Origin of the sequence: Agrobacterium vitis (genome assembly GCF_037039395.1) — a bacterium.
Classification (GTDB): Bacteria; Pseudomonadota; Alphaproteobacteria; order Rhizobiales; family Rhizobiaceae; genus Allorhizobium; species Allorhizobium vitis_E.
Map to the genome: position 1 here is coordinate 1,725,001 of NZ_CP146242.1, position 115,343 is coordinate 1,840,343.

Here is a 115,343-nt window from a genome sequence, read left to right on the forward strand (position 1 = left end):
TCGACCAGCCATGGCGCGGCGATAACCGAATCATTCTGCTGGAGCCAAGGCGATTGGCTGCGCGCGCCGCAGCGTCCCGCATGGCCTCCCTGATCGGTGAGACCGTGGGTGAAACGGTGGGCTACCGGATGCGGCTCGATAACCGCATCTCCGCCAAGACACGGATTGAAGTGGTTACAGAAGGCGTGTTTGCCCGGATGATTCTGGAGGACCCCGAACTGTCAGGCATTTCAGCCGTACTGTTTGACGAATTTCACGAACGGTCGCTGGATGCGGATTTCGGTCTGGCGCTGGCATTGGATTGCCAATCCGCCCTGCGCGACGATTTGCGGCTGATCGTCATGTCGGCAACGCTGGATGTGCAGCGGGTGGCAGGCCTGATGCAGGACCCACCGGTGCTGGAAAGTGCGGGGCGCAGCTTTCCCATCGATATCCGCCACCGCGATCGGCCCGGCACCGAGCGGATCGAAGACAGCGTCACCAGCGCTATTCTCGATGCCCATGCCCATGAAAGCGGGTCGATCCTGGCCTTTCTGCCCGGACAGGCCGAGATCCGCCGCGTGGCGGAACGGCTGGAGGGCCGTTTGCCGGCGGCAACTTTGATTGCGCCGCTTTACGGCAATCTTTCGCAGGGCGAGCAGGATCAGGCCATTAAACCCGCCGCCCCCGGCACCCGCAAAGTGGTTCTGGCCACATCGATCGCCGAAACCTCGATCACCATCGATGGGGTGCGGATCGTCATCGACAGCGGGCTGCAACGCCTGCCGGTCTATGAACCTTCAACGGGTATCACGCGACTGGAAACCACCCGTGTTTCGCGGGCTTCCGCCGACCAGCGGGCCGGGCGGGCCGGGCGAACCGAGCCGGGTATCGCCATCCGGCTCTGGCATGCGGGTCAAACGGCAGCGATGCCAGCCTTCACCCCGCCGGAAATTCTCGCAAGTGATCTGTCCGGCCTGGTGATGGACATGGCTCATTGGGGTGTGACCGATGCTTCTGCCTTATCCTTTATCGATCAGCCGCCCGCCGCCGCCTTGAAGGAGGCGCGAAACCTGCTGCTGGCTCTCGGTGCCCTGGATGATCAGGGCCACTTGACGGCCAAAGGCAAGATCATGCGCGGCCTTGGCCTGCCGCCGCGGCTTGCCGCCATGGTGATTGCCGCCGCAGAAGAGGGACAGGCCAAAACAGCCAGCGAAATCGCTGTCCTGCTGACAGAACAAGGATTGGGTGGAACGGATATCGATCTGGAAGAACGCCTGCGCCGGTTTCGGTCGGACCGCAGCGAGCGGGCCGGTGCAGCGCGCAAGCTGGCGGAGCGATTGACGAAAGACCTGCCGAAACGTCAGGCCACCACCACCCCGGCGCTGGCCGGAGTGCTGCTTTTACATGCCTATCCTGACCGGATCGCGCTGAAACGCGGCGCGCCCGGGCGATATGTCATGGCAAACGGGCGCGGCGCGGAACTGGCGCAAACCGAACGGCTGGCGGCAAGCGACATGCTTGTCATTGCCGATCTGACCGGGCGGGCGGCGCAGGGGCGCATCCTGAGCGCGGCGGAAATCCGCCTTTCCGATATAGAAGAGAGCCTGCCGGAGGCAATCATTCAGGGCGATGAGAGCTTTTTCGACCCGCCAAGCGGCCAGGTCCGGGCGCGAAGGGTCAAGCGGATCGGTGCGATCATTCTGGAGGAGACACCGCTAGGGCGACCCAGTGGCGAAGGCGCCACCAGGGCACTGGCTGAGGGTTTGCGGCAATTGGGCCTCGAACGCCTGAATTTCAGCAAGAATGCCGAGCAATTGCGCCAGCGCATCGGTTTTCTGCATCGCACGCTCGGAGCACCCTGGCCGGATATGCATGACGAGGCCCTGCTGGATCGGCTTGAGGACTGGTTCATTCCCTTCCAGACCGGTGTGCGCAGCCTTGCCGATATTTCCATGGGCGGCATCATCGACGGGCTGAAGGCGCTGGTGCCTTACGAGGCGCAGCGTGATCTGGACCGGATGGCACCGACCCATTTTACCGCGCCGACCGGCATGAGCCATCCGATCCAATATGACGGCGACGAGCCGAAGCTGACGATCCGCGTTCAGGAGCTGTTCGGCCTGAAAACCCATCCGGCCATCGGCGGGGGACGGTTGCCGCTGCTGCTGGAACTGACGTCGCCGGCGCATCGGCCGATCCAGACGACCCGCGACCTGCCTGGTTTCTGGGCGGGATCATGGAGCGACGTGCGTGCCGATATGCGCGGGCGCTATCCCCGCCATCCCTGGCCGGACGACCCTGCCGCTGCGGCCCCCACGACACGGGCCAAACCGCGTGGTACATAGACCTTGCCCGAAGGAGGACGGGCGGGGGGAACGTGAATGAGCGCAAAGACGGATATTCGCATGCATTTTGGTACATCCAGCCGCAGATTGCGGCTTGAAACGCTTGTTCGGCTTCGCTGGCTGGCGGTCGCAGGGCAGACCATAACCCTGGCGATTGTCGCGCTGGTCCTGCAATTTCCGATGCCGGTACTGGCCGCCGCCATCCTGATCGGCGCATTGGCAGTGGTGAATTTCCTGCTGCAACTGGCCTTTCCGTCCACCCAGAGGCTGGAACCGATCTGGACACTGGCGATCCTGGCGCTGGACCTTTTCCAGATGGGAGCGCTGCTATTCATCACCGGCGGACTGGCCAATCCCTTCGCGCCGCTGATCTGCGTACCGGTCATCGTGGTTTTTGCCTCCCAGCCGCTGCGCCATTCCATGGCCTTGCTGGGCCTGGCGATGATTTGTATCTCTGTACTCGCCTTCACACCTTTTCCCCTGCCCTGGTATGCCGATTATATCGATCGCGGCGGCCCGGTCATGCTGGTGGCAATCTGGTGCTCGATCGTGTCGATGACCGCCTTTGCCGCCTTCTATGCCTATCGGGTGTCCAAGGAGGCCAATCTTCTGGCCGATGCGCTGGCGGCAACCGAATTGGTGCTGCAAAAGGAAAAGCATCTTTCCCAGCTGGATGGACTGGCCGCCGCCGCCGCCCATGAATTGGGGACGCCTCTGGCGACGATCAGCGTCGTTGCCAAGGAAATGGAACGGGAATTGGGCAAAGACCCCCGGTTTGGCGAGGACGTCCAGCTGCTGCGCAGCCAGAGCGAACGTTGCCGCGACATTCTCAAACGGTTGACCACCCTGTCCGCCGAGGATGAGGCGCATATGCGGCAATTGCCGCTCTCTTCCTTGATTGAGGAAGTGATCGCGCCTCACCGGGACTTCGGCATCAAGCTGACGGTGGCAGAGGTTTCGGACCGCGCCAGCGAGCCGGTGGGTAACCGCAATCCCGGTATTCTCTACGGGCTTGGCAACCTGATCGAAAACGCCCTGGATTATGCACGGGAGCAGGTGATCGTGACCGTGGAGCATGACAACCGTCATGTGACGATCATGATCGAGGACGATGGAGAAGGCTTTGCGCCCGATATCCTGCTGAGGATCGGCGAGCCTTATGTCACCAGCCGCAAAAGCGATGCGCGGGCGGGCGGGCTTGGGCTGGGCCTGTTCATTGCCAAGACCTTGCTGGAGCGTTCCGGCGCTGTCCTGACTTTTGAAAACCGGGGCGCTTCCAACCCGGGGGCACGGGTAACAGTGCGCTGGCCGCGCCGGGAAATGGAAACACCGACAAAGTGACTTTACCGACAGAGGCGAGTGCGCAATAACGCTGCGGACGTTAGAGCGTTTCTGCTCTTCTATGGAATCGCAGCAACGCTTTAACTCTTTGTTTTAGCATTTCCGGACGGAAAACCGGTTTCCACTTTTCCTGGAAATGCTCTAGGATTGAAAGAACATGACCCAGGATATGCCGATCACCCACGAAGACGGCGCTGCCGATCTCGGCCCGGACGCCACCTTGTTGATAGTCGATGACGACCAGCCGTTTTTGCGACGGCTGGCCCGCGCCATGGAAACCCGTGGCTTCCAGGTGGATATTGCCTCCTCCGTGGCGGAAGGCATCGCCAAGGCCAAGACCGCAGCACCGAAATATGCCGTGGTCGACCTGCGGCTTGGTGATGGCAATGGTCTTGATGTGATCCAGGCCATTCGTGAAAGCCGAACCGACACGCGGATTATCGTGCTGACCGGCTACGGCAATATTGCCACCGCCGTCACCGCCGTCAAACTCGGCGCGGTGGATTATCTGTCGAAACCTGCCGATGCCGACGATGTGTTCAACGCCCTGACCCAGCGTCCGGGCGAAAAGGCCGATGTGCCGGAAAATCCGATGTCTGCCGACCGGGTGCGCTGGGAACATATCCAGCGGGTTTACGAGGCCTGCGAACGCAATGTCTCGGAAACCGCAAGGCGGCTGAACATGCACCGCCGCACCCTGCAACGCATTCTGGCCAAGCGCGCACCAAAGTAACTAGCATGCGCCGAAATCATCAGGGCAGAAATTGCGGGGCGGCATCCCATTCGGCCCGCATCAACCGTTGGGCCGCCGCACGCGAAAAGGCCAGCATCACGGATTTGCGCGTGGCGGGGGCAAGCCTGTGTTCCGGCGCATCGCGCAACAGATGCGCGCCATAGCCGTCTGAAACGATCAGACCGCAGTCTTGCGGAAAAATCTCCTGGGGCACATCGGGCAGCGTGGCAAAAAACAGCCGGTCACAATGCTGGCGATAGTCCGGCCATTTGCGATCGACCCGGTAATCCTCGATGGAGGATTTGATCTCGGTAATCCAGATTTCACCCTTATCCGAGACGCTGATCAGGTCGGCGCGGCGGCCGCTGGCCAGCGAAAGCTCCGGCAGCACGGCATGGCGCATCTGATCGAGAAGCAATTGCGTGCCACGGCGAATCATTAAGGCCCGTTCGGACTGTCTTCCGTCGATTAATGTATTCTTAACGGAAATAGTAAGAATCGTCATAATCTTCTCTTGGCGAGCCTCAAGTCTGTTGCAAAAAAGCCAGTCTTCAGCAATTTGCGAGGCCAGAGACGGCATGGGTCTTCTGTTCCCTTGCAAACTCCACTGTAATCAAAAATATACCACTATCAAAGCTGGTAACACAGATCATTTCCCGCCCGAAAGTCGATGAGCCTCCCATGCGAATCCGCAATGCACTGACCGTGCTCGGTCTATTCTCCACCCTCGCCATCACTGGCTGCTCCACCACGTCGGAAGCCGACAGCAAAAAGACCGCTGAGGCCGCGCCTGTTGTCGCCCCCGCCTCGGTCGAAACAGCACAGATCTTCGATGATTCCTATGGTCCGGTTACGGATGCCGGCTATGCGCTGCCGGGCATTCCGATCCAGAAGGTCAACCCGAAGTTCCGCCGCCAGATCATTGCGTTCGACACGACAGAGCGGCCCGGTACGATCATCGTCAACACCAAGGAACGCTTCCTGTATTACGTCCTGCCGAATGGCAAGGCGATCCGCTACGGCATCGGCGTTGGCAAGGATGGCTTCGCCTGGCAGGGTCAGGCCTATGTTGCCTGGAAGCAGGAATGGCCAACCTGGCATCCGCCGAAGGAAATGGCCGTACGCAAGCCGGAAGTGGCCAAATATGTCGAAAACGGCATGGGGCCCAGCATCAGCAATCCGCTTGGCGCCCGCGCCATGTACCTGTTCAACGACAAGGGCCAGGACACGCTGTTCCGCATCCACGGTTCGCCGGAATGGGCTTCGATCGGCACGGCTGCCTCTTCGGGCTGCATCCGCATGATCAACCAGGATGTCATCGACCTCTACAGCCGCGTCCTGCCGGGCAAGGCCACCAAGGTCATCGTTCAGCAGTCCTGATGTCAGCCAATCGATAGCCTTCATCAAAAAGCCGCCGGAGCGATCCGGCGGCTTTTGTGTTTCACGTGAAAATTTCAGTCCGCTTCACCGGATCGCTCTAGACGCAAAACCGTTTCACACTTTTGCTGGAATTGCTGTGGCCTTCAACTCAAGCCGGCGACGGTGCAGAACCGGTTCGGTATAGCCGTTCGGCTGTTCCCTGCCCTTCAACACCAGATCAAGCGCCGCCTGGAAAGCGATGGAACTGTCGAAATCGGCAGCCATCGGGCGATAGGCCTTATCGCCTGCATTCTGCTTGTCGACGATGGCTGCCATCCGTTTCAGCGTTTCGACAACCTGCGCCTCGGTGACAACGCCGTGATGCAGCCAATTGGCCATGTGCTGGGCGGAAATGCGCAAGGTCGCGCGGTCTTCCATCAGGCCGACATTGTTGATGTCAGGCACTTTCGAGCAACCGATGCCCTGGTCGATCCAGCGGACCACATAGCCGAGGATGCCCTGGGCATTGTTATCCAGTTCGCGCTGAATTTCTTCCGGCGTCCAATTAGGACGCGTGGCCACCGGCACCGACAGAATATCGGAGAGCTTGGCCCGTGTCCTGCTCTTCAATCCGGCCTGCACGCCCGCGACATCCACCTGATGATAATGGGTGGCATGTAGCGTTGCCGCCGTTGGCGATGGAACCCAGGCGGTATTGGCGCCCGCTTTCGGATGGGCGATCTTCTGTTCCAGCATCGCCGCCATCAGGTCCGGCATGGCCCACATGCCCTTGCCGATCTGCGCATGGCCGGACAGACCGCATTGCAGACCGATATCGACATTCCAGTTTTCATAAGCCGCAATCCAGGCGGCCTGTTTCATATCGCCCTTGCGGATCATCGGCCCGGCCTCCATCGACGTATGGATTTCGTCGCCGGTGCGGTCGAGGAAGCCGGTATTGATGAACACCACCCGGTCCTTGGCAGCGCGGATGCATTCCTTGAGGTTAACCGTCGTGCGGCGCTCCTCATCCATAATGCCCATCTTGATCGTATTGGGTTCCATGCCCAGCGCCTGTTCGACACGGGTGAAGATTTCGACAGCAAACGCCACTTCTTCCGGCCCATGCATTTTCGGCTTCACCACATACATCGAGCCCTGGCGTGAATTCTTCCGCCGTCCATTCGGCCCGATATCATGCAGCGCGATCAGCGCGGTCACCATCGCGTCCATGATCCCTTCCGGCACCTCGGCACCGTCGCGATCCAGAATGGCCGGATTGGTCATCAGATGCCCGACATTGCGAATCAACATCAGCGACCGGCACGCGACGGTAAAGGGCTTGCCCTGCGGGTCGGTGAATTCAAGATCGGGATTGAGGGTACGGGTAAAGACATGATCGCCCTTGGCAACCACTTCCTCCAGATCGCCCTTCATCAGGCCGAGCCAATTGGAATAGGCCAGGATCTTGTCCTCGGCATCGACCGCGGCAACCGAATCCTCACAGTCCATAATGGCAGTAATCGCCGATTCCAGCCTGATATCATTGATATGTGCCTTATCGGCGGCACCAATCGCGCCTTTGGCGTCAATGCAGATTTCCACATGCAGGCCGTTTCGGCGCAAAAGATAGGACGTCACGTTGCCGTCCTCGCTTAACGTTCCCGCCAGTTGTGAAGGGTCCATCAATCCGGTCTTGTCGCCGGAGGTCAGCGTCACATCGAGATAACCATCGGTCAGCGCAAGCCCTGCCACATCTGCCCAGCGGCCACCCGCCAGCGGCACGGACTGATCGAGGAAAGCCCGCGCCCAGGCAATAACCTTTTCACCGCGTTTGGGATTATACTCCCTGCCCTTTTCAGCACCATCGGCCTCGGAGATCGCATCCGTTCCGTAGAGCGCGTCGTAAAGCGAACCCCAACGCGCATTGGCGGCGTTCAGGGCATAACGGGCATTCATCACAGGCACGACGAGCTGCGGCCCGGCAATCGAAGCGATTTCCGCATCGACATTGCTGGTCGTCACGGAGAAATCCGGCCCTTCCGGCAGGAGATAGCCGATATCGCGCAGGAAAGCTTCGTAAGCCGCAAGATCCGAAGGCGCGCCGTTTTGCTTGTACCAGCTGTCCAGCTGCGCTTGAAAGGCGTCGCGTTTGGCCAGCAGGGCGCGGTTCGTCGGCGCAAGCTCATGCACGATTCTGGAGAAATGCTGGAAGAAGGCCTCTGGCTCCACGCCTGTCCCCGGCAAGGCCTCGCTCACCAGAAAATCATAGAGATCCTGCTCGATAGCCAGACCAGAGTGTTCGACACGCGCCATTTCAACCTCCTGCGGTAATCCATTCATCAAGGGGCAAAGCCTGTTCGCGGTGCAATGCGCGCCAGACGCCATCAAAGCCCCTGCCGCCAATGCTTTTACCGCCCCACGCTACCATCCCCGTTCTTGATTGGCTGTCAACCGGACATAAATCTGAAATATCTATGCAAATTTGGGCGAAATAGGAAATAAGCCTTTTGGTGCGTTCGAGACGAATTGCCGATCCCCCAAACCGCTCCGCCCTTTTAAGCGACAAACCCTAGATGTTTTAAAGAGTTTGAAGCGCCTGCAATGCGCCATGCAAACCCGCCTCCGTCAGCGCCACCACATGTGGCCCTTCGGTATAGACCAGCAGGCAATCGATCACTTTTCCCGGATAGAGCGGCTTCAGCAATTCGCGGTAAATGGCAAGCTGGGCCGAATGGGATAGCGGCACTTCACTTTCCTGACGCGGCGGCTGCCGGTTGGTCTTGTAATCCAGCAGAATCACTTTCTCGTCCGTCACAGCCATCCGGTCCACCCGCGCCGAGACGGCGCGCTCTTCAGCGCCAAGCCGGATGGTTCCCATCAGCGAAAATTCCGTCTGCGCATGGCTGGAAAACACCTCGCTCAAGGCAGGATGGTCAAGAATAGCCAGAACGCTATCCACCAAACGGTCGCGTTCATGGGAGGGCCAGAACCGGGCGGCGCGCTCGCCATAACGGCGGGCGGCGGCCATCCGTTCATCGGCAGGCAGGCCCGGCAGCATTTGCAGCATCCGGTGCACTAACCGGCCTTTTTGCAGGGCAAGGCCCGCATCCTCACCCTTGCTGAACAGCGGTGAGCGCAGCATCAGGTCGCCGTCCTCGTCATTCACCTCGATCCCGGCACCGGACGGGCTCAAAGGCCGTGGCAAACGCGGCGGTGGCGGCGCCGGGCGCAGCAGCGCCTCCGGCAAGGCTTCCAGCTCCCGTTTTTCCTGGCGTTTTTCCTGGCGTTCGAATCGGCCCGGAACGACGGCATTTTCCCAGAGCAGCCCGGTCCAATCACCCTCTGGCCCGCCAAAGCGCTGCTTACGACACCGCTCCGTGTCCAATTCCAGCGCGGACCAGACCATCTGGTGCCAGATTTCGGTTTGCACCTGCTTGCCGCGATAACCGCAGACCACCAACCGGTCGGCAGCTCGCGTCATGCCGACATAGAGCAGGCGTCGATATTCCTCCTCAATCGCCTGTTTTCGCTTTGCCACGTCCTGCGCGGTCAAAGGATTATCAACCGCCTTCACCGGCACCCAGACCGGGCATTCGGATGCTTGCGTCTCGGTCTCGATCATCCGGAATTTTGGCAGATGCGTATGGTTGAAGGCTTTGGAGCCATCATCGACCAGAAACACGATAGGCGCCTCAAGCCCCTTGGAGGCATGAACGGTCATGATGCGCACCTCGCTGCGCTCCTTGTCCTGTTCGCGCTTTACCTCAGGCGCTTCCTGCTCCAGCGTGGTGATGAAGGATTGCAGACCCGGCAGGCCCGCCTGTTCATGGGACAGGGTAAAGGTCAGGAATTCATCGATGATGTCGCTGACTTCGCTGCCAAGCCGGGCCAGAAAGTCGCGTCGGCCTCCCAGAGGACCAAGCACCCGACCATAGAAATCATGCGGCAGAAGATCCCGCGCCAAGGCCAGATAGCGGTGCAAACGGGCAAGGGCCGCCTGCCATTTTTCCGATCCAGCCTCCGCCAGCCGGGCAATTTCGGCAAAGACCGAGATTTCGCCGCGCCGCGCCGCCACTTCGAACACATCGTCTTCGCTCAGGTTGAACAACGGGCTTTTCAGCAGTGCCGCCAGCGACAGGTCATCGGCGGTGAGCAGCACGAATCGTCCCAGCGCCAGCAGATCCTGCACGGCAATATGGCCGGTCAGCCGCAACCGGTCGGCCCCGGCCACCGGAATATTGCTGCGCCGCTTCAAGGCTCGCGTCAGCGCATTGACGAAAGCGCCGCGCTTGCGCACCAGAATGAGGATGTCGCCTGCTTCTATGGACCGCTCCACACCCTTTTCCACGATGGTCTCGCGGGCCAGCATGATCTCGATCCGCTGGGCGATCCGCCGCGCCAGCATGGCCGAAGGGGCATTTTCCGGTGTTGCATCGAAGGGGGCGGTCCAATCCTCTTCGCTTTCGCTGCCTTCCGGCGCGATCATCTCCCAGACTTCAACCGCGCCGGGATGGCCGATGCGGCTCGACATATGCACCACTGGTTCCGCAACAGCCGAAAGGCCCCTGGCATTTTCGGTGACCGAAAACACCTGGTCAACGGCTGACAACACTGCATTGGTGGAGCGGAAGGACAATGGCAGGCGCACCGCGCTAAAGCTTTCGCCGCCACGCGCCACTTCCTGCTCGGTCTCGCGGGCTTCCTGCGAAAACCGTTCCGGCTTTGCGCCTTGGAAGGAGTAGATCGATTGCTTCTCATCGCCAACGGCAAAGAAGGTGCGGCGGACCGGACGGGCGCTCAGGCCGGAGAAAAAATCTTCGCGCAGCGAGCGGATCACCAACCATTGTACCGGGCTGGTATCCTGCGCCTCATCGACCAGAATATGGTCGATGCCCTGGTCCAGCTTGTAATGTACCCAGGGGCCGACCGTGCTGCGGGTCAAAAGCTCGGCGGTGCGGGCAATCAGATCCTCGAAATCCAGCTGGCTGCTGCGCTTTTTCAGCTCTTCATAATCATGGTCCAGCCGCTCGGCCAGCGTTAGCGCCGCCCGCGTTGCCTTGAACAGTCGAAACAGCCGCAGGCGCTCGCGGCAGGCCACCACATGATCCCGGGCCGCAAAGATGGCGTCGGACAGATAAGGGGCCGCCTTGTTCATGGCTGCCGCAATCAGCGAGCGGTCGGCTTTCGGCTTGTCGGAGCCGGTATAGAAGGCCTCTTCCAGCAATTGCGCCCGCACGAGCGAATCAGGCTGGCGCACGGCGCGCTCCAGCGTCAGGGCGACGCCCTGCACAAGGGAACCGCCCTTGGTGAGCGCCAGATCGATATAGGTGGAAAGCTGCGGACCGGAGAGGGTTGGAAGTGGCCAATAGGCCTCGGCCAATGATCTCTCGGTTTCTTCAGGCTGAAGGCCCAAGGCATTGCGCAAAGCACTCTCCACGCCGCCCTTGCGGCGGGCCGTGGCCAGAAAACCGCGCACCGCATGGCGATTGGAAACGATGTCCGACAGCAGGTTTTCCAGCCCGAATTCATCACCAAGACTCAACACTTCAGCAAAGGCTTCGGCGAGGTTTGCATCATCTTCGGCAGCGGTTGCTGTCAGAAGCGAGCGACGGGCATCGGCCAAAAGCACGGAGGCGGCGCGGTCGTCCAGCACTGAAAAGTGCCCGGCCACATTGGCTTCCAGCGGAAACTGGTGCAACAGCGCCTCGCAAAAAGCATGGATGGTCTGGATTTTCAAGCCGCCCGGCGTTTCCAGGGCGCGGGCAAACAGCCGTCGCGCCTCGGCAATCTTCATGCGGTCCGGCGGTCGGCGCTCGATGGTTTCAATGCGCCGGGCAAGCTCCTCGTCGGGAAGGGTAGCCCATTCGGCAAGCCGGTCGAACACCCGGTTCGACATTTCAGAGGCCGCCGCCTTGGTATAGGTCAGGCAAAGAATCGAAGAGGGTCGCGCCCCCGCCAGCAGCAGGCGAATCACCCGTTGCGTCAGCACATGGGTCTTGCCGGACCCGGCATTGGCCGAGACCCAGGCGGAACGGGCCGGGTCGGAGGCCAGCGATTGCTGCCGGGTGGTCCAGTCAATGGGGTCATCGCCATCGCGCAGCATGTCCGGATCACTCATCACTGCTGCTCTCCTCTGCCGCTTCTGCGGTGGACCATTCGGCCACACGCGCCAGATGATCGTAGTCGCCGCTGAAATCATTCATCATCGCTGGCATCAGCCGCGAGACATAGCCACGCTCGCCCGATTGCAGCAGGGTGACGAAGCGGGTCAGTTGCGCGATGGATTCACGCGCCAGATCCAGTGCCGACTTTGCCTTGTCGCCCTTGCCGGTCAGCTCGTTATTAACCTGGTCGGCCTTGAAGCGCCCACCGGGCCGCAGCCGGACATAAATCAAATTATCCGGATTCAGCCTTCCGACATCCTTGAAGGCCCCCATGGTCAGGGCAGCAGCTTCCAAAGCCAATTGCGGGTCGAGCAGGCTACGAGCCTGGGAAACACTCGGATTAAGACCCGTTTTGTAATCGATGATATCGGCGTGCCCGGCCCGGATATCGATCCGGTCGGCAATACCGGTGAGCCGGATATCGATCTCGCCAAGTTCCACCCCGGCGCGGGCCTCCGTGACCAGTTTGGCCGGATCACGCTGGCGCTGCCACTCGATAAAGGCGAGGCCAACCTCAGAGAAACGCTTGCGCCAGACAACATGGATATGCGGCGGCAGATTTTCCTCGGCAAACAGCGTGTCGGCAATCTCGCTCATCAACTGTTCAGCGTCAGGCCCTAGCTTTTCGGGCATACGCGCCACGAATTGCTCAACAATCGCATGGTAGAGCGTGCCGCGTTCGGAGGCGCCCGGATCGCTGTTGAACGGTTCGACCGGATCGAGCTTCAGAATGCGGCGGGCATAGATCGAATAGGGATCGCGCCTGAGACGCCCGACCTCGCTGAAGGAATAGGTTTTCGGGTGCAGATCGGCAGGCGGCTTTGGCTGTGGCCGTTGGGCGGGGGCTTGATCTGCGCCCTTATCGAGCAGATCGGCAAAATGACGGTAGCGCTCACCCCTGGCTTTCAGGGCCTCAGCAAAATCCTTGCCACCCAGCGCCAGCAGCCTTTGCAGCCAGCGCGAGGCAACGGTGGGGGCCGATCCCTGCCGCAAGGCGCGGCAATAGATCAGGTGACGGGTGCCATTAGCCATTTCGAAATCATGGGCAAGCTGACCGATCTGCCGTTCCGGCGGCTCCAGCCCCATTTCGGTTTTCATGCTGCGCGACAGAAATGGATTATTGGTGGTGGTGCCGGGCCAGGACCCTTCGTTCAACCCACCGAGAATCATCGTATCGACGCTTTGCAGACGCGATTCCAGCGCACCGAAAATGAAGACACGCGGATGGCGCAGCGATTTCGGCTTGACCGATTCGCTGGCGGTCAGCGCTGCAACAATCTCAATCCATTGCGGACCATCGGCGCTCAGCTGGCCATCGGTTTCCATGATTTCGCTGAGCAGCCGCGCCAGTACGGCACCGGCCTCATTGGCCCAAAGCGGGGCAAGATCGCCTTCATCGGTGCGGGCCACGGCCTCCAGCACCTGACCGGTGCGCTCGGCCCATTCCCTCAAAGACAAACGGGTGGTGAAATGGTGACCATCCGGCTTGGCGACCACATGACCGGCAAGCGGTTCCACCGCCTCTGCGATTGCCTCGGCCAGTTTCCGTGCCTGCTGGCGGGTCTGATCGGTAAAAGAGCGCCGCCAGGCCGGTGGATACCGGTCATCGAACTGGGCGACCACCTGTTCATCGAACAGGGGTGCCAGCGCGGCAATATCAATGGCACCGGTGCCACCGCGCAGCGCAATGGCTTCCAAAGCGTCGGCGGCTTCACGATGTCCGTCGTCGGTCAAGCCGAAACGGGCCAGCGGATGTTTGAGCAAGGAGACGATGGCAACGGGATCACCGGGCCGCAACACGGCTTCCAGCACCAGCACCAGCAAAGTCCCCTGCGGCGTCGCCGAAAACGGCGTACCCGCCGAATCGTCGGCCTCGATGCCAAAACGGGCCAGTTCTGACGCGACCCGACGGGCAAGGTTGCGGTCAGGGGTAATCAGCGCGGCGCGGCTCTCGCCGCCATCGGCACCGGGCCGCTCCAGGGCCAGCCTGAGGGCAATGGCGATGGCAATCGCCTCTTCCCGCTCGTTTGCGGCCTCGATCAGCGCCACATCGGCAAAGGCGGCCTGAAACCTGTTATCCCCGAATGCCTGCCGCCAGGCGGTCCATTGGTCAGTTGCCTTGGCAGGCGACAGCGCCCGGGAGAGAATTTCGCTACGGTCGGCAAGCTCGGGTTCTGCCTCTTCCAGCACGCCCACATCGTCACGGGTCAGGCCGAGCCGGCCCAAAAGCCGGTGCAGCCCGTATTGCGGATGGGTGCGGGCGGTCGGCTCCGGCGGCATGCCGGGAGGCTGTTCACCGCCGACGCTTTGCCATTGGTCATCAGGCATGGCCTTGTCCAATCCCGGCAGCACGATCACCCCCTGGGGCAGACGCGCCACCGCCGCGATCAGCTCGGACGCGGCAGGGATCGAGCCGGTCGAGCCCGCGACGATCACCGGATGAGGATCAGAAAGCTGACCAACACGATCACGCTCGGCACGCAGCAAGGCATTGCGGTGGAGAACCGGCGAGGACCGGTTCAGCTCTTCCAGCCGGGCTGGCCAATAGGCACTGGCAATGCCAAGGAAAGCCAGCGTCAATTGCCACCAGGAGGCAAAATCGCGGGCATCGAGCTTGTCGAGATCGGCCCAGTCACGCTCCTCGGTTTCCACTGAATCGATCAGTTCGACCAACGCCCGCGCCAACCACACGGCATCCGCTGGGCTGGCCGGAGCGACGAGCGGGGTTTCTGTGTGAATGCTCAGCACGATATCCGGCAGCTTGTTGCGCCAGGCAAGAATCAACTGCGCCAGTTCCAGCAGTCGCACCGTATTGCTGATCGGCGGGTTCAACGCCAGCAGCGCCGGGGTCTCGGCGTCAAAATAACTGGCATCGTCCTCGGCTTCGCCCAGAGGCTTGATTGTCGGCAGGATGGCGGATTGACCACCCAACACCTCAACGAATTGAGCACGCAGCACGCGCACCGCACGCCGGGTCGGCACCAGGATCGTGACCTTGGACAGGGACAGGGGATCGGCTGGATCGTAGCGAAAGCCGGGGGCGAGACGCCCATCGCACAGGGTCTCGGCAATCAACCGCAGGAAAGGCCGATCCGGGGGAATGGTGAAGATGCGGGCTTGCAGGCTGGACATCAGATGTCCTGCGGCTGGCGGGCCAGCACCGTTTCCGCCTCTTCAATCGCCTCTGGCGTACCGACCGTCAGCCAATGGCCTTCCAGCATCAGGCCGAACAGTCGGCCTTTGGCAATGGCCCGGTCGAAATAGATGTTGAGATTGAAGGCATCGTCAGGCGCATCGTCCAACAGGGAATGCTCCATGGCCAAGGCCCCGGCATAGACCACCGGATTCGGATCGCCGGGCTGGTAGCGGGTCAACCGGCCATCGGCACCGAGGTTGAAATCGTTTTTGCCATTATGGCCAGTGGTCTGCTCCAGCGTAACGCAGAGCATCAGCATGTCCATCTGCGCCGGGTCAAAGGCGTCGCCCAGTCTTTGCAGATTGGTGGGTTGGTCCTTCGGCTCGCCGATCCAGAACAGGTCTGCATTCATCACCAGCAGGGGGCCGGAAGCCATATGCCGGATGCCTTTGGCCAGGCCGCCGCCATTGTTCATCAAGCCATCGCGCTCATCGGAAATCAGGATGCGAGGCTGATCGCGCCCGGCCAGATGCGCTAGCATCTGCTCTGGAAAATGATGGATATTGACCACAGCGGTTTCTACACCCGCCTGCTGCAAATGATCCAGCGCATAATCCACCAGCGTCTTGCCCGCTACCCGCACCAGTGGTTTCGGCAGGGTATCGGTGATGGGACGCATTCTTGTGCCGAGCCCTGCGGCCAGCACCATGGCTTGGGAAATCTTCATGGCTCTCGTATCTGTCGGCGACCTGCGGCATCGCTCACGTGTGACGCATCATCTTTATGGGACACGCTCTATCGCAAATCCCGCCCGAGAACCACTGTCGAAGGACCAGAACCACTATTCCAGGGGATGAAGGCTCAAACGCGCTGCAACAGGTCGTGTTTTGAAAGCCAATCTTTCAGAGGCGTGAGCGCTTCATGCTCCAGCACGCCGCCGAGATAGGCGAGCGTTCGGGGCATATGCTGCATATAGCCGGGCTTGCCATCGCGTTTCATCAGCCGCACCCAAAGCCCGACCAGCTTGCAATTGCGCTGGGCGGCCATGATGGCGAAATCCTGCAGAAAAGCGCTTTCATCAAATCCGGATTCGGCCCGGCGCAGCGTCAGATAATGCTCGAGCAGCCGCTTTTGCAGCTCCGGTTCGATGGTGACACGCGCATCCTGAACCAGGGAGGCAACGTCATAGGCAGCCGGGCCGATCATCGCATCCTGGAAATCGATCAGGCCGACCCGGGCGATACCCTGCTTCTCTTGCTGCCACAGGAGATTGGGGGAATGGACATCACGCAGCACCAGACTGTTGCGGTCATGGATCTGGCGAAACATGCCTGACCAAAGCGCGAGATAGGCCTGCCGCTCCTCGTCACTGGGCTGGCGTGAGAGCGTGAAGGGCATGTACCAATCGAGCAGCAATTCCGTCTCGAACCCCATGGCCGCCGCGTCGAATTCGGGAATGCGGTGGATGTGGTCCGGCGAGACTAGAATTTCACGTGAAACATTTTGCCCATGCAGGAAAGCAAGCGCTGCGACAGCTTCCATATAGCGCTCGGCGACCGGCTGACCCTCTATATCCAGAATGCCGTCCTGACCGAGATCTTCGATCAGCAAAATGCCATCGGGGTCACTGGCATAAATCTCCGGGACGGTAAGCCCCGCATCCTTCAATAGTTGATCGATAGCCACAAAAGCCCGATGGTCTTCTGCCAGATGCACAAGTTCCGGGTAGGTCTTGCCGTGGCGGATGATCGGGGTGGCTGGCCGTTTGGGGCTGTCCATCACGATGCGCTGCGGTTGACCGTCAATCCTTGCCGTTTCATAGGCGCGGTAATCCGCATCGCCAGTCAGGAAGCGGCGTCTTGCGCCCGCCATGCCATTGGCATCCAGAAAGGTGCGGATAGCGAGCACGCGCCGGACTCGGCTCAGCCTGTCCTCAGGCCCGGTAATGGTCAGCTCACGCCCGCCATCCGGGGGGAAACCGTAATGCAGGCCGATGGTCGTCTTCGGCAGCCGGCCTTCGGCCCGCTCCGGCCATTCAACGAGGCAAATGCCGGTATCCAGCGCCTCATCAAAGCCCAGCTCATCAAGCTCGGAGGCGTCGCCCAACCGGTAGAGATCGAAATGAGCGGCGGGAATGCGCAACTCATAGCTTTGGACCAGCGTGAAAGTTGGGCTTGGCACTTCCAGATCATCGTCATCGGCCAAGGCCCGCAGCAATGCCCGGGCAAGGGTAGACTTTCCCGCCCCGAGATCGCCATGGAGGGCAAGACAGTCACCCGGCTTCAGGGCAAGCGCCAGATCTTCCCCGAGCTGGATCGTCGCCGCCTCATCGGCAAGCGAAACATGAAGCGATGCCTGGGAAAGCGATGTTGTAGATACGATCATTCTGCGGCGACGGAATGGACAAGCACACCGGACGGAATTCGGCAAAGAACCGTGGTGCCCTGATTGGGAACACTGTTGATCGAGACGCTGCCGTTATGCAGATGCACGAAGCTTTCGACAATCGACAGGCCAAGGCCAGCCCCGGTACGCTTGCCGCCCTTGGCATTTGAGGAAAAGCGCTTGAACACTGATGGCAGCATGTCCTCGGGAATGCCGCATCCGGTATCGGAGACCGAAAATACGAAGTCCGCATCTTCGCGCCAGCACTTCAGCACGACCTTGGCGCCTTCGGGCGAGAAGTTCACGGCATTAGTGATGATCTTGATCAGGATCTGCTTCAGCCGTTGCTGGTCGGCGACAATGTCGCCCAGATGCGACGGAGCAAGGATTTCCAGCGTCACGCCGCCTTCCTGCAACCGGTCGGTCATCTGCATCGACACATCGTCCAGAAGGTCGGTGAGATCGATATCCGAATAGGTCAGCCGCATGATACCGGCATCGACTGTGGCAAGGTCGAGAATATCGTTGACGATGGTCAGCAGTACCGCAGACGAGGTGGAGATATGATCGACATATTCCCCCTGCCGTTCATTAAGCGGACCAATGGCCGAAGATTTCAACAGGTCGGTAAAGCCGATAATATTGGTAAGCGGCGAGCGCAGCTCATAGGAAATATGCTGGACGAAATCGTTCTTCAGCTCGTCAGCCTTGCGCAGAGCTTCGTTCTTTTCAATCAGCGCCCGTTCCGCCCGAACGCTATCGGTAATGTTGACGAAGGTCAGCATCGTCTGGGCGTTGGGCAGTGGGATCACTGCGTAATCCAGCACCAGGCCTGACATCAGCTCAATCGTGCCCTGGCTGGACGGTCGCTCGTCCTCGAAACTGGTGATCATCTTGCCGAAGGCGCGCCAGCCATCCGGCTTTTCATAGGATAGAGCACAGGCTTCTTCGATGGCGCGGATATGGGTTCCAGGCGCGGCTTGCGTCTCGGTAATGCCCCAGAGCGCCCGGAAGGCCGGATTGGACAGCCGGATTCGGCCATCGGGACCAAAGACTGCAACGCCTTCGGACAGATGATCGATGGTTTCACCCTGAACCCGGACCAGCGTATTATAGCGGGTTTCGAGATCCACCTGTTCGGTGAGGTTCTCAAACACCCAGGTGGCGCCGCCCTGCGGATGGGCAGAGGCGATGACACGCAGGGTCTGGCCGTTGGGCAGATGCCAGAGCACGGTCTGGGTATCGATGGATCTATAGACGGAAAGGGTATTTTCCTTCCATGCCTTCCAGCTCAACTGTTCCGGCAGCTTGCCGGCGCTGCGCAGCCGGTCCAGCAATTCGGCATGATCGGGGCGGGATTCGAGGAAAGCCAGATCCAGATCCCAGAGCTGCTGGAAAGCCTGATTGTAGAATTGAAGTCGCCGCTCGCCGTCGAAAATCGCCACCGGCGTCGCCAGATGATCCAGGGTTTCGGCGTGGCTTTTCAGGGTACGGCTCAACTCCTCGCGCAGGGCCTCTTCGCGCGAGACATCGATGGCCATGCCGCAAGAGCCCTTCGGCGTCTTGGTATCGACCACGGAAAAGAAAGTGCGGTTGCCATGCACGACGGTGGAAACCGTATCATGGTAGGGCGAAACCGGCGTCAACGTCGCCCGGATCTTTTCCCGGGTAATGGTGTTGAGGATCTCGCGGCCTTCCTGTATGGCCTGATCAGGGGTCAGCGCTTCAACGGCATCGCTATAGGCTTGGTTGACCCAGACAAGACGGCCCTCGGAATCGCGTTGCCAGACGGGTTGTTCGACGGATTCCAGCAGGCTTTCGAAGGTTTCGATGGCGGTGGAGAGCCGGGTCTTTTCGATCTTCAGTTCGGCCAGTTCGGCGCGCAGGTTGTTGAGTGCCACGAAACGGGCAAAGGCCCGCCCCCCGGAAACACGGCCCTGCACTTCCAGCACCTCATCGCGATAGGTCTCGACGATCAGGTCGAAGCTTTGGGCGTTGAAGCGCAGTTTCTCAATGGCATTATCCAGATCGGCAGCCGAACCGGGCTTCATCCAGCGGCCAAAGGCCAGGAAATCGCCTTCGGTCTGGGGTGCGCCGGTCTCCACGGGCAATTGGCCCAGCTGCTCCGGCTTGGTTTCACCACCGTCCCAGATGACGATGCGGCGGTTCTTGTCGGCAATCAGCGCCTGATAACGGGAAATCCGCTGATTGGCATCCGACAGGGCCGAGCGTATCTCCCGGCTGTCCGCCTCGATACTGTTGCGCTGGCGCACCAGCCAGAGGGTCGAGAGAAGCGTCGCGGAAATCGCGCCGATCACCAGGGAAAGGCCAATCATTTCAGTGGATGAAAACGTGCCGATGCCGCCCGCATTCAGCTGCGGTTCCGCAATCGTTTGGGTGAGGGTTTGCGCCAGAGCCGCCTGGCAGGCAAGCCCGCCGGCAAGCACTGTGCTGCCATGCAGCCACCAGCGCGATAAACGCAGGAAGCCACGTCCGGCGATGCCGCTGGCCGCGCCTGCGTTGGGTCTTGTGCTCCCGAAGAACGCAGATCCGGCGCGCATGGTTTTACCCGCGCTTCCCCGTAGGCCCGCCCTTCCCCGTAGGAACGGGTATTTTTTCTGAACCGTCATTTCCGGTCTGTCTCCGTCCACTGTGCCGCAATTCCGACAAGACATCCCCATTTCGCGTGTGCACATGCCGAATGCATCACCCGAGGGTGACGTCATGCAAACGGCTTTTTGCTTCACGGGGTCATAGGCAGCGTGACCGGAAAAAACATCCGGTCACCACACACTGCCTGCGCACCTGCGAGGCACACGAATCAAGTTTTAAAACAATACTGTGGATAAGATTTTGAAAAAAGGGGCAAAGAAAAAAAGAAATCGCAGCCTTTGTCAAGGCTGCGATTTCTATATCTTGTGTATATCTGGCTACGGATTAGTATCTGTAGTGGTCGGCCTTGAACGGGCCTGATGGCGTGACACCAATATAGGAGGCCTGTTCGTCAGAAAGTTCAGTCAATCTGACGCCGAGCTTTTCCAGATGTAGGCGCGCGACCTTTTCATCGAGATGTTTCGGCAGAACGTAAACCTGGTTCTTGTAGGCGTCGGGCTTGGTGAAAAGCTCGATCTGGGCCAGAACCTGGTTAGTGAAGGATGCGCTCATCACAAAGGACGGATGACCCGTCGCATTGCCGAGGTTGAGCAACCGGCCTTCCGACAGCAGGATCATCCGCTTGCCGCCTGGAAACTCGATCATGTCGACCTGTGGCTTGATATTGACCCATTTCAGGTTCTTCAGCGCAACAACCTGAATTTCATTGTCGAAATGGCCGATATTGCCGACAATGGCCATGTCCTTCATTTCGCGCATATGCTCGATACGAATGACATCCTTGTTGCCGGTGGTGGTGATGAAAATATCCGCCGTCTTGACGACGTCTTCAAGCCGCACCACTTCAAATCCGTCCATGGCGGCCTGCAAAGCGCAGATCGGATCCACTTCCGTGACCTTGACGCGGGCGCCAGCACCGCTCAACGAGGCAGCCGAGCCCTTGCCGACATCGCCATAGCCGCAGACCACGGCGACCTTGCCAGCCATCATCACGTCGGTGGCGCGGCGAATGCCGTCGACCAGCGATTCCTTGCAGCCGTATTTGTTGTCGAACTTCGACTTCGTAACAGAATCGTTGACATTGATAGCCGGGAACGGCAGCAGGCCCTTCTGGCTGAGCTGGTAGAGGCGGTTGACGCCGGTGGTGGTTTCTTCGGTGACACCCTTGATGGCGTCACGCTGTTTGGTGAAGAAGCCCGGTGTTGCTGCCAAGCGCTTCTTGATCTGCGCGAACAGGATTTCTTCTTCTTCGGACGAAGGGTTCACCAGAATATTCTCACCGGCTTCGGCGCGCGCACCGAGCAGGATATACATGGTGGCGTCGCCGCCATCGTCGAGGATCATGTTCGACTGGCCACCATCGGTCCATTGGAAGATACGGTCGGTATAATCCCAATATTCCGTCAGGCTTTCGCCCTTGACGGCAAAGACCGGCACGCCCGATGCAGCGATAGCGGCAGCGGCATGGTCCTGGGTGGAAAAGATGTTGCAGGAGGCCCAGCGCACTTCGGCGCCCAGCGCCGTCAAGGTCTCGATCAGCACGGCTGTCTGAATGGTCATGTGCAGCGAACCGCTGATGCGGGCGCCTTTCAGCGGCTTGGTTTCGCCAAGCTCCGAGCGGCAGGACATCAGGCCCGGCATTTCGGTTTCGGCAATATCCAGTTCCTTGCGACCGTAATCCGCAAGGCCGATATCGGCGACGATGTAATCCTGTACAGTGCTCATGGCGTTCTCCAGACCGGGTTGAAACGCAAGGCTGGCACCCATCCGAGAAGATGGCCAAGCCTATGCGCCGCCCGCCATTCTGCGGCAGGCCAGTGTCATCCATGTATCAGGGAACGTCGAGGAAGGCAATAATCACATAAAGAGGTCTTTATATCTTTATGTTCGATCTTGGTTTACATTTCCTCGCCAAACTTGTCGCGCACCAGCGCATCCAGCGTGTCGATTGCCTTTTCAGCCTCTTCGCCCGACGTAACGACGGTAATTGTGCAGCCGGGGCTCGCCGCCAACATCATCAGACCCATGATCGAGGTTCCGCCGACGGTTGTTCCATCCTTGCTGACGGTGACTTCGGCATTGAAGCCCTGCACTGTCTGGACGAATTTTGCGGACGCCCGGGCATGAAGGCCGCGCTTGTTGACGATCAGCAGGTCTCTGGTGAAGGAGGTCATCTTACTCGCCGTTCCTATTTGCCGCTCAGAACGCGGCTGGCCACATTGATGTATTTGCGGCCGGCTTCCGACGCATCGACGAGTGCTTTTTCCATATCGTTCTCGCCGCGCACTCCCGCCAGCTTGATCAGCATGGGCAGGTTGACGCCGGCGATCACTTCGATCCGCCCGGTATTCATCACCGAAATTGCGAGATTGGAAGGCGTTCCCCCGAACATATCCGTCAGGATGATCACCCCATGCCCATCATCGGCGCGCATCACAGCATCCAGGATATCCTGGCGGCGCTGATCCATATCGTCCTCCGGACCGATACAGATTGTCTCGATGAATTTCTGCGGACCAACGACATGCTCCACGGCATAATGAAATTCTTCAGCCAGCTTGCCATGGGTGACAAGCACAAGTCCGATCATTCGCTTATAGCTCCCTGCTCAACTGCTGACCGCCAGTTATCGCACTGCAATAGTTTCGTCCACCAATCTGTTGGGTCGCAAGGCACGCGCTGGGACAAGAAAAACCTTATTTGAAAATCCAACGCACAACCTTCACGCGCAACAACATCTTGTCGATCAACTATAACTTACCCCAAAAGTCTGTCAGGTTCGGATTGAACCAGCCACCCTCTCGCTTATCTTGCTTTCGTTTGTCTCTTCAGGAAAACCGCGCTCCACTTCCCACCTGACAAACGCCAATATTACCCAATCAATTCTGTGCAGTGCATCTTGGCGATGAAAACACGAAGTGCAAGTGTAAAATAGTCTTGAGGCCACGCCTTTAATCTGTCGCCCACGCCTCAAGCAACCGTTGCAGCCCCGCAACGCTTGGATGATGGGCCGGACAAAGGCGCAGAACAGGCAAGCACAGGTCCGGGAAAAAACACCTGCTTTCAGCGCATTGCGGCAAGCGTTCCGTCATCGACGATGGTTCTACCGAAAGGATAACGGCATCGATCACTGCCGCATCCAGGCTTGGCACGGTCACCAGGCCGCTGAATCGGATTTCCATCAACCCGGCAATTGTCTGGGGTCGGGATGCGACCACTCTACCGCCTCTGGCTTCCAGCCATACCCTATCGTCGGCCACAAGAGCTGCAAAAAGCCCATTTTGCCGCGCGTTTTCCAACAGCAGGCGGGCCAGTTGCGATTTCCCCGACCCGCTCGGCCCCATGATCAGATAGCCTCGCCTGCCCAGCACGATACCGGTTGCATGCAGGTTGAGCCGGCTATCGTTCATGGAGACGGCTCTGCCGGCAGGGTCAGGATGAAGCGGGCCCCGAGGATTCGTGCTGTTTCCGGCTCCAGGATGTTTTCAGCCCGCAACGATCCGCCATGCGCCTCAGCGATCTGCCGGCTGATGGAGAGGCCAAGCCCTGAATTCTGGCCGAAGCTTTCGCCATCGGGGCGGTCGGTATAAAAGCGCTCGAAGATTCGGTCGATATTCTCGACCAGGATACCGGGACCGTTGTCTTCCACCTGCACGACGCAGCGGCTGCGGGTGCGCGACAGGCGCACCACGATGCGGCCTTCCTTTTCTGGCACGAAGGAACGGGCATTCTCAATCAGGTTGGTGACGATCTGGCCAATACGCAGGTCATGACCATTGACGATATAGCGGACCTTCTGGCCCTGCTTGTGCTCCACGACATATTCGATATCGACCGGCTTCTTGCTGCTGCGGATCTGCCTGGAAATCTCCACCAGATTGCCAAGCACGACTTCCATATCGACCGGTGCCGCATCCGTGCGCGCCAGTTCCGCATCCAGCCGCGAGGCATCCGAGATATCGCTGATCAACCGGTCAAGGCGGCGCACGTCATGCTGGATCACATCCAGCAGCCGCTGCTTCGACACATCGGTCTTGGCAAGCGGCAAGGTTTCGACAGCGCTGCGCAGAGACGTCAGCGGATTTTTCAACTCGTGACTGACATCGGCGGCAAAGCTCTCGATAGCATCGATCCGGTCGTAAAGCGCCGTGGTCATTTCCCGCAGCGCCACGGACAGATTGCCGATTTCATCCTGGCGCGCGGAGAAATCCGGGATTTCCTCACGCTCCTTGGCGCCGCGCCGCACCCGGATGGCCGCCGCCGACAGGCGCCGCAGCGGATTGGCAATTGTCGAGGACAGTAGCAGCGAAAGTACGATATTGACCAGCGTGGCCACGCCGAACACCCGCAGGATCGCCAGGCGTTCCGCATGGACGATCTTGTCGATATCGCCAGCCTGGGTGGACAGCAAAAGCACGCCGAGCACGGCACGGAACCGCTGGACCGGCACCGCCACGGAAACGATCAACTCGCCCTGTTCGGTCACGCGCACCACGGCGCCGCGCACCCCGGTCAGCGCATTCATCACTTCGGGATAGATCGATCCGTCGCCACCCGGCGCTTCCTTGTAGAGCGGTACATTGCTTGGTTGCAGCATGCGGTTGAATTGCTTGGCCAGCCATTCCGTCCAGCTGCCCGTATCGCCTTCGACCGGTGGAAGATCGTAGCGCAGCACCTGGCCGCGGGAATAGAGATGGCGCGAATCCAGCAGCAGATTGGCGTCGGCATCAAACAGCCGCGCCCTGGTGCGGGTCGGCGAGATCAGTCGGCGCAGCACGGGAGCGACCCGCTCCGGCTTGATGGGAAATTCCAGGTCTTCGTCATTCGGCACTGGGGTGATGCTTTGCCCAGCCTGCAATTCCAACAGCTTCTGCGGGTCAATGGTAATGGAATTGGTGTCGACAGAGGCCGAGGCGGAAATCGCACCAGCGATAATTTCCCCTTGGGTCAGCAGGCTTTCCACCCGCGCATCGATCAGCCCTTCGCGAAACTGATTGAGATACATGATACCGGCGACCAGGACGATCAGCGCCGCAAGATTGAAGAAGACGATCCGTCGCGTCAGACTGGAAAAAACGGCATTGCCGAAAATGCGCCTGATCAGGGTAAAGGGATGAGAAAAGGACAGGCGCAAGGGCAGCCTACGGCTTTCGCCGGGATCACCGTCCCTATCGTCCATCGGCCTTTTGAATAAATACGCTCTCACACGGCACACTTGTCCTGTGGGGCAAAACACGCCCACCGAACACCGTCATATCTGCCGTCAACGTTCATTCTCAACCGGGCCCGGTCCTAGAGTTTGTCAGGGAAACCGGTTTTCCCGAAAAGACAAACGAAAACAAGAGAATTGAGAGTCTGTCAATATCAACCTGACAGTCTCTCAATCCGCAAGCATTGCCCGCAGGCGGCATCAGGCCGTTTCGCGGAAGCGATATCCAACGCCGTACAAAGTTTCGATCATGTCGAAATCATTGTCGACCATTTTGAACTTCTTTCGCAGGCGCTTGATATGGCTGTCAATGGTGCGGTCATCGACATAGACCTGCTCGTCATAGGCGGCATCCATCAGCGCATCACGGCTTTTCACCACGCCAGGCCGCTGGGCCAGCGAATGCAGGATCAGAAATTCGGTGACCGTCAGCGTGACCGGATCGCCTTTCCAGGTGCAGGTATGGCGCTCCTGGTCCATGACCAGTTGGCCGCGCTCCAGGTTGCGGGCCTGCTGCTCGGCAGCGCTCTTGACATTACCGGGTGCGTTTCCGGTTTCGCGATTGGCGGCGCGGCGCAGAATGGCCTTGACCCGCTCCACCAGCAGGCGCTGCGAAAACGGCTTGGTGATGAAGTCGTCGGCACCCATTTTCAAGCCGAACAATTCATCGATTTCCTCATCCTTGGAGGTGAGGAAGATTACCGGGATATCGGACTTCTGGCGCAGGCGGCGCAGCAGCTCCATCCCGTCCATGCGCGGCATCTTGATATCGAAGATTGCCAGCTGCGGCGGCCGCGCCAGAAGCCCGTCCAGCGCCGAAGCTCCATCCGTATAGGTTTCGACCTTATAGCCCTCGGCTTCGAGAGCGATCGAAACCGACGTCAGAATATTCCGGTCGTCGTCAACAAGCGCAATTGTCTGCATGCCGTTTATCTCCGTCATTACCGATTGCCGTCACCGCCCATCAAGAAGGTGACGGCCCGCAGCCACATTCCATATAGGGGCCGCGAAGCGCTTCATGAGGGTAAAGGTGGAACAAATTGTGGCAAAGATAAAGGGGGCAGACATGCCCGGCTTCAACGCCTCTACGTTTCGACAGTAAAAGACAACGGTGCATTGCGTTTAAACTGAACCGATTTAAATCTAACATACCAGTTTAAAACGATTAAATGTATGATATTATTGATGTTTTTAAGATTTTACTCTTGCGTTTTTAAAATTCGGTCATTAGCGTTGACCCATATCATCTGGCCATCCCGCTGAAGAAGGAATTGCATCATGGAGGAGCTTGGAGTGAACAATAGCCGTCTTGGGATCGAGACCATTGGCTTGGGCAAGGCCGCCAATGTCCATTATAACCTGCTGCCCGCCGCCCTTTATGAGCACGCGATCCGCAATGGCGAAGCCGTTCTGACCGCAGACGGCGCGCTTCTGGCCGAGACCGGACAGCATACGGGCCGCTCGCCCAAGGACAAGTTCATCCTGCGTGACGCCAATACCGATAGCCAGATCTGGTGGGACAATAACAAGCCGATGTCGAAAGAGCATTTCGACATTCTGCATCAGGACATGCTGGCGCATGTGGCTGGCAAGACCCTGTTCGTCCAGGATCTGATTGGTGGCGCCGATGCCGCCAACGCTTTGCCGACCCGCGTGGTAACGGAACTTGCATGGCATTCGCTGTTTATCCGTAACTTGCTCATTCGTCCGGATCGCGCCGCGCTTGCCGATTTCGAAGCGAAATTCACCATTATCGACCTGCCCAGCTTCAAGGCTGATCCGGCCCGTCACGGCTGCCGTACCGAAACGGTTATCGCCTGCGATTTCACCAACAATATCGTGCTGATCGCCGGCACCTACTATGCCGGTGAAATGAAGAAGTCGGTATTCACGGCGCTGAACTACATGCTGCCTGCCAAACAGGTCATGCCGATGCATTGCTCGGCCAATGTCGGCCCGGCTGGCGATTCGGCTGTGTTCTTCGGTCTGTCCGGCACCGGCAAAACCACGCTGTCTGCCGATCCTGCCCGCACGCTGATCGGCGATGACGAGCATGGCTGGGGCGAGGACGGCATCTTCAACTTCGAAGGTGGCTGCTACGCCAAGACCATCCGCCTGTCGGCAGAAGCCGAGCCAGAAATCTATGCCACCACCAAGCGGTTCGGCACGGTGCTGGAAAATGTCGTTCTGGATGAAAACCGGGTCCCGGATTTCAACGATGGCTCGAAGACCGAAAATACCCGTTGCGCCTATCCGCTGAACTTCATTCCCAATGCGTCGCCAACCGGTCGCGCCGGGCATCCGAAGACCATCATCATGCTGACCGCAGATGCCTTCGGCGTCATGCCGCCGATCGCCAAGCTGACGCCAGAACAGGCGATGTACCACTTCCTTTCCGGCTACACCGCGAAAGTGGCTGGCACGGAGCGCGGCGTAACCGAACCGGAAGCAACCTTCTCGACCTGCTTCGGCGCACCGTTCATGCCTCGCCATCCGGCAGAATATGGCAATCTGCTCAAGGAGTTGATTGCCCGCCACGAAGTGGATTGCTGGCTGGTCAACACCGGTTGGACCGGCGGTGCCTACGGTATTGGCAGCCGCATGCCGATCAAGGCGACCCGCGCCCTGCTGACGGCGGCCCTGTCCGGCGAATTGAAGAAAGCAGAGTTCCGCACCGACGCCAATTTCGGCTTCGCGGTGCCGGTTGCGGTCGATGGCGTCGATACCAGCATTCTCGATCCACGCTCGACCTGGGCAAATGGGGCTGACTATGACGCGCAGGCCAAGAAACTGGTCGGCATGTTCATCGCCAATTTCGAGAAATTCGAAGCCCATGTGGACAGCAATGTCCGCGATGCGGCTCCGGTTCTGGCTGTTGCTGCGCAGTAAACGTTTCACGTGTGACGATTTTGGAAAGCCCGGCGATGATCATCGCCGGGCTTTTTCCATGGTGCATCTGCTCCAGGAAAACAGCCGGAGATGCAGGAGAGCCAAGATTTGCCTGAGCTGGTGTTTTCCGCTACAGCCTCACGGCGAAAAGGCTGGACAGGACCATGGCGAGCGATCCGCTCTATATCAATGACAGGATTACGATTGCCGGTTGGGAACTGACCGAGCAATTCGTGCTGGCCGGTGGTCCGGGCGGGCAGAATGTCAACAAGGTCTCGACCGCCGTCCAGTTGTTCTTCCCGCTGACAGGCTCTCCCTCGCTCCCGGACCGTATCAAGACCAATGCCATCAAATTGGCAGGCCGACGCCTGTCCAAAGAGGGCGTGTTGCTGATTGAGGCCAACCGCTTTCGCAGCCAGGAGCGCAATCGGGAAGATGCCCGCGAACGGCTGAAGGAATTGCTGCTCGAAGCAGCCAAACCACCGCCACCGCCGCGCCGGAAGACCAAACCCACCAAGGGTTCAATCGAGCGCCGGTTGAAGGCAAAGGTGGGACGCGGTGAAATCAAGAAAATGCGCGAGAAGCCGAATCAGGATTGATCGCTTTCCTCATGCAGGGCCTCCAAGGCTACCGCATCGTCGCTTCCCTGGACTTAAACCAGACTGAACACACGAATCAGCACCATTGGTTTGGGTCGCAAGCTGTGCAGGGTACCGACAAAGACGCGGCGGTTCAGCCAGTCATGCGGTCCTTCCGGTGCGGTAATATCGATATGCGAAAAAGCATATTGCGTGCCGTCCGGCTGGCGGTCGATCAAGACCCTGTTGTTGACGGTAATGACGGCACCGTCCTCCGCCTGTAATTCATAAAGCGCGTTGAGAAGCCGCACACCGTCCTTGCGCAACAATTGCCTGTCCGCACCACCAGGCATGACCTTGCCCTTGATCCGCGGACCGGCAAATTCTCCGCCGGTAATAGTGATGATACGCCTGTCACCCAGCGGGGACGCGCCGATCTCAATCGTATCCTGAAGGGTAAAAATCGCCTCATAAACGAATTCTGTGCGGGGCAAAGCGATGGGAAGGTCCGATAGCGGGCCACCGCCCGCTTTTGTATCCGCGGCCTGTCCGCTTTGCCCTGCGGCGGTCGCGGCTATCGCCGTCGCTGCCGCACCCAGAAATACACGCCTGCCGGAAACCGGCGCGGTTTTATGGGGATCAATCAATGTCATAACTCTCCTCCCAGAGATAAAACCTTATGAAAACATCAATTTATCAAAATAGTCGGGCGCACTGCCCTATAATTTTCGCAGCGCCACCTGTTCAACCAGATGATTTTCTCCCTTGCGCAGAATCAAGTCGGCCCGGGGCCGTGTCGGCTGGATATTATCGCGCAGATTGATCAGGTTGATGTGAGCCCAGAGATTCTCGGCAATGGTCAGAGCTTCGTCCTCACTGATCGTCGCATAACGATGAAAGTAGGAATTCGGATCGCGGAAGGCCGTTTGCCGCAGCTTCATGAACCGCTTTACGTACCAATTGTGAATCAGGCTTTCCTCGGCATCGATATAGATCGAGAAGTCGAAGAAATCCGAGACCATCGGCACGATCTTGCCATCCCGCGGCAGATCGCGCGATTGCAGCACATTGATGCCCTCGAAGATCAGGATGTCCGGACGGTCGATGATGGTATGTTCATCGGGCAACACATCATAGGTCAGGTGCGAATAGCGGGGCGCCTTGACATTCTGTTGCCCGGCCTTGATGGCGGACAGGAACCGCAGCAAAGCCGCCGTATCATAGCTTTCCGGGAAACCTTTGCGGTTGAGCTTGTTGTCGCGCACCAGCATCGCGTTCGAGTACAGAAAGCCATCGGTGGTGACCAGATCGACTTTCGGGCTGGAGGGCCAGCGGGCCAAAAGCTCCTTCAGCACGCGCGCCGTGGTGGATTTCCCCACCGCCACCGATCCCGCAATGCCGATAATGAACGGTGTCTTGGTCACATTGGTGCTGAGAAAGCGGTTGCGCTGCTCAAACAGCAATTGCGACGATTCGACATGCGAGGATAACAGCCGCGACAGCGCCAGATAGATGCGCCGCACCTCGGCAAGATCGATCGGGTCATCAATGGATCGCAGGCGATGTACTTCGTCCAGGGTGAGGGTTAGCGGCGTATCGGCCCGAAACCGCGCCCATTCCTCCGACGAAAAGAACAGATAGGGCGAGTAGCTGCCTACCTGGAAATGATCAAGGGCTTCCTCCCCCTCGGCTTGCCTGATCGCTGTCGTCATAGATCCTACCGACTGGCCTTTTCGCTGAGGCCCGATTGGGCGGTGCGCCGTTGCAACTCTTCCATCACCGTTTCTATCGGGATATCGGCAATTTTCAATACGACCAACAGGTGATAAAGCAAATCGGCACTCTCATAGATCAGGTTTGCGCGATCATTTTTGACCGCTGCCATCACGGCCTCGATAGCCTCTTCGCCAAGCTTCTTGGCGGCCTTGTCCTGGCCTGCCGTCACCAGCTTTGCCGTCCAGCTTTCGTCAGGCGAAGCCTTGGCACGGGTGGCGACAATGGCCTCCAGATCGGACAGCGTGAATGTGGTCATGAAATTGCCCTTTCAGACCTGGTCGAGACGCATGGGGATGCCGGCATTGGCCATATGGGCCTTGGCCTCGGCAATCGAATAGGTACCGAAATGGAAAATCGACGCCGCGAGAACGGCAGTGGCATGGCCTTGCCTGACGCCCGCCACCAGATCGTCCAACTTGCCAACGCCGCCAGAGGCAATCACCGGCACCCGAACCGCATCGGCAATGGCGCGGGTCAGTTCCAAATCATAACCGCTTTTGGTGCCATCACGATCCATGGACGTGACCAGCAATTCGCCTGCGCCACGCTCGACCATTTTGACCGCAAATTCGACAGCGTCGATGCCCGTCGCATTGCGCCCTCCATGGGTATAAATCTCCCAGGCGCTGAGATTGTCGCCACCGCTGGCCTGGCTTCGGCGACGTTTTGCATCAATGGAAACCACAATACATTGATTGCCGAATTTATCGGCGGCCTCGGCGACAAAATCGGGATTGCTCACGGCTGCCGAGTTGATTGAAACCTTATCGGCACCGGCCAGCAGCAGCTTGCGAATATCGCCAACTGCGCGCACACCGCCCCCCACCGTGACCGGCATGAAGCAATGATCTGCCGTGCGGGCAACGACATCAAAAATCGTCTCACGATTATCGGATGAGGCAGTAATGTCCAAAAAGCAAAGCTCGTCGGCACCGGCGGCGTCATAGGCCTTGGCCGCTTCGACCGGATCACCCGCATCGATCAGATCGACAAAGTTCACGCCCTTGACAACGCGGCCATCTTTTACATCCAGGCAGGGAATAATACGGGCTTTCAGCGTCATAAAATGCTCCCTCAGCCCTTGGCAGCCTGGATCATAGCCAGCGCTTCCGCTGGGTCGATCCGTCCATCATAAAGGGCGCGACCGGAAATTGCACCTTCCAGTTTGCGCGCATCCGGCTCCAGCATCCGGCGGATATCCTCTATTGACGCCAACCCGCCAGACGCGATGACAGGGATGGAGACAGCATCCGCCAGTTCCAGCGTCGAAGCCCAGTTTATTCCGGTCAGAATTCCGTCCCGGTCGATATCCGTATAGATGATGGCCGCAACGCCTGCGCCTTCAAACTTCTTCGCCAGCTCGACCACGCCGAGTTCAGAGGCTTCCGCCCAGCCTTCCACGGCCACCTTGCCACCCTTGGCATCGATGCCAACCGCGATCTTGCCGGGGAAAAGCTTGCAGGCCTCAATCACCAGGGCCGGATCGCGCACAGCGACCGTGCCGAGAATGACGCGCGACAAGCCATGCTGGAGCCATGTCTCGATATGACCAAGACTGCGGATACCGCCGCCCAGCTGGACCGGATTTTTCGTCGCCTTGAGAATGGCATCCACCGCCGCGCCATTGACGGTTTCACCGGCAAATGCGCCGTTCAGGTCAACGACATGCAGCCATTCAAAGCCCTGGTCTTCAAAGGCCTTGGCCTGCGCGCCGGGATCGGGATTGTAGACGGTGGCTTGCTCCATATCGCCCAGCTTCAGGCGAACGCACTGGCCGTCTTTAAGGTCGATGGCGGGAAAGAGGATCATCGTATGCTATCCATCGACACGGGCTCACGGCGCCCAATTGAGAAAATTAGAAATCAGCTGGAGGCCTAGCGTCTGGCTCTTTTCCGGATGGAATTGCGCGCCTGCCATATTGTCACGACCGACAAAGGCGGTCATCGGGCCGCCATAGTCAGTTGTGGCAATGACGTCATCGGCATTGCTGGCCGCCAGGTGGTAAGAATGCACGAAATAGGCATGCAACCCGTCATTGCCGGTGGCAATCCCGTCAAACAGCGGATGAGGACGGGAAAGCGTCAGTGTGTTCCAGCCGATCTGCGGGATCTTCAGGCCCGGATCGGACGGCGTCATTTCCACCACATCGCCCTTGATCCAGCCGAGGCCTTCGGTGACGGACTTTTCCAACCCGCGCGACGACATCAGCTGCATTCCAACGCAGATGCCGAGAAACGGACGCGCCTTAACCTCGACCGCTTCGACCAGCGCTTCATGCATGCCGGGCACAGCGTCGAGGCCCCGCTTGCAATCGGCATAGGCACCGACGCCGGGCAGCACGATCCGGTCGGCGGTTGCCACCCGGTCTGCCTTGTCGGTCAGTTCGATTTCGGCATCAAGGCCGGATTCTCGGACGGCCCGCTCGAACGCCTTGGTGGCGGAGCGCAGGTTTCCCGATCCGTAGTCAATAATCACAACACGCATGGAGGCTCTGATCCTCAACTTGATCTTTTACAGCATTCCCTTGGTGGAAGGAATGCGGCCCGCCTGGCGCGGGTCGATTTCGGTGGCGCTGCGCAGGGCGCGGGCGACGGCCTTGAAGCAGGTTTCGGCGATATGGTGGTTGTTGGCGCCGTAATGATTGAGAATATGCAGGGTAATACCGGCATTCTGCGCCAGCGCCTGAAAGAATTCCCGAACAAGTTCGGTGTCGAATGTGCCGATCTTCGGTGCCGAGAAGGCAACGTTCCAAACCAGAAAAGGCCGGCCTGAAACATCGATGGCCGCCTTGGTCATCGTCTCGTCCATGGCCAGATCAATCGACGCATAGCGCACGATGCCGCGCCGGTCGCCCAATGCCTTGGAAATCGCCTGGCCGATGGCAATGCCAGTGTCTTCGACGGTGTGATGATCATCGATATGCAGATCGCCCGTGACGTCGATATCCATATCGATCAGCGAATGGCGGCTGAGCTGGTCCAGCATATGGTCGAAGAAACCGACCCCCGTCGAAATCTTCGAAGTGCCGGTGCCGTCGATATTGACGGAAACCGAGACCGAGGTTTCGTTGGTCTTGCGCGAAATGCTGGCGCTGCGGCTCTCTGCCATGGCCTTCTCCTTGAAAATATGCCGTTCCTTATCAGGCGGGGGTTGAAATATCCAGCAGGATGAGCCGGGTTTTTCGGCGATCCGGCGGCTTGGCCTGGCAGCCGGGCCTTGGCGTTTGCAATTGCGTTTTGGCCGCTTACATAAAGGTCAATCGAAGCGCCGGATTGGACGGCGATGGACTGGAACGGATCGATATGAGCGAACATAATCCCTATGGAACCATGCATGGCACCACGATCATCACGGTGCGCAAGGGCGGCATGGTGGTGATGGCCGGTGACGGACAGGTCAGCCTTGGCCAGACAGTGATGAAGGGCAATGCCCGCAAGGTGCGCCGCATTGGCAAGGGCGAAGTGATCGCCGGTTTCGCTGGCGCGACGGCGGATGCCTTCACCCTGCTGGAGCGGCTGGAAAAGAAGCTGGAGCAATATCCCGGCCAGTTGATGCGCGCCGCCGTCGAGCTTGCCAAGGACTGGCGCACCGACAAATATCTGCGCAATCTGGAAGCGATGATGCTGGTGGCCGACAAGACGGTGACGCTGGCCATTACCGGCAATGGCGATGTGCTGGAACCCGAACACGGCACGATTGCCATCGGTTCGGGCGGCAATTACGCGCTGGCTGCGGCTCTGGCCTTGATGGACACCGAAAAGTCGGCGGAAGAAGTGGCCCGCAAGGCCATGAAGATCGCCGCCGATATCTGCGTCTATACCAATGAAAACGTGCTGGTCGAAACGCTGGAAAGTGCCAACTGACCGCCCTCCTTTTCCACTCCTCCCAGGTGTAATCTCAATGACAACTTTTTCACCCCGCGAAATCGTCTCGGAACTCGACCGCTATATCATCGGTCAGAACGATGCAAAGCGTGCCGTGGCGATTGCGCTGCGCAACCGCTGGCGCCGCCAGCAGCTCGATGAGAGCCTGCGCGACGAAGTCATGCCCAAAAATATCCTGATGATCGGCCCGACCGGCGTCGGCAAGACCGAAATTTCCCGGCGCCTCGCCAAGCTGGCCGGCGCACCCTTCATCAAGGTCGAGGCCACAAAATTCACCGAGGTCGGCTATGTCGGCCGCGACGTGGAGCAGATCATCCGTGATCTCGTGGAAATCGGCATCGGCCTGATCAAGGAAAAGAAGCGGCTGGAGGTGGAAGCGAAGGCCCATGCCGGTGCCGAGGAACGGGTGCTGGATGCGCTGGTCGGCGCCACCGCCTCTCCTGCCACCCGTGATAGTTTCCGCAAGAAGCTGCGGGCCGGAGAGCTGGACGACAAGGAAATCGATATCGAGGTTGCAGAGACAAGCTCCGGCATGCCGGGCTTTGAGATTCCCGGCATGCCGGGGGCCAATGTCGGCATTCTCAACCTCTCCGACATGTTTGGCAAAGCGATGGGTGGCCGCACCAAAAAGGTCCGCACCACCGTCAAGACCTCCTATGCCGATCTGATCCGCGACGAATCCGACAAGCTGATCGACAATGAGCTGATCCAGCGTGAAGCGGTGAAGTCGGTTGAAAACGACGGCATCGTCTTCCTGGACGAAATCGACAAGATCGCCAACCGCGAAGGCGCCATGGGCGCCGGTGTGTCCCGTGAAGGTGTGCAGCGCGACCTTCTGCCCCTGGTGGAAGGCACCACAGTTGCCACCAAATACGGGCCGGTGAAGACCGACCACATCCTGTTTATCGCATCGGGCGCCTTCCATGTCTCCAAACCATCCGACCTCCTGCCGGAATTGCAGGGCCGGTTGCCGATTCGCGTTGAGCTAAAGGCGCTGACCAAGGAGGATTTCCGCCGGATTCTGACGGAAACCGAGGCCAGCCTCATTCGTCAATACATCGCGCTGATGGCCACGGAAAAACTGGATCTCGAATTTACCGAGGACGCCATCGACGCGCTGGCGGATGTTGCCGTCAACCTCAACAGCTCGATTGAAAATATCGGTGCGCGACGGTTGCAGACGGTAATGGAGCGGGTGCTCGACGACATTTCCTTCAACGCGCCGGATCGCGGCGGTGCGAAAGTGATGATCGATTCGGCCTATGTGCGCGAGCATGTCGGCGAAATCGCCGCAGATGCGGATCTTTCGCGCTATATTCTGTGATGTTTTCGCACCGCGATGGGGTGAAATCGGTAAATCAGCGCCCTAATTCGGCCTTGTGACCGGTCGACAGTCGACAGCACCGGCCCTCCCTCTATAAGGAGGGCCGCTCGCCGTAATAGGGCAAGGCGGTATCGGGTTGGTGAAACATCGTTCCGATCTGCATATGTACGGGATGGAAATGGTGCGTCGCTTAGCTCTGGTCTTTATTCTCTCGGTTTCATCCGCTTTTTCCGCCGCCTTCGTGCCGGAAATCCAGGCTGCCGAGGTGCGGATGGTGCCTGCGGGCAATCGCAATGCCGAACAGCCGCCCATTCCCGGTGCATCGAAGCAGCGCACCAAGGAAACCAAGACCACCTTCGATCTGAAATACGAGAAGATTCGCGATCTGTTGATCAAGGACCGCCAATTGATCGGCAAGATCAAGAAAACCGCGGCAGCCTATAATATCGACCCGATCCACATCGTCGGCGCGCTGGTCGGTGAGCATACCTACAATGTCGATGCCTACGACACATTGCAAAGCTACTATGTTAAGGCCGCTTCCTATGCCGGTCACACATTCCGCTTTGCCTATGATGGCGAGGATGTCGATGATTTCGTCGCCCGCCCGGAATTTGCCGCCTGCGCCGAGTTGAAGGATTCGGCAAAGCTGTGGACTTGCCGGGAAAATGTCTGGGAAGACAAGTTCCAGGGCAAGCGGGTCGGCAACAAGAGCTTTCCCAACAATCGCTTCAGCGCGGTGTTTTTCCAGCCCTTCTATGCCGGGCAAACCTTTGGCCTTGGCCAGATCAATCCGCTGACGGCATTGATGCTGACCGATATGGTCCATCAGACATCCGGCTATCCCAAACTGGACGAGAAGGATGCGGCAGGGCTCTATAAGGCGATCATGGACCCGGATACCTCACTCGCCTATATCGCGGCGATCATCCGCAAATCCATCGATGACTATAAAACCTATGCCAATGTGGATATTTCCAACAATCCGGGCCTGACAGCGACGCTTTACAATGTCGGGAATTCCGAGGCGCGGGCGCGGGCGCTGGGACGGCGCGGCGGCCTGCCGGAAGAAAATTACTATGGCTGGCTGGTCAATGACCGGCTGAAAGAACTCGAAGGCCTGCTCTAGGCCCCGTGAGGGCCTCATCTGTGTAATTCCTCTGTAAGTTCAAGCATTTCGACCGCATCGCCATACGAAACAAAAATCGGCGCGGCGCTATAGCGTTTTGTGTTGGCTGACACCCGACAATTGCAATGCGCTTTAAGTTGAAATCCTCACAATAACCATCATATATGTGACAACAGGAATTCTCCAAGGAGCAGCCAATGGCTACGGTAAAAGTCGATGCAAACAATTTCGAGGCAGAAGTTCTACAGTCTGTAGAGCCTGTTGTGGTGGACTTCTGGGCCGAATGGTGTGGACCCTGCAAGATGATCGCCCCCAGCCTGGATGAAATCTCCACGGAAATGGCCGGCAAGGTCAAGATCGCCAAGCTCAACATTGACGAAAACCCAGAACTCGCCGCCAAATTCGGCGTCCGCTCCATCCCAACGCTCGCCATGTTCAAGGGCGGCGAAGTCGCCGACATCAAGGTCGGCGCCGCTCCGAAGACGGCCCTGTCCAGCTGGATCGCTGGCGCTGCTTGAGTGGTGGCTGGATGTAATTGGATGCGAAGAAGCCCGGTTTTGCCGGGCTTTTTTGTGCGACTGTCGTAAGAAAACAAATCGCAGGGTGAATGGGGCTTGGCGCCCTCACCTTAGATGCTCCACCCTCCTGCCTTGCTTATTTTCGAAGGCTTTGGAAAAAATCGGCAGCCTCTCGCGTGATAACGATGATCTCGTTAGTATTTCCGATTTCCCATGGCGGAAGTTGTTCCCAGCATCGCGTGCTGGGCCCCCATAAAATGGCCTCCCGATGAAGTTCGCCGCCCAATGTCCACCAGCAAATTTGAATACGCACGCATCCGTCCGCGAGAGCTGATCCAATTGCAAAGCCTTGCCTTGTGACTTCGGCCGGATCAATGGTCGAGACGACGCGCGATGTTATGAGATATTTCATAAGCGTTAGAACCTCTAGAGCATCAATTGCAGCTTCCGAGGTCGGCGAGGTAAGATAAAGCCTGAAACACCATCCTTGCTCGCACCAGTCTTCTTGCGCATATGTCATCGCTTCAAGAGCTTCCATCATGCTTCAGCCTCTTGCCCGGAGCAAGCGTAAAGGAACAGTCACAGCGATCACCCCGAGGACGATCAGTGTCATGCCGATGAGGATTGACCATGTAAAACTTTCCCCGAGGAAGAGAATGCCGAGGGCGACGGCGAATCCGGCGCGCAGATAGCTGCCGCTGGTGGTGCCAAGCGGGCCAAGGGTCTGCACCAGGCGAAAATATATGACCATAGCGATAGCCGTGCAAAGGACGGCAAGCACCAGCACGGCGACGATTGCCTCTGGCGTCGGGGTAAGGGTCCACGGATGTTCGATGACGATGGCCGCCGGCAGCATCATGATTGCCGCGCAGCTCATGGCACCTGCCGCCGTCACGATTGCAGGGAGACCGGCAAAACGCTGCCCCCACATCGGAGCCACCGCGTAACAAAGACTCGCCCCCAGGACTGCCGCTTGGGCTAAAGGGGCAGCGGTGTACCCAAACGACTGAAAACCGATCGTGATGACGACGCCAGCGAGGCCAACCACAACGCCGACGATTTGCCGGGTGGTGATGCGTTGGCCTCCATATCCAGTTGTCATGGCGATCAGCAGCACGAACATGGGAGGTGTCGCATTCAGCACCCCGGCAAGGCCGCTTGAGATATGCTGTTCGCCCCAACTGATGAGCGTGAAGGGGAGTGCGCTTTGAAGCAAACCTTGAACGAAAAATCCGGCCCATGTCGCACCCGTTCGAGGGAGAGAAAGCCCGCGCATCTTCACAAAAAGAACCAGCAAAAGCGCCGCGATCGTTACACGCGCCGCCGTCATGGTCAGAGGCGGCACAGTGTCGGCGGCAACTTTAATCAAGGTGAAAGAGCTGCCCCAAATGAGTGACAGCAACAGCAGCAAGCCGACCTCTGCGGCAATGCGCATATGCCCTTGACCACCTGGTGCAATTCCAATTTCAGTGCCTGTTGTTTTTGATTTCACGACGATTCCCTCTCGAATTGATCGGCAAGATCGATCGGAGTCCTGAAGGATGCTCGCTGGAATCGGACTTCATCGCCCGATCAGGTCCGATTCCAGCTACTCTGGGAAGGATAGCCGCGCTAAAGTCCTTTGATGGTTATAGTTTCTCCCGACTTGCAGACGTTGCCACCGCATCTGGACCGCGAAACGTGCGATAGTGCGCGGCTTGCCCGCGATAGGACTTTTGACGGCGTGTTCTTTTCAGGTGTTCGCTCGACGCGGATTTATTGCCGCCCAGTTTGCCCTGTGCGGCCCGCTCGCTCCGAGAACGTCACGTTCTATGCGACAGCAGCAGCAGCGGAGCGGGCGGGCTTTCGGCCTTGCCTTCGTTGTAGGCCAGAGGCAGCGCCCGGCTCGCCAGCATGGATGGGAACAGCAACCACGGTCGCGCGCGGGATGCGCCTGATCGAACAAGGGTTCCTGGATCAAGGGTCGGTTGCCGATCTTGCCGACATGCTTGGTGTTGGCCCGCGCCATCTCCTGCGGCTGTTCAGGCATCATGCCGGTGCGAGCCCAAGTGAGATAGCCGCAACGAGGCGTGTGCAGAAGGCAAAGAGGTTGATCGATGAGACGGGCATGCCCCTAACTGAGGTCGCATTCGCATCCGGTTTTGGTAGCGTCCGGAGATTCAACGACTCGTTTCAGGCAGTCTATAAGCGAGCGCCATCGTCGTTTCGACGTCCGAATGGCAGGGTTATCTAGGCATCAGCTCCAACCGCTCGCACCTGCGGCCACCGCTTCAGCGCGTCTTGCCCTGCATCCGTCAACCCATAAACGCCGCGCTCAACCCGCTCAAACCAGCCATAGACATTAGAGAGCAGAATCTTTCCCGCGTCCGGAACCGCTTTGCGCACATCACCAACCCGCGTCGGCCCAGCGACAAGAATTGCGGCACAGGCAAGGGCGTTCTGGCGGTAGGCGGTCATCACAGGCATTCGCGTGCTGCCGCCAAGCGCTGTGTCGCCGCGCCGGGTCTGGTGTTCGCGCATCAGGCGTGAGCGTCGTTTCGGATTGGTGCGTGGCATGGGCGAAACGGAGCCGACGATGATGCTGACGTCACCGTTGGCGGAGACGCCGAGCATGCCGATGCCGAGACGACGGCAGAGGTCGCGGTAGCGCTTGTCGGCCTCCCGCCCCCTGCCCTTGGCCGAGATTTTCGCGGCAATCCAGACCTCGTCGGATATCGCTGCCCGGTCTACGGCCTGGAGGATGAGTTCCAGATTGAAACTCAGTTTCAGTTCGCAGATCACCACGACGGATGGATCGTCGGCGCTCAGGCCAACAAGGTCACAGCCGCCGATTTCGCCTTTGACGGTATAGCCTGCTTTTTCGAGAAACGATTTCACAGGTAGATAAAGGGATGTTTCCATGGGGATAGCATACCAGAGTATTTCCAGGAAAAGTGCGTAGCTGTTTCCGTCCGGAAAGGCGTAAAAACAATAGGATAGAGTGTTTCAGTTTTTCATGAGACAGGACACAACAATTTAGCTCAGCGTGTTTGGCTCCCCCCTCACCCCGCCTCCGCTTTGCTCGGCGGACCTCTCCCCGCTGGGGAGAGGAGGCCCTAAACGCTGCGGTTCTTTCCCTCTTCTCCCCATTCTCAGTGTAAATTGGGGGAGAAGGTGGCGGCAGAGGCAAGAGGGGGCGGCGAAGCCGAAAACCGCTGGGTCGCGTACTATGTTTCCATGAAAAACTGAACCGCTCTAATATGGAGAAGCACCCGACCACTCTATACCGCAATGGCGGGAACACCATGATTCGATGGCTGACCGTCACCCTATTCCAAGGTAGCCGCAGCACTTGGGTCGAATTACCAATCTGCGCTACCTCGGCGGCGTGCCGTTATCCGCCAGTACATTTCCAACAACATAAAGCGAGCCGCCAATCAGGATTCGCGGGGCAATCTCTTCTGCATTAACCCGGCTACGGATCGCCTCCAGCGCTTCCGCGACCGATGAGACCGGCTCTGCGGGAATTCCGGCATCGTAGGCGGAACTGGCCAGCGCAACTGGGTCTAAGGCGGCGTCGGTGCCGCGGATTGGCACGGTGAAGGCCTGGATAGCCAAGCCTTCAAAGGCTTTGAAATAGCCGAGCGGGTCCTTGGTGTTGAGCATACCGGTGATCAGGTAGAGTGGGCGGGACTGGCGTTCTTCAAAGCCAGCCATGGCCTCGGCAATCACTTCACCGGCACCGGGATTATGGCCGCCATCCACCCAGATTTCGGCGCCCTTCGGCGCATGGGCCAGCAATGCGCCCTCCGTCAGCCTTTGCAGGCGGCCAGGCCATTCGACGTTATGCATGGCCATTTCAGCCATGGCTTCGGTCACGGTGAAACCAGCGGAGCGTACGGCGCGGATGGCTGCTGCGGCATTGGCGAACTGGTGGCGGCCCGGAAGTTTTGGCAGGGGCAGATCCATCAGGCCGGTTTCATCCTGATAGACCAGCCGTCCATGTTCCTCAAAGGCCAGATAATCCTGACCGAACACCGAGAGCGGGCAGCCCAAGCGCTCGGCAATATCCACCAGCGCCTCGCGGGCAGCGGCAAACTCCTGATGGCCGATCACCACCGGTCGCCGTCTTTTCATGATCCCGGCTTTCTCAGCTGCGATCAGTTCAACCCGGTCGCCCAGATAGGCCTGATGATCAAAAGAGATCGGCATGATGACGGACACAGCGGGTCGATCCACCACATTGGTGCAATCCAGCCGTCCACCCATGCCGACTTCCATGATGACCGCATCAGCGGGAATTTCAGAAAACAGCAGGAAAGCGGCAGCCGTCAAAATTTCGAAAACGGTGATATGCTGGCCCGCATTGGCGACGGCCACCCGTCTCAAGGCATCGGCCAGCAAACCATCGTCAACGATCTGCCCTTTGCCGCCTTTAACGCCAATCCGGTAGCGCTCGTGCCAATTGACCAGATGCGGGGATGTATGGACATGAACGGCAAGGCCGCCTGCTTCCAGCAGCGCGCGGGAAAAGGCGCTGACGGAGCCTTTGCCATTGGTGCCAGCCACATGGATGACCGGCGGCAACTTGTCCTGCGGATTGCCGAGCACTTCGAGCAAGCGCCGCATACGCTCCAGGGTCATGTCAAAACCCTTGGGATGCAGTTGCATCAATTCGTTGATGACCTGTTCAGCCTGGCTCAGCGTATTCTCTATCATAGTGCGGTTCCAGGCTTGCAAGTCGTTTTGAGGGCCGGAAGCAGTAAACTGCTCCCGGCTTTAAGCATGTCATCGGGCGATTGCCGTCAGTATATCACCCAAGGCGATCAAGCGGAAACGGCGCGCGAGGCCTCGATGACCGACAAGGTCTTATCATCATTGGCACCAACGACCGTTGCCGGTTGTCTCGTCAGGATTTTCAGGGTGCGGGCCAGGGTCGCTGGAATATCGTGACGCTTGACCACCATATCGACCATGCCGTGCTCCAGCAGATATTCCGAGGTCTGGAATCCCTCCGGCAGCTTTTCGCGGATGGTCTGTTCGATCACGCGCTTACCGGCGAAGCAGATTTCAGCACCCGGCTCAGCAATATGCAGATCGCCCAGCATGGCATAGGAAGCCGTCACGCCGCCCGTGGTCGGATTGGTCAGCACAACGATGTAAGGCAGGCCTGCTTCCTTCAGCATATCGACGGCAACCGTGGTGCGCGGCAATTGCATCAGCGACAGGATGCCTTCCTGCATGCGGGCGCCGCCAGAGGCCGGGAACATCACCAGCGGGCATTTTTCCGCAATGGCCCGCTCGAATGCCTTGACGATGGCTTCACCGGCAGCAATGCCGAGCGAACCGCCCATGAAGTTGAATTCATGCACGACGGCCACCAGCTTCAAGCCTTCGACCGTTCCGAGACCGGCGACAATCGTGTCTTCCTGCTCGGTCTTGGTGCGGCTATCCTTCAGGCGGTCGCTGTATTTCTTCGAATCGCGAAACTTCAGCGGGTCCTGCGCCACTTTCGGCTGGGCAAAAGCTTCGTACTTACCGCCATCGAACAAATCGGCCAGCCGTGCCTTGGCAGGCATTTTCATGTGATAGCCGGAAGCGGGAACAACCCATTTGTTTTCTTCCAGATCTTTATGAAAGACCATTTCGCCGGTTTCGGGGCACTTGATCCAGAGATTGTCCGGAACATCGCGACGGCCCAGCATGGAATTGATGCGGGGGCGAACGTAATTGGTAATCCAGTTCACTTTGAATACTCCTTGATCGAGCACTTCCGGGATCGGCGGGCCGGCATCCGAAAAGGCTGAAAACAGACAATCAGGAAGAGGTGGAGCCCGCTTGGGCTCCGCATCTTCCAAGGCAATAGCCCATTTTAGAAGGACTATTGCGCAGCCGCAAGCCGGGCGGTCTGGACGCCGCTTGCCAGCCCACGCACTAGGGTTACCACCGATTGCACGGTATCCGCCGACGCCTTATCATCCTTGGTCAGGCTCAGTGCGACCTGATTGACGATGGCAGTGCCAACCACGACACCATCGGCGCTGGCGCCAATCAGCCTTGCATGTTCCGCCGTCTTCACGCCGAAGCCAACGCAGATCGGTAGATCGGTATGGGCCTTGATGCGCCCGACAGCACCGGCAACCTTGGACGGATCGGGCAAAGCCGAGCCGGTAATGCCGTTCATCGACACATAATAGACGAATCCGGAGGTATTTTGCAGCACCATCGGCAGGCGCTTCTCATCCGTGGTCGGTGTCGCCAGGCGGATGAAATTGATGTCGCGCTTGCGGGCGGGCAGGCACAATTCATCGTCCATTTCCGGCGGAAGATCGACAACGATCAGACCGTCAATGCCCGCGTCCAGCGCATCATCCAGGAATTTTTCGACGCCATAGACATAAATCGGATTGTAATACCCCATCATGACGATCGGCGTTGCCAGATCGCCCTTGCGGAATTCCCGCGCCATATCCAGGGTTTTTACCAGGGTCTGCCCGGCCTTCAGGGCGCGCTGACCGGCCATTTGAATGGCAGGACCATCGGCCATCGGGTCGGAAAACGGCATGCCAAGCTCGATCACATCAGCGCCGGCCCCCGGCAAGGCCTTCATGATAGCGAGCGAAGTTTCGAAATCCGGATCACCGCCCATGAAATAAGTAACGAGAGCCGGACGGCCCTCAGCCTTCAGATCGGCGAACCGCTTGTCCATACGCTGCGTCATGTCAGAGCCCCATTCCCAAAATCTTGCCGACCGTGAAGATGTCCTTGTCGCCGCGTCCGCAGAGGTTCATCAGGATGATCTCGTCCTTGCCCATTTTGGGCGCCCGCTTCATCACCTCGGCCAGGGCGTGGCTGGGTTCAAGAGCGGGAATAATGCCTTCGGTGCGGGTCAAAAGCTGGAAGGCCTCCAGCGCTTCGGTATCCATGATCGGCACATATTCGACACGGCCCATATCCTTCAACCAGGAATGTTCCGGACCGATACCCGGGTAATCAAGCCCGGCAGAAATCGAATGTCCATCCTTGATCTGCCCGTCGCTGTCTTGCAGCAGATAGGTGCGGTTGCCATGCAGAACGCCGGGAGAACCAGCAGTTAGCGAGGCGCAATGCTCATTGCCATCCAGCCCCTTGCCGCCAGCCTCGACGCCGATCATCCGTACGCTCTCATCATCAAGGAACGGATGGAACAGGCCGATGGCATTGGAGCCACCACCGACCGCTGCCACCAGCATATCCGGCAGCCGGCCTTCAGCAGCCATCATCTGATCGCGGGATTCCTTGCCGATCACCGACTGAAATTCGCGGACCATTTCCGGATAGGGATGCGGACCGGCAGCCGTGCCGATCATGTAATAGGTCTCATCGACATTGGTGACCCAGTCGCGCAGAGCCTCGTTCATCGCATCCTTCAAGGTGCCATGACCTGAAGTCACCGGACGGACTTCCGCGCCGAGCAGCTTCATACGGAAGACGTTCGGCGCCTGGCGCTCCACATCGGTGGCGCCCATATAGACGATGCAGGGCAGGCCGAAGCGGGCCGCCACGGTGGCCGAGGCCACGCCGTGCTGACCGGCACCGGTCTCGGCGATGATCCGGGTCTTGCCCATGCGCTTGGCCAGCAGGATCTGGCCGAGACAATTGTTGATCTTGTGCGAACCGGTATGGTTCAACTCGTCGCGCTTGAAATAGATCTTGGCGCCACCAAGCTCCGCCGTCAGCCGCTCGGCAAAATAGAGCGGGCTCGGACGCCCGGTATAATGGGTGTTGAGGTGATCGAGTTCAGCCTTGAAGCTGGGGTCGGTCTTGGCATTTTCCCATTCCGCCTGCAGATCCAGGATCAGCGGCATCAAGGTTTCGGCCACGAAGCGGCCGCCGAAAATGCCGAAACGGCCATCTTCATCCGGCCCGGACCGGAAGGAATTCGGGATTGGGTTCTGGTTCACTGTACACTCCCTGAAACCGGCGCTGTGGCCGTTGCCAGCCTGACGGCGGCGAAGAACTGATCCATCCGTTCGAGATCCTTGACGCCTGGCGCGCTTTCGACGCCGGAAGACACATCCAGGCCTCGCGCTCCCGTCTCGGCAAGGGCTTGCCCGACATTGTCCTTGTTGAGCCCACCCGAAAGCATGTAATCGACCTCTGCGTCAAGATCGCGCAGCAGACGCCAATCGAAGGTGACGCCATTGCCGCCGGGCAGATCGGACCCTTCTGGCGCCTTGGCATCGAGCAGAAAACGGTCTGCTATCCCTATATAGGCATCGATCTGCAAAAGATCAGCGGGTTCGCGGATGGAAAATACCTTCATGACAGGAAGACCGTAGAGCGCCTTGATGGTCAGCACCTGTTGCGGGCTTTCATGGCCATGCAATTGCAGGATATCCGGCTTCAGCAGATACACAATATCATCAAGGTCATCGGTATCCGCATCGACGGTGACGGCAACGATCTTCGCCCTGCCCCGCGCCTTTTCGGCAATGCGTCCGGCGATATCGGGTTCGATATGTCTTGGGCTTTTCTCAAAGAAGATGAAGCCGACATGGGTGGCGCCAAGGGACACGGCTTTTTCAACGGCTTCCTCGGTCTTCAATCCGCAAATTTTGACATCAGGTTTCATGTCAGCGAAGTGACATGAAATCGGCCCGGAGTCGAGCCAAATCAGTCAAAATCGAGGGCATGCAATTCCGATCCATGCCGCTTCAACCAGCTCTTGGCCTCGTCCATGCCGGGGCAGAGACATTTGCACAGCGCCCAGAATTGCGGGCCGTGGTTCATTTCCTTCAAATGCGCCACCTCATGGGCGGCAAGGTAATCGATCACCGAGGGTGGCGCCATGACGATGCGCCAGGAAAAGCTTAAACTGCCATCCCAGGAGCAGGAGCCCCAACGGCTGCGGGTGTCCTTCAGCGCCAGGCTTTTTGCCGGCTTGCCCAGCCGTCCGGTATGGATGGCGACCAGCCTCTCCAGATCGAGCCGTGCTTCCTTTTTCAAAAAGGCCGACAACCGCCGACCGGCATGTTCCGGCAGACCACTGATGCGGATCACCGGTTCACCATTTTCCATCTGCACCTGGGTCACGCCGCGCAATTGACCGGTATGCTCGATACGATGCGCAATGCCGCGCAGCAAAATCATGCCCCCTGCCCTGACTTTCGTATCATCGGAAAAGCGGGCCAGCTTGCTTTCCAGCCAGCCGCGATGCCGCTCGATAAAATCGTTGACGTCGCCTTGGCGTACCCCTTTGGGAATGGTCATTTTCAGGCCCCGGCCACCGGGCTCGATCCGCAGGGTAATGCGGGTGGCGCGCAGGTTTTCGCGAATGGCAAGCGGCACAGATCGCCCGGCCACGATCAGCTCGCGGCTTTCCGGCACTTTCGGCTTTTTCACCGCTCTGGTCGGGCTTCGCAAAAACAAGGGAAACATGCGGGTCTTTTACCTGATTCGGTCGGATCGTCGCCTTATATCGCTTCCAGTCTCTGAAGAATTGCTGTTGGCGTGGGAAAATCCGGCAAAAATCGACAGTGCCATTTATAGCCTGCAAGCGGCGATTATTGGATAGGTTACGAGCCAGAGCCATAAAAAAGGCCGACATCCAGAGATATCGGCCTTTTTAGAATTGAGTGACGGTCAGTCCTGAGTGAAGGTCTGGACATCGCTGCCGCGCTCATCCCGGCGGTTGGCATTGCGCTGGTTCATGAAGCGGTTGAATTCATCCTGATCCTTGGCGCGCTGCAATTCCAGGACATAGGCCTCGAATTCCTCACGCATTTCTTCAAGCTTGCGGCGTTCCTGCTCGATACGCTCCAGCTCGGCGACACGCCATTCATCGAAGGCGAGGTTACCACTGGAGGCGCTAAAGCGGTTGCGATTGCGTGAGCGGCGGCTGCCGCAGCATTTTGAAAACATGGCGTCCATAGCCTCATTTGCGTTCCGTTTCGATGTGCGGAAGCGATCGCCCCATAAAATATAGGCAAGCATGGCAAGGCCAAGCGGCCAGAAGATCACGAAGCCGAGCACCATCATGGCAATCGTCGCAGGCGTCCAGCCTGGACGCAGCAATGCTGATTGGTTCATTCCATTATCCTCGTTATGTCCGGCAAGCACCATGCGACCGGACATATTCGAGATGGGAATGGCGGATACAACCTTCAAGCGTGCATCATTCGCAATTTGCTAAATCACTCGAAAAATTCGGGAAATTCGATTTCCCCTCAGGCTGATTTTCCACCCTTGATAACGCGCTTCACCATCGTTGCCGGCTTTGCTGCCGAGGACTGTTGATTGGAATGCTGCTTGGCAAAAGCAACGATGCGCGGCGCAATCTCGCGACGGAACCGAGACCCTGTGAAGACGCCATAATGGCCGACATCCGGCTGCATGTAATGCATACGCTTGTCATCGGCGAGATTGGTGCAGAGCGTTTGTGCCGCCTTTGTCTGGCCGACGCCGGAAATATCGTCGTTCTCGCCTTCGACCGTCAAAAGAGCCACATTGCGGATGGCGCCGCAATCGACCGGTTTGCCACGATGCATCAGCTCGCCCTTCGGCAGGGAATGCCGCATGAACACGGCTTCCACCGTTTGCAGATAGAACTCAGCCGTCAGGTCCATGACCGACAGATATTCATCATAGAATTCCCGGTGCTTTTCGGCGGAATCGCCGTTGTTCTTCACCAAATGCACATAGAAATCTTTCTGGGCAATCATATGCCGATCAAGATTCATCGACATGAATCCTGAAAGCTGAAGGAAGCCCGGATAGACGGGCCGCAGGAAGCCCGGCTGCGGCCAGGGAACGTTCATGATGACGTTTTCCTCAAACCATTCAATCGGCTTGTTCTTGGCCAGCTCATTAACGGCTGTCGGATTGATGCGCGTATCGATCGGGCCACCCATCAATGTCATGGAGGATGGCACGAATTCGTCGTTTTCCGCCTCCATCCGTGCCACGGCCGCCAGAACTGGAACGGAAGGCTGACAGACGGCAACAAGATTGGTGTTTGGGCCGAGATGATGCAGGATCTCGATCACGTAATCGACATAGTCATCGAAGTCGAAAGTTCCGTCCGTCATCGGCACCATGCGGGCATCGATCCAGTCGGTAATATAAACATCGGCACTCGGCAGCAATGCCTCGACCGTGCCGCGCAGCAAGGTGGCGTAATGGCCTGACATCGGCGCGACGATGAGGATTTTTGGGTCGTCACTCCGGGGCTGGGTCAGGCTCCGGTTGAAATGAATGAGATTGCAGAACGGCTTGGACCACGTGACTTCCTCGGTGATCTTCACGGGCGATCCGTCGATCACCGTGGTCGGAAGACCGAATTCGGGCTTGCCATAGCGCCGCGTGTTGCGCTCGATCACCTCGAAGCCTGCGGCCATCGTCCGGCCGATGACGGTGTGAGTAAGCGGGTTCAGCGGATTGCGGAAGGCCAGACGCATGGCATCTGCCGTGGCACGCAAAGGAGCCATGGCTGCGTGATTCATTTCATACAGTTGATAAAACATCGATGCGATCCGCCTCTTCCCTGTTGTCACTCATCCAAAGCTAAACTGGACCAGTCGAGCCAAGGTTCCGGCCGGAGTTCAAAGGGGTAAAGAAATTGCTTAGCTCCACCACTATCCAACCTTTGACCAGATAGTATGCACAGAAACCTTTATACTTCATAGATTTTATTGCGCGAATCCGCCCATGGGATTTCACACCTTGACAAAGGAGTGGTGGAGCTTTCCGGTGCGTTTCGGCCTTGGTTGTCACACCTTGCCGGTTGCGGCCACACACCCTATGTGCCGCGAAGAGGTTTGGTCAGGTGTTTCGCAACTGAGCCGTAAACTCAGCTAACGGTCTTGGGATAGTTCTTCTGAACGCAAATGCGGACCTGGGCCATCCTTGTTTCGAGACTTCCACATTTTGAGGTTTGATAATGACAAGCAGCAATCATCGTAACGCCACCCATGACATTCACCCGATCTTCCTCGATCGCTGGTCGCCCCGCGCCTTCACAGGCGAGACCATGAGCAAAACCGAATTGCTGACCATTCTTGAAGCGGCGCATTGGGCGCCGTCGGCTTTTAACTATCAGCCCTGGCGCTTCGTCTATGCCTTGAAGGGCGACGAACATTTCGATGCCCTGCTGGGCGCCTTGATCGAATTCAACCAAGGCTGGGCCAAGAATGCCTCCGCTCTGGTTTTCGTCATTTCCGATACGCTGAGCCGCTCTCCCGACGGCTCCGCGCCGAAGCCTTCGCGCAGCCACAGCTTCGATGCCGGTGCTGCCTGGGGTTATCTCGCACTTCAGGCTATTCATTCCGGCTTCCATGCGCATGGCATGACTGGTGTGGATTTCGACAAGGCCGCCAACGTGCTTGGTGTTCCCGCCGATTTCCATATCGAGGCCGCCGTTGCGATTGGCAAGCTGGGGGATAAATCGATCCTGCCGGAAGGTTTGCAGGCGAAGGAAGTGCCCAATGGCCGCAAACCGCTGGAAACCGTGGTTTTTGAGGGTAAATTCAAGGCGTGAACGGTTATTCGAAGGGTCATTGAAATGATCCTTCCTATTGCAGCCCTATTGCAGCGCTGTCCACCAAAAGGGATTGCGCGGTGTTGTAAGGCGGAATGTTTCACGTGAGTCACGAAAAAGGCCGTGCTTTTTTACAAAGCACGGCCTTTTTATTTTGCTATCTGTGGGGTCCGTCAAATGTCCAGATTGGCGACATTCAGGGCATTTTCCTGGATGAAATCGCGGCGCGGCTCCACCTCATCGCCCATAAGGCGAGAGAACAGGCTATCGGCATCGGTGGCGTCATTGACCCGGACCTGCAACAGCGAGCGTACATTCGGATCGAGCGTGGTTTCCCACAACTGCTCGGCATTCATCTCGCCAAGACCCTTATAGCGCTGCATGGACAGACCCTTGCGGCCGAAGGAGAACACGGCATCCAGCAGGTTGCGCGGACCGGAAATTGTCTGCTGACCATCCTTGCGGGTCAGGACCGGCGGCTGACCGTAGATATCGTTCAAACGAGTTGCGAGCTGGTCGATATGGCGTGCATCGGCTGAACCGATCAGTGCCACATCGAGCGCCGCTACTTCCTTGACACCACGTACCATGCGCTCGAAGCGCAGGCCGCCCTCTTCAGTCACGAAGCCTTCCCAGCCCCGTTCGGTTTCCTCGGCGATCAGGTCGAGACGCTTGGCAACTTCCGCCGCCGTCTGCTCGGCCCGTTCGCGATTGGCAGTCAGTTCATGATTCAATGCGCCGACAACGGCAGCCTGTTCCACGACATTGCGATTATAGCGGGAATGCAAGCCATCGATCAGGCTGCGCAGACGCAGCGCGTCCTGCACCACTTCGCGAAGATCCTGTCCGGCACGCACTTCGCCGCTGCCGAGCTTCAGCGAAGCATCGTCAAGGCCCATGCCGATCAGATATTCTTCCAGCGCCTTTTCATCCTTCAAATACTGAATGGATTTGCCGCGTGTGACCTTATAGAGCGGCGGCTGGGCGATATAGAGGTGGCCACGCTCGATCAGTTCCGGCATCTGCCGGAAGAAGAAGGTCAGAAGCAATGTGCGAATATGAGCCCCGTCAACGTCAGCATCGGTCATGATGATGATCTTGTGATAGCGCAGCTTGTCGGCATTGAACTCGTCCTTGCCGATCGACGTGCCAAGCGCGGTGATCAGCGTGCCGATTTCCTGGCTGGACAACATCTTGTCAAAGCGGGCGCGTTCCACATTGAGGATCTTACCGCGCAGGGGCAGGATCGCCTGACGCTCACGCGAGCGACCTTGCTTGGCCGAGCCACCAGCCGAGTCACCCTCGACGAGGAAGAGTTCGGATTTGGCCGGATCACGCTCGGAGCAGTCGGCAAGCTTGCCGGGCAGCGAGGCAATATCCAGCGCGCCTTTGCGGCGGGTGAGTTCGCGCGCCTTGCGGGCGGCTTCGCGGGCGACGGCAGCTTCCACCACCTTGCCTACCAGGATCTTCGCTTCGGTCGGATGCTCCTCGAACCAGGTGCTGAGCGCTTCGTTGACCAAGCTTTCAACCACGGGCCGGACTTCCGACGAAACCAGCTTGTCCTTGGTCTGCGACGAGAACTTCGGATCGGGCACTTTGACGGACAAAACAGCCGACAAGCCTTCACGGCAGTCTTCGCCCTGAAGTGTGACCTTTTCCTTCTTTGTGATACCGGAACTGTCGGCATAAGACGTGATCTGGCGGGTCAGCGCACCGCGGAACCCGGCCATATGCGTGCCGCCATCGCGCTGGGGAATGTTGTTGGTGAAGCACAGCACGTTTTCGTGATAGCTGTCGTTCCACCACATCGCCACTTCGACGGTAATGCCATCCTTCTCGCCACGAATGGCGACAGGGTTGCTGACCAGCGGCTTTTTCGAACGGTCGAGATAGCGCACGAAAGCTTCGAGGCCGCCGTCATATAGCATTTCTTCCTGGCGGATATCGGACTTGCGTTTGTCGGTCAGCAGAATGCGGACGCCGGAATTGAGGAAGGCGAGCTCGCGCAGGCGATGCTCCAGCGTTCCATAATCAAATTCGACCTGGGTAAAGGTTTCCGTGCTGGGCAGAAAGGTGATTTCCGTGCCGGAGCGGCCTTGATAATCGCCAGTCACGGCCAGAGGCGCATCGGCAACGCCGTGGGTAAAGCTCATTTCATGAACCTTGCCATGGCGGCGGATCTTCATGGAAAGCTTGACGGACAGCGCATTGACGACAGAGACGCCAACGCCGTGCAGACCGCCGGAGACCTTGTAGGAATTCTGGTCGAACTTACCGCCGGCATGAAGCTGGGTCATGATGACTTCGGCTGCCGAAATGCCTTCGCCGGTATGGATGTCAGTGGGAATGCCGCGTCCGTTGTCGGTCACGGTCACTGAGCCATCTGCGTTCAGCGTCACCGTGACGATATCGGCATGACCGGCAAGTGCCTCGTCAATGGCGTTGTCGACAACTTCATAGACCATATGATGCAGGCCGGACCCGTCGTCCGTATCACCGATATACATGCCGGGACGTTTGCGGACAGCATCGAGGCCTTTCAGCACCTTGATGGAGTCAGCACCATAGGCAGTGCTGGCGGCATTTGCTTCATCGGTTGTTTCAGTCATTCAGCGATCTTTCCAGTGTCATAAGCAATATGCGTGGCCGCGACAAAAATTATGGCGAATCACACACGTTGGCACTTTCCGACTATAGGGATTTTGCGGCGACTTCCAAATCGCAGCCATGAAATTCAGCAGGCTTCCACGGGATTTCCAGGGTTTTGACGGTCCCGCTCGCTTCTGCTCAGGAGTGCGTTGAGATCTTCTATCACATCGGGCGACAAGGTGCGAATCATCCCTGCAAGCCGGTTGGCAAAAGCGGTATGGGCAGCAGGCAGACCAGCGGTATCCAGCGTCACCCGAGGATGGGAAAGGCCCGCTACGGCAAACAGGTCATCGGCCTCATCCCAGATGATGTTGAAATAGCCGGCAATGCGTTGCAAGAGGTCAAAGCTCGGCTTGCCGCGCCGTCCGTGCTCGAGCGCCGAAAGATAGGCTGGCGTCACGCCAATCGCCTTGGCCATGTCCTTCTGGCTCACGCCCTTGCGCTCACGAAGTCCACGCACCGCATCGCCGAAGGGGGTCATTGTCCATCCCCGCCCAATCGTTCCCCGCCCCGGCGCGCCAAGCGGACGTAAAGCGCACCTTCTCCACCGTGATGATGAGCTGCTGGCTCATGGGAAGAAATCAAGTAACGGAATTCCGGCTTGGAAAACCACAGCGGCACCGCCCGTTTCAGGGCGCCTTCGCTGCCCATCGAACTGCCCTTGCCGGTGATGATCAAGACGTGACGAAGTCCACGCTCATGGGCGCGCACCAGAAACTCCAACAGGATCGCATGGGCCTCGCTCTGGAACAGTCCGTGCAGGTCAATGCGGGCTTCCAGCTTGAGCTTGCCACGCGACAGCTTGCGCTTGACAGGACGCTCCAGTGGATGGTGGAGGCCGGACGGCTTCTTCGGTTCAGGCTTTGCGGCAGAACTTTCGAGCGAGGCACGCATGGCTGCAAGGCCGGGTTCCAGAACTTTGGACGCTTCCAATTCAGATAAGGCGTCTTCAAAGGCGGTCAACTCTTCCAGACGACCGGCCATGGGTCGGGTGGTGCGTGCCACCTTGCCCCACAAAATCCGATCTTCCGTACTGATCCTGTCCCTGCCCGCCATCAACCAAACCTCGACTCGACCCTTTTAGCGGCCTGTTTCGGGATCAGGATATAGAAATCCGCGTCGTTGCGCACCGCCCCGGCGAGATTTCCTGCTTCATCGCCAGAGCCGGTGAAGATGTCGCCGCGCGCCGGTCCGACAATCGCCGAGCCCGTGTCGAGCGCCAGCATCAACCGCGCAAAAGGCTTGCCGCTATCAAAACCCGTCGGATCTTGGGACGTCAGGGTTTGGGAATGAATGAAAAACGGAAAGCCGAATGTATGGATCGTTCGGTCCACCGCCAGGGATCGTCCCGCCACCAGCGGCACTTTCGCCGCCGCGATCGGACCGCGTGACAGGTCACCAACCTCGGCTTCTCGAAAAAAGATATAGGAGCGATTGTGCCACAAGACCTCATCGACCTGGTCGGGATGAGACGCCAGCCAGGCGCGGATCGCGTGCATCGACATCGCCTCGGGAGGAATTTCACCCCGCTTCAGCAGCAGCCCGCCAATGCCGGAAAAAGGATGGCCCGCCTTGGCAGCATAGGTAATCCGTCCAACCCGCCCGTCGGCATAACGCAATCGCGCTGCACCCTGGACATGGACGAAAAACACATCGACTTTCGATTTGGCCCAGGCAATTTCCAGCCCGCGTCCCTGTAGAAAGCCCTGGTCGATGGCCTGACGATCCGGATAACAGGTTATGCCGGACTCGCTCTTGCGTGCGAACACATAGGAGGGATCAATATTTTCAGGCCGGCTCTGATCATCAAGATCGATCAAATCGTCAGGTCGGCGGTAAAAGGGAAAGCGGTAGAGATCGTCGGGATGATCGGAAACCTCGATATCGGGCTCATAAAAAGCCGTAACGAAACCCGCCCTGCCATCCGTGCGCGCTATACGAAAAACCTGGCATTCGTCTTCTAGCAGGTGCCGCAATGCGTCGCCGTCTGCTCGTGGTAAAGCCGCTGCCTTTTCAAGCAGCGGTATCAGGTCCTGCGAGGTCAATCCCAATTGGCCGGGCCGGTAAGGCTTGACCGTGGTCAGATAATCCAGGCAATCGACCACGGCCGGCAAAAGCGCCGAGGGATCGTCAGCGTCCCAACCGGGGAGTCGGTCGAAGCCAACACGCTCCAACCGAAACTTTGTCGCTTCACCGCTCATTGGTCGGATTCGGTGGCGATCAGCTTCCAGTTCGGATCGCGTGAGCGCGTATCGCGGGCAAATGTCCAGATATCGTTGACATCGCCAACCGATTCAGCGTCACCCTCGATCACCGCGCCTTGGCTGTCATAGGTCGCGGAAATCAACTGGCTGACCAGCCGCACGGTGATCTGGACTTCCTGGCCACGGACTTCGGCGCCGGTGATTTCCGCCTTGTCGATACCGACAAAAGTCGACTTCATCACTTCGCCGCGCTGTTCGCGCTCGGTAATCGCCGCATCGAAACCCTCATAGACCTCACGCGACAGCAGATCCTTCAAGCTCTTCCTGTCGCCAGCCGCGAAGGCCGTGACAATCATCTCGTAAGCCATACGAGCGCCATTGAGGAATTCCTTCGGCACAAAGCTCGGATCAACCTCCACGACCTGGCGCAATTGCTGGTTCAGCGGGGTGCCAGCTGGGGCGTAGGCGTCGATTGCCGTCTGGCGTTCCTCGCCATCGGCCTCATCGCGGCGGGGTAAAGTCACGACCCGCGCATCTTCCGCTGCTGGAGATGTCGCGTCCGGACGTCCGGCGAAAGGATCTTTCGGTGGCTTTTCATTGCCAGTGCGACGTCCCAATACGCTGCGCAGCTGCCAGAAAATCAGGACCGCAGCCACCAGAAAGAAGAGAGTCACAAAATCATTAGAACCCATTGCCACCGCACCGCTGTTTAATTTGAAGCTTTCACACTCCATATAGTCTGCCTGGATGCTGCATTCAAATAGCCGACGCCACTTCTTTAGGTTCTCACGATAATCGTTTAAAGGAAACCAAATGCGACTGACTGCCCTTTTCCTGTTGCTACTGCCTTTGATGAAGATCGCCGGCTTTGTCCTGGTCGGACAATGGCTGGGTGTTCTGCCGACACTGGCGCTGGTGATCGGCTCCAGTCTGTTCGGCCTGCTGGTGCTCAGGAGCCAGGGGATCAGTCTTGCCCAGCGCCTGCGTCGTCCGCGTCCAAACGACCCCGAACGAGCGGCCAAAGGCGTACTGAGCGGCACAGCACAGATGTTTGGCGGACTATTGCTGATATTGCCAGGCTTCATCACCGATATTCTTGGCCTGCTGCTCCTGGTGCCAATGGTGCGCTCTGCGCTTTGGAAGATCATCAGCCCAAGACTTGTCTTCGTGCAGCGCGGCGGGCGGGGACCTGGCTGGCAACAGGGGCCAGGCGGGCCGTCATCATCAGGACCAGGTCCAGCAAAAGCGGAGGACATCATCGATCTCGATGAAAAGGAATATCAAAGGCACAATCCAAACGGCTCCTCGCGCTGGACCCGGTTGCCAGGGGATGACGGCAAGGGGTGAAAGGCTTGTAAGGCCCACCTTGAAATGATAGATGGCCTCGAACCATAAAAGCCTTGAGGAACCCCAATGGCCAATGAAAACAGCAATGGGGCGGAAAGCCCGTCCCTGAATATCCTTGCACAATATATCAAGGATCTGTCCTTCGAAAATCCGGGTGCGCCGCGCTCGCTCCAGGCCCGGGACAAGGCCCCTTCGATCAATATCAATGTCAATGTCAACGCCAACCCGCTGTCGGACAATGATTTCGACGTGGTCCTGTCGCTGACCGCCGAAGCGCGCGACGACGACAAAGTGGTTTTTGCAGCCGAGCTGGTCTATGGCGGCGTCTTCCGCATCACCGGTTTCCCGCAGGAGCATATGCTGCCGGTGTTGTTCATCGAATGCCCGCGCCTGCTCTTCCCGTTTGCGCGCCAGATCATCGCCGATGCAACGCGCAATGGCGGTTTCCCCCCACTGATGATCGACCCGATCGATTTTGCACAGATGTTTGCCCAGCGCTTTGCCGAGGAACAGGGTCGGGTCAACTGATCCTTGCGCCATGCCGCTCTTTAACCTTAAAAAAAGCCCGGTCGATCCGGGCTTTTTTTATACCAAATAACTACGGCTACTGTTATTCGCCTTGATTGTAATGCGCCCAGATCGCCTTCTGGCCGAGCCGCTTGACGAGAGCTGCGTGGCGCTCCTGTTCGGCCTCGGTTAGTCGCGGTGCCAGTGTTTTCGGACGGGCGGCAATTTCCACCGTCACATTGCTATCCTGAGTGCGGGATCGCTTGTCGCTGTTTCCCGACTGCTCAAGACCGAAGGTCGCCTGGCGACCTCCCAGCATTTCGATATAAACTTCAGCCAGAAGTTCGGAGTCGAGCAAGGCGCCATGCTTGGTACGATGAGAATTGTCGATACCATAGCGTCGGCAAAGCGCATCGAGCGAGTTTGGGCCCATCGGGTGTTTGCGCCGCGCCAGAGACAGGGTATCGACGACATGCTCCGGCCCGACCGGCGGGCGACCCAACCGCTCGAACTCGGCATTGATAAATCCCATGTCGAATGTGGCATTATGCGCCACCCATTTCGCCCCGTCGAAAAACGCCACCAGATCCTCGACGATATCGGCGAAGACCGGCTTATCCTTCAGAAACTCAGGTGTAATGCCGTGAACCGCCAAGGCATCTGGGTGAATGGCCCGGTCGGCAGGGTTGATATAGACATGAAAACTGCGGCCGGTCGGGAAATGATTGAACAATTCGATGCCACCGATTTCAATCACCCGGTCCAGTTTGCTTTCCAGTCCGGTGGTTTCCGTATCGAAAACGATTTCCCGCATTATTGCTCCGTCACTTGATTTTGTGTTTAGCTTTGGCCGATGGCTATTCCAGACGCCACGCCATTTTCCAAGAAAACTCTGGTGGTTTGATGTCAGGTTTCCCCACGTAGGGTGGAAACGATGGCTTTTACCTGAGTTTGTGCCACCTTAAGGCCTTGTCCGGTGTCAATCACGAAATCGGCGCGGGCGCGCTTTTCAGCATCCGGCATCTGCCGCGACAGAACCAGTGCCAGCTTTTCTTCGCTCCAGCCCGGTCGCGCCAGCACCCTACGCCTTTGCGTATCGGCATCGCAACTGACGACAACGACCTTATCAAGCCGTTTTTCTCCGCCGGTTTCAAACAGCAGCGGAATATCGAAAACAACCAGATCGGCGCCCGCCAATTCCTGATCTTCCAGGAAATCCTGTTGTTTGTCGCGCACAAGCGGGTGAACGATCGCCTCCAATTCTTTAAGCTTACCCGGATTCTGAGCCAGAGTCCGACTGAGAACCTCCCGATCCACGACTTCAGAAACAACCGCTTCGGGAAAAATAGCGCCAATCGGAGCGACCGCATCGCCCCGGTACAAGTCATGCACGGCGGCATCGGCATCATAGACCGGCACACCTTCCTGACGAAAAAAATCTGCCGTCGTTGTCTTGCCCATGCCAATCGAGCCGGTCAGACCGATGCGTATCATGGCTGCTTCTCCAGATCGGCAATCAACAACTGGCGCAAATCATCCGTCACCTGGGGCCGGACGCCAAACCATTTTTCAAATCCCGGTACGGCCTGATGCAAAAGCATGCCAAGACCATCCACCGTGGCAAAGCCCGCCGCCCTCGCTTGCCGCAACAGGCCGGTTTCCAGCGGCGTATAGACGATATCCGTTACCAAAGCGCCGGGAGACAGCCTCTCCCAGTCAATCTGTGGAACATCTTCGCCATTCATGCCGAGAGACGTGGTGTTGACCAAGAGGTCCGCGCCCTGCAAAACCTCCTGCAACTCATCTCTCCCATGCGCATGGACGGCAACGCCAAAATGATCCGCCAGATCCTGGGCTCGTGCCAGGGTCCGATTGACAACATGGATATGCTGCAATCCTCGATCCAATAGTCCCTGGATGATCGCCCGACTGGCACCACCCGCCCCCAACACGACGGCCTTGCGCGCCTTATCCCAGCCAGCATGCCCCTGATCAAGATTGGCCAGAAAACCGTAAACATCGGTATTGGTGGCGTGAATAAGCCCATTTTCAAGCCAAAGCGTATTGGCAGCCCCAAGCTGCCTTGCCACCTCGTCGGGGACATCAGCGATCTGAAAGGCGGCCTCTTTATGCGGGATGGTAATGTTGCCACCCCGATAGCGGGTCTTGCCTGTTTTCAGTTTGGCGAAGAAATCCGCGATATCTGCCGGGTCGATCTCCAGTTTCTCATAGCCACCCGCCAGACCGTGCTGCTGAAGCCAATAGCTATGGATAATAGGCGAACGGGAATGCTTGATTGGGTAGCCGGCAACAAAGGCGCCCGTCAGAAATGTTTCACGTGAATCATGCATGCACAATATCCAATTCGCGCAGTTTCTCCATCAGAGGCAAAAGCGGCACGCCGACGATGGTAAAATAGTCCCCGACGATATCCGAAAACAACTGCACGCCCAAGCCTTCGATCTGATAGCCACCAACGCTTTTCAGGATCGCCTCGCCTACCCGTTCAAGATAATCGTCCAGAAACGTCTCACTGAACATCCGCATGGTCATCCGGGCCTGTGAGACATGCCGCCAGATCACCTCACCCTGTTTCGCCAGCGCCAGCGCGCTATAAAGCACATGAGTTTCACCCCGCAGGCTGAGCAATTGGTCACGAGCAGAGAGGAGATCCTTTGGCTTGTGATAGATCCGTTCGCCCAGAGCCAAAACCTGATCGCCACCGATCACAAAACCATCCGGCGCCTGCCGGCTCACGGCCAAAGCCTTTTCGCAGGCCAGCACCTGTGACAACTCCGGTGGCGACACATGCTGATGCTCGGCCCGACCTTCGATTTCGCGCTCATCGATATCGGGCGCCATGGCAGTGAACCGCAAACCAGCCTGTTCCAGCAGGTGCCGGCGGAAAGGGCTGGTCGATGCAAGAATAACGGGAATTGTCATGATTGCCTCAACTTTAAAAAACCATCCGGCATTAGCGCGGCTTGGCACGCAGCGCAATGATTGCCGCCGCTGTCTCTTCAATTGATCGCCTCGTCACATCGATCACCGGCCAATTGTGACGGGCACACAGGGAACGAGCATATTTCAATTCTTCTGCAATGCTGGCCCTGTCCGTATAATCGCTCGGATCAAAACCGCTAACCGTTCCCAATTCACGATGGCCGCGAACTTGTGAAATCCGGTCGGATGTCGCGATCAATCCAACAATCAATGGACCTTTTGCGCCGAGCAGCGCTTCGGGCAACGGCGCATTAGGCACGATAGGAATATTGGCGGTCTTGATGCCGCGATTGGCGAGATAGATGCTGGTCGGGGTTTTGGACGTCCGACTGATCCCGACCAGAACGACATCGGCCTGATCGTAATCCTCGGCCATCTGACCGTCATCATGATCCATGGTGTAATTCAGCGCTTCGATACGCGCAAAATAATCGGCATTCATCACATGCTGGGCGCCGACGCGCCGACGGGCCAGCGGCCCAAGGTAGGTCTGAAACGTCCCGATAATAGGCTCAAGCACGTTAACGCTGGGTACGCCAATCTCGATACAGCGCCGGTCGATGAAGTCCGCAAGTTCCGGATCGACGATGGTGTAAAGAACGATACCGGGTTCCTTATCGATCGATTGGAGTACGGCATCGGCCTGCCGGCGGTTCCGCACCAAGGGATAGACATGCTCAATCGGATTGGAATGCTGAAACTGAACCGCTGCCGCCCGTCCGGCCGAGATCAGGGTTTCTCCTGTTGAGTCAGAAATCAGGTGCAGATGAAAGAAGTTTTTTCTGTTCTCCACGCTATCCTGACCCTGCTGTTGATAGACCTGTAGAAATCGGCCTCACTTTCCCCCTGGCTTTTCGCCCTGGGGATATCAGCCGGTTTTTCCACAGCACTAACCCGTTCAGCGTCATTTTCACAGGCCCTGTGCATAAGGTGGCTGATTTTTATCTGTTCAGCCGAGATCCCCAATCCATCCACAGGCCGATCTCCTCTTTACGCTATCCTTATCATTCTGATTTTAATTGGTTTTTTTTGATATCTCGGTACAATTATCCAAATTGCTCCCAACCCACTCCCCGCCGCACGTACTCGCGCCTTAAAACATCGTTAATCTGTGCATTGTCTTTAACCCTTGCTACTCACAGACTCTTAGAAATAGAAAAAAGAAAGATCTCTCTTTTTATAATTTGAAAGGCATGACTTTGAGCGCTGAAAACCGTAAAGTCCTGAAAGTGCTTGAAGGCCAAAGCCTTTCACCACCGCCAATCTGGCTGATGCGTCAGGCTGGCCGCTATCTTCCCGAATATCGTCAAACGCGGGCGCAGGCGGGAAGTTTCCTCGATCTCTGTTATTCACCGGAACTGGCGACGGAAGTGACGCTCCAGCCCATCCGTCGTTACGCATTCGATGCTGCCATTCTGTTTTCTGACATTCTCGTCATCCCCGATGCCTTGAATCGAAACGTCACCTTCACCGAAGGCAAAGGCCCTGAAATGACGCCGATCACCGCCGATGAGATTCTGGCTTTACCGGAACAATCGGTTTTCCCGCATCTGAACCCGGTGATCGAAACAGTGTCCCGATTGCGCCAGACATTGCCGGATGAAACCACCCTGCTTGGATTTTGCGGTGCCCCCTGGACGGTGGCAACCTATATGATCGCTGGCCACGGCACCCCGGATCAGGCCCCGGCCCGGCTGTTCGCCTATCGTCATCGCCAGGCTTTCCTGCAGCTTCTGGATTACCTCGCCGATCTTTCTGCCGAATATTTGCAGGCCCAGATCGATGCTGGTGCAGATGCCGTGCAAATCTTCGATTCCTGGGCTGGGGTTCTGGGCGAAGAGGAGTTTGCGGATTTTTGCGTCAAACCAGTCAAACGGATCATCGACAAACTCCGTCTCAGCCGTCCCGATGCGAAAATCATCAGTTTTGCGAAAGGGGCTGGAACGCTGCTGAAGGATTACCGTAGGCAGACCGGAGCCGATGCAATTGGACTGGATTGGAGTGTGCCTCTGTCTTTTGCCGCCGAGTTGCAAAAAGACGGACCTGTTCAGGGTAATCTCGATCCGATGCTGGCCATTGCCGGTGGCCAAGCAATGCGCGATGGCATAGACAGGATACTCGATCGGCTTGGCGCCGGTCCGTTGATCTTCAATCTGGGCCATGGCATCACCCCGCAAGCCGATCCGGAAACGGTACGAGAGCTCGTGCAGCATGTCAGGCAAAAGGTGCAATGAAATGAATGGCAGGCAAAGCGGTGAAACGGCGGGTAAGACCGCACGCTTGCGGGCCTTGGTGGCTCTCGCCATTTTTTGCCTGATCGCGATTGCCTTGTTTTGGGCCGGTCCCGATCAATCCTATCTCTGGATAAAGGCCTTGCATGTCATCGCGATCATCTCCTGGATGGCAGGCCTGCTCTATATGCCGCGGCTTCTGATCTACCATTTTGATGCACCGAAGGGATCACTCCAGGCCGAGACATTTGCGGTTATGGAGCGTCGCCTGATGAATGTGATCATGCGCCCGGCCATGGCTCTGTCCTGGATTCTGGGTCTCTACCTCGCCTGGTCGGTGTTCGGATTCCAGGGTGGATGGCTGCATGCAAAACTGACTGCGGTTGTTTGTCTCACCCTCGCTAACGAATATCTGGGCATGGCCGCCAAATCCTTTGCCAAAGGCGAATATCTGAAAACCCCGGGATTTTGGCGGGCTTTCAATGAAATTCCGACAGTCTTGATGATCGTGATTGTCATTCTGGTCATTGTAAAACCCTTCTAAACCTGGGTTCTCACTGACAAGCTGACCGAAATGTGAATGAAATTTCCGCCGCCTCTTGCGGCGCGCCCTATGAATCGCTATTTTCCCGCTACCCCTCTTCATGGCATGCATTTCTCGTATTCGCCGGTCTCGCTGGCAGAACCGAATTTATCCCCCGCACGCCTTCCCCAACAGTTTTAAATTATGGTCCCCTTCATGGCTGAAATGAAGCTACAAGAACTCAAGAGCAAATCGCCAACCGATCTGCTGGCCTTTGCGGAATCGCTTGAGGTCGAAAATGCCAGCACGATGCGCAAACAGGAATTGATGTTTGCCATTTTGAAAATGCTGGCCAGCCAGGATGTCGAGATCATTGGTGAAGGCGTTGTCGAAGTCCTGCAGGATGGTTTCGGTTTCATGCGCTCGGCCAACGCCAACTATTTGCCGGGTCCGGACGACATTTATATTTCGCCATCGCAGATCCGGCGGTTCTCGCTGAAGACCGGTGATACCGTTGAAGGTCCGATCCGCGGACCCAAGGAAGGCGAGCGCTATTTCGCGCTGCTGAAAGTCAATACGATCAATTTCGAGGATCCGGAAAAGATCCGCCACAAGGTTCACTTCGATAACCTGACCCCGCTTTACCCGAATGAGCGGTTCAAGATGGAACTGGAGATCCCAACCTCCAAGGATCTTTCTTCGCGGGTCATCGATCTGGTTGCGCCGCTTGGCAAAGGCCAGCGCGGTTTGATCGTCGCGCCACCAAGGACAGGTAAAACCGTCCTCCTCCAGAATATTGCGCATTCCATTACCGCCAACCATCCGGAATGCTATCTGATCGTTCTTCTGATCGATGAGCGTCCTGAAGAAGTGACGGATATGCAGCGTTCCGTCCGGGGCGAAGTCGTTTCCTCGACCTTTGACGAGCCAGCAGTGCGCCACGTCCAGGTCGCCGAAATGGTGATTGAAAAGGCCAAGCGTCTGGTGGAGCACGGTCGTGACGTTGTCATCCTGCTCGATTCCATTACTCGCCTTGGCCGCGCCTATAACACCGTTGTTCCGTCTTCTGGCAAGGTCCTGACGGGTGGTGTTGATGCCAACGCGCTGCAACGCCCCAAGCGCTTCTTCGGTGCAGCGCGTAATATCGAAGAAGGCGGATCGCTGACGATTATTGCAACGGCATTGATCGATACTGGCAGCCGTATGGACGAAGTGATCTTTGAAGAGTTCAAGGGCACCGGCAATTCCGAAATCGTGCTTGACCGCAAGGTCGCCGACAAGCGTATCTTCCCGTCTATGGATATTCTGAAATCCGGAACGCGCAAAGAAGACCTGCTTGTGCCGCGTCAGGATCTTCAGAAGATCTTTGTTCTTCGCCGGATTCTCGCTCCAATGGGAACAACCGATGCAATCGAATTCCTGATCGACAAATTGAAACAGACCAAGACCAATGGCGATTTCTTCGAGTCGATGAATACCTGATCGCTATCGCGTTCTTAAGCCGGATTCATAGTTACAACCTCCGACCGAAAGGTCGGGGGTTTTGCATTTGAGGCACACTGTTGATCATGAAGGTTTTGACGTGCATCCGGGCACAGGACAGGTATCGCGCTTAAGGAGTGAGTTCAAGCAATGGCAGACGATACTATTTTTGCCCTCTCGACCGGATCGCTTCCGAGCGGTGTAGCCGTCATTCGGTTATCGGGTAAGGATGTCCAAGCCGTTTTAACAGAAATCTGTGCGGTGGTTCCTGAGCCTCGCCAGGCAACGTTACGGTCGATTCGGAACCGTGATGGACTGGTGATAGATCGGGGATTGGTGCTTTTCTTCTCCGGCCCCTCCTCGTTCACGGGTGAGGATTGTGGGGAATTGCATGTGCATGGAAGCCGCGCCGTGGTGAGCGCCTTGCTCTCGACGCTGGCCTCATTTTCCGGTTGCCGGCTTGCAGAGCCAGGAGAATTTTCGAGACGGGCTTTCGAAAATGGCAAGCTGGATTTGGTCGAAATTGAAGGCTTGGCTGATCTGCTGGCAGCGGAAACAGAAATGCAGCGGCGTCAAGCAATAGCCCAAGCCAGCGGTAACGCTACTGGCATCTATGAGAGTTGGCGTGAAAAATTGATCTATGGCCGTGCGATGATCGAGGCCGAGTTGGATTTTGCCGATGAAGGCGACATTCCCGGATCGGTGTCTGATCAAGTATGGGATAGCGTTAGGCAACTCCGCACGCAGATTTCCGCAGCTATTGCCGACGACCGGCGAGGTGAAATCATTCGTGATGGATTTAATGTGGTGATTGCTGGGCCTCCTAATGCTGGTAAGTCGAGCCTCATCAATGCGCTTGCCGGTCGGGACATAGCGATTGTGACCCATTATGCCGGGACGACGCGGGACATTCTACAATGTGATATAGACCTTGAAGGATATGTCGTTCGCTTGTATGACACCGCCGGTATTCGAGAGACTGAAGAGGTCATCGAACAGGAAGGTATACGGCGGGCATTGCGCAAGGTCGAAGAAGCCGATCTGGTTTTGTTGCTTGATGACATTTCATCTCCAGGCCAAACAATCAATATTGTTTCGGTTCCGGTTATCACCATCGGAACAAAAATTGATCTTCTGAAGGCGAGTAAAGAGACAGATCGAGATCTCGTCATTTCAACTTACGTTCCTGATGATGTGGATAGGGTTCGAAGCGTCATTCTCGATTCGATTCGGAAACGGTTTGGTCAGACTGAATCAGTGATCCCAAGTCGCTTACGGCATATTGAATGCTTGCGAGATGCACTTTCTTTCATTGATGAAGCTTTGAATGGCCTACTGAATTTGGAAATTAGAGCGGACTTTCTGCGTTTGGCAAGTGATGCGCTCGGTCGCTTGGTTGGACGTATCGATACCGAAACGCTTTTGGGTAAAATCTTTTCGGAATTTTGCGTCGGAAAATGATTCACGTGAAACATTGGTGGTCGAGATGAAAATGATGCCGCGGCGATATGATGTGATTGTGATTGGCGGCGGGCATGCCGGCAGCGAAGCGGCCTATGCGAGTGCGCGGCTTGGTGCGAAAACCTGCCTTGTGACGCATCGACGCGATACGATCGGTGTGATGTCTTGTAATCCGGCTATTGGTGGTCTGGGCAAAGGGCATCTTGTCCGGGAGATTGATGCCCTGGGCGGGCTCATGGGCAGGTGCGCCGATGCCGCAGGTATTCAGTTCCGGTTGCTTAACCGGAAAAAAGGCCCGGCTGTGCGAGGGCCGAGAACTCAGGCTGATCGTAAGCTTTACCGACAAGCAGTACAGAATTTTCTTTTTAATCATCCACAGTCTCGAGATCATTGAAGGGGATGTGTTCGATCTTGATGTTGAAAATGACACGGTTAAAGGGGTCATTTTGGCAGACGGGCAAAATCTGTCCAGCGCGTCGGTGATATTGACCTCCGGTACTTTTTTGCGAGGTCTGATCCATATTGGACAAACAAAAATTCCGGCTGGGCGCGTGGGGGAAGCCCCATCCCTTGGTTTGAGCGCGACATTAGGGCGATTGGGGTTGAAACTGGGTCGGTTGAAAACCGGAACACCAGCCAGGTTGGATGGCCGAACCATCAATTGGTCCCAGCTCGAAATGCAGGCGGCTGATGAGCAACCTGTTCCATTTTCCTTCATGACCGACCGTATTACCAATCCGCAGATCGAATGTGGAATCACCCGCACCACCGCCGCAACCCATAAAATCATTCGAGATAACATTCATCTCTCCGCCATGTATTCTGGGCAGATCGAAGGGGTCGGTCCACGCTACTGTCCTTCAATTGAGGATAAGATCAGTCGGTTTGGAGACCGCGATGGCCATCAGGTTTTCCTGGAACCGGAGGGCCTGGATGACCATACGGTCTATCCAAATGGAATATCGACTTCTTTGCCGGAGTCCGTGCAGAGAGAGTTCATGCGAACCCTACCCGGCTTGGAAGATGTGACGATTCTCCAGAGCGCTTATGCAATCGAATATGACCACATAGATCCGCGTGAATTGTCGGCAAGCCTCGAGTTGAAAAGGCTGAATGGTCTTTATCTCGCTGGGCAAATCAATGGAACCACTGGTTACGAAGAGGCCGCAGCACAAGGCATGGTGGCAGGATTGAATGCCGCTCGGGCGGCAGGTGGCCAGGATGCGGTTCATTTCAGCCGGGCTCAATCGTATATTGGGGTAATGATTGATGATTTGATCAGCCATGGCGTGACTGAGCCCTACAGGATGTTTACCTCCCGTGCCGAGTTTCGCTTGTCGCTTCGGGCAGATAATGCCGATATGCGTTTGACGCCTGTTGGTATCTCGCTTGGATGTATCGCGTCAGATCAAGAGACACGGTTTAATCACTACAAGCATCAGATTGATGACACGATCGATATGCTTGAGATGAGAAAACTAACACCCAATGAGGCCGTTGCCGTTGGCATTCCTGTTAATCAGGATGGGCGGCGACGCACTGCCCTAGAGCTATTGGCTTATCCCGATATTTCGATTGCTGATCTCTCCAGGCTGTGGCCTGAACTTTCTGCTCTGGATAGTAAGGTCGCTGAGGCTGTTGAAATTCATGCGACCTATGCTGTTTATATGGATCGCCAAAATGCCGATATCGCCGCAACCAAACGAGATGAAGATAGGTTGATTCCAAAGGATTTCGATTATGCTTCTCTATCGGGCCTATCCAACGAGCTGAAACAGAAACTGGAAAAGACCCGCCCTGAAAATCTCTCTCAGGCTGCCAAGGTTGAGGGCATGACCCCTGCGGCTATTTCTTTGCTTATTGCTCTCTTGAACAAAGGTGTGTTGCGACATGTCGGTTGATGCAATGTCCGCGAGTCTCTTTCAGCGGCTTACCGGCCTACGTGTTTCACGTGAAACATACGAAAAACTGGACCATTTCGTCGATTTGTTTGGAAAGTGGTCCAAGGTCATCAACCTTGTTGCCAACTCCACGAAAGATCAGGTCTGGCATCGACATGTCGTTGATAGCGCGCAGTTGTTTAAACTTCGCCCGAACCCTCAGCACTGGATTGACTTGGGAAGCGGTGGCGGATTTCCAGGTGTTATTACTGCGATTTTATTGTCGGAAACGAGTGACGGCTGGGTTGATTTGGTCGAGAGCAATAACAAAAAAGCTGCTTTCCTCCGCACGGCTCTGATGGAAACCGGTGCCCGAGGCAGGGTTCATTCCGTGCGAATCGAAGAGGCACATAAAAGTCTGTTGGATTGCGATTTAATTTCGGCACGAGCGCTTGCGGATCTCGATCTGCTTTTCTCTTATGCGTCTCCTTGGGCCGAAAAAAACAAAGATCTTAATTTTCTCCTGCATAAAGGCCGGGATTATCAGCTGGAAGTTAACAATGCGCGTGACCGATGGACGTTTGATCTGGTAATACATCCTAGCGTGCTTGAAGCCGACTCTGTCATCCTGGAAGTGAGCGGGCTTGCACGATCAAAGTAAGATCAGTCAGGTGACCTCATGCCCTACGAGAAGAACCGGATCATAACCATTGCCAATCAAAAAGGCGGTGTCGGCAAGACCACGACCGCTATTAATCTTGCAACCGCATTGGCTGCAATTGGCGAAAGAGTGCTGATTGTCGATCTCGATCCTCAAGGCAATGCAAGCACGGGTTTAGGAATTGACCGCCGTGACCGCAAATTGTCCTCCTATGATTTATTGATTGGAAGCCATAGCGTTTCCGAAACGGTTATCGATACTGCGGTGCCTAATCTGTCGATAGTACCCTCAACCCTCGATTTGTTGGGACTTGAGATGGAAATTGCCCAGAAAGCGGATCGCGTATTTCGCTTGAAAGCTGCCTTGCAGTCGCAAGATGGCCTGGCCTATTCTTATGTGCTGGTCGATTGCCCTCCGTCTTTTAATTTGCTGACGATGAACGCCATGGCTGCGGCGCATTCTATTCTGGTGCCGCTCCAATGTGAGTTTTTTGCACTGGAAGGTCTTAGCCAGTTGCTTGAAACGATTGGTCAGGTCAGGCGCAACGTTAATCCCACCTTGGATATTCAGGGTATTGTGCTGACAATGTTCGATTCGCGGAACAATCTTGCCCAACAGGTGGTGACAGACGTCCGCAGCCATTTGGGCGAAAAAGTTTATCACACGCTCATTCCGCGCAATGTAAGGGTCTCGGAAGCGCCGTCCTATGGCAAGCCGGCTATTCTTTACGACCTGAAATGTGCAGGCAGCCAGGCTTATCTGCAATTGGCGTCAGAAGTTATCCAGAGGGAGCGGCAACGTCGCGCGGCTTAGGTCGACCGTCTTGCGCCTATGGGTGTGGTTCTGACGATTTGAATGGTGTTGACGTGGCGAGTAAAAGCCTACTCCAGCGTGAAGAGTGAACGAAGAGGTTCGTGATGAACGACGATATTTCGAAACGGCGTCTTGGTCGTGGTTTGGCCGCCTTGATTGGCGAGATGGATCAACCCGTTCCTGTCGATGAGAGCAGAGCCGTGGTCTCTGCCGACCGGATGGTGCCGATTGAGTTTGTGTCCCGTAATCCACGCAATCCTCGTCGTTACTTTGACGAAACAGTTCTTCAGGAGCTGGCTGGCTCCATTCGCCAGCACGGCATTGTGCAACCGGTCGTGGTGCGAACGATTGGGACAGGCCGTTATGAGATCATTGCTGGCGAACGGCGCTGGCGTGCAGCCCAGTTGGCGGGACTGGTAGAAATTCCCGTTATCGTTCGCGATGTGGATGACCGCACCGCTCTGGAATTGGCAATTGTCGAAAACGTTCAACGTGCCGATCTCAATCCGCTCGAAGAGGCGATGGGCTATGAGCAACTGATTGCAGAACATGGATATACCCAAAATGATCTCGGCGAGATCATCGGCAAGAGCCGAAGCCACGTGGCCAACAGTTTGCGGCTATTGAAGCTACCTGATCCCGTTCGCGATATGCTGGCCGATGGTTCTCTGTCAGCAGGTCATGCTCGGGCTTTGGTCTCGACATCCGATCCGAATAGCTTGGCGCGCCAGATCGTGACCAAGGGCATGTCGGTCCGAGATGCTGAACGTCTGGCGCAAAACGATATCAAGGGCCAAGGCCAGCCAAAGCCACATGTAGTGCCTGCAAAGGATTCAGATACGGTTGCATTGGAGAGAAGCCTGTCGGACCGTTTGGGATTGGATGTATCGATCAATCACAAAGGTGGCGGTGGCCAGCTTCGAATCAATTACAAAACTCTAGAGCAACTTGAGGAAATTTGCCGGTTGCTTGAGTCGCGCTAGTCTCAGCGTGCGTTTTTGCGCGGCTTTGGCGCAAGCCGCGAACGATCTTCTTTGAAGATTTATTGACCTTGAGAAGACCAATAGGAGTAAGCCGTTAGCGGCTTCTCCGGGCCGATTGCAGGGTAATGGCCAGCAGTGTTTGAAGCGACAGACTGTCTTCCAATGATGGCTGACGTCTGCTGGCGAGAATGGCCGCCTGTAATCGCCGCATCTCGACCGCAAGGGCCTCGGACGGCCAATTCTTTAGAGATTTTTCGAAGAGTGACTTGCGCTTGAAATGGATCTGGCGGCCAAGCGTTTGCATGACTTGGCCAGCCTGCTGACGCTTTTCGTCCATTTCACTTCGCATAATGTCCAACAACTGAAACTGCCTAAGGCAACCCTGCAGAACCAGGAACATCGGGGTTTTCGAGGTGGCGATTTTCTGGACGGCATGCAAAAGGGCATCGGCATTACCGGCAAGCACGGCATCCACCGCCTCATCGGTCGAAACAGCGCTGGCATCGCCGATAATCTGTTCAACATGGGTTTCGTCCACCAGATCGTCATGCAGACAATAGAGCAGCAGCTTGGATATCTCATTGCGAGAGGCCCGACGGTCACCGCCTAGACTCTCACTGAGCAGGGAGCGAGCCGCAGGCGTCAGTCTTTTTCCAGCAGCGCTGAATTCCGCGTCAATCAAGGCATTGATGGCGCGTGCATCGTCCTGATAGCAGGGAATAACCGCGATATTGCGGGCTGGTTCGGCTATTTTGCGGGTCGCTGATCCCTTTTTGAGATCCCCAGCCTCAAGGATGAGACAACTGGATTCTGGCGGATCCTTGGCAAGAATTTGCAGCCCATCCACCACGCTTTTTTCATTGGCGACACCACGGATCCAGACAAGCCTGTCGCCGCCGAATAGGCCAAGAGCATTCATTTCATCCAATAGTTTTCCCGGATCGCTCTGCAGGTCGCTGCTATCCAGCCGAATGACCGAGAAGGGATCGTCCAGCGCAACCCCAGTCGATTTCGCGAGGGCTGCGGCGCGTTCCGCGACAAGGCCGACATCCGGGCCATAGACCAGGAACATCTTGTAGTGACGGACCGATTTTTGCAGAAAGCCATCGAATTCGTGTGACTTGACTTCAACCATGGGCTTCAAGTCTCTTCGCTTGACCGTCAATCAGACAGGCCGTGCAGCAATTTTGAAGTGCGACAGCAAAGACGTTTGATTAAACGCCGAAGCTGTAAAGTTTGTCAGGGAAAAGCATAACCTGTTTTCCACACAGACAAGCGAATTGAAGGATCTATAGGTTGTCTTGTTCAATTTGATCTCAACAACCTATAGCGTGGTGCCATTGCGATTTCAGGCACATCCTATCAAAGATACTGTGTTCTCCGCGCTGGCAGAGCCCGCATTTATTATTTGCGAGCCAGGATGCTGGCCAAATCGGCAGAGATCAGCTCGGCCAATTCCCGCGCAGCTCGATTTTCAGCATCTCTTACAGCGCGAAGCTTGGCAAATTCCTGGGTCGGAAAATCAACCAGCGCGACGGACTGACGATGGGCGATACGCATGACTGAGAGGTCGCTTGCCTTCTTCAGTGTATAATCAGCGCTGACCGTCACACGGCCCGCTGTTGCGCGGTCGGTTTTTTCGTTGATCAGGACTTCTGTCGTGTCAGTTTGAACGACAAGCGTTAAAAAGTATTCGGGATGCGCTGCTTCACCCTGTCCGCCGGCCGCAAGGAAGATCAAGCGGTTGCGAACCTCTTGTCCAACTCTGGTCGTTGCTGGTGAAAAGCCTATGGAGGCCATCAATTTACGGGTGCCCAGGGCTTCGCCGTAGAGCGGCCGGACCTGGCAGCCCGCGAGGGCGCCAAGCAGGCCAACGGACGCGGCGAGAACCGCGCGACGGGATAAATTTACGCGTGAATCAGACGACAATGTTCACAATCCTCTGCGGAACCACAATGATCTTCTTAGGCGTCTGCCCTTGAAGAGCGGCTTTGACGGCATCCAGATCGAGCACCGCTTGGCTGACGGCATTCTGATCCGCATCGCGACCGATTGTCAATTCGGCCTTCTTCTTCCCGTTGATCTGCACCGGCATGACCACTTCGTTTTCAGCCACCAATTCAGCGTCGAAAACCGGCCAGTCCGCTTGGGCGACAAGCCCCGAATGCCCCAGCACCGCCCAGCATTCTTCTGCCAGGTGCGGCATCATCGGAGCGATGATCTGGATCAGTATTTCCGTGGCATTGCGCACCGCAGCGACGAAGCCGGCATCTGCATTTCCGGATGCCACCTGTGTCAGCGGGGCTGCCAAAGCATTGAGAAACTCGTAAATCCGCGCAACGGCCTTGTTGAAGGCCAGTTTGTCCAGATCTGCGCCGACAGCCTGCAAGGTCTTGTGGGCAACCTGGGAAACCGCCCTGCCCGCACCATCCTTAGCCGGAGTCGATGCGGAGGTTCTCAGCACGTCGGCAGCCTCGGAAATCAGCCTCCAAAGCCGCTGGACGAAGCGATGCGACCCCTCGATACCCGCTTCCGACCAGATCACGTCGCGATCCGGTGGTGAATCAGACAGAACGAAAAAGCGCGCTGTATCGGCGCCGTAGGAGCCTAGAATATCGTCGGGGTCGATGACGTTCTTTTTCGACTTCGACATTTTTTCGACGGAGCCGATCGTCACTTCCTCGCCGGAGGACAGGAGGAAGGCGCGGCGCGTGCCATCGACATCCTCGACGCGGATATCGGCAGGCGCCACCCATTGACCGTTGGCACCGTTACCGAGACGGTAGGTCTCGTGGACGACCATGCCTTGGGTGAACAGGCCCTTGAAGGGCTCGCTCGCCTCCACATGGCCGGTTTCGCACATGGCGCGGGTGAAGAAGCGGGAATAGAGCAAATGCAGGATCGCGTGCTCGATGCCGCCGATATATTGATCGACTGGCAGCCAGCGATTGGCCACGGCCGGATTGGTCGGCGTGTCTTCCCACGGTGCGGTGAAGCGGGTGTAATACCAGCTGGAATCGACGAAAGTGTCCATCGTATCCGTTTCACGACGGGCGGGCTTGCCGCAGCAAGGGCAGGAGACGTTGCGCCAGGTTGGGTGGCGGTCCAGCGGGTTGCCAGGCACGTCAAAGGTGACGTCATCCGGCAGTTTGACCGGCAGATCCTGTTTCGGAACCGGAACAACCCCGCAGTCTTCACAGTGAATAACCGGGATCGGGCAGCCCCAATAGCGCTGACGTGACACGCCCCAGTCGCGCAGGCGGAAATTCACCCGGCGCTCGGCAACCGGCGCACCGTGTAGATCGGCAGCGCAGAGCTTTGTGGCAACAGCATCGAACGCCTCGGTGGTGGTCATACCATCGAGAAAGCGGGAATTGATCATCACGCCGTCGCCGTCATAGGCGGTGTCGCCGACGGTAAAGCTTGCGGCGTCACCATCTTTCGGCATGACCACCGGCACGACCGGCAAACCGTATTTGCGGGCGAAATCCAGATCGCGTTGGTCGCCGGACGGGCAGGCGAAGATCGCGCCGGTGCCATAGTCCATCAGCACGAAATTGGCGATATAGACGGGCAATTCCCAGCTGGGATCAAGCGGATGTCTGACCTTGATTCCCGTGTCCAAGCCCTTTTTCTCGGCGGTTTCCAGCGCAGCCAGCGAGGTCCCTGCCCTGCGGCATTCGTCGCAGAAGGCAGCAATGTCGCTGGATGTGTCTGAAAGTGCCTTAGCCAGCGGATGATCGGCGGCAATCGCCAGGAAGCTGGCGCCGAACAGCGTATCAGGACGGGTCGTATAGACCTGCACGTCGGCAAAGCCCTGCGGGCCGGTACCAGCGGCGATCTCCCAGCGAATGGCCAGGCCTTCAGAGCGACCGATCCAGTTCTTCTGCATCAGCCGCACTTTTTCCGGCCATTGATCCAGCGTATCCAGCGCGTCCAGCAGATCCTGGGCGAAATCGGTGATCTTAAAGAACCATTGGGTCAGTTCGCGTTGTTCGACCAGCGCGCCCGAGCGCCAGCCGCGGCCATCGATCACTTGTTCATTGGCCAGCACCGTCTGGTCGACCGGGTCCCAGTTGACCTTGGATTGCTTGCGATAGACCAGGTCCTTTTCCATCATGTCGAGGAAGAGATATTGCTGGCGGTGGTAATATTCGACATCGCAGGTGGCGAATTCACGCGACCAGTCCAGCGACAGGCCCATGGATTTCAGCTGGGTGCGCATCGCTGCGATGTTCTGATAGGTCCAGTCCTTGGGATGAACCTTGTTCTGCATGGCAGCGTTTTCAGCTGGCATGCCGAAAGCGTCCCAACCCATCGGATGCAGGACGTTATAGCCGCGCGCGCGCTTGTAGCGGGCCACGACATCGCCCATGGCATAATTGCGCACATGGCCGATATGAATGCGACCGGACGGGTAGGGGAACATCTCAAGTACGTAGTATTTTTCGCGGCTGTCATCGTTATCGGTTTCGAAGATTTTCGCCTCAGACCATTTTTCCTGCCAACGAGGTTCCGCATCGCGCGGATTGTAACGTTCTGTACTCATGGGATGCTACGTCCGGATTGCTTGAAAATTTGGGTGGACCTTCACCATGAAACAGTCCTAGCGTCAAGGTTTTGCGCCGGAATCGGGCCATCCTGGGACGCATTCCTTACTGCGGTGTCTATAATGCGCTTGCAAAGGCTCTTGCCTTTCGCGGCCAGTGCCGCGAAAACAGGCGGAATTTCAAATTACGGATTGCTGACGATGACCATTGAAGAACGACTGGATGAGGTACGGACCCGGATCGCTGCGGCGGGCCGCGAAGCCGATCGGACCCCGGAGGCGGTCACGCTGGTCGCCGTTTCCAAAACCTTCGATGCGGAGGCGATCCGCCCGGTCATCCTGCACGGCCAGCGGGTGTTCGGTGAAAACCGGGTGCAGGAATCGCAAGGAAAATGGCCGCAGCTGAAAGCCGAAACACCTGAGATCGAGCTGCATTTGATCGGACCGTTGCAATCCAACAAGGCAGCGGAAGCCGTGGCGCTATTCGATGTGATTGAAACGGTGGACCGGGAAAAGATCGCACGCGCCCTGGCCGAGGAAATGGCCAAGCAGGGCCGTCGTCTGCGGCTGTATGTGCAGGTCAATACCGGGCTGGAGCCACAAAAGGCGGGCATTGCCCCGCAGGACACGGTGGATTTCGTCACCCTTTGCCGGTCGGAACTCGGCCTCGATATTGTCGGACTGATGTGCATTCCTCCAGCTGAGGAAAATCCCGGGCCGCATTTCTCTCTTCTGGCAAAGCTGGCAGGGCAGTGCGGCGTCGAGCGCTTGTCGATGGGGATGTCGGGTGATTACGAGACGGCTATTGCCTTCGGCGCTACCAGCGTGCGGGTGGGATCGGCGATTTTCGGCCATCGCTGATGGGCTGCTGATTTCACCAACAAAACCCGCAGAATAAAACCCCGGGGCGGAGCCACCGGGGTTTGATTTTTTGATCCCGAAAGATGAGGATCAGTACTGATCGTCTTCTTCTTCGGTATTGGTCGATTTCAACGATTGCAGCTTCTTGAACACGGCATTGGCGTCGATTTCCTTTTCCTCTTCCTGGGCGTAGAAATCGAGATGTTCGGTCTGCGAAGCCGATTGCAGGGTGGCGCCAAGCTCGGCAGCTGTCGGCAGAGGCCGGCCCTTCGAGGCTTTTTCTACTTCCATGTCCAGATCGATCTGGCTGCACAGGCCAAGCGTCACAGGGTCCATCGGCGCGAGATTGGCCGAATTCCAGTGGCTGCGGTCACGGATCTGCTCGATCGTGCTCTTGGTGGTGCCGACCAGCCGGGAAATCTGTGCATCCTTCAGTTCAGGATGATTGCGCACCAGCCAGAGAATGGCGTTCGGGCGGTCCTGACGCTTGGAGACCGGCGTATAGCGGGGGCCACGGCGCTTCGAATCAGGCACGCGCACCTTCGGCTCGGAAATCTTCAGCTTGTGGGCAATATCTTTTTCGCCGCGCGCGATCTCGTCGCGGGAAAGCTGGCCGGTGGCAATGGGATCAAGACCCTTGATGCCTTGTGCGGCTTCGCCATCGGCAATGGCTTTTACCTCAAGCGGGTGCAGCTTGCAGAACTGGGCAATCTGCTCGAATGACAGCGCCGTATTGTCTACGAGCCATACGGCCGTTGCCTTTGGCATAAGCAGTGTCTGGGCCATGCAATTACAATCCTTCTGTAGGTACGCGCCGTCGGGCGCGAGCCGTGGATACAACCAGAATTTCCGGGAAATCACCGGCTATATACGCCGGTTGACGCAGAAATGCAATTCTTTGAAAGACAAATGACCTTTGTCTAATTGCCGCCATGTGGCGACCTGATAAGAATTGGCAGTATGACACCTATATCATGATGCAGAGCCACTGCACCGCATCATGTCAGGTCGCATGTTGAGAGAGGTGAGGAGCTCTCCGCAGCCTGTCATGGCTGCGTCACATCAGGAGGATTTCATGTCTGCGAAGACCTATCCCGTTTTAAAGGCCGCCAAGGCCCAGGCTTTGATCGATAACGACAAATACCTGAAATGGTACGAGGAAAGCATTGAGGAGCCGGAGAAATTCTGGTCCAAGCACGGCAAGCGGATCGATTGGTTCAAGCCCTATACCAAGGCCAAGAACACCAGTTTCAAAGGCAAGGTGCCGATCAAATGGTTCGAGGACGGGCTGACCAATGTATCGTACAACTGTATCGACCGGCATCTGAAAACCCATGGTGAGCGCACCGCGATCATCTGGGAAGGGGACAATCCCTATATCGACAAGCGGATCACCTATAATCAGCTTTATGACAATGTCTGCCGGCTCGCCAATGTGCTGAAAGCCCAGGGCGTGAAGAAAGGCGACCGTGTCACCATCTATATGCCAATGGTGCCGGAAGCGACCTATGCCATGCTGGCGTGTTCGCGTATTGGTGCCGTGCATTCGGTGGTGTTTGGCGGTTTTTCGCCTGAAGCCCTGGCTGGCCGGATCGTCGATTGCGAATCGACCTTCGTGATCACCTGTGACGAAGGGGTGCGCGGCGGCAAGCCGGTGGCGCTCAAGGAAAATACCGATGTCGCCATCGACATTGCGGCGAAACAATATGTCATCGTCAACAAGGTTTTGGTGGTGCGCCGTACCGGCGGCAAGGTCGGCTGGGCTCCGGGGCGCGATCTCTGGTATCATCAGGAAATCGCCAAGGTGAAGCCGGATTGCCCGCCGGTGAAGATGAAGGCGGAAGATCCGCTGTTCATTCTCTACACCTCCGGCTCTACCGGCAAGCCAAAGGGCGTGCTGCACACGACCGGCGGTTATCTCGTCTATGCGGCGATGACCCACGAATATGTGTTCGACTACAAGGACGGCGAGGTATTCTGGTGCTCGGCAGACGTGGGCTGGGTGACCGGCCATTCCTATATCGTCTACGGGCCGCTTGCCAATTGCGCGACGACGGTGATGTTCGAAGGCGTGCCCAATTTCCCCGACCAGGGACGGTTCTGGGAAATCATCGACAAGCACAAGGTCAATATTTTCTATACCGCGCCCACCGCCATCCGCTCGCTGATGGGGGCCGGAGACGATTTCGTCAAGCGCTCCTCACGCTCCAGCCTGCGATTGCTGGGCTCGGTCGGTGAGCCGATCAATCCGGAAGCCTGGGAATGGTATTATAACGTGGTGGGCGACCAGCGCTGCCCGATTGTCGATACATGGTGGCAGACCGAGACCGGCGGCATTCTCATCAGCCCCCTGCCCGGCGCCACGGATCTCAAGCCCGGTTCCGCGACCCGGCCCTTCTTCGGCGTCAAGCCGGAGCTGGTGGACAATGAAGGCAAAGTGCTGGAGGGGGCCGCCGATGGCAATCTCTGCCTGATCGATAGCTGGCCAGGCCAGGCGCGGACGATCTACGGCGATCACAATCGCTTCGTCCAGACCTATTTCTCTACCTATAAGGGCAAGTATTTCACCGGCGATGGCTGCCGTCGTGACGAGGACGGTTATTACTGGATCACCGGTCGCGTCGATGACGTGCTGAATGTCTCCGGTCACCGTCTGGGGACTGCCGAGGTGGAATCGGCACTGGTTTCGCATCATCTGGTCTCAGAGGCTGCCGTGGTGGGTTATCCGCATGGCATCAAGGGCCAGGGCATTTATTGCTATGTGACGCTGATGGCGGGCCATGAGGGCAATGAAGACTTGCGCCAGACATTGGTCAAACATGTTCGGTCCGAAATTGGCCCGATTGCGGCTCCTGACAAGATCCAGTTTGCCCCCGGCCTGCCGAAAACCCGGTCCGGCAAGATCATGCGCCGTATCCTGCGCAAGATCGCCGAGGACGATTTTGGTGCGCTGGGCGATACATCGACCCTGGCCGATCCTGGCGTTGTCGATGATCTGATTGCCAACCGGCAGAACAAGGCATCCACCTGAGGTATGTCTCTCAGGCTTTGCAAAGGGGGCGGGGTCTCTCCGCCCCTTACGTTTACGCATTCTCGCCCTGAACGAATAAGAAATATCAACTGCCGGTTTCAATGGCAGTTCGTATTATCCGCATTTTCAAGCGGAACTGGCCGGGTTTTGAATGGCACTCGTAAAGTGCAATTAAACAGACTATATGGGGGATCTTACTGCGGAACGACCCTTACCTGACCTTCGAGCCGGTCGGTGACAGGCCTCCACAGTCCATTCGAGTGTTATGGCGGGTGCGCGATGTCAGTTCTGCGCGGCGCTGTAGTAGGAGTTCCCATGGCCCGGGTAGACCAATCCGACGACTGGCGCGAAAAACACGCGCCGACAATCAGCACTTTCGAGTCGCTGGCGATCGAAGCTTTCGGCAATTTACCGAAGGAATTTCGCGACCTGACCGGAAACCTGATCATCGAGATTGCCGATTTTCCCACCGACGACGTTTTTGAAGACATGGCCCTCGAAACGCCTTTCGATCTGCTGGGCCTGTTCGAAGGGCGCGGCATTTCCGAGCGTTTCAGCATGGAAACCGGCGAGGTGCCCAATAAGATCACCCTCTATCGCCGCCCCATTCTCGACTACTGGGCCGAAAATGAGGAAACACTGGGCGATATCGTCACCCATGTGCTGATCCACGAGATCGGCCATCACTTCGGCCTGTCCGACGATGATATGGAGCGGATCGAGGAAAGCGTTGACGACGGAATGGCCGACCGGTCGTAACGTCTGCGAAAATACAACAGGATAAGAGCGGCGCATCCTGAGGGACGTGCCGCCTCTTTCGTTTGTTATGCCTCAAGGCCGATCAGCAGGTCCTTGGCGTCGATCTGGTCACCGGCCTTCACCAGCACTTCAGCAATCTTGCCATCGCGTTCGGCATGCAGCGCGGTTTCCATCTTCATTGCTTCGATGGAGAGCAGCACGTCCCCGGCTTTCACGGCCTGCCCTGCCGAGACGAAGACCCGTGAGATGACACCAGGCATCGGCGCACCGATATGCGCGGCATTGGCGGCCTCCGCCTTGCGGCGGGCGGCGGCCCCGGACGCTCCATGGCTGCGGTCTGGCACCTTGATACGGCGTGGCTGACCGTTCAGCTCGAAAAACATCGTAACCAGGCCCTGGGCATCGGGAGCACTGGCCGCCTGGTTGACGATGACAAGCGTCTTGCCCTTCTCGATTTCGGCAAACAGCTCCTCGCCATCGCCCATGCCGTAGAAATAGGAATGGGTCGGCAGGACCGAGACCGGGCCATAGGTATCGGAGGCCAGGGCGAAATCCGTGAACACCTTTGGATACATCAGGTAGGACGCGAATTCAAAATCACTGACACTGCGCTCCAGCTTGTCCTCAATGGTCTTGCGCTCGGCATCGAGATCGGCGGGCGGTAAAAGCGAGCCTGGCACGGCCGTATACGGCTTGTCGCCCTTCAACGCCTTCTTTTGCAGGCTCTGTGGCCAGCCGCCGGGCGGTTGACCGAGGTCACCCTTCAGCATCGAGACGACCGAATCGGGGAAGGCGATATCCTTATCCGGGTTTTCGACATCGTCCACCGTCAGGTCCTGCGCCACCATCATCAGCGCCATATCGCCCACCACCTTGGAAGATGGCGTGACCTTGACGATGTCACCGAACATCTGGTTGACGTCGGCATAGGTCTGCGCCACCTCGTGCCAGCGGGTTTCCAGCCCCAGCGAGCGGGCCTGTTCCTTCAGGTTGGTGAACTGACCACCGGGCATTTCATGCAGATAGACTTCGGAGGCCGGACCCTTGAGATCGCTTTCGAAGGCGGCGTATTGGCCGCGGACCGCCTCCCAATAGAAGGAAATGCGACGGATCCATTCGGGGTCCAGCCCCGGATCGCGTTCTGTCCCGGCCAGAGCCTCGACGATCGAGCCGAGGCAGGGCTGTGATGTATTGCCCGACAGCGCATCCATGGCGGCATCCACGGCATCGACACCGGCATCGATGGCTGCCAGCACGGTGGCGGCAGAAATACCTGATGTGTCATGGGTGTGGAAATGGATCGGCAGGCTGGTCGCCTCACGCAGCGCCTTGAACAAGACTTTCGCGGCAGCGGGTTTCAGCAGCCCGGCCATGTCCTTGACGGCAATGATATGGGCGCCGGCCTTTTCCAGTTCGGCGGCAAGAGCCGTATAATATTTCAGGTCATATTTTGGCCGGGCGCTGTTCAGGAGATCGCCGGTATAGCAAATCGCTGCCTCGCACAGCTTGTTCTCTTCCTGCACGGCATCCATGGAGACGCGCATATTGTCGACCCAGTTCAGGCAGTCGAACACCCGGAACAGGTCGATGCCGCCCTTTGCCGCCTGGCGGACGAAATATTTGACGACATTGTCAGGGTAATTTGTATAGCCGACGCCGTTTGCGCCGCGCAGCAGCATTTGCAGCAGCAGGTTCGGTGCGCCTTCGCGAATCAACGCCAGCCGTTCCCACGGATCTTCCGTCAGGAACCGCATCGAGACGTCAAAGGTCGCGCCGCCCCAGCATTCCAGGGAAAGCAGATTGGGCAGGGCGTGGGCATAGACACTGGCGATCCGGGCGATGTCATTGGTGCGCATCCGGGTGGCAAGCAGCGATTGATGGCCGTCGCGCATGGTCGTGTCGGTCAAAAGCACGCGCGGTTCGTTGCGCATCCACTCGGCAAAGCCCTTGGGACCCAGCGCGTCGAGCTTTTGCTTGGTGCCATCGGTAATACCGGCGTCAATATAGGGAATGACCGGCTTTGCCGCCTTGTCCGAGGGCTTGGGACGGCCCTTGGTTTCTGGGTGGCCGTTGACGGTCACGTCGGCCAGATAGGTGAGCAGCTTGGTTGCGCGGTCCTGGCGCTTGACCTGGGCGAACAGTTCCGGCGTGGTATCGATGAAGCGTGTCGTATAAGTATTGTTGCGAAATTTCGGGTGTCCGATAATCGCTTCGAGGAAGGTGAGATTGGTGGCGACACCGCGGATACGGAATTCGCGCAGCGCCCGATCCATCCGGCTGATCGCTTCCTGCGGTGACGCGCCTGCGGCTGTCACTTTCACCAGCAGCGGATCATAGAAACGGGTGATGATCGCGCCGGTATAGGCGGTGCCGCCATCAAGCCGGATGCCAAAACCTGCCGCCGAGCGATAGGCGGTGATGCGGCCATAATCGGGAATGAAATTATGCTCGGGGTCCTCGGTCGTGACGCGGCATTGCAGGGCATGGCCATGCAGGCGGATGTCTTCCTGGCGGGGAACGCCCGATTCCGGCGTGCCGATCGCAAACCCTTCGAGGATGTGGATCTGCGCCTTGACGATGTCGATACCAGTGACCACTTCGGTGACGGTGTGCTCGACCTGAATGCGCGGATTGACCTCGATGAAGTAGAATTTTCCAGTATCGGCATCCATCAGATATTCGACGGTACCGGCGCCGATATAGCCGGTGGCTCTGGCAATTTTCAGCGAATAGGCGGCGAGTTCCTGACGCTGCGCCTCGGAAAGATAGGGGGCGGGAGCCCGTTCCACGACTTTCTGGTTGCGGCGCTGCACCGAGCAATCGCGTTCAAACAGATGCACGGCATTGCCATGGGTATCGCCGAGGATCTGGCTTTCGACATGGCGGGCATTTTCCACCAGCTTTTCCAGATAGACTTCATCCTTGCCAAAAGCGGCCTTTGCCTCGCGCTTGGCCTCCGTGACTTCGCGCGCCAGATCGCTTTCGGAGCGGATCACCCGCATGCCGCGCCCGCCGCCGCCCCAGGAGGCCTTGAGCATCAGCGGATAGCCGATTTCGCCGGCCATTTTTGCCACGGTGTCCATGTCATCAGGCAGTGGCTCGGTGGCTGGCACCACGGGAACGCCGACTTCGACCGCCAGATTGCGGGCGGCGACCTTGTTGCCCAATTGCCGCATCGTATCGGATGTCGGGCCGATGAAAATCAGACTTGCATCGTTGCAGGCATCGACAAATTCAGGGCTTTCGGACAGAAGGCCATAGCCCGGATGGATGGCATCCGCGCCTGACAGTTTGGCGACACGGATGATTTCTTCGATGGAAAGATAGCTTTCGATCGGGCCGAGATCCCGCTTCAGATGCGGACCGCGACCGACCTGGTAGCTTTCATCCGCCTTGAAGCGATGCAGGGAGAGCTTGTCCTCCTCAGCCCAGATGGCGACCGTTTTTATGCCGAGCTCATTGGCAGCCCGAAACACGCGAATGGCAATTTCGGAGCGATTGGCAACTAGGATTTTGGAAATAGACAAATAGGCCTCCTCTTCATCAGGCGCTCATTGTGCGCCTGCGAAGAGATCCATAGCGGTTTGCAAGACATCGCGCAATTTAGGCACGTCAGCAGAAAGACGAAATTATCAGCTGATCAGACCAAGACGATAAGCGATTGCTACCATATGTTGCCGATTTTTGGCATTCAACTTATCCTGCAATTCGTTGACGTACCAATCGACGGTGTGGTTCGAAATCTCAAGCAATTTGCTCATCTCATTCGAGGTCATACCCTCCCCGAGATAATTGAGAATTTCAAGTTCACGCCGGGTCAGGCGCACGTCGACTTTTTGCACCGTCGACAGCAATTCGTCTTCGCCGCTTATTTCCGCCAGCCGCCAGAAGGCGCATTTCGCCACCGTGTCGAACAGCATGACCTCAATCGGGGTCAGTTCCACCGGTCGTCCGCCAATGGTCATATTGGCCAGCAATCCGCCTCGCCCGTGAATGGGGAAGACATAGCCTTCCTCCAGACCGAAGCGCTGGGCATCCATCATCATCCGCTGCATGCGTTTGAAATGCGGGTCCTGGCCAAACGCCGTCAGCGTTTCGCTCCAACGGAACGGCCGTTGCGCATGCGCGAGATAGCGAATGGCAGGGTCGATCAGCACGAATTTTTTCGTGATATAGACTTGTGGCCATTTTTCCGGCCAACGTCCTGCAATCACCAGCGACATAGGGTTTTGATCAGGTTTTGGACTGCGCACCAGGCCATAATAATCGAATTTATAAAATTCGAGGAGTTTCTCCAATTCTAGGATCAGCTCCTCGCGACTTCGGCATCCCTGAGATACAGCCAAAAACTGTATGAGATGATTGACACTCACACGCACCCCCTAGGTCCAGCACCACACTGAACATTAACATTCTCTAATTATTATCAAACACTATTTCTTAAAATACACGTTAAGCTTATGTGTTTGTTAATTCGGCTACCTGAAATTTTACCCATAGCAAGCATGGCGAAAAAGAGAATTCCAAAACCGGACTTTGCACAACAAGTGCGGGTCTGTATAGGCAGCGTTCAGGTTCGTCTCCTTAAAATATCGTGATACGATGCCTCAACCGGCCAATTCGAAGCCGATCCGGAGAAACTGACGCCATGTCCCTGTTACAAATTTACTGGCGAGCCTTGCAATATCTTGCCGCTTACCGTCTGAAGGTAAGCATCGTGGTGGCGGCCAATATCATTTTGGCGGTGATCACCATTGCCGAACCGATCCTGTTTGGCTGGATCATCGATGCAATTTCCAGTGGCAAGCCAGTCAAGGATATTCTGTTCCTCTGGGGCGGTTTTGGCATATTCAACACGATTGCCTTCGTACTTGTCGCCCGCGAAGCCGACCGGCTGGCGCATGGCCGCCGGGCCAGCCTGCTGACCGAAGCCTTTGGCCGGATCATTTCCATGCCGCTGTCCTGGCATCACCAGCGCGGCACGTCCAATGCGCTGCATACGCTGCTGCGCGCCAGCGAGACGCTGTTTGGCCTCTGGCTGGAATTCATGAGAACCCATCTGGCCACGGCGGTGGCGCTCGTGTTGCTGGTGCCGACTGCCTTTTCCATGGATGTGCGCCTGACACTGGTGCTGATCGTGCTTGGCCTGATCTATGTGGTGATCGGCAAGACGGTGATGGACAAGACCAAGGATGGACAGGCATCCGTCGAGGGCCATTATCACACGGTGTTTTCTCATGTCAGCGACACGATCGGCAATGTCTCGGTCGTGCATAGCTACAACCGTATCCAGGCCGAAACCGCAGCGCTGAAGACCTTTACCAGCAGGCTGCTCGACGCTCAGTATCCGGTGCTGGACTGGTGGGCCATTGCCAGCGGCCTCAATCGCATCGCCTCTACGGCTTCGATGCTGATCATCCTGATTATCGGCACCATGCTGGTGCAGAGCGGCGAATTGCGGGTCGGCGACGTTATTGCCTTCATCGGTTTTGCCAATCTGCTCATCGCCCGTCTCGACCAGATGCGCCAGTTTTCGACGCAGATCTTCGAGGCGCGTGCCAAGCTTGAAGATTTCTACGTGCTTGAGGATTCCGTGCAGGATCGTGATGAGCCGGCTGGCAATCGCGATTTGCAGGCTGTGCGCGGCGATGTGGAGTTCCGTCACGTCTCCTTCGATTTCGCCAATACGACCCAGGGCGTCAAGGACGTGTCCTTCACGGTCAAGGCGGGACAGACGATTGCCATCGTCGGGCCGACCGGTGCCGGCAAGACGACCTTGATCAACCTGCTGCAACGGGTGCATGAGCCGCAGCAGGGCCAGATCCTGATCGATGGCGCCGATATCTCCACCATTACCCGCCAGTCGCTGCGCAACTCGATTGCGACCGTGTTTCAGGATGCGGGCATTCTCAACCGGTCGATTGCCGATAACATTCGCATCGGGCGCGAGAATGCGACGGATGAGGATATCGTCAAGGCGGCCGAGGCTGCGGCGGCGACCGACTTCATCGAAAGCCGTCTCTCTGGTTTCGATACTGACGTCGGCGAGCGTGGCAACCGGCTATCGGGCGGTGAACGGCAGCGTATCGCCATTGCCCGCGCCATCCTGAAGGATGCGCCGATCCTGGTGCTGGACGAGGCAACCAGTGCGCTGGATGTCGAGACCGAAGCACGGGTGAAGGCCGCTATCGACCGGCTCCGCCAGAACCGCACGACATTCATCATTGCCCACAGACTATCGACCGTGCGCGAAGCCGATCAGGTTCTGTTCCTCGACCATGGCCGTATCGTCGAAATGGGTGGCTATGACGAATTGAGCGCCAAGGGTGGCCGTTTCGCAGCCTTGCTGCATACCAGCGGTCTGCTAAACGATGACGACAAGGCAGTGGTGAAGGCCGGATAATTCAATTAATCTAGCTGGTGAAAAGGCGCGGTTCCGAAGGGAGCCGCGCCTTTTGTCTGTCTATGTTCGCCCTCAACCAGGGCGTTTTTGTTATCTTGGACGACCCTATTCCGGCTTTAGCCGGCTCTCAGCCAGTTCTACCCAGAATGCCGTGCCGGTCGGAATAATATCGTCGTTGAAATCATAGCGGGGATGATGGAGCGGCGGGTCGTCTTCGGTGCGTTTGGTGCCGAGGAAGAAGTAGGTGCCGGGCTTTTCCTGGAGCATATAGGCAAAATCCTCGCCACCCATGGTCGGACGCGGCATATCGAAAACCTTGTCTTCCCCGGCAAAGCGCCTGGCAAGATCGCGCACGTAATCGGTTTCCGCCTTATGATTGACGGTGGCCGGATAGCCTCGCTCATAGTCGATCTCCACGGTCATGCCGTAGCTTGCCGCCTGCCCTTCGGCAATGGCCCGCACGCGGCTTTCCAGTTCATCGCGCACATGATCGTCGAAGCTGCGGATGGTCAGGACCATTTCTGCCCGCTCCGGTATCACATTGCTGGCGGCACCGGCATGAAAGCCGCCGACAGTGACGACGACGGGATCGAGCGGGTGGATATTGCGTGACGCAATGGTTTGCAGCGCCATGACGATGCTCGCGCCTGCCACGATCGGATCGCTGGTGCTTTGCGGCTCGGCACCGTGGCCGCCCCGGCCGATTACGGTGATCTTGCATTCATCGACCGAAGCCATGATCGGCCCTTCCTTGAAGGCAAAATGGCCGAATGCAATGCCGGGTTCGTTATGCAGGCCAAAGACCGCATCGCAGGGGAAGCGCTCGAACAAGCCGTCTTCGATCATCAGCCGTGCACCGCCGAAATTTTCTTCCGCTGGCTGGAAAATCAGATGCACGATGCCATCGAAGTTGCGGCGCTCGGCCAGAATGCTGGCGGCACCGAGCAGCATCGCCGTATGACCGTCATGGCCGCAGGCATGCATCAGGCCGGGAGTGAGGCTGGCATAGTCGAGGCCGGTTTCCTCGGTGATCGGCAGGGCATCGAAATCCGCCCGTAGTCCGATGGAACGCTGACTGGTGCCATTGCGCAGGGTGGCGACAATGCCGGTGCGGGCCAGGCCCCTGGTCACCTCATAGCCCATGGCTTCCAGTTTTCCCGCCACATAATCGGAGGTGTGAAACTCCGAAAGCCCCAGTTCCGGGTGCTGATGCAGGTAGCGCCTGATCTCGACGACATCTTTCATGGCATTGGAGAAAAAGAGAGGCATAGTTAACCTAAAATGTGGATGGTCTGTTTCCGATTCGTAAGCTCCGCCTCGGGCAGAGGATCCTGGATTTGTCGTTCTGGGTTTTATCGCATCGGGGCTTATCGCGTTTGGCTTTTTGACGTCGAAGAAGAGAGGGACACCCTAACACCCGTTCAGCTTCGGTTCAAACTGCGCATTGCAGGGTGGAAGGCTAGGATGAACAGTCTTGCCGACAAATTGTCGGGACAACATCGATCTGCAAAGGTCCGGCAGATGGATGATCCCAAGCAAAGGAAGTGTTTATCGCCGTGAAACTCTGTCTAGAGCATCTCCGCCCGTCTTGCCGGATTGACGGATTACCCGGCCTGACCAAGCCTTTTTTAAGAGGCGCGTCATGGCCGCATTGATTTTCCCGCAACCGCGGGCCTTTCCCTAGGCCCCGTTGCGCATATGTAAGTGCTGCATCCACCCTATGCGGCAGATTTCACTCTTGCTGGTAACAGATTCGAAAACATGTCCCCATCTATGACGCCGTCCACAGCGCCACGCGATACAGAAACCCGCAATATCGATCATAATGATTCGATCCGGGCCACCTATCTGACAATCGATGAGTTGCAGGAAAAATCCAGGGCTCTCGCCACTTCGGTGATGAGCACGCTGCCGGGTTTCTTCGATTTCGATTTCTTCGCGCGGCATAAGGAAAACGAGCGGGAAATCCTGCGCGTCTATCGCACCACCGCCGCCGATGTTGAGGCGGGAGCGACGATTACGCCCGCTGCCGAATGGCTGCTGGACAATCACTACATTATCGAAGAAGCGATTCAGGAAGTCCGCCGCGACTTTCCCAAGAAATTCTATCGGCAATTGCCGACCGTCAAGGTGGGCGACCGGATCATTCCCCGCGTCATGGCGCTGGCCTGGCTCTATGTGGCTCATACCCATTCCACAGTGACGCGTGAAAGCATGACGGCGCTGGCGGAAGGCTATCAGTCCGAGCATTCGCTTGAAATTGGCGAATTGTGGGCCCTGCCTTCCATGGTGCGCTTCGTGCTGGTGGAAAACCTGCGGCGCATTTCGACCCGGGTGGAAAAATCCCGGCAGATGCGGCGCAAGGCCAATGAGGCCGCCGACGAAATCGTCCGGCTGAATGACGAGGCCGCCTGCCGCGAATATTTGAAGCAGCTGGAATCGCTTGCCGACGACAATACATTTGCGACGCAGTTTCTGTACCGCCTGCGCAACGGTTCGCAGACATCCGCCGTTGCCGTCAGCTGGCTGGAGAAGCGGTTGGAGGCCAATGGCCGCACCACCGAAGAGGCGATGGCCGCCGAGCATAACCGGCTTTCGTCCGGCAATGTCAGCATGGGCAGCATCATCAAGGGCTTGCGCACCATCGACGATACTGAATGGTCGGTTTGGGTCGAAGAGGTCAGCCATGTTGACAAGATCCTGCGCAGCCACAGCGACTACGAAGCGCTGGATTTCGGCTCGCGCAACAGCTACCGCAACACCATCGAGAAGCTGGCGCGCCGCTCCGACAAGAGCGAGCTGGAAATAGCCCAGATCGCCATCGATCTGTCGAAGGCCGCCGCCTCGACCGGTGATCTCTCCGATGCGCCGTCCAATGTCGGCAGCGTGTTGGTGGGCGCGCAGAAGGAGGCGCTGGAGCGTGCGGTCGGTTACCGCGTGCCTGCGCATATAGCCATCACCCGCAGCTTCAAGCGGTTGCATTGGCTTGCCATCGCCCTGCCCGTCCTGGCGCTGACGGCATTGGCTCTGGCACTTGTCGCCTGGTACCTGTCTTATGCTGGCCTGTCGGTGCCGCTGATCACGCTTCTTGTGGTGCTGTTTGCCCTGCCGGCGTCGGAAGGCGCTACAGGCCTGTTCAATACGCTGGCCACCTTTGTGCTGAAGCCGGCTCGCCTGGTCGGCTATGAGTTCAAGGAAGGCATTCCGGACGATGCCCGCACGCTGGTTGCCGTTCCCTGCATGATCTCCAAGCGCGACCATGTCGATGAACTGGTCCGCAATCTGGAAGTCCATTACCTCACCAATCCGCGTGGCGAAGTGTATTTCTCGCTGCTCAGCGACTGGCCGGATGCCAAGGTCGAAGAGACCGAAGCCGATCTCGAAGTGCTGGAATATGCCAAGCGGGAAATGGCTGCGCTGAACGCCCGCTACAACGAAGACGGCAAGACCCGCTTCTATTTCCTGCATCGCCGTCGGCTGTTCAACCCCCAGGAAGATTGCTGGATGGGTTGGGAACGCAAGCGGGGTAAGCTGCACGAGTTGAACCTGCTGTTGCGCGGCGACAAGGACACGTCCTACCTGCCGGGCGCGAACACGGTGCCGGATGGCGTGCAATATGTGATGACGCTGGACGCCGACACCCGGCTGATGCGCGATGCCGTGACCAAGATGGTCGGCAAGATGTATCATCCGATCAATCGGCCCGTGCATGACCCGAAAACCGGTCGTGTGGTCAGCGGTTACGGCATTCTCCAGCCGCGCGTCACCCCGTCGCTCACCACCGGCAAGGACGCCTCGGTGTTCCAGCGGGTGTTTTCGATCAATCGCGGTCTCGATCCTTACGTCTTTACCGTATCTGACGTTTATCAGGACATTACCGGCGAAGGCAGCTTCACCGGCAAGGGCCTTTACCATGTCGACGCATTCGAGCGGGCCATCAAAGGCCAGATCGACGAAAATACCGTCCTCAGCCATGACCTGCTGGAAGGCTCGTTTGCCCGCTGCGCGCTGGTGACCGATGTCGAGCTGGTCGAGGATTTCCCGACCCGTTACGAAGTGGAAATTTCCCGCCAGCATCGCTGGGCGCGCGGCGACTGGCAATTGCTGCCTTATATCCTCGATCCGAAGCGTGGCATTACCTCGCTTGGCCGCTGGAAAATGGTCGACAACCTGCGCCGCTCACTGACCCCGATTGCCTGGTTCGCCGCGTCTGTGATCGGCTGGTTCGCCATGAGCCCGATCGACACGCTGATCTGGCAATTGCTTCTGATTTTCTCGCTGTTCGTTGCGCCGACAATCTCGCTGATCAACGCACTGGTGCCACGCCAGACGGATATCGTGCCAAGCGCGCATTTCCAGTCGCTCTGGGCTGATTTGCGCGGCGCCAATGCGCAGGTGGCACTGCGTATCGTGTTCATCGCCGACATGGCCTGCATGATGGCCGATGCCATCGTGCGCTCGATGTATCGCCTCCTGGTCAGCCGCAAGCTGTTGCTGGAATGGCGCACCGCCGCCAGTATCCAGTCCGTGGCGCAAGGCAGCATTCCCACCTATTACCGCACGATGCGCTATGCGCCGACGCTGGCCCTCATCGCTTTCGGCCTATCGGCCTATGAAGCCGGTTACGGCGCGCTGATCGGCCTGCCCTTCACGCTGATGTGGGTGCTGTCGCCGCTGGTCGCCTGGTATGTCAGCCAGTCTGCCGAAACGGAAGATCGGCTGCTGGTGCCGGAAGAAACCGTCATCGAGCTGCGCCGCATCGCGCGCCGCACCTGGCGCTACTATGAGACTTTCGCCAATGCCGGCGAACACTTCCTGCCGCCGGACAATTTCCAGGAGACGCCGGAGCCGGTGGTGGCGCGGCGCACCTCGCCGACCAATATCGGCGTCTATCTTCTGTCGATTGTTTCGGCCCGTCACTTTGGCTGGCTTGGTTTCGAGCAGACCATCGAAAAGCTGGAACAGACCATCGGCACCGTCGAGAAGATGGACAAGTTCCGGGGCCATCTTTACAACTGGTATCATACCGATACGCTGAAATCGCTCGGCAACCGCTATATTTCGGCGGTGGATAGCGGCAATCTTGCCGGTCATCTGATTGCGATTTCGTCCGCCTGCCGTCATTGGGCCGAAGCCCCGTCCGCCCATCTCCAGGGCAGCCTGGACGGGATCGGCGATGTCGGCGGCATCCTGATGGAAGCATTGAAGGAACTGCCCGACGACCGCAAGACCGTGCGCCCGTTGCGCACCCGTCTCTACGAGCGGATCATCGGCTTCAACAATGCGCTGGCCTCGGTCAAGCGCGAGCATGAATTCGCCTCGATCCGGGTGATCAACCTCGCCGTTCTGGCGCGCGACATCCAGAAGCTGGCGGCCAATCTTCACCACGAGCTGCGCTCCGACAAGAGCACGGACCTGCTGCGTTGGAGTGAGGCGCTGGTGGCGGTCTGCGAATCCCATATCGCCGATAGCGCCTTCGACCTCTCCAACATCGAGCCACTGCGCCAGCGTTTGGCCAGCCTGCGCGACCGCAGCCGTGACCTCGCGTTCTCGATGGATTTCGCCTTCCTGTTCCGCAAGGAACGGCGTCTGCTCTCCATCGGTTACCGCGTCGAAACCATGGAACTCGATGAGGCCTGCTACGACCTTCTGGCCTCTGAAGCCCGTCTGACCTCGCTGTTTGCCATTGCCAAGGGCGATCTGCCCACCGAGCATTGGTACAAGCTGGGCCGTCAGGTTGTGCCGATTGGCTCGCGTGCGGCGCTGGTCTCCTGGTCCGGTTCGATGTTCGAATACCTGATGCCGCCGCTGGTCATGCAGGAACGGCAGGGGGGTATTCTGAACCAGACGAACAACCTGATCGTCAAGGAACAGATGAACCACGGCAAGCGCCTCAATATCCCCTGGGGTATTTCGGAAGCGGCCTTTAATGCCCGCGACCATGCGCTGGCCTATCAATATACCAATTTCGGCGTGCCCACCCTCGGCCTGAAGCGTGGCCTTGGCCAGAACGCGGTCATCGCGCCTTATGCGTCGATTCTCGCCAGCCAGTACGATCCGAAGGCGGCGGCTGAAAACCTGAAAAAGCTCCGGGCGCTTGGCGCGCTTGGCGCCTATGGTTTCCATGACGCTGTCGATTTCACTCCGACCCGCGTGCCGAAGGGCAAGACCTGCGCGGTGGTCTACAATTACTATGCCCACCACCATGGCATGTCGATTGCGGCGATTGCCAACGTCACCTTCAACGGCTTGTTGCGCGAGCTCTTCCACGCCGATCCGGTGATTGAGGCGGCAGAACTGCTGTTGCAGGAAAAGGCACCGCGCGAAATTCCTGTGATGAGCGCCAAATACGAGCCGCAGACCCCCGGCAAGGGCCAGGCCGACCTGCTGCGTCCGGAAATCCGCACCATTACCGATCCGCTCTCCAAGGACCGCGAACTGGTTCTGCTGTCGAACGGCCATTATTCAGTGATGCTGACGGCCACCGGCTCCGGCTTCTCGCGCTGGAACGGCCTGTCCGTTTCCCGCTGGAAGGCCGATCCGACCGAAGACCGCAACGGCACCTTCATCTTCCTGCGCGATACGGCGTCGGGCGAATGGTGGTCAACCACCGCTGCGCCGCGCCGTACGGCTGAAGAAAAGACCCGCGTCGTCTTCAGCGATGACAAGGCCGAATTTACGAAGTCCGTCGGCGATATCACCTCGACTGTCGAATGCGTTGTTGCCACCGAGCATGACGCCGAAGGCCGTCGTGTCACCCTGCTCAACACCGGCACTGAGGACCGCTTCATCGAAGTGACCTCCTATATGGAGCCGGTTCTGTCGAGCGACGACAATGACAATGCGCATCCGGTGTTCTCGCGGATGTTCGTGAAAACCGAACTTGGCCGCAAGGGCGACGTGATCCGCATCGAGCGCAACAAGCGTTCGCCGAGCGATCCGGATATCTGCGTGGCGCATCTGGTCTCCGATACGTCGGGGCCGGGCCGCAATACCGAATTTGAGACCGACCGCTACAAATTCATCGGTCGGGGTCGCACGCTGGCCGAGGCTGCGGCCTTCGATCCGAATGCGGCTCTGTCGGGTTCGGACGGGTTTACTCTCGATCCAATCGCCAGCTTCCGCCGCGTGTTGCGCGTTCCCGCTGGCAAGAAGGTCAGCGTGGTCTACTGGACCATCGCCGCCCCGAGCCGTCAGGAAGTGGATGTGGCCATCGAACGCTATCGCCATCCCGATGCGTTCAACCATGAAATGCTGCATGCCTGGACCCGTACCCAGGTCGAGATGCGCCATATCGGCATCACCTCGCAGCAGGCGGCAGCGTTCCAGCAGCTTGGTCGCTACCTGGTCTATCCCGACATGCATCTGCGGGCCGATCCGGAAACCGTGCGCGCTGGTCTTGCCTCGCAATCGGCACTGTGGCCAAACTCGATCTCCGGCGATTATCCGATCTTCGCGGTGCGCATCAATGACGAGATGGACACCGAAGTGGTCCGCGAAGCTTTGAGCGCCCAGGATTATCTGCAACGCCACGGCGTGGTGACCGATGTCGTGATCCTCAACGAGCGGGCCGCATCCTATGCCCAGGATATGCAGCATGCCCTGGAACAGTTGGCTGAAGGCATGCGCACCAAGCAGGCCGAAGGCGGCCAGCAGCATGTGTTTGCGGTGCGCCGCGACCTGATGGACGAGAGCGGCTGGAATGCCGTGCTTGCCGCAGCGCGCGTCGTCCTGCATGCCCGCAATGGCAAGATCACCGATCAGGTTACCCATGCCGCCGAGCTGTTTGCAGCGCCGCGTGGTGTGGATGCCATTGACGCCGACTGGTATCCGCCGGTGCCGGTCATGGCTGGCCGTGCCGATCTTGTTGCTCCAATCATTGATGGCAGCGATCTGGAGTTCTGGAATGGCTATGGCGGCTTTGCTGCCGATGGTGCCGAATATGTGGTGCGGCTTGGCCCCGGCCAATCGACACCGCAGCCGTGGATCAACGTGATCTCCAACGACAATTTCGGCTTCCATATCGCAGCCGAAGGCTCGGGCTTCACCTGGAGCCGCAATTCGCGCGACTATCAGCTGACGCCATGGTCGAACGATGCTGTCACCAACCGCACGGGCGAGGCCTTCTATGTGGCCGATCTCGACAGCGGCGAGGTGGTCAGCCCGATCTCGGCAGCCAGCAACCGTCAGGACGTGGTGTATGAAACCCGTCATGGTCTTGGCTATTCGGTGTTCTCGACCGAGGCTGCTGGTCTCGCCGTGGAACTAACCGTCACAGTCGATCAGGTCGAGCCTGTCCGCTTTACCCGGCTTACGATCCGCAATACCGGTGACAGTGCTCGTCGCCTGCGCAGCTACGGTTATGTCGAATGGATTCTCGGCAACAACCCGCAGAAGACGGCTGCCTTCGTGCTGCCGTCCCATGATGCGGAAACCGGCGCGCTGCTGGCAACCAACCCCTATAGCATCGACTATTCGGGTCGCTTCGCCTTCCTGACCGCCGTGGAAACGGCGACGGGCTTTGCCTCCAGCCGCCGTGAATTCATCGGTCGGCATGGGGATATCAAGATGCCGCAGGCCGTGGCCAAGGGCTCGCCGCTGTCAGGCTCCATCGATCCGGAAGGCGATCCCTGCGCGGCACTGGCCTTTGACATCACCTTGCAGCCGGGGGAAGAAGCCTCGGTCACCTTCCTGTTGGGCGATGCCGAAAGCATCGAACAGGCGCGAAGCGTGATTGCGGCTGCCAAAGCCAAGGGCTTTGAAGGCGCGCTTTCCGAGGCCAAGTCCTTCTGGGGTGATTTCACCGGCCACATCAAGGTGAAGACTGGCGACAAGGCCTTCGACCATATGGTCAATCACTGGCTGCCCTATCAGACGCTGGCTTGCCGCATCAAGGCACGCGCCGGTTTCTATCAGGCATCGGGAGCCTATGGTTTCCGCGACCAGTTGCAGGACAGCCTGGCCTTCCTGCTCTACCGGCCAGAGCTCGCCCGTGACCAGATCCTCAATGCTGCTTCACGTCAGTTTAAAGAAGGCGACGTGCAGCATTGGTGGTTGCCGCAGAACGGTGCTGGTATTCGCAGCACAATCTCAGATGACGTGGTCTGGCTGGCCTATGCTGTCCATTCCTATGTCACGGCCACCGGCGACAAGGCGATCCTGGATACAGACGTCAGCTTCCTCGATGGTCCGACGCTGGCCCTTGGTCGTCACGATGCCTTCTTCAAGCCGGAAATTTCCGCTGAAAAGGCACCGCTCTATGAACATGCGGCCCGGGCGCTCGATCTCGCCATCACTCGCACCGGCACCAACGGTCTGCCGCTGATCCTTGGCGGCGACTGGAACGACGGCATGAACCGGGTCGGCGTTGCCGGGCGCGGCGAAAGCGTCTGGCTCGGCTGGTTCCTGGCCAATGCGTTGACGGTGTTCACGCCCTTTGCCGAGGAGCGCAAGGATTCAGCCCGCGTCAAGGCCTGGGCGAAATACCTGAAGAGCCTGAAGGCAGCGCTGGAAAAAGCTGGCTGGGATGGCGATCACTACCGCCGTGGCTATTTCGACGATGGCGATCCGTTGGGCTCCGATCAGTCGGATGAATGCCGGATCGATGCCATTGCCCAGTCCTGGTCGGTTCTGTCTGGCTTTGCCGAGCCGGAGCGTCAGCAGCAGGCCATGAACTCCGTGGTCGGACGCCTGATCGATGATGAAGTGGGTATCGTTCGTCTCTTCACACCGCCGTTCGAAAAGAGCCGTCTGGACCCGGGCTATATCAAGTCCTATCCGCCGGGCGTGCGCGAAAACGGCGGTCAATATACCCATGCGGCGATCTGGACGGGTCTGGCTCTTTCCAAGCTTGGCCGCAATGACGAGGCCTGGAAAGTATTCTCGATGCTGAACCCGGTTCATCATGCCGAGACCACGGATGAAGCCGATCGTTACCGTGTCGAGCCCTATGTCGTGGCAGCCGATGTCTATGGTGGCCCCGGCTATGAAGGACGCGGCGGCTGGACCTGGTATACCGGCTCGGCTGGCTGGCTCTACCGTTTCGCGCTGGAAGGTTTCCTCGGAATCCACCGTCAGGGTGAGGGCATCAGCCTGAAGCCCGCTTTGCCCTCCAGCCTCTCCTCCTATGAGGCAGAGGTCAGCATTGGCGGCAAGGCCGTGGCGATCACCGCAAGCCGCAAGGCCGATGGTTCCGGCTACGAGGTGACTGCCAACGGCGCGGCCGTCACTGAAAAGGACGGAGCTTTCGCCATCAGCCTGTAGTGATCAGCTAACCTGACACGAAAAGCGGCTGGGAGTTTTCTCCCAGCCGCTGATCAAAGTATTGATGTTTCTTCTCAATGACGGCAAATGCGAGCTGCCGAGAGAAATTATGGGCGGCTTGTAAGGAGCTTTATTCCTGCCACGGTGAAAAAGACGCCCAAAGCTGTGTCAATCCAACGACGCGCTCTGTCGTATAATGCCACAACGCGCTTGGTGGAGAAGGCGACAGCATATGCAGTATGCCCGACAACCGATAAAATCGTGGTTCCAATCACAATGATGAGTGCTGTGGACGTGGGTGCGGAATCCGCAAGACCAAGCGACATGATTGCAATCCACGTCAGGGCAGCTTTAGGGTTGGTCAACTGAATAGCCAAGCCGCGCAAAAAGAATACATACAGGTTCCCTGCGGTTAGGACGGAGAGGTCTATGTTTGGTTTTGCGGACGCTGCCGAGCGAAAAGCCTTGAACGCGAGCCAAAGAAGATACAAACCGCCAGCGATCTTGATGACCGTCAGCACAGATGCATAAGCGGTGATCAGCGCCGTCAGTCCAATCGCTGTCATAGACGCCCACAGCAGAGATCCGGCTGAAATGCCGAGTGCTAAGGCAATGCCTGCTTTACGATTTACGGCCATTGAGGTGCCGATGACCGATAAAATATTGGGGCCGGGACTGAACATTCCGAGCGCAAAGGCCCCGAAAGCAAGTCCAATTTCAGGTAAATGCTCCATATTCTCTATCCTCCATCTCGTCAGCTCTTCCTATCGGCAGGATAAGGCGTTGCCAGCAGCAGGACCAGCCCAACACCGAGAAAGATGACCAAACTCGCCATGCCCGCCCGCGACGAACCGGTGGCGGTGGTGATCAGGGAAAACGACAGGGTTGCCATGAAGCTGGTGGCGCGGCCCGACAGCGCATAGATACCGAAATAACGGCCTGCCTCCTCAGGAGCGATGCTGCGGGCTAGGTAGGAGCGGGACGAGGCTTGAACCGGGCCGAAGGCAAGGCCGATCAGGATGCCGTAGAGAATATAGACTTTCTCCGCCGCCGTGCCGAACAGGCTGCCGGTACTATCAGGCGAAAGCGGTATCAAGCCGAAGGCGGTGAAGCCGGGACCGGTGGAAATGATGCCGAAGGTGGCCGTCAAAAGCAGGATCAGGCTGATGATCACCATGGTTTTCGAGCCGAGCGCCGCATCCAGCCGACTTGCAAGGGCGCAGCCGAAAATGGCGACGACATTGAGAATGATCCCGTAAATGCCGATTTCCATCGTCGACCAGCCGAACATGCCAGCGGCAAACACCCCGCCGAGGATCAGCAGGCCGTTGACGCCGTCCTGATAGATCATCCGGGCAATGAGAAACCTCAGGATACCTGCCCGCTGCCGCACCTCGCGCAATGTGGCCTTGAGGTCGGAAAGCCCGGCTTTCACGGCCTTGCCAAACGGATCGCCCTTCTGCTGGTCGGGTGTGAAGAAGAACATTGGCAGGATGAACAATAGATACCAGAGCGCCGAGACCGGCCCGGTGACGCGGGCGTCCTCGCCCGTTGCGGCGTCTAGACCAAACAGCGGCGTGCTGCCCAAAATGGTCTTGCCCGTGTCGGGATTGGCGGCGACGAACAGCACGACGGCAATCAACACGATCATCCCGCCGAGATAGCCGAGCCCCCAGGCCATGTTGGAAATCCGGCCGACATCCTTGGCGCTCACCAGGCGTGGCATCATCGAATCGTTGAAGACGATGGAGAATTCGGCGGCGATCGAGGCAAGGCTGAACAGGATGAGCGGAAAGATCACCGGCGAGCCGGGAACCGCTTCCCACAGCAGCAGAAGACAGGTGATCTTGATCACCGAAAAAAAGGCGATCCAGGGCTTGCGTGAGCCGCTGCGGTCGGCAATGGCACCGAGAACCGGAGAGAGCAGGGCGATCACCACGGAGGCGACGGTGGCGGCATTGCTCCACGCAGCCTGTGCGCTGACCGGATCGCTGGTGAAGCGGGAGACGAAATAGGGACCGAAAATAAAGGTCGTGACCACGGTGAAGAAGGGCTGGGCGGCCCAGTCGAACAGCATCCAGCCCCATATGCCGGATCTGCTGGCCTGCCTTGTCTGTGCATCTGATTGCATTGTCGTGCCTGTCGCCGCCGATGATCTCGGCGGCGACACTGGCATTATCTCATGACAGCTTCAATGGGGCCGGTTTCCAGCCCAATGAAGTAATGTGCCAATTACGCAGCACCTTGAGCGATGTCCGTCAGCAGGCTGGCGGCAACGGTGAGACGCGACAGGCTGGGATCGCCTTCCGTGAGCGCGATCAACTCGCTGCCCAATCTGTTGATCCGCAACGCATCCGCAGAGCGCCAGGCGGCAACCGGATCGCGGCTGTCCCCGTGCTGGGTTAGAGCCTGGACGATGATATTGCGCCGCGCCTTCAGCACCAGATCCAGGCTGCGCAGCCGGGCCAGGCTGTCGTAATGGTCGCTGGTCGGGATTTTTTCGACCGACGCCAGCAGCCTGCCGATCCGGAAGATTTCGCTGACCTTGTAATAGCCTTCCGTTGCCTTTTGCAGGCTGGCATCGGCCCGAAGTGCGACGGAAATCACCTCCGGGGTTACTGTCAGGCTCCACAATTCGGCGAGGTCCTCGGCCAGATCCTCCGGCACGCCCGCAGCGGTCATGGCGCTGGCCTCGGCACCGATCTGCGCTGAGAAATCGGCAGGCGTGACCGAGCGGCTGAAGCCCTTGAAGGATTTGATCGCGCTTTTCAACTTGCGCACCACATCCGACAGGTCACCGGCGGCCAATCGAGTATCAATGGCCAGTTTGGTGAAGACGCGGTAGACCGTGGCGACCCGCTGGTAGAGATCGTTCTGTGCTTCGCCGGAAATTTCCCCATCCAGGGCGTCGATCCGGTCCCAATAGGCCCGCAGATCCAGCCCATCGCGGGTCAGAAGGGCGGCTCTGGCAATATCCTCCGCCGTACCGCCGGTCGCGTCGCTCATCCACGCCATGAAGCCGGGGCCGCCACGGTTGATGATGTGGTTGGCAAGCACAGTCGCAATGATTTCACGATGCAGCCGATGGGTGGCAATGTCATCGGCATAAGGCCGGCGCATTTTCTTCGGGAAGTAATTGCTGAGAATGCTGGCGCAATAGGGATCGTCAGGCAGACTGGTTTCGACCAGATCGTCGAACAGCGAGATCTTGGCGTAGGACAGAAGCACACCGATTTCCGGCCGTGTCAGCGATTGGCCGCCAGCATAGCGTTCGGCCAGTGCCGCATCATCCGGCAGGGTTTCCACCTTGCGGTTCAGCCGGCCAGAAGCCTCTAATACGGTCATCAACCGGGAGAGTTCATCGCGATTGGCGCTGCCCTGACGCGCCACTAGCGAAATCGCCAGGGATTGGAGATAGTTGTTGCGCAGCACCAGCTCTCCGACTTCCTCGGTCATCGAGGCAAGCAGTTTGTTGCGGGCCGGGAGATCGAGGCGACCGCTTGATACCGCCGTTGACAGGGCAATCTTGATATTGACCTCGACGTCGGAGGAATTGACGCCTGCCGAATTGTCGATGGCATCGGAATTGCACCGTCCGCCCTTCAGCGAAAAGGCAATGCGGCCCTTCTGGGTGACTCCGAGATTGGCGCCTTCGCCGATCACCTTGGCACCGACCTCATCCGCCGTAATGCGGATTGGGTCGTTGGCACGGTCGCCAACCTCGGCGTCGGTTTCCGACAACGCCTTGATATAGGTGCCGATACCACCGAACCACAGCAGATCGACCGGCGCCTTCAGGATCGCGGTCATGATTTCGAACGGTGTCGCCACTTTCTTGGCTAGGCCAATTGCCTCGGCGGCTTGCGGGGTCAAGGTGACGGATTTTTCTGTCCGCGAAATGATCATCCCGCCCTTGGATAGCAGTGCCTTGTCGTAATCCTGCCAGCTGGAGCGGGCGAGCCCGAACATCCGCTTGCGTTCCTGGAAGGATTTTTCCATGTCCGGATCGGGGTCGATGAAAATGTCGCGGTGGTCGAAGGCGCCGATCAGCCGGATCTTGCGTGACAGCAGCATGCCATTGCCGAATACGTCGCCCGACATGTCACCGACGCCTGCGACCGTGAAGGGCGTCTTCTGGAGATCGACACCCATTTCGCGGAAATGCCGCTTGGCGGCTTCCCAGGCGCCGCGGGCGGTGATGCCCATTTTCTTGTGGTCATAGCCAGCGGAACCGCCCGACGCGAAGGCATCGTCCAGCCAGAACCCGGCCTCGCGGGCCAGACCGTTGGCCGTATCGGAAAAGGTTGCCGTGCCTTTGTCGGCGGCGACGACGAAATAGGGGTCGTCTCCATCCAGCCGCACCGTATCGGCAGGGGCGATGACCGCGCCATCCCTGATATTGTCGGTGATCGACAGCAGCGTGCGGATATAGGTCATATAGGCTTCACGGCCCGCCCGCAGGTAGTCTTCACGGTTGGCGGGACTTGGCAATTGCCGGGGAAAGAAGCCACCCTTGGCACCGACAGGTACGATTACCGCATTCTTGACCTGCTGCGCCTTGACGAGGCCAAGCACTTCGGTGCGGTAATCCTGGGCGCGGTCCGACCAGCGCAGGCCGCCACGGGCAACCTTGCCGAAGCGCAGATGCACGCCCTCGACCTCGACCCCATAGACAAACATTTCCCGGAACGGACGCGGTTGCGGCAGGCCGTCCAATTGCTGCGGATCGAATTTGAAAGCCAGCATCGGCTTGACATTGCTGCTGCTGTTTTTCTGGGAAGAGGGGCTTTTCTGGAAATAATTGGTGCGAAGGGTCGAATCAACAGCGTTCTGGTAGCGCCGCAAGATGCGATCCTCATCCAGGCTCGGTACAGAGGCGAGCGCCGTCTCAATACCGTCGCGCAGTTCCGCCAGTTTGCGCGGACGCGATTTTTCAGAAAGCTTGGGATCGAAAGACTGGTGGAACAGGGTGAAGAGATCGGCGGTGATGCCAGGATATTTGTTCAGCGTTTCGGCAATATAGGTGAGGGAATAGACCAGACCCGCCTGGCGCAGATAGGCGGCATAGGCGCGCAGAACAGCCACTTCGCCGACATTCAGCCCGGTGCTCAACACCAGCCGGTTGAAGGCGTCGTTGTCGACCACGCCATTGAAGACGGCGAGGAACGTGGCCTCCACACGGGCGCCATGCCGGGCAATGTCGAAATCCTGGCCAGCGCGAACCGCCAGTTCCATATCATGCAACACGACCAGCCGATCTCCGGTCTTGTTGGCGGTTTGGTCGGCTCCCTTGACCGTAATGTCGAAGGTTCGTTCGCTGACGACGCTGAAGCCGAGATTTTCCAGCAGCGGCACGCGCCGCGATAGCGGCAGATGATGACCGGCGTGGAACACCTTGAGATACAGCGTCTGGCCGTCCGCTGTCTGGCGATTGTGGAAGGCGATGGAGGCTTTCGCGCCGGACAGGCAGGTCTGGATATGGCTGAGATCGGCGACGGTCTCTTCCGGTGAAAACGCATCCTCGAAGGCGCGGCTGACGACCAGTTGCGGCGATTTCGGCGGCGCAAGGCTGGCGAAGCGGTCATCCCATCGGGCGGTAATGGCCTTGACGGCTTCTTCCAGCTTGTTCTGGGCGATGCGCGGTGTCTTGCCTTCCGACCGACCGATGATGAAATGCACCCGCGCCACGCCACCTTCCGGGAAAGCCGGATAATAAGCCGAGAGGCGGCCATCATAGACCTTGGTGAAATAGGCGCCGATCTTTTCGCGCACCAGCGAATTATATTCCTCACGCGGCACGAAAACCAGCAGTGAGACGAAACGGTCGAAATGGTCGATGCGTTGCAGCACCCGCACCCTTGGTCGCTCGCTCAGATCCATGATCTGCTCGCAGAAGCGCGAAAGCGTTTCGGTATCAATCTGGAACAGGTCGTCGCGAGGATAGGATTCCAGCGTGTTCTGCAATATCCGTCCCGAATGGCTCAAAGGGTCGAAATTGAACTGGCCGGTGACCTTTTCGACCTTGGCGCGCAGCAGGGGAATGTGATTGACCGAATGGGTATAGGCGGTGGCTGTGAACAGGCCGACGACCCGCAACTCACCGACAACCTTGCCCGCCGCATCGAAGCGCTTGATGCCGATATAATCCATATAGGCGCGGCGATGCACCACGGATTTGACATTGGCCTTGGTGACGATCAGGTCATCCGGCCCCTGAAGGAAGGCCAGGATTTCCGGTGTGGTCGTCACTGCATTGCGGCCCTGGCGCAGCACCAGAACATCGGGATCGGAGAGGATGCCCAGTCCACGGCCCTTGTCGCGCTCCAGCTTGGCGTTTGCGCCTTCGCCGGAATAGAGATATTCGCGCATGCCGAGGAAGGTGAAATTATCGTCGCGCAGCCATTCCAGAAAGGCGATGGCTTCGGCCCGCTCTGTCTTGCGCTTGACATTGGACTGCTCGGTCAATTCGGCCATGGCGCTGTCGAGCAGCGAGATCATCGGCTGCCAGTCATTGGCAACGGTGCCGACCTGGGCAACGACGGATTGTAGCCGTTCCGCAAGGCCCCTGGCTTGATCCTCGTTCAAGGGCGCCAGATGCAGTTGGATATAGCTGACCCGGTCGCTGGCTTCAGTCTGGGTGTCGGCGAGTGCCCAGCGACCCTCCGCCTGGACCAGGATCGGATGGATGGTGAGATGAATATCGCGAAACTGGCTCGTGACCTCACCCATGACAGAATCGTAGAGAAACGGCTTGTTGCGGTCGACGATGGATAGCACGCTGAGGCTTGCGCCATCGGCGGCGATGCCTTCGACGGGGGCAATGCGCACCTGCGCTTCCTTGCCCTGCCACTCCTGCAGGTCCTGGCTGGCGCGAAGCGCTGCGGCCCGAAGCATGGCTGCGTCGTAATGCTGGAGATCGTCATCGCTGGCGCGTCCGAAAAGGGCGGCCGGATCGATGAGGCCGGGCTGGTTTTCTCCGGCTGTGGATCTGGCAAGCTCAAAGAGCTGGTCCCGTTTTACCCGTTTTGCTGCAACCACGACTTTCCTCCAAGGCATTTTGCTGCGGTATGATCGTCACTGTGCACTACCAGTGATTTCAGAATCATATCTGTTAGGGCAAATGTGGGTTCCACAAGCCGATTTTTTGTTTTTTTGTTTTTTCTGAAGACAAAATCCTAAAAATCGGCCGAATTTCCGCCGTCAGCCATCAAAATTTGACAAAACTACCTCAAAAGCGTCGAGTAGGATCACACGTTCACGAGGTTTCATCCGTCCATGTCCGAAAGCCCAGCCGGTGCCGTCATCGCCATTTCCAGCCATGTCATTCGCGGATCGGTCGGCAATCGCGCCGCTGTCTTCGCGCTTGAAAGCCTTGGCTTTCCGGTCTGGTCGATGCCAACAGTGGTTTTGCCCTGGCATCCTGGCCACGGTCCCTCCACCCGCATGAGCTTTCCCGACGATGTCTTTGATGCAGCCATCGATGACCTGATCCGGGCACCCTGGCTATCCGAGGTCAAGGCCGTGATGACGGGTTATTTCGGCAGCGCGCGCCAGCCGCTTGCGGTGGCTCGGCTGGTTCAGGCGTTGAAGCAGCATAATCCCGATCTCGTTTACCTCTGTGATCCTGTCATCGGCGATTTGCAGGGCCTCTACGTACCAGAGGCAACGGCGGTTGCGATCCGCGATCACCTGATCCCGTTGGCCGATATCGCCACGCCGAACCGGTATGAACTGGCCTGGATGGCCGGTGCCGGGCTTGAAACCAATGCCGCGATCATCGAGGCGGCCCTGTCGCTCGGACCGTCGTTAATGGCCGTCACCTCTGCAGTTCCGATGATGACGGGCAGTATCGGCAATCTGCTATTGTCGAACCGCAATGCGCTTCTGGCCGAACACCGGGCGATGGACGGGGTGCCGAACGGGTTGGGCGATCTGTTTTCGGCGCTGCTTCTGGCCAGGCTTCTCCAGAGCCATAGCGAGGAAAAGGCCCTGCAACTGGCGACCGCCAGTGTCTATGAGGTGCTGGCCCGCTCGCTGAAGCGTCAGAGTGACGAACTGACCCTGGAACAGGACCAATCGAGCCTGATGACACCGATGGCGCTGGTGCAGATTCGCAGGCTGCTGCATCCGGCCAGCCGACCGGTTCGCTCATGACGTGTAAAGGCGGCCGGCACTGGTGATTTTCCTTGCTTGTCAACCGTGCTGCGGCGCGATAATCCAAAGCCATGACAGATTTTCCAGCTTCTCTCCTCGCCGGTTACAGCAACTTCATGAACGGCCGCTACAGCGACGAGCGGGACCGGTATCGGGCCTTGGCTGAGCAGGGCCAGAACCCCAAAACCATGGTTGTCGCCTGTTGCGATTCCCGATCGGCTCCGGAAACCATCTTCGACTGTGGTCCGGGTGAATTGTTTGTGGTGCGCAATGTCGCCAATATGGTGCCGCCCTATGAGCCGGACGGCCAATATCACTCGACCTCTGCGGCGCTTGAATTTGCCGTCCAGGCATTGAAGGTCGAGAACATCATCGTCATGGGTCATGGGCGTTGCGGTGGTATCCGCGCGGCATTAGACCCGGATTCCGAGCCGCTGTCTCCTGGCGATTTCATCGGAAAATGGATGAACCTGATCAAGCCCGCCGCCGAGCAGATCCAGAATGCCTCTGTGATGACCGATGCTGAGCGCCAGACGGCGATGGAGCGGATTTCGATCCGCAACTCGATTGAAAACCTGCGCACCTTTCCCAATGTCCGGGCTTTGGAAGAGGAAGGCAAACTGGCCATCCATGGTGCCTGGTTCGATATCTCCAATGGAGAATTATGGGTGATGGACCCCGACAGCCGCGATTTCCGGCGGCTTGATCCTTAGAGTTTGTCAGGGAAAAGTGGAAACCGGTTTTCCCGAAAAGACAAACGAAAACAAGAGAATCTAGAGGCTGATTAAACCCGGCAAACTCTATGTAAAACCACAGGTCCCGTTCAGGGACCCGTGGGATTGATCAGATTGCCCGGCTTTACAGGGGTGGCGTTTATTGGCTATCGATCTGCTTGCCGATATAGGCAATCGCCTGTTGATAGACCGTTGCCGCATTCCAGCCGCCGATTGCGGAGAAATTAGGCTCGCCCGGCTGATAGCCAAGGCCCGGCTGCCAGCCATGACCCTTCAGGAAATTGGCCGTGGACGACAGGGCGTCGGCGCGGGAATGGATGAGGTCGATATGGCGGTCGCCATCGCCATCGACGCCGTAGAGCGTGACATTTTTCGGCAGGAACTGCGTCTGGCCGATTTCGCCATGGGCAGCGCCTCGGGAGTTTACGTCCAGATCGCCATCGGCCACCAGTTTCAAGGCAGCGTAAAGCTGCTCACGGAAATAATCGCTGCGGCGACAATCGTAGGTCAGGGTCGAGACAGCGGACAGCGTGTGTTCATTGCCCATGTAGCTGCCAAACCCGGTTTCCATGCCCCAAATGGCGATGATCGGGCCAGCTGGCACGCCGAAACGCCGTTCGATGCTGGCAAACAGCTGGGCATTGGCTCTTTTCATCGATTTGCCGCGGCTGATGATGGTTTGCCCACCGCGCTTTTTCATGAATTCATCGAAGGAGAGCTTGAAGCTCTTCTGGCCACGATCGGCCCGGATGGTCGGGACATTGTAACGCACATTGGCAAAGGAGCGGTCGAGAACCGATTGGCTGATGCCGCGGCCTGCTGCTTCCCGCTTGAAGCCTTCCACCCATTGCTCGAAACCAGCGGACGTATTGCCGCATTGGGCGGCATTTGCAGCCTGTGCTGTCGCCATTGTGGCAAGAGCCGTGAAAGCTATGGCAAAAAACGTCCTGGTTCGCATCGATACCTCGTCTGGAAAAGGGAAGGGGGGCAGTCGCCTTTCGGCTGCATCCGGCTTATCTGCATTCAAGTCGGGCAAGGCAAAACGGCTGAGCGCGATTGCGTCCAGCCGTTGCCGAAATCCCGTCTTAGGCTGCCAGGGCCTTTGGCTTGATCAGGCCGCGATTGACCAGCAATTCCGCGATCTGAACGGCATTGAGAGCCGCGCCCTTGCGCAGATTGTCGGAAACGACCCAGATATTCAGGCCGTTTTCTACCGTGGCGTCCTCGCGGATCCGGGAAATATAGGTGGCATCTTCGCCAGCGCATTCGACGGGGGTGATGTAGCCACCGTTTTCATGCTTGTCGATCACCAGGCAACCGGGTGCTTCGCGCAGGATGTCGCGGGCCTGGTCGGGAGAAATTTCCCGCTCGAATTCGATATTGACCGATTCCGAATGACCGATGAAGACGGGAACGCGCACGGCTGTGCAGGTCACGCGGATCTTCGGATCGAGCATCTTCTTGGTTTCGGCCAGCACCTTCCACTCTTCCTTGGTATAGCCATCTTCCATGAAACTATCGATATGGGGGATGACGTTGAAGGCGATCCGCTTGGTGAACTTCTTGGATTCGACCGGATCGGCGACGAAGACGGCGCGGGTCTGGGTGAACAGCTCGTCCATGCCTTCCTTGCCGGCACCGGATACCGACTGATAGGTGGAAATGACGACGCGCTTGATGGTGGCAAAATCATGCAGCGGCTTCAAGGCCACGACGAGCTGAGCCGTCGAGCAATTGGGATTGGCGATGATGTTGCGGTTCTTGAAGGCGGTGATGGCATCCGGGTTTACTTCCGGCACGATCAGCGGCACATCCGAATCGTAGCGCCAGGCCGAGGAGTTATCGATGACCACGCAGCCCTGGGCACCGATCTTCGGCGACCACTTCTGTGAAATCGTGCCGCCCGCCGACATAAGGCAAAGATCCGTATCGGAAAAATTATAATTTTCCAGATTTTGGACCTTCAGAACCTTGTCGCCATAAGACACTTCCGTGCCTTGCGAACGGGACGAGGCGAGAGCCACGACTTCGCTGACCGGAAAACCGCGCTCGACGAGAATGTTGAGAATTTCGCGACCGACATTGCCGGTGGCGCCTACGACTGCAACTTTGAAACCCATTTTCCTGCTCTCTTTCTGTCTCTCCTCGGTTTTTTGAGGGGGAAGGCGCGTGACCGCGTCTTCCTTGTCCCCGGCCGTGCCGGGGAGAGAGCGGAGGCCAGAGACGTCAGACGGTTTTGGTCGTCGTTTTGGCCTTGGTGGTTGAGGACATGGCAAACGCCATCATCGCCCGGGCAGAGCCTGCCGGTTCCAGATGATCAGCACTGTAAAAGCCGAGTGCGCGCATTCCATGATCCTTTCGCTCTTGCCTTTACCGGGTTTTGTGCCGGTGTCAAGAAATTCACGCTGCAAATAAGGCCCGCGTGCATGCAAATTCCGGAGCGGATTGTCCATTTGCATGCCGACGAACCGGCTGTAACATTAGACGAAAGTCATAAGCCCAAAGCATGCCTCTCGATTTTCCCTGATTTCTGTCAGGCTGTCAGTAATTCGGAGCCGCGAATTGAGCCTTGGAGGAAGGTGCGCGGCCATCGGAGAACTCGTTCTGGAGGAACAGCAATGGCAAATGCCGCAAGCCTGCACGCCGCGCCGCGCAGCATGACCAAGGAAGAGCGAAAGGTCATCTTCGCCTCTTCGCTCGGCACGGTTTTCGAGTGGTATGATTTTTATCTCTACGGTTCGCTGGCGATTTACATCGGCGCGACCTTCTTTTCCCAATATCCTGAAACCACCCGTAATATTTTCACGCTGCTGGCTTTTGCCGCCGGCTTTCTGGTGCGGCCCTTCGGCGCGCTGGTGTTCGGACGGCTGGGCGATCTTGTCGGGCGAAAATATACGTTTCTGGTGACGATCCTGATCATGGGCGCCTCGACCTTCCTGGTCGGTATTCTTCCAGGGTCAGCGACCATCGGCATCGCTGCTCCGATCATCCTGATCGTGCTGCGCATGTTGCAGGGCCTGGCGCTGGGCGGTGAATACGGTGGCGCTGCGACCTATGTGGCCGAACATGCGCCGCATGGCCGGCGCGGCTTCTATACGTCCTGGATCCAGACCACGGCAACGCTTGGCCTGTTCCTGTCGCTGCTGATCATTCTCGGCATCCAGACGGCCATGGGCAAGGAAGCCTTTGCTGCCTGGGGCTGGCGTCTTCCTTTCCTTTTGTCGGTCTTTCTGCTCGCGATTTCCGTCTGGATTCGCATGCAGATGAACGAATCGCCCGCCTTCAAGAAAATGAAGGAAGAAGGCACCCAGTCGAAAGCGCCGATTTCCGAAGCTTTCGGCCAGTGGAAGAATGCCAAGATCGCTATTCTCGCCCTGTTCGGTGCTGTCGCAGGCCAGGCAGTGGTCTGGTATTGCGGCCAGTTTTATGCGCTGTTCTTCCTGCAGAATGTTCTGAAGGTCGATCCACAGGCCGCCAATATCATGGTGGCAATCGCGCTGGCATTCGGCACGCTGTTCTTCGTGGTCTTCGGCTGGCTTTCCGACAAGATCGGTCGCAAGCCGATCATCATGGCGGGGCTGCTTCTGGCCATGGTGACCTATTTCCCACTGTTCAAGGCGATGACCTGGGCTGGCAATCCGGCTCTGGCACAGGCGCAGGATACGCTGAAGGCAACGGTCACTGCCGATCCCAAGGATTGCAATTTCCAGTTCAATCCGACCGGCACGGCAAAATTCACCACCTCTTGCGATATAGCCACGGCGCTTCTGACCAAGAATTCCGTGCCGTATGAAGTGGTGCCCGGTCCGGCTGGCTCGGCTGCGACGGTAAAGCTTGGCGATAGCCAGATCGAAAGCTACGACGCCGTCAAGGCTGGCGCCAATGCCAAGGCTCTGGATGCCGCCCTGCAGAAAAAGATCAATGTCGCCCTGCAACAGAACGGTTATCCGCTGGTTCGGGCGCCGGTTCAGGTCCCCGATAGCAAGCTCGACGGCTTTATCGCCGCCAATGCGGAACTGGGTCTGAGTGCCGACACTGTCCGCACCGGGGCCAAGACCATGGTACCCACGGCAAAGCTCGTCACCGACAAGTTGCTGACCCCGGAAGAGGCAACAGCTGCCGCTGCTCCTGAAATGGCGGTCTATACCGTTGCCAATGGCGGTGCATTCAGGATGGTGGCGGACCCCGCCCAGGTCAAATGGGTGCCGCTGATTGCCGTGCTGACGGTGCTGGTGATCTATGTCACCATGGTCTACGGGCCGATTGCCGCGATGCTGGTGGAAATGTTCCCGACCCGTATTCGCTATACCGGCATGTCGCTTCCCTATCACATCGGCAATGGCTGGTTCGGCGGCCTGCTGCCAGCAACGGCCTTCGCGATGAGCGCGGCCAAGGGCGATATCTATTACGGCCTCTGGTATCCGATCATCATCGCCGGGATGTCCTTCATCATCGGTATGATCTTCCTGAAGGAAACCAAGAATAACGATATCGACGGCTAATCCCTTCCCGTTACACGTCAAGGCGCCCGGAAATCACTTTCCGGGCGCCTTTCTTATGCGCTAAGATCAGGCCGCAGCCGCAGATAAGGACGGGCCCGGTTCCTGTTGGGGTGTCGGGGCCTTGTGCGGCATGTCATACCGTTGACCACCATCCTGGATCAGTTTTTGCCGCAGAACGAGATTGCCGTCGGCGGATAGGCGGAAAACCAGTCCGCGACGAGCAAAGCCGAGCGCTGCGATCCAGGCGAACCAGGCTCCAAACCCCAGGCCAGCCACCACGTCGCTTGGATAATGCGCACCGACCATCACCCTTGTCATGCCGAGCCAGAGGGCGGCGATGGCAAGGATCGGACGATGGCGCGGAGCGATCAGAGCGGCGATCATCATCATTGCTCCGATGGTGGTGGCGTGACCGGACGGAAAGCTTTCAAATCGCGCTGAACCGGCAAAGGGTAGAAAGTCGAAGGCGCCGGTATTGGAAAACTGATCGGGACGAGCCCGGCCGAAGGCCCGCTTGAGCAGATTGGCGGCAAGTCCGGAACCGGCGATCGACAGGAAAGCGTAGCTGCCGAGTGCGCTGACGAACAGCGCCCGGCATCGATCCTCCGCCGTTCTGGCCAATCGTGATGCTGCTGCGGCCTCAAGGGCGATCAGGAAACTGACCAGCAGGCACCAGTCCGATTGGCCGATGCGGGTCAGAACGGTGGCAATCCGGTAAAAGACCGGGCAGGTCAGGCGGCCCGCATTGCCGCTGGCGGTATCGAACAGCAGCGCCATCAACACAACCAGACTTGACCCCGCCCACAGGCATAGACGCGTCCGGCAATCCGGCACACGGCGCCGACTGCTCTTGATCCTGGCAAGAATTGTCATCGCGACCCCCGTGCGCTGCGTCCCTTATCAGAGAACCAGCACATACAGGGGTATGTCTTCAGCTATGTGACACTGCAATCCTGTTCCAGCGCAAGCGTGCGTCTTGCGCTGGAAATCCTTCGATCAACCCGGGCGATCAGTTCATCAGGCCCTGGAATTCGGCGAGAATAGCATCGCCCATTTCGACCGTGCCGACCTGCTTGCAGCCGTCTGCCATGATGTCGCCAGTGCGGATGCCCTTGTCGAGCACGTTGGCAATGGCCTTTTCCAGCTTGTCGGCTTCATCGACCATGGCGAAGGAATAGCGAAGGCACATGGCAAACGAGGCGATCATCGCGATCGGGTTGGCAATGCCGCGACCGGCAATATCCGGTGCCGAGCCATGGACGGGCTCATACAGAGCCTTGCGCTTGCCGGTCTTGGCATCCGGTGCGCCAAGCGAGGCGGAGGGCAGCATGCCGAGCGAACCGGTCAGCATGGCAGCCACGTCCGACAGCATGTCGCCGAACAGGTTGTCGGTGACGATGACGTCGAATTGCTTTGGCGCGCGCACCAGCTGCATGCCGCCGGCATCGGCCAGCATATGCTCCAGCTTGACGTCGGAGAATTTCTCTTTGTGCAGCGCCGTCACCACCTGGTTCCACAGCACGCCGGATTTCATCACATTGCGCTTTTCCATCGAGCAGACCGCATTGCGGCGGGTGCGGGCAAGCTCGAAGGCCACAGCAGAAATCCGCTCGATTTCGTAGGTGTCGTAGACCTGCGTGTCGATGGCGCGCTTCTGGCCATTGCCGATGTCGGTAATGGTCTTCGGCTCACCGAAATAGACGCCGCCGGTCAGCTCTCGGATGATCAGGATGTCGAGGCCTTCGACCAGTTCCGGCTTCAGCGAAGAAGCAGAGGCCAGCGCCGGATAGCAGATCGCCGGACGCAGGTTGGCGAACAGTTCAAGATCCTTGCGCAGCCGCAGCAGGCCGGCTTCCGGGCGCACGTCGTACTCGACGCCATCCCATTTCGGACCGCCGACAGCGCCGAACAGTACAGCATCCGCTGCCATCGCCTTGGCCATGTCAGCCTCGGAAATCGCTGCCCCATGGGCGTCATAGGCGCAGCCGCCGACCAGACCTTCGTCAGTCTCGAAGCCGGCACCCAGCGCGGAATTCATATAGGAAACGATCTTGCGAACTTCGTTCATGGCTTCAGGCCCAATGCCATCGCCAGGAAGAAGGAAGAGTTTGCGAACTGTCATGAGCCGACCTCGTTTGAAACAGGAGTGCGGCGGTTTTATCGGGCGATCAAGGGCAATTCAAGGACGCCAGCGCTGCTAACGGTACGGTTTGGCCATGCTCGATGGCAAAGAAAAAGGCGGAACCTGCGTTCCGCCTTCGGTATGACTGCCACGGGTTGTGACGAATGACTTCAGATCAGGCCCAGGGGCGCGATGCGGCGTTGGACGTCTCGAACGAAGCAATCGCACCGGATTTTTCCATGGTGAGGCCAATGTCATCAAGGCCGTTCAGCATGCAGTGGCGCTTGAATTCGTCGATTTCGAAGCTGATGCTGCCACCATCCGGGCCGGTGATTTCCTGGCTTTCCAGATCTACGGTCACGACGGCATTGGAGCCGCGCTGAGCGTCATCCATCAGCTTTTCCAGGTTTTCCTGGCTGACGACGATCGGCAGGATGCCGTTCTTGAAACAGTTATTGTAGAAAATATCGGCAAAGCTGGTGGAGATCACGCAGCGGATGCCGAAATCCAGCAAAGCCCAAGGCGCATGTTCGCGCGAGGAGCCACAGCCGAAGTTGTCGCCGGCGACCAGGATCTTGGCGTTTTGATAGGCGGGCTTGTTGAGCACGAAATCCAGATTGATCGAGCCGTCCTGATGATACCGGGCTTCTGCAAACAGACCTGTTCCAAGGCCAGTGCGCTTGATCGTCTTCAGGTAATCCTTCGGAATGATCATATCCGTATCGACATTGACGACCGGCAGCGGTGCCGCGACCCCGGTGAGCTTCGTGAACTTTTCCATAGACGTTACCTTCACTGGACCTGAATGAGATTGGCTCTTCGCATAACCGAAAAGCCTGTCGATTTGAAGGAGAATCTTGGAGCCGCTTGCTTCATCGACGCATGGTCTCACGCGTGTACGGCGACCTATTACATATCGATAATGGTACCGCGTCCATCATTCCAGATCCGCACCGGCTGCTGCTCTTCGGGCTGGCGTTTGCGGGCGTGGACCGCAACCGGCTTTGGCTTGAGCGTCAAGGCGCGCCAAGCCAGCGTTCCCGTCAAAACGGCACCGAGCACAAGCGTCAGCGAGAAAGTCAATAAAGCTGCCGCAGTCAAGGCAATGACCCCAAGGCCGAGCAATCCAAGAGCACGAAGGTTCTGCATCATAGTGTTCCTTTCAATGGTTTGAAGGTGGGGCTTCTCCTGACGCTTTACAAGAGTTATTGAGGTCGCAACCCCTATCGCAGTGAAGGTCAGACAACCGAAAGGCGAAGCGCCATGCAGACCAATCCGCCCAATCGCAGACCGCGCTTTCGTCGCTCGTTGCTCAGCGTTCCCGCTATCAACCTTCGTGCATTGGAAAAATCCCTGTCGCTTCCTTGCGATGGAATGATTTTCGATCTGGAGGATTCGGTTGCAGACGGCAGCAAGGCCGAGGCACGCGACATCCTGCGGCAGTTTCTGCAACACGCGGATTTGAACGGTCGTGAAGCCATTATCCGCGTCAATAGCAGTGATACACGCTGGTTTTCCGAGGATTTAGCCCTTGTAGAGGCGATTAAGCCGGACGCGGTTTTGCTGCCCAAGGCTGAACGGGTGGAAGACCTGCACCGGCTTCGCAGTGCAGCCGGGGCGGGGCCTGCCCTCTGGGCGATGATCGAGACACCGAAGGCCGTGCTGACGGCGGCGGAGCTTGCCAGGGCGGGCGCGGCACTGGGGCTGGAATGCCTTGTGGTCGGGCTGAACGACCTGCGCAAGGAAACCCGGGTCCCACCGGGCCTTGGCCGTCAATATCTGGTTCCCTGGCTGATGCAGGTGGTCCTGGCTGCCCGTGCTTACGGACTTGAGGTAATCGACGCGGTTTCCAATGATTTTCGCGATCTGGATGGGTTCGCAGCGGAATGTAGCCAGGGCCGTTCGATGGGTTTTGACGGAAAGATGCTGATCCACCCGGCCCAGATCGAGGCGGCCAACCGGTATTTCGGTCCATCGGAAGCCGACATCGCTGAGGCGCGGGCGATTGTTGCGGCTTTTGCCGCGCCGGAGGCAGCGCATCTCAATGTCATCAATCTGGATGGCAGGATGATCGAGCGGCTGCATGTCGCCGAAGCCGAGCATCTTCTGTCCAAGCTGTCTCTTCTTGAACCAAAACCATCATCTCCAATCCAGAAAGGATAATCCCCATGAAAGTCTATCGTTTTCTCACCGGTCCCGACGACGCCACCTTCTGTCACCGGGTGACCGATGCCCTTAACAAGGGCTGGGAACTGCACGGCTCGCCCAGCCTGACATTCAACCCTGCCGTCAACCAGACCTATTGCGGCCAGGCGGTGGTGAAGACCGTCGAGGGCAAGACCTATGATCCATCCATGAAGCTGGGTGAACAATAAGCGTTTAAGTCGCTGGCCGGGTGCGAAAATGCATCCGGCTGGAGGGCTGGCTTGAAGGTTTGTCATTATCTCGAATTCGATGCGAATGTTTTGCAGAATTTACCTGTCATTCTTGAATTGGAGCTAATGTGCCGAAATATCGCTCTTGTGAGGTGTATTCGTGCGACCAGTTTTCAAGGCCCATTCGACCGGCAATCCGCACTCCGATTTTGAGGTGAAGCTTGCCTCTGCCCATTCGCGGATCGAGAAGTCCTTTCTCGATGGCGGCGCCGTACTGGTATCGGTGATGGATAATCTCGGCAGTCTGGTGGATAGCCTTGACCAGTTGACAGGCGTTCTGGATGGGAAGACGACGACGGACACCGTACAGGGTCTTCGTAAGACGGTTTCCGATCTCGCCTTGCTGCCCGCACGTGCCTCGGCGCGTCAGGAATCCTTCAGTCAGATCTCCGATCAATGTGCCTCGACCTATTCGCATGTCGAGGAAATGCGTGAGACCATTCGCTACCTTCGCACATTCGCCATCACCGTGAAGATCACCGGGGCGGGCCTTGCCGAGTTCTCGGGCTTTGCCGATGAAATCCGCGAGCGTATCCAGTCCGGTGCCGAGGAAATCGACCGGTTTGCCGAGCAATTGGCGGGTATGCGCGGCCAGTTGGACACGGCACGGGCGTTTTCCGATGGCATCTTGTCGGATTTCAGCAATACTATTCCCACCATTGTCACCTCGCTGACGCTGAGTTCCGACCAGTTGGCAACCCAGCACAAGACCATGGCCGGTATTGCCAATGATGTGAAAGGGCTCACCCGCGCCATTCAGGGCAAGATCGCCAATGTACTTTCGGCCTTGCAGGTCGGTGATATTACACGCCAGCGCATCGAGCATATCCAGAGTAGCCTGGATTATCTGGAGGAATTTTTTGCGGCTGGCGGACTGCGTGACCCGGCTGAAAAAGAGGCGCTCCGCCAGGCTGTCCTGCATCTTGCCCACGCGCAATTGCAGGAATCCCTGGATGATTTCCGGCAGAAATGCACATCGATTTCAGCCAATATGTCGAGCTTTACCAGCGATGCCGCCCGCGTCCTGGCGCTGCGTGACGAATTGAACCAATCGGGCGGCGATAATGACCGCAGCCTGCTGCGCAAGATGGAAAGCGATATCAGCCACGCCTGCGCGCTTTCGGCGCGCGTACAGGACCGCAGCCATGAATCGGATGCTGTCGTCAGTTCCGTTACCCAGTCCGCTCAGGCGCTCCAGGAAGGTATTGAGACGATCCGGTCTATCAAGACCGATATTCACTATATGGCGCTGAATTCCAATCTTCGCTGCTCCCGTCTTGGCGATGCCGGTCGGTCCGTCAATGTCGTCAGTGGCGAGTTGCGCACCTTTGCCGCCAAGCTGGAAACCCCAGCCGATGCCATTGTCGAGGACATGCGCTGCGTCGAAGAGGCGACGGCGTCGCTGACCCGCGACGACAGTGACGACATCAACCATATTCATGAGCCGCTGAACCTGGCGCTGGATAAGATCCGTGTTGTGGCGACGGATATGGAAAAGGGGCTTGAGGCTTTTGGGGCTGAAGGCCAACTGGTGTTCAGCCGGATTAGCGCGGCGGTGACCAAGCTTGATTTCGATGGCGAACTGGGTGGTCTGCTGCTGGATTGCCTGGCAATTGCCGACCGCGCCCGCGGGCATATGCCGCCGCTATCGGCTATTCCCGCTGCTGCACTACCGCTCAGCCAGAAAATCTTTGCCATCTACACAATGGCGCAGGAGCGCGATATTCATCAGCGTTTCCTGCCGTTGCAGGCTGGCTCCGACATGGTCGTGGATCAGGCCGAAGTTTTTGAAGACGATGAACAATTGTTTGCCGGAGCATTGTTTTAGAGTTTGCCTTAGGAAAAGTGGAACCTGATTTTTCCGAAAAGACAAACGAAAACAAGAGAATTTGGAGTCTGTCTGGTTCAATATGAACCTGGCA

At 57.9% G+C, this 115,343-nt stretch carries 89 protein-coding genes and 1 pseudogene (1 of these 90 running past the window's edge); 33 read left to right on the forward strand and 57 right to left on the reverse strand.

Annotated features, from left to right (window positions below; all coding sequences use genetic code 11):
- From hrpB to V6582_RS10755, 3 genes are all read left to right on the forward strand, one after another.
- Positions 1-2,327, forward strand: the 3' portion of a protein-coding gene (gene hrpB / locus V6582_RS10745) for an ATP-dependent helicase HrpB (RefSeq protein ID WP_156631461.1). The gene continues 136 nt to the left of window position 1, outside the view; 2,327 of the gene's 2,463 nt are visible here — the last part of the coding sequence; the start codon falls outside the window, past its left edge; the stop codon is at positions 2,325-2,327.
- Between the two features lie 36 nt (positions 2,328-2,363).
- Positions 2,364-3,668 (forward strand): ActS/PrrB/RegB family redox-sensitive histidine kinase, encoded by a 1,305-nt coding sequence (locus tag V6582_RS10750; RefSeq protein ID WP_156631460.1) that lies wholly within the window; start codon positions 2,364-2,366, stop codon positions 3,666-3,668.
- 157 nt (positions 3,669-3,825) lie between these two features.
- Positions 3,826-4,401 carry an ActR/PrrA/RegA family redox response regulator transcription factor gene (locus V6582_RS10755; RefSeq protein WP_070165173.1) on the forward strand — a complete coding sequence of 192 codons (576 nt, stop codon included), beginning with the start codon at positions 3,826-3,828 and terminating at the stop codon, positions 4,399-4,401.
- 19 nt (positions 4,402-4,420) lie between these two features.
- On the opposite strand, the gene V6582_RS10760 is transcribed toward V6582_RS10755, so the two are convergent.
- Positions 4,421-4,906 carry an MmcB family DNA repair protein gene (locus tag V6582_RS10760; protein ID WP_156631459.1) on the reverse strand — a complete coding sequence of 162 codons (486 nt, stop codon included), beginning with the start codon at positions 4,904-4,906 and terminating at the stop codon, positions 4,421-4,423.
- A gap of 176 nt (positions 4,907-5,082) precedes the next feature.
- On the opposite strand from V6582_RS10760, the gene V6582_RS10765 reads away from it, so the two are divergent.
- On the forward strand, positions 5,083-5,781 hold the full coding sequence (locus V6582_RS10765; protein ID WP_156531640.1) for a L,D-transpeptidase: 699 nt from the start codon (positions 5,083-5,085) through the stop codon (positions 5,779-5,781).
- A gap of 114 nt (positions 5,782-5,895) precedes the next feature.
- On the opposite strand, the gene V6582_RS10770 is transcribed toward V6582_RS10765, so the two are convergent.
- The 12 genes from V6582_RS10770 to V6582_RS10825 all read right to left on the reverse strand — a co-directional run bounded on the left by V6582_RS10770 (position 5,896) and on the right by V6582_RS10825 (position 26,194).
- Positions 5,896-8,076 (reverse strand): malate synthase G, encoded by a 2,181-nt coding sequence (locus tag V6582_RS10770; protein WP_156631458.1) that lies wholly within the window; start codon positions 8,074-8,076, stop codon positions 5,896-5,898.
- 265 nt (positions 8,077-8,341) lie between these two features.
- The gene (addA, locus tag V6582_RS10775; protein ID WP_156631457.1) at positions 8,342-11,881 is read right to left on the reverse strand and encodes a double-strand break repair helicase AddA; all 3,540 of its coding nucleotides are present in this window, start codon (positions 11,879-11,881) and stop codon (positions 8,342-8,344) included.
- Complete coding sequence (gene addB, locus V6582_RS10780) at positions 11,874-15,059, reverse strand: double-strand break repair protein AddB (RefSeq protein ID WP_156631456.1); 3,186 nt, start codon at positions 15,057-15,059, stop codon at positions 11,874-11,876. Before addB ends, addA begins: the two co-directional genes overlap by 8 nt.
- Positions 15,059-15,790, reverse strand: a complete 732-nt coding sequence (locus V6582_RS10785) for a nucleotidyltransferase family protein (protein ID WP_156631455.1) — start codon at positions 15,788-15,790, stop codon at positions 15,059-15,061. Before V6582_RS10785 ends, addB begins: the two co-directional genes overlap by 1 nt.
- A gap of 134 nt (positions 15,791-15,924) precedes the next feature.
- On the reverse strand, positions 15,925-17,448 hold the full coding sequence (gene tsaE, locus V6582_RS10790) for a tRNA (adenosine(37)-N6)-threonylcarbamoyltransferase complex ATPase subunit type 1 TsaE (protein ID WP_156631454.1): 1,524 nt from the start codon (positions 17,446-17,448) through the stop codon (positions 15,925-15,927).
- A complete protein-coding gene (locus V6582_RS10795) occupies positions 17,445-20,009 on the reverse strand; it encodes an ATP-binding protein (protein ID WP_234889636.1) in 2,565 nt (854 codons plus the stop codon). Before V6582_RS10795 ends, tsaE begins: the two co-directional genes overlap by 4 nt.
- Before the next feature lie 376 nt (positions 20,010-20,385).
- On the reverse strand, positions 20,386-21,786 hold the full coding sequence (gene ahcY, locus V6582_RS10800; protein ID WP_156631452.1) for an adenosylhomocysteinase: 1,401 nt from the start codon (positions 21,784-21,786) through the stop codon (positions 20,386-20,388).
- 173 nt (positions 21,787-21,959) lie between these two features.
- Positions 21,960-22,235: an HPr family phosphocarrier protein gene (locus tag V6582_RS10805; protein ID WP_012654539.1), complete on the reverse strand. Its 276-nt coding sequence runs from the start codon at positions 22,233-22,235 to the stop codon at positions 21,960-21,962.
- A gap of 14 nt (positions 22,236-22,249) precedes the next feature.
- Entirely contained in the window at positions 22,250-22,651 is a 402-nt protein-coding gene (locus V6582_RS10810; protein ID WP_012654538.1) for a PTS sugar transporter subunit IIA, read from the reverse strand.
- A 361-nt stretch (positions 22,652-23,012) separates the two neighbouring features.
- Positions 23,013-23,471, reverse strand: a complete 459-nt coding sequence (locus tag V6582_RS10815; RefSeq protein WP_156631451.1) for an HPr kinase/phosphorylase — start codon at positions 23,469-23,471, stop codon at positions 23,013-23,015.
- Complete coding sequence (locus V6582_RS10820; protein WP_156631450.1) at positions 23,468-25,240, reverse strand: stimulus-sensing domain-containing protein; 1,773 nt, start codon at positions 25,238-25,240, stop codon at positions 23,468-23,470. Before V6582_RS10820 ends, V6582_RS10815 begins: the two co-directional genes overlap by 4 nt.
- Before the next feature lie 231 nt (positions 25,241-25,471).
- Positions 25,472-26,194 (reverse strand): response regulator transcription factor, encoded by a 723-nt coding sequence (locus tag V6582_RS10825; RefSeq protein ID WP_087729524.1) that lies wholly within the window; start codon positions 26,192-26,194, stop codon positions 25,472-25,474.
- A 354-nt stretch (positions 26,195-26,548) separates the two neighbouring features.
- Between V6582_RS10825 and V6582_RS10830 the strand changes: the two genes are divergently transcribed.
- The gene (locus V6582_RS10830; RefSeq protein ID WP_156631449.1) at positions 26,549-28,159 is read left to right on the forward strand and encodes a phosphoenolpyruvate carboxykinase; all 1,611 of its coding nucleotides are present in this window, start codon (positions 26,549-26,551) and stop codon (positions 28,157-28,159) included.
- A 164-nt stretch (positions 28,160-28,323) separates the two neighbouring features.
- The gene (arfB, locus tag V6582_RS10835; protein WP_156631448.1) at positions 28,324-28,758 is read left to right on the forward strand and encodes an alternative ribosome rescue aminoacyl-tRNA hydrolase ArfB; all 435 of its coding nucleotides are present in this window, start codon (positions 28,324-28,326) and stop codon (positions 28,756-28,758) included.
- Positions 28,759-28,811: 53 nt separating this feature from the next.
- Here the strand turns inward: arfB and V6582_RS10840 are convergent, their stop codons facing one another.
- The 7 genes from V6582_RS10840 to hisB form a co-directional block, all read right to left on the reverse strand.
- Entirely contained in the window at positions 28,812-29,390 is a 579-nt protein-coding gene (locus tag V6582_RS10840) for a DUF3237 domain-containing protein (RefSeq protein ID WP_156631447.1), read from the reverse strand.
- A gap of 66 nt (positions 29,391-29,456) precedes the next feature.
- Positions 29,457-30,449, reverse strand: coding sequence for a type I pantothenate kinase (gene coaA / locus V6582_RS10845; protein WP_156631446.1), 993 nt, complete (start codon positions 30,447-30,449; stop codon positions 29,457-29,459).
- A gap of 5 nt (positions 30,450-30,454) precedes the next feature.
- Positions 30,455-30,769: a phosphoribosyl-ATP diphosphatase gene (locus V6582_RS10850; RefSeq protein WP_070152457.1), complete on the reverse strand. Its 315-nt coding sequence runs from the start codon at positions 30,767-30,769 to the stop codon at positions 30,455-30,457.
- A 12-nt stretch (positions 30,770-30,781) separates the two neighbouring features.
- Entirely contained in the window at positions 30,782-31,576 is a 795-nt protein-coding gene (hisF, locus tag V6582_RS10855) for an imidazole glycerol phosphate synthase subunit HisF (protein ID WP_156631445.1), read from the reverse strand.
- A gap of 11 nt (positions 31,577-31,587) precedes the next feature.
- Positions 31,588-32,322: a 1-(5-phosphoribosyl)-5-[(5-phosphoribosylamino)methylideneamino]imidazole-4-carboxamide isomerase gene (hisA, locus tag V6582_RS10860; RefSeq protein WP_156631444.1), complete on the reverse strand. Its 735-nt coding sequence runs from the start codon at positions 32,320-32,322 to the stop codon at positions 31,588-31,590.
- Positions 32,323-32,346: 24 nt separating this feature from the next.
- A complete protein-coding gene (gene hisH / locus V6582_RS10865) occupies positions 32,347-32,997 on the reverse strand; it encodes an imidazole glycerol phosphate synthase subunit HisH (protein WP_156631443.1) in 651 nt (216 codons plus the stop codon).
- 27 nt (positions 32,998-33,024) lie between these two features.
- A complete protein-coding gene (gene hisB, locus V6582_RS10870; protein WP_070165191.1) occupies positions 33,025-33,621 on the reverse strand; it encodes an imidazoleglycerol-phosphate dehydratase HisB in 597 nt (198 codons plus the stop codon).
- 194 nt (positions 33,622-33,815) lie between these two features.
- Between hisB and hslV the strand changes: the two genes are divergently transcribed.
- The 4 genes from hslV to trxA all read left to right on the forward strand — a co-directional run bounded on the left by hslV (position 33,816) and on the right by trxA (position 37,368).
- Entirely contained in the window at positions 33,816-34,376 is a 561-nt protein-coding gene (hslV, locus tag V6582_RS10875) for an ATP-dependent protease subunit HslV (RefSeq protein ID WP_012654525.1), read from the forward strand.
- A gap of 37 nt (positions 34,377-34,413) precedes the next feature.
- Positions 34,414-35,721, forward strand: coding sequence for an ATP-dependent protease ATPase subunit HslU (gene hslU / locus V6582_RS10880; RefSeq protein WP_087729521.1), 1,308 nt, complete (start codon positions 34,414-34,416; stop codon positions 35,719-35,721).
- 172 nt (positions 35,722-35,893) lie between these two features.
- Positions 35,894-36,850 carry a DUF1402 family protein gene (locus tag V6582_RS10885; RefSeq protein WP_156631484.1) on the forward strand — a complete coding sequence of 319 codons (957 nt, stop codon included), beginning with the start codon at positions 35,894-35,896 and terminating at the stop codon, positions 36,848-36,850.
- Between the two features lie 197 nt (positions 36,851-37,047).
- Entirely contained in the window at positions 37,048-37,368 is a 321-nt protein-coding gene (gene trxA, locus V6582_RS10890) for a thioredoxin (protein ID WP_070152468.1), read from the forward strand.
- A 136-nt stretch (positions 37,369-37,504) separates the two neighbouring features.
- Here the strand turns inward: trxA and V6582_RS10895 are convergent, their stop codons facing one another.
- Entirely contained in the window at positions 37,505-37,909 is a 405-nt protein-coding gene (locus V6582_RS10895; RefSeq protein ID WP_070152471.1) for a hypothetical protein, read from the reverse strand.
- Positions 37,910-37,912: 3 nt separating this feature from the next.
- Positions 37,913-38,860 (reverse strand): DMT family transporter, encoded by a 948-nt coding sequence (locus tag V6582_RS10900; protein WP_337739219.1) that lies wholly within the window; start codon positions 38,858-38,860, stop codon positions 37,913-37,915.
- 132 nt (positions 38,861-38,992) lie between these two features.
- Between V6582_RS10900 and V6582_RS10905 the strand changes: the two genes are divergently transcribed.
- Positions 38,993-39,601, forward strand: a complete 609-nt coding sequence (locus V6582_RS10905; protein ID WP_156631442.1) for a bifunctional transcriptional activator/DNA repair enzyme AdaA — start codon at positions 38,993-38,995, stop codon at positions 39,599-39,601.
- Here the strand turns inward: V6582_RS10905 and V6582_RS10910 are convergent.
- The 9 genes from V6582_RS10910 to V6582_RS10950 form a co-directional block, all read right to left on the reverse strand.
- The gene (locus tag V6582_RS10910; protein WP_156631441.1) at positions 39,598-40,269 is read right to left on the reverse strand and encodes a DUF2161 domain-containing phosphodiesterase; all 672 of its coding nucleotides are present in this window, start codon (positions 40,267-40,269) and stop codon (positions 39,598-39,600) included. The two genes, V6582_RS10905 and V6582_RS10910, sit on opposite strands and share 4 nt — an antisense overlap.
- A 453-nt stretch (positions 40,270-40,722) precedes the next feature.
- On the reverse strand, positions 40,723-42,066 hold the full coding sequence (locus V6582_RS10915; RefSeq protein WP_156631440.1) for a bifunctional folylpolyglutamate synthase/dihydrofolate synthase: 1,344 nt from the start codon (positions 42,064-42,066) through the stop codon (positions 40,723-40,725).
- 107 nt (positions 42,067-42,173) lie between these two features.
- Positions 42,174-43,094, reverse strand: a complete 921-nt coding sequence (gene accD / locus V6582_RS10920; protein WP_060718922.1) for an acetyl-CoA carboxylase, carboxyltransferase subunit beta — start codon at positions 43,092-43,094, stop codon at positions 42,174-42,176.
- A gap of 134 nt (positions 43,095-43,228) precedes the next feature.
- Positions 43,229-44,068 (reverse strand): tryptophan synthase subunit alpha, encoded by an 840-nt coding sequence (gene trpA / locus V6582_RS10925; protein WP_156631439.1) that lies wholly within the window; start codon positions 44,066-44,068, stop codon positions 43,229-43,231.
- Position 44,069: 1 nt separating this feature from the next.
- Entirely contained in the window at positions 44,070-45,290 is a 1,221-nt protein-coding gene (gene trpB, locus V6582_RS10930; RefSeq protein ID WP_337739218.1) for a tryptophan synthase subunit beta, read from the reverse strand.
- Complete coding sequence (locus V6582_RS10935; RefSeq protein ID WP_156631438.1) at positions 45,287-45,961, reverse strand: phosphoribosylanthranilate isomerase; 675 nt, start codon at positions 45,959-45,961, stop codon at positions 45,287-45,289. The genes trpB and V6582_RS10935 overlap by 4 nt, the downstream gene beginning before the upstream one ends.
- 41 nt (positions 45,962-46,002) lie before the next feature.
- Positions 46,003-46,767, reverse strand: a complete 765-nt coding sequence (locus V6582_RS10940; protein WP_156631437.1) for a M48 family metallopeptidase — start codon at positions 46,765-46,767, stop codon at positions 46,003-46,005.
- A 204-nt stretch (positions 46,768-46,971) separates the two neighbouring features.
- Positions 46,972-47,418 carry a DUF2852 domain-containing protein gene (locus V6582_RS10945; protein WP_060718921.1) on the reverse strand — a complete coding sequence of 149 codons (447 nt, stop codon included), beginning with the start codon at positions 47,416-47,418 and terminating at the stop codon, positions 46,972-46,974.
- A 137-nt stretch (positions 47,419-47,555) separates the two neighbouring features.
- Positions 47,556-48,851 carry a polyhydroxyalkanoate depolymerase gene (locus tag V6582_RS10950; protein WP_156631436.1) on the reverse strand — a complete coding sequence of 432 codons (1,296 nt, stop codon included), beginning with the start codon at positions 48,849-48,851 and terminating at the stop codon, positions 47,556-47,558.
- Between the two features lie 416 nt (positions 48,852-49,267).
- Here V6582_RS10950 and V6582_RS10955 point away from each other — a divergent pair, with 416 nt between their 5' ends.
- A complete protein-coding gene (locus tag V6582_RS10955; protein ID WP_156631435.1) occupies positions 49,268-49,864 on the forward strand; it encodes a nitroreductase family protein in 597 nt (198 codons plus the stop codon).
- 173 nt (positions 49,865-50,037) lie between these two features.
- On the opposite strand, the gene gyrB is transcribed toward V6582_RS10955, so the two are convergent.
- From gyrB to V6582_RS10980, 5 genes are all read right to left on the reverse strand, one after another.
- On the reverse strand, positions 50,038-52,473 hold the full coding sequence (gyrB, locus tag V6582_RS10960) for a DNA topoisomerase (ATP-hydrolyzing) subunit B (RefSeq protein WP_012654510.1): 2,436 nt from the start codon (positions 52,471-52,473) through the stop codon (positions 50,038-50,040).
- Positions 52,474-52,598: 125 nt separating this feature from the next.
- Positions 52,599-52,994, reverse strand: a complete 396-nt coding sequence (locus V6582_RS10965; RefSeq protein WP_060718833.1) for a helix-turn-helix domain-containing protein — start codon at positions 52,992-52,994, stop codon at positions 52,599-52,601.
- Entirely contained in the window at positions 52,991-53,569 is a 579-nt protein-coding gene (locus V6582_RS10970; protein WP_156631434.1) for a Smr/MutS family protein, read from the reverse strand. Before V6582_RS10970 ends, V6582_RS10965 begins: the two co-directional genes overlap by 4 nt.
- Entirely contained in the window at positions 53,569-54,714 is a 1,146-nt protein-coding gene (mltA, locus tag V6582_RS10975; RefSeq protein ID WP_156631433.1) for a murein transglycosylase A, read from the reverse strand. The genes V6582_RS10970 and mltA overlap by 1 nt, the downstream gene beginning before the upstream one ends.
- A complete protein-coding gene (locus V6582_RS10980) occupies positions 54,711-55,409 on the reverse strand; it encodes a Tim44/TimA family putative adaptor protein (RefSeq protein ID WP_156631432.1) in 699 nt (232 codons plus the stop codon). Before V6582_RS10980 ends, mltA begins: the two co-directional genes overlap by 4 nt.
- A gap of 121 nt (positions 55,410-55,530) precedes the next feature.
- Here V6582_RS10980 and V6582_RS10985 point away from each other — a divergent pair, with 121 nt between their 5' ends.
- The gene (locus V6582_RS10985; protein ID WP_156631431.1) at positions 55,531-56,064 is read left to right on the forward strand and encodes an FxsA family protein; all 534 of its coding nucleotides are present in this window, start codon (positions 55,531-55,533) and stop codon (positions 56,062-56,064) included.
- A 66-nt stretch (positions 56,065-56,130) separates the two neighbouring features.
- Complete coding sequence (gene secB / locus V6582_RS10990) at positions 56,131-56,592, forward strand: protein-export chaperone SecB (protein WP_012654504.1); 462 nt, start codon at positions 56,131-56,133, stop codon at positions 56,590-56,592.
- A gap of 82 nt (positions 56,593-56,674) precedes the next feature.
- Here secB and dnaQ read toward each other — a convergent pair whose 3' ends face one another.
- From dnaQ to V6582_RS11015, 5 genes are all read right to left on the reverse strand, one after another.
- Positions 56,675-57,385: a DNA polymerase III subunit epsilon gene (dnaQ, locus tag V6582_RS10995; RefSeq protein ID WP_156554711.1), complete on the reverse strand. Its 711-nt coding sequence runs from the start codon at positions 57,383-57,385 to the stop codon at positions 56,675-56,677.
- 92 nt (positions 57,386-57,477) lie between these two features.
- Positions 57,478-58,065 (reverse strand): dephospho-CoA kinase, encoded by a 588-nt coding sequence (coaE, locus tag V6582_RS11000; RefSeq protein ID WP_156631430.1) that lies wholly within the window; start codon positions 58,063-58,065, stop codon positions 57,478-57,480.
- Positions 58,062-58,922, reverse strand: a complete 861-nt coding sequence (locus V6582_RS11005) for a shikimate dehydrogenase (RefSeq protein ID WP_156631429.1) — start codon at positions 58,920-58,922, stop codon at positions 58,062-58,064. Before V6582_RS11005 ends, coaE begins: the two co-directional genes overlap by 4 nt.
- Complete coding sequence (locus V6582_RS11010) at positions 58,915-59,514, reverse strand: Maf family nucleotide pyrophosphatase (RefSeq protein ID WP_156631428.1); 600 nt, start codon at positions 59,512-59,514, stop codon at positions 58,915-58,917. The genes V6582_RS11005 and V6582_RS11010 overlap by 8 nt, the downstream gene beginning before the upstream one ends.
- A 31-nt stretch (positions 59,515-59,545) precedes the next feature.
- Complete coding sequence (locus V6582_RS11015) at positions 59,546-60,367, reverse strand: pyruvate, water dikinase regulatory protein (RefSeq protein WP_070152521.1); 822 nt, start codon at positions 60,365-60,367, stop codon at positions 59,546-59,548.
- A 400-nt stretch (positions 60,368-60,767) separates the two neighbouring features.
- Between V6582_RS11015 and hemE the strand changes: the two genes are divergently transcribed.
- From hemE to V6582_RS11055, 8 genes and pseudogenes are all read left to right on the forward strand, one after another.
- Positions 60,768-61,808 carry a uroporphyrinogen decarboxylase gene (gene hemE / locus V6582_RS11020; protein WP_420360172.1) on the forward strand — a complete coding sequence of 347 codons (1,041 nt, stop codon included), beginning with the start codon at positions 60,768-60,770 and terminating at the stop codon, positions 61,806-61,808.
- A gap of 1 nt (position 61,809) precedes the next feature.
- A complete protein-coding gene (hemJ, locus tag V6582_RS11025) occupies positions 61,810-62,349 on the forward strand; it encodes a protoporphyrinogen oxidase HemJ (RefSeq protein WP_156631427.1) in 540 nt (179 codons plus the stop codon).
- Positions 62,350-62,544: 195 nt separating this feature from the next.
- Positions 62,545-63,810, forward strand: coding sequence for a transcription termination factor Rho (gene rho, locus V6582_RS11030; protein ID WP_015917602.1), 1,266 nt, complete (start codon positions 62,545-62,547; stop codon positions 63,808-63,810).
- Between the two features lie 150 nt (positions 63,811-63,960).
- On the forward strand, positions 63,961-65,271 hold the full coding sequence (mnmE, locus tag V6582_RS11035) for a tRNA uridine-5-carboxymethylaminomethyl(34) synthesis GTPase MnmE (protein ID WP_156631426.1): 1,311 nt from the start codon (positions 63,961-63,963) through the stop codon (positions 65,269-65,271).
- Positions 65,272-65,302: 31 nt separating this feature from the next.
- Positions 65,303-67,172: pseudogene (mnmG, locus tag V6582_RS11040) on the forward strand (tRNA uridine-5-carboxymethylaminomethyl(34) synthesis enzyme MnmG).
- 4 nt (positions 67,173-67,176) lie between these two features.
- Entirely contained in the window at positions 67,177-67,812 is a 636-nt protein-coding gene (rsmG, locus tag V6582_RS11045) for a 16S rRNA (guanine(527)-N(7))-methyltransferase RsmG (protein WP_156631480.1), read from the forward strand.
- Between the two features lie 18 nt (positions 67,813-67,830).
- On the forward strand, positions 67,831-68,625 hold the full coding sequence (locus V6582_RS11050; protein WP_015917598.1) for a ParA family protein: 795 nt from the start codon (positions 67,831-67,833) through the stop codon (positions 68,623-68,625).
- 104 nt (positions 68,626-68,729) lie between these two features.
- Positions 68,730-69,608, forward strand: a complete 879-nt coding sequence (locus V6582_RS11055) for a ParB/RepB/Spo0J family partition protein (protein WP_156631425.1) — start codon at positions 68,730-68,732, stop codon at positions 69,606-69,608.
- 94 nt (positions 69,609-69,702) lie between these two features.
- Here the strand turns inward: V6582_RS11055 and holA are convergent, their stop codons facing one another.
- The 3 genes from holA to leuS form a co-directional block, all read right to left on the reverse strand.
- Complete coding sequence (gene holA, locus V6582_RS11060; RefSeq protein ID WP_156631424.1) at positions 69,703-70,743, reverse strand: DNA polymerase III subunit delta; 1,041 nt, start codon at positions 70,741-70,743, stop codon at positions 69,703-69,705.
- A 269-nt stretch (positions 70,744-71,012) separates the two neighbouring features.
- The gene (gene lptE, locus V6582_RS11065; RefSeq protein WP_234889644.1) at positions 71,013-71,408 is read right to left on the reverse strand and encodes an LPS assembly lipoprotein LptE; all 396 of its coding nucleotides are present in this window, start codon (positions 71,406-71,408) and stop codon (positions 71,013-71,015) included.
- Between the two features lie 118 nt (positions 71,409-71,526).
- Positions 71,527-74,157, reverse strand: coding sequence for a leucine--tRNA ligase (gene leuS, locus V6582_RS11070; protein WP_156631422.1), 2,631 nt, complete (start codon positions 74,155-74,157; stop codon positions 71,527-71,529).
- A 201-nt stretch (positions 74,158-74,358) separates the two neighbouring features.
- On the opposite strand from leuS, the gene V6582_RS11075 reads away from it, so the two are divergent.
- Positions 74,359-75,018: a YggS family pyridoxal phosphate-dependent enzyme gene (locus V6582_RS11075; protein ID WP_156631421.1), complete on the forward strand. Its 660-nt coding sequence runs from the start codon at positions 74,359-74,361 to the stop codon at positions 75,016-75,018.
- Positions 75,019-75,108: 90 nt separating this feature from the next.
- Here V6582_RS11075 and V6582_RS11080 read toward each other — a convergent pair whose 3' ends face one another.
- Positions 75,109-75,804, reverse strand: a complete 696-nt coding sequence (locus tag V6582_RS11080) for a DUF1013 domain-containing protein (RefSeq protein WP_156531676.1) — start codon at positions 75,802-75,804, stop codon at positions 75,109-75,111.
- Positions 75,805-76,093: 289 nt separating this feature from the next.
- Between V6582_RS11080 and acs the strand changes: the two genes are divergently transcribed.
- Positions 76,094-78,049: an acetate--CoA ligase gene (gene acs, locus V6582_RS11085; protein ID WP_156631420.1), complete on the forward strand. Its 1,956-nt coding sequence runs from the start codon at positions 76,094-76,096 to the stop codon at positions 78,047-78,049.
- Positions 78,050-78,364: 315 nt separating this feature from the next.
- The gene (locus tag V6582_RS11090) at positions 78,365-78,808 is read left to right on the forward strand and encodes a metallopeptidase family protein (RefSeq protein WP_015917590.1); all 444 of its coding nucleotides are present in this window, start codon (positions 78,365-78,367) and stop codon (positions 78,806-78,808) included.
- Positions 78,809-78,873: 65 nt separating this feature from the next.
- Here V6582_RS11090 and pyc read toward each other — a convergent pair whose 3' ends face one another.
- Both pyc and V6582_RS11100 read right to left on the reverse strand, forming a co-directional pair.
- The gene (gene pyc, locus V6582_RS11095; RefSeq protein ID WP_156631419.1) at positions 78,874-82,335 is read right to left on the reverse strand and encodes a pyruvate carboxylase; all 3,462 of its coding nucleotides are present in this window, start codon (positions 82,333-82,335) and stop codon (positions 78,874-78,876) included.
- A 105-nt stretch (positions 82,336-82,440) separates the two neighbouring features.
- A complete protein-coding gene (locus V6582_RS11100; protein ID WP_337739217.1) occupies positions 82,441-83,181 on the reverse strand; it encodes a helix-turn-helix transcriptional regulator in 741 nt (246 codons plus the stop codon).
- A gap of 275 nt (positions 83,182-83,456) precedes the next feature.
- On the opposite strand from V6582_RS11100, the gene V6582_RS11105 reads away from it, so the two are divergent.
- Positions 83,457-85,211: a glucan ABC transporter ATP-binding protein/ permease gene (locus tag V6582_RS11105; protein WP_156631418.1), complete on the forward strand. Its 1,755-nt coding sequence runs from the start codon at positions 83,457-83,459 to the stop codon at positions 85,209-85,211.
- Positions 85,212-85,316: 105 nt separating this feature from the next.
- On the opposite strand, the gene V6582_RS11110 is transcribed toward V6582_RS11105, so the two are convergent.
- Positions 85,317-86,456: a M20 aminoacylase family protein gene (locus V6582_RS11110; protein ID WP_156631478.1), complete on the reverse strand. Its 1,140-nt coding sequence runs from the start codon at positions 86,454-86,456 to the stop codon at positions 85,317-85,319.
- Between the two features lie 516 nt (positions 86,457-86,972).
- Here V6582_RS11110 and V6582_RS11115 point away from each other — a divergent pair.
- Complete coding sequence (locus V6582_RS11115; RefSeq protein WP_156631417.1) at positions 86,973-95,474, forward strand: GH36-type glycosyl hydrolase domain-containing protein; 8,502 nt, start codon at positions 86,973-86,975, stop codon at positions 95,472-95,474.
- Positions 95,475-95,581: 107 nt separating this feature from the next.
- Here the strand turns inward: V6582_RS11115 and V6582_RS11120 are convergent, their stop codons facing one another.
- From V6582_RS11120 to V6582_RS11130, 3 genes are all read right to left on the reverse strand, one after another.
- The gene (locus tag V6582_RS11120; protein ID WP_156631416.1) at positions 95,582-96,208 is read right to left on the reverse strand and encodes a LysE family translocator; all 627 of its coding nucleotides are present in this window, start codon (positions 96,206-96,208) and stop codon (positions 95,582-95,584) included.
- Positions 96,209-96,228: 20 nt separating this feature from the next.
- Positions 96,229-97,605 (reverse strand): MFS transporter, encoded by a 1,377-nt coding sequence (locus V6582_RS11125; RefSeq protein ID WP_156631415.1) that lies wholly within the window; start codon positions 97,603-97,605, stop codon positions 96,229-96,231.
- A 101-nt stretch (positions 97,606-97,706) separates the two neighbouring features.
- Positions 97,707-102,512, reverse strand: a complete 4,806-nt coding sequence (locus tag V6582_RS11130; RefSeq protein WP_337739216.1) for an NAD-glutamate dehydrogenase — start codon at positions 102,510-102,512, stop codon at positions 97,707-97,709.
- Between the two features lie 237 nt (positions 102,513-102,749).
- On the opposite strand from V6582_RS11130, the gene pdxY reads away from it, so the two are divergent.
- Positions 102,750-103,628, forward strand: a complete 879-nt coding sequence (pdxY, locus tag V6582_RS11135) for a pyridoxal kinase PdxY (protein ID WP_156631413.1) — start codon at positions 102,750-102,752, stop codon at positions 103,626-103,628.
- A gap of 71 nt (positions 103,629-103,699) precedes the next feature.
- On the forward strand, positions 103,700-104,341 hold the full coding sequence (locus tag V6582_RS11140) for a carbonic anhydrase (RefSeq protein ID WP_070166220.1): 642 nt from the start codon (positions 103,700-103,702) through the stop codon (positions 104,339-104,341).
- A 160-nt stretch (positions 104,342-104,501) separates the two neighbouring features.
- Here V6582_RS11140 and V6582_RS11145 read toward each other — a convergent pair whose 3' ends face one another.
- Positions 104,502-105,272: a lytic murein transglycosylase gene (locus V6582_RS11145; RefSeq protein WP_197434347.1), complete on the reverse strand. Its 771-nt coding sequence runs from the start codon at positions 105,270-105,272 to the stop codon at positions 104,502-104,504.
- Between the two features lie 175 nt (positions 105,273-105,447).
- Positions 105,448-106,482, reverse strand: a complete 1,035-nt coding sequence (locus tag V6582_RS11150) for an aspartate-semialdehyde dehydrogenase (RefSeq protein ID WP_015917578.1) — start codon at positions 106,480-106,482, stop codon at positions 105,448-105,450.
- Positions 106,483-106,980: 498 nt separating this feature from the next.
- On the opposite strand from V6582_RS11150, the gene V6582_RS11155 reads away from it, so the two are divergent.
- The gene (locus V6582_RS11155; RefSeq protein ID WP_197434346.1) at positions 106,981-108,864 is read left to right on the forward strand and encodes an MFS transporter; all 1,884 of its coding nucleotides are present in this window, start codon (positions 106,981-106,983) and stop codon (positions 108,862-108,864) included.
- Between the two features lie 66 nt (positions 108,865-108,930).
- On the opposite strand, the gene V6582_RS11160 is transcribed toward V6582_RS11155, so the two are convergent.
- From V6582_RS11160 to V6582_RS11175, 4 genes are all read right to left on the reverse strand, one after another.
- Positions 108,931-109,737, reverse strand: a complete 807-nt coding sequence (locus tag V6582_RS11160; protein ID WP_156631411.1) for a phosphatase PAP2 family protein — start codon at positions 109,735-109,737, stop codon at positions 108,931-108,933.
- 136 nt (positions 109,738-109,873) lie between these two features.
- A complete protein-coding gene (gene leuB, locus V6582_RS11165) occupies positions 109,874-110,986 on the reverse strand; it encodes a 3-isopropylmalate dehydrogenase (protein ID WP_156631410.1) in 1,113 nt (370 codons plus the stop codon).
- A gap of 175 nt (positions 110,987-111,161) precedes the next feature.
- The gene (gene leuD, locus V6582_RS11170; RefSeq protein WP_156631409.1) at positions 111,162-111,767 is read right to left on the reverse strand and encodes a 3-isopropylmalate dehydratase small subunit; all 606 of its coding nucleotides are present in this window, start codon (positions 111,765-111,767) and stop codon (positions 111,162-111,164) included.
- A gap of 128 nt (positions 111,768-111,895) precedes the next feature.
- Positions 111,896-112,135, reverse strand: a complete 240-nt coding sequence (locus V6582_RS11175) for a hypothetical protein (protein ID WP_070166273.1) — start codon at positions 112,133-112,135, stop codon at positions 111,896-111,898.
- A gap of 114 nt (positions 112,136-112,249) precedes the next feature.
- Here V6582_RS11175 and V6582_RS11180 point away from each other — a divergent pair, with 114 nt between their 5' ends.
- From V6582_RS11180 to V6582_RS11190, 3 genes are all read left to right on the forward strand, one after another.
- Entirely contained in the window at positions 112,250-113,149 is a 900-nt protein-coding gene (locus V6582_RS11180) for an HpcH/HpaI aldolase/citrate lyase family protein (protein ID WP_156631408.1), read from the forward strand.
- A 5-nt stretch (positions 113,150-113,154) separates the two neighbouring features.
- On the forward strand, positions 113,155-113,361 hold the full coding sequence (locus tag V6582_RS11185) for a DUF1737 domain-containing protein (protein WP_070166228.1): 207 nt from the start codon (positions 113,155-113,157) through the stop codon (positions 113,359-113,361).
- A 160-nt stretch (positions 113,362-113,521) separates the two neighbouring features.
- On the forward strand, positions 113,522-115,249 hold the full coding sequence (locus tag V6582_RS11190) for a chemotaxis protein (RefSeq protein ID WP_197434345.1): 1,728 nt from the start codon (positions 113,522-113,524) through the stop codon (positions 115,247-115,249).
- Positions 115,250-115,343: the final 94 nt, after the last annotated feature.

Coding starts and splice junctions, on each gene's coding strand:
- hemE (WP_420360172.1), top strand. CDS start 60,768: ATGACTTTGAGCGCTGAAAACCGTAAAGTCCTGAAAGTGCTTGAAGGC.
- trxA (WP_070152468.1), top strand. CDS start 37,048: ATGGCTACGGTAAAAGTCGATGCAAACAATTTCGAGGCAGAAGTTCTA.
- V6582_RS10825 (WP_087729524.1), bottom strand. CDS start 26,194: ATGCAGACAATTGCGCTTGTTGACGACGACCGGAATATTCTGACGTCG.
- V6582_RS11140 (WP_070166220.1), top strand. CDS start 103,700: ATGACAGATTTTCCAGCTTCTCTCCTCGCCGGTTACAGCAACTTCATG.
- gyrB (WP_012654510.1), bottom strand. CDS start 52,473: ATGACTGAAACAACCGATGAAGCAAATGCCGCCAGCACTGCCTATGGT.
- addB (WP_156631456.1), bottom strand. CDS start 15,059: ATGTCCAGCCTGCAAGCCCGCATCTTCACCATTCCCCCGGATCGGCCT.
- V6582_RS11125 (WP_156631415.1), bottom strand. CDS start 97,605: ATGCAATCAGATGCACAGACAAGGCAGGCCAGCAGATCCGGCATATGG.
- leuS (WP_156631422.1), bottom strand. CDS start 74,157: ATGAGTACAGAACGTTACAATCCGCGCGATGCGGAACCTCGTTGGCAG.
- V6582_RS11055 (WP_156631425.1), top strand. CDS start 68,730: ATGAACGACGATATTTCGAAACGGCGTCTTGGTCGTGGTTTGGCCGCC.
- holA (WP_156631424.1), bottom strand. CDS start 70,743: ATGGTTGAAGTCAAGTCACACGAATTCGATGGCTTTCTGCAAAAATCG.
- V6582_RS10945 (WP_060718921.1), bottom strand. CDS start 47,418: ATGAACCAATCAGCATTGCTGCGTCCAGGCTGGACGCCTGCGACGATT.
- V6582_RS10765 (WP_156531640.1), top strand. CDS start 5,083: ATGCGAATCCGCAATGCACTGACCGTGCTCGGTCTATTCTCCACCCTC.
- V6582_RS10760 (WP_156631459.1), bottom strand. CDS start 4,906: ATGACGATTCTTACTATTTCCGTTAAGAATACATTAATCGACGGAAGA.
- V6582_RS11110 (WP_156631478.1), bottom strand. CDS start 86,456: ATGAAAGATGTCGTCGAGATCAGGCGCTACCTGCATCAGCACCCGGAA.
- trpA (WP_156631439.1), bottom strand. CDS start 44,068: ATGACGCAGCGTATGGACAAGCGGTTCGCCGATCTGAAGGCTGAGGGC.
- mnmE (WP_156631426.1), top strand. CDS start 63,961: ATGGCAGACGATACTATTTTTGCCCTCTCGACCGGATCGCTTCCGAGC.
- tsaE (WP_156631454.1), bottom strand. CDS start 17,448: ATGATCGTATCTACAACATCGCTTTCCCAGGCATCGCTTCATGTTTCG.
- V6582_RS10805 (WP_012654539.1), bottom strand. CDS start 22,235: ATGACCTCCTTCACCAGAGACCTGCTGATCGTCAACAAGCGCGGCCTT.
- V6582_RS11145 (WP_197434347.1), bottom strand. CDS start 105,272: ATGGCGACAGCACAGGCTGCAAATGCCGCCCAATGCGGCAATACGTCC.
- V6582_RS10910 (WP_156631441.1), bottom strand. CDS start 40,269: ATGGAAACATCCCTTTATCTACCTGTGAAATCGTTTCTCGAAAAAGCA.
- hslU (WP_087729521.1), top strand. CDS start 34,414: ATGACAACTTTTTCACCCCGCGAAATCGTCTCGGAACTCGACCGCTAT.
- V6582_RS11075 (WP_156631421.1), top strand. CDS start 74,359: ATGACCATTGAAGAACGACTGGATGAGGTACGGACCCGGATCGCTGCG.
- V6582_RS10915 (WP_156631440.1), bottom strand. CDS start 42,066: ATGATAGAGAATACGCTGAGCCAGGCTGAACAGGTCATCAACGAATTG.
- dnaQ (WP_156554711.1), bottom strand. CDS start 57,385: ATGCGGGAAATCGTTTTCGATACGGAAACCACCGGACTGGAAAGCAAA.
- V6582_RS11155 (WP_197434346.1), top strand. CDS start 106,981: ATGGCAAATGCCGCAAGCCTGCACGCCGCGCCGCGCAGCATGACCAAG.
- mltA (WP_156631433.1), bottom strand. CDS start 54,714: ATGAGCGGTGAAGCGACAAAGTTTCGGTTGGAGCGTGTTGGCTTCGAC.
- V6582_RS11090 (WP_015917590.1), top strand. CDS start 78,365: ATGGCCCGGGTAGACCAATCCGACGACTGGCGCGAAAAACACGCGCCG.
- V6582_RS10770 (WP_156631458.1), bottom strand. CDS start 8,076: ATGGCGCGTGTCGAACACTCTGGTCTGGCTATCGAGCAGGATCTCTAT.
- rsmG (WP_156631480.1), top strand. CDS start 67,177: ATGTCCGCGAGTCTCTTTCAGCGGCTTACCGGCCTACGTGTTTCACGT.
- V6582_RS10795 (WP_234889636.1), bottom strand. CDS start 20,009: ATGCGCGCCGGATCTGCGTTCTTCGGGAGCACAAGACCCAACGCAGGC.
- hisB (WP_070165191.1), bottom strand. CDS start 33,621: ATGGCAGAGAGCCGCAGCGCCAGCATTTCGCGCAAGACCAACGAAACC.
- V6582_RS11010 (WP_156631428.1), bottom strand. CDS start 59,514: ATGACAATTCCCGTTATTCTTGCATCGACCAGCCCTTTCCGCCGGCAC.
- V6582_RS10905 (WP_156631442.1), top strand. CDS start 38,993: ATGGTTATAGTTTCTCCCGACTTGCAGACGTTGCCACCGCATCTGGAC.
- secB (WP_012654504.1), top strand. CDS start 56,131: ATGGCCAATGAAAACAGCAATGGGGCGGAAAGCCCGTCCCTGAATATC.
- hisH (WP_156631443.1), bottom strand. CDS start 32,997: ATGCGTGTTGTGATTATTGACTACGGATCGGGAAACCTGCGCTCCGCC.
- V6582_RS10830 (WP_156631449.1), top strand. CDS start 26,549: ATGGAGGAGCTTGGAGTGAACAATAGCCGTCTTGGGATCGAGACCATT.
- V6582_RS11120 (WP_156631416.1), bottom strand. CDS start 96,208: ATGGAGCATTTACCTGAAATTGGACTTGCTTTCGGGGCCTTTGCGCTC.
- lptE (WP_234889644.1), bottom strand. CDS start 71,408: ATGGCCTCCATAGGCTTTTCACCAGCAACGACCAGAGTTGGACAAGAG.
- leuD (WP_156631409.1), bottom strand. CDS start 111,767: ATGGAAAAGTTCACGAAGCTCACCGGGGTCGCGGCACCGCTGCCGGTC.
- V6582_RS10940 (WP_156631437.1), bottom strand. CDS start 46,767: ATGTTTCCCTTGTTTTTGCGAAGCCCGACCAGAGCGGTGAAAAAGCCG.
- V6582_RS11105 (WP_156631418.1), top strand. CDS start 83,457: ATGTCCCTGTTACAAATTTACTGGCGAGCCTTGCAATATCTTGCCGCT.
- V6582_RS10935 (WP_156631438.1), bottom strand. CDS start 45,961: ATGAAACCTGATGTCAAAATTTGCGGATTGAAGACCGAGGAAGCCGTT.
- V6582_RS10985 (WP_156631431.1), top strand. CDS start 55,531: ATGCGACTGACTGCCCTTTTCCTGTTGCTACTGCCTTTGATGAAGATC.
- V6582_RS10950 (WP_156631436.1), bottom strand. CDS start 48,851: ATGTTTTATCAACTGTATGAAATGAATCACGCAGCCATGGCTCCTTTG.
- V6582_RS10885 (WP_156631484.1), top strand. CDS start 35,894: ATGGAAATGGTGCGTCGCTTAGCTCTGGTCTTTATTCTCTCGGTTTCA.
- V6582_RS10965 (WP_060718833.1), bottom strand. CDS start 52,994: ATGACCCCCTTCGGCGATGCGGTGCGTGGACTTCGTGAGCGCAAGGGC.
- coaE (WP_156631430.1), bottom strand. CDS start 58,065: ATGATACGCATCGGTCTGACCGGCTCGATTGGCATGGGCAAGACAACG.
- V6582_RS11080 (WP_156531676.1), bottom strand. CDS start 75,804: ATGGCCCAGACACTGCTTATGCCAAAGGCAACGGCCGTATGGCTCGTA.
- addA (WP_156631457.1), bottom strand. CDS start 11,881: ATGAGTGATCCGGACATGCTGCGCGATGGCGATGACCCCATTGACTGG.
- V6582_RS11180 (WP_156631408.1), top strand. CDS start 112,250: ATGCAGACCAATCCGCCCAATCGCAGACCGCGCTTTCGTCGCTCGTTG.
- V6582_RS11175 (WP_070166273.1), bottom strand. CDS start 112,135: ATGCAGAACCTTCGTGCTCTTGGATTGCTCGGCCTTGGGGTCATTGCC.
- V6582_RS11150 (WP_015917578.1), bottom strand. CDS start 106,482: ATGGGTTTCAAAGTTGCAGTCGTAGGCGCCACCGGCAATGTCGGTCGC.
- V6582_RS10755 (WP_070165173.1), top strand. CDS start 3,826: ATGACCCAGGATATGCCGATCACCCACGAAGACGGCGCTGCCGATCTC.
- V6582_RS10840 (WP_156631447.1), bottom strand. CDS start 29,390: ATGACATTGATTGATCCCCATAAAACCGCGCCGGTTTCCGGCAGGCGT.
- V6582_RS10955 (WP_156631435.1), top strand. CDS start 49,268: ATGACAAGCAGCAATCATCGTAACGCCACCCATGACATTCACCCGATC.
- V6582_RS11115 (WP_156631417.1), top strand. CDS start 86,973: ATGTCCCCATCTATGACGCCGTCCACAGCGCCACGCGATACAGAAACC.
- V6582_RS10850 (WP_070152457.1), bottom strand. CDS start 30,769: ATGACCACATTCACGCTGTCCGATCTGGAGGCCATTGTCGCCACCCGT.
- V6582_RS10785 (WP_156631455.1), bottom strand. CDS start 15,790: ATGAAGATTTCCCAAGCCATGGTGCTGGCCGCAGGGCTCGGCACAAGA.
- V6582_RS11005 (WP_156631429.1), bottom strand. CDS start 58,922: ATGCATGATTCACGTGAAACATTTCTGACGGGCGCCTTTGTTGCCGGC.
- hisA (WP_156631444.1), bottom strand. CDS start 32,322: ATGATCCTCTTTCCCGCCATCGACCTTAAAGACGGCCAGTGCGTTCGC.
- V6582_RS11160 (WP_156631411.1), bottom strand. CDS start 109,737: ATGACAATTCTTGCCAGGATCAAGAGCAGTCGGCGCCGTGTGCCGGAT.
- V6582_RS10815 (WP_156631451.1), bottom strand. CDS start 23,471: ATGAACGATAGCCGGCTCAACCTGCATGCAACCGGTATCGTGCTGGGC.
- V6582_RS10980 (WP_156631432.1), bottom strand. CDS start 55,409: ATGGGTTCTAATGATTTTGTGACTCTCTTCTTTCTGGTGGCTGCGGTC.
- pdxY (WP_156631413.1), top strand. CDS start 102,750: ATGTCCGAAAGCCCAGCCGGTGCCGTCATCGCCATTTCCAGCCATGTC.
- V6582_RS11185 (WP_070166228.1), top strand. CDS start 113,155: ATGAAAGTCTATCGTTTTCTCACCGGTCCCGACGACGCCACCTTCTGT.
- leuB (WP_156631410.1), bottom strand. CDS start 110,986: ATGACAGTTCGCAAACTCTTCCTTCTTCCTGGCGATGGCATTGGGCCT.
- coaA (WP_156631446.1), bottom strand. CDS start 30,449: ATGACGACAGCGATCAGGCAAGCCGAGGGGGAGGAAGCCCTTGATCAT.
- hslV (WP_012654525.1), top strand. CDS start 33,816: ATGAGCGAACATAATCCCTATGGAACCATGCATGGCACCACGATCATC.
- V6582_RS10895 (WP_070152471.1), bottom strand. CDS start 37,909: ATGATGGAAGCTCTTGAAGCGATGACATATGCGCAAGAAGACTGGTGC.
- acs (WP_156631420.1), top strand. CDS start 76,094: ATGTCTGCGAAGACCTATCCCGTTTTAAAGGCCGCCAAGGCCCAGGCT.
- V6582_RS10820 (WP_156631450.1), bottom strand. CDS start 25,240: ATGGACGATAGGGACGGTGATCCCGGCGAAAGCCGTAGGCTGCCCTTG.
- V6582_RS10970 (WP_156631434.1), bottom strand. CDS start 53,569: ATGGCGGGCAGGGACAGGATCAGTACGGAAGATCGGATTTTGTGGGGC.
- hisF (WP_156631445.1), bottom strand. CDS start 31,576: ATGACGCTGAAAGCCCGTATTATTCCCTGCCTGGATGTAAAAGATGGC.
- V6582_RS10750 (WP_156631460.1), top strand. CDS start 2,364: ATGAGCGCAAAGACGGATATTCGCATGCATTTTGGTACATCCAGCCGC.
- hemJ (WP_156631427.1), top strand. CDS start 61,810: ATGAATGGCAGGCAAAGCGGTGAAACGGCGGGTAAGACCGCACGCTTG.
- arfB (WP_156631448.1), top strand. CDS start 28,324: ATGGCGAGCGATCCGCTCTATATCAATGACAGGATTACGATTGCCGGT.
- rho (WP_015917602.1), top strand. CDS start 62,545: ATGGCTGAAATGAAGCTACAAGAACTCAAGAGCAAATCGCCAACCGAT.
- V6582_RS10810 (WP_012654538.1), bottom strand. CDS start 22,651: ATGATCGGACTTGTGCTTGTCACCCATGGCAAGCTGGCTGAAGAATTT.
- V6582_RS11050 (WP_015917598.1), top strand. CDS start 67,831: ATGCCCTACGAGAAGAACCGGATCATAACCATTGCCAATCAAAAAGGC.
- ahcY (WP_156631452.1), bottom strand. CDS start 21,786: ATGAGCACTGTACAGGATTACATCGTCGCCGATATCGGCCTTGCGGAT.